We start from the raw sequence: 115343 nt of genomic DNA on the forward strand, positions 1-115343 counted from the left end.
GGATCGATCATCTCTGAATCCCATCTCTCAGTTATGGACTGACCGTTTGCCCGGGGTTTAGCCAAGCCCGCGCCCAAAGTACAGGCCGGCAGCACGAAAAACTGCAACGTTACAGGAAGAGAGACGACGGAACAGCAAGGCTGTCACAAGCCACTCTTCCGGATCTCATAACGCCAATGTCAGCAGTCGTGATTTGCCGTCGCAACCCTGATCCTTACACGGAAAAGAGCATCGCAATATGAAAGGAAACGAATGCTCTCCTCGATCCATCTGCTGCAGCCGCATCTCCTGAGCCTGCTGCGCATCGTCTCGTCCCTCGTGCTTTTCAGCTACGGAACGCAGAAGATCCTGCTTTTCCCGACTGCGGCAAGCGTGCCGCCCGTCGGCTCGCTGTCCTGGGTTGCCGGCCTCATCGAACTCACGCTCGGCTTTCTGGTGCTGATCGGTTTCCAGACTCGCATCGCAGCCTTCGTGCTTTCCGGCTTGATGGCCTTTGCCTATTTCATCGGCCATGCATCGAAGAGCTTCTTCCCGGCGCAGAACGGCGGTGTTGCCGCAATCCTGTTCTGCTTCGTCTTCCTTTATCTGGTCGCCGCCGGCGCCGGCCCCTTCAGCGTCGATAACCTGCTGAAACGCGGCCGCACCACGGTTGCCGCCTGATCACCGAAAAAGAAAAACGCCGGAGCGATATCGAATCGCCCCGGCGTTTCTAATGGCATGCGCTTGATAGCGCAGAAACTCAGACCTTGACCCAGGCGCCGTTGCGCTTCGAGGAGGCGACGCAGGCCTCGACGAAAGCGACACCCTTCACGCCGTCATCGACTGTCGGGTAGACCACGGCCTTGTCGACGGCCTTGCCCTTCTTGTGGGCGTTGATGGCATGCGCGGCTTCCGTATAGATCGTCGCGAAGGCTTCGAGATACCCTTCCGGGTGACCCGAGGGAACGCGGGAAACGCGGGCAGCGGCAGCGCCGGAACCAGCACCGTTACGGGTAATCAGTCGCTTGGATTCGCCGAACGGCGTATACCAGAGATAGTTCGGATCCGCCTGAACCCATTCGAAACCACCCTTGGTGCCGTAAACGCGCACCTTGAGGCCGTTCTCATGACCCGGCGCCACCTGGCTGCACCAGAGCATGCCCTTGGCCGGCTTTTCCGAACCCTTGGCCTTGAAGCGCAGCATCACATGGGCGTTGTCATCGAGACGACGGCCCGGCACGAAACTGTCGAGGTCTGCAGCAAGGCTGTCGAGCTCGAGGCCAGTGATGAACGAGGCCAGGTTATAGGCATGTGTACCGATATCGCCGGTGGAGCCGCCGACGCCGGACTGTGCCGGGTCGGTGCGCCATGCAGCCTGCTTCTGGCCGGACTGCTCGATTGCTTCCGTCAGCCAGTCCTGCGGATACTCGGCCTGGACGATACGGATATCGCCGAGTTCGCCATTGGCAATCATCTCTCGGGCCTGACGCACCATCGGGTAGCCAGTATAGTTATGCGTCAGGATGAACAGCGCGCCGCTTTCGTCGGCAACTTTCTTCAGCTTCTTGGCGTCGGCAAGGTTTGAAGTCAGCGGCTTGTCGCAGATGACATGGATGCCGCGGCGCAGGAATTCCTTGGCAGCGTCATAATGCACGTGGTTCGGCGTCACGATGGAGACGGCTTCGATGCCGTTCTTCAGCTTGGCTTCGCGGATCGCCATTTCCCGGTAGCTGGAATAGGTGCGCGACGGATCGAGACCGAGATCGCGACCGGACTGAACAGCCTTTTCCGGTGTCGACGACAGCGCGCCGGCGATCAGATCATACTGATCGTCGATACGTGCGGCGATGCGGTGAACGGCGCCGATGAAGGCCCCTGCGCCGCCGCCAACCATGCCGAGCCGGATGCGCGGCTCGCGGGTCTGTTCGGATGATGCTTCGATTGCCATGATATTCTCCTCGAAATCCCGATCCGCTTACGACAGACCGAGCATGCGCCGGTTTGCGGCCTGATCGGTTCCGCCGGCCGCGAAGTCGTCGAAGGCCTTCTCGGTCACGCGGATAATATGCGCCTTGACGAATTCGGCGCCTTCACGCGCGCCATCTTCCGGATGCTTCAGTGCGCATTCCCATTCGACCACGGCCCAACCGTCGAAGTTGTTGGCAGTCATCTTGGAGAAGACGGCGCCAAAATCGACCTGGCCGTCGCCCAGCGAACGGAAGCGGCCGGCGCGTTCGACCCAGCCCTGGTAACCGCCGTAGACGCCCTGGCGTCCGGTCGGATTGAACTCCGCATCCTTGACGTGGAACATCTTGATCCGGTCTTTGTAGATGTCGATGTTATCGAGATAATCGAGGCACTGCAGGACGTAGTGCGACGGATCGTAGAGCATGTTGGCGCGCGGATGATTGCCGACACGCTCCAGGAACATCTCGTAGGTGATGCCGTCGTGCAGGTCTTCGCCCGGATGGATTTCATAGCAGACGTCGACGCCGTTTTCGTCTGCGTGGTCCAGGATCGGCTTCCAGCGACGAGCAAGCTCGTCGAAGGCGGTCTCGACGAGACCGGCAGGACGCTGCGGCCACGGATAGATGAAAGGCCAGGCGAGCGCACCGGAGAAGGTCGCATGCGCCTTCAGGTCGAGGTTCTTGGAAGCGGTCAGCGCATACTTGACCTGCTGCACGGCCCATTCCTGTCGCGCCTTCGGATTGCCACGCACTTCGGGCGCCGCAAAACCGTCGAAGGCTTCGTCATAGGCCGGATGAACGGCAACGAGCTGGCCCTGCAGGTGGGTGGAAAGCTCGGTGACCTCGACGCCGTTTTCACGCGCCTTACCCGCGAATTCATCGCAGTAATCCTTTGACGTCGCCGCCTTTTTGAGGTCGATGAGCTGGCTTGCCCAGGTCGGAACCTGCACGCCCTTGTAGCCGGTATCGGCCGCCCATTTGGTGATCGCGTCCCAGGAATTGAAAGGTGCTGCGTCGCCCGCGAACTGCCCGAGGAACAAGCCGGGTCCTTTGATCGTCTTCATGTCAGTTTCCTCCCTGAATATCGATCGTAAACGTTTTCGATAAATCTTAGCGCGCCGTTCGGTAAAGAAAAGGCGCCTCCCCGCCAATGCGAAGGATTTAGCGGGTGAGCCAAAAATCAACGCGGTCTGGACCTAACCACGCTCGCCACAGAACGGCAAGAGGTACGTGCCGCATTTTGGCTTCAACTTGTCTGAAGGCATGAAAAATGCGCCCATTCTTTCGAATGGGCGCATACGTGAAAGCAGTAATCAGAACGGAGAATCCGGGAAGTAGAAGTTCTCGGCATTCTCCTTGGTGACGAGGGTTGCGTCGAGGATATAGTTGCCGTGAACCGGAACCTGATCGTAGAGCGAAGCAGCCGTCAGTTCCATGGCCGTGCCGACCATTGCCGGCGGATAGAGAACGTCGACCGGGATCATCTTGTCTCCGTCCATGACTTTCTTGATCATGTCCTTGGAGCCGGCGCCGGCGACGACATACTGGATGTCGGTGCGCTTGGCCTGCTCGATGGCCTGAAGGACGCCGACGGCCATGTCGTCATCCTGGCACCATACGACGTCGATCTTCGGATATTTCGTCAGATAGTCCTGCATGACCTTGAAGGCATCGTCGCGGTTCCAGTTGCCATACTGGCGATCGAGAACCTTGACCTTGGAGCCGGCGATCCCCTTGTCGAAGCCGTCCTGGCGCTGCTGATCGATCGGGATCGGCAGACCGCGGATGACGACGACCTCAGCTTCCGGCGTCTTTTCGGCAATGTATTTGCCGGCGACTTCGCCGAGCGCCGGGTTGTTACCGGCGACGTAGAGGTCACGCACGGAATTGTCGTTGTTCGACGGCGCGCGGTCGACGAGCGCAACGAACTTGCCCTTGCCCTTGACTTCCTTGATGGCGTTGACGAGCGGATCCGGATCCGACGGCAGGATGACGAGTGCGTCGATGCCCTGCGTGTCGAGGTCCTGCACTGCGTTTGCCTGCGTTGCGGCATCCGGCGAGGTTTTGACGATGACGTTCAGGCCCGGATGTTCAGCCATCAGCTTCTTGGCAACGCGTTCTGCATGGAACACGACACCCGATGTCCAGCCGTGGTCGGCAGCCGGAATGGACACGCCGATCGTGTAATTCTTATCCTGGGCGTAGGCTGCGCCGGCAAAAGCCACCCCCGCAACCGCCAGACCCAACATGAGCTTGCGCATGCTATTTCCTCCCAAAAATATCAGGGACTTTTCAGTTCGAGCCGGGTGCCCTGGATAGCCCGGCCAATTCGAGAAGCAGGCTTGTCTTACGATTTGCGGACCAGCGAGCGCTGCACCAGCATGGCGATGATGATGATCGCACCCTGGATCGCACCGATCAGGTATTCGCTGATGAAGTTCGACAGCAGCATGATGTTGCCGACGAGCTCGAGAATGAAGGCGCCGCAGATCGTGCCCCACACGCGGCCCGCACCACCCTTCAGCGCCGTACCACCGACGACCACGGCCGTAATCGCCTGCAGCTCCCACAGGATGCCTGTTGTGGCCGAGGTCGAGCCGAGGCGCGGCACATAGAGCAGCACGGCAATCGCCACGCAAAGGCCCTGGATGACGAAGGCGATCGTGCGCACACGGTTGACCGCAATGCCGGAATAGCGGGCGACGTCGCTGTTCGAACCGACAGCCACGACATGGCGGCCGAAACGCGTGCGGTAGAGGATGAAGGCCGCAACGGCAGTGACAGCAAGGATGACAGCGATCGGTACCGGAATGCCGAGGATATTGCCGAAATAGGCCGGACGATAGAGCGTCTGGATATCAGCCGAGCGCAGCGTGATTGCGCCGCCCTGCGACAGCCATGTCGTCAAGCCGCGATAAATGCCCATCGTGCCGAGGGTAGCAATGAAGGGCTCGATCTTACCGACCGTCGTGATGAGGCCGTTTGCGAGACCGCAGAGCGCACCGGCAATCACGGCGAAGACGACAGCCGCCGTCAGCATCAGCACCGGATCGGCGATGACGCCGGAATTGATGAGCAGAATCATCAGGCTCGCAACGAAGGCCACCATGGAGCCAACGGAAAGATCGAGGTCGCCGGCGGAGATCACGAAGGTTGCGCCAACGGCGATGATCGCAATAAAGGCGCAGCGGGTCGCGACATTCGTAAGGTTGGTGATGCCGATGAAATTCGGATTGACCAGCGCGCCCACGATGAGAAGCAGGGCCAGTGCGGCAAAGGGCGCAACCGCTCGCAGATCGACATCACGCCAGGATCTGCGCCGGATTTCCCTGGTCTCCTCGTTAACACTCATATCCAAAACCAACCTCCCGTCCCATGACTGCTGGGCATCTTGTTTATCGCGCGGTGCGCCCGTACCCTGGCGGCGTCAGGCGGCCGCCTGACGCTTCAGTCCTGCTGCGTAACGCATGATTTCCTGTTCGGAAATTTCATCCCCTTCCAGGATGCCGACGATCCGGCCTTCGCGCATGACGGCGACGCGCGTGCAGAGACCGATAATCTCGGGCATTTCCGAGGAAACGACGATGATCGACCGCCCGTCGCGGGCGAGCGCCGAGATGAAATGATAGATCTGCTGCTTAGTACCGACATCGATGCCGCGCGTCGGCTCGTCAATGATGATGATCTGCGGTTCGGTCTCCATGACCTTGGCGAGAAGCAGCTTCTGTTGGTTGCCACCCGACATGCGGCCGGCAATGATATTGCCGTCACGCACGCGGATGTCGAACCGCCGCTTGGCCTTGGCAAGTGCGGCCGCCTCGCTGCTCGGGCTCAGATAACCATGGCTGACATGCCGCTCGAGCGACTGCAGCGTCAGGTTGGCGATCATGCCCGAGCCGAGCAAAAGCCCCTTCGACTTGCGATCCTTGGTCATATAGGCAAGGCCGGCGCGATTGGCCGCGCGCGCATCGCCCGAGTGCACGCTTTCCCCGTGGATGACGACTTCGCCCGACAGACGCGAGCGCAGGCCGGCGACCGCTTCCATCAATTCCGTGCGGCCGGAGCCGATCAAGCCGGAGAAACCGATGACTTCGCCCTTGCGCACCTCGAAGCTCGCATCCTGTACGTAGCCGGTAGACACCGCGCTGACGCGAAGAACCACTTCCTCGTCCACATTGGGCTCGACCTTAGCGGGATAGAGGCTGGAAAGCTCACGGCCGACCATCAACTGCGCGATGGATTCCCCATCAAGCATGGAGGTCGGCGCCGTTTTGACCCACTGGCCGTCACGCAGCACCGTGACCTTGTCGGTCAGCTCCATGACCTCGTCGAGCTTGTGGGACACGAAGACGAAGCTTGTGCCCTGCTCGCGCAGCTTGCGCACCTGCTTGAAGAGCATATTGGTTTCTTCTCGCGACAACACGGCCGTCGGCTCGTCCATGAAGACAACACGGGCATCACGGCTGATCGCCTTGGCGATCTCGACCATCTGCTTGTCGGCGATCGAGAGCGAGCTGATCATCGCATTCTCGTCGACATGCGAACCAAGCACATCCAGCACCCGGCGAGTCTCCGCGCGCATATATCTGCGATCGAGCACACCGAAATGCGTAACTTCGCGGCCAAGAAACAGGCTCTCGGTCACGGTCAGATGTTCGGCGAGATTGAATTCCTGATGGATGATGACGATCCCGAGCGCTTCGGCCGCGCCGTTCGGCGGCAGCACCACGGGCTTGCCGTCGAGCACGATTTCGCCCGACGTCGGCTGCTCGAAGCCGGAGAGGATCTTGACGAGAGTGGATTTGCCGGCGCCGTTTTCACCCATCAGCGCATGGATTTCACCAGCGCGAAGATCGAAATTGACGCTGAAAAGAACCTGCACGCCGCTGAAAGACTTGCAAATGCGCCGGGCGGACAACACCACCGGTGCAGCCTCTGCGGTATCCACGGTCATGATTTCCTCCTGCGGCTCCCATCCGCTTATACTAGGCATATGTAAACCTTTACATCTGGCATGTAAAGGTTTACATCGTGGATTTACACAGATCTGTTGTGCGGTACCTTTGACCTCCCGGCAAGTCTGTGTAGTGTGCGGCGAAGACAGCCCAAGGCGGAGCCCCGTGTCGAATTCCACGCCCGCAACAATCGAAGACGTCGCCCGGATCGCCGAGGTTTCCATCGCGACGGTCTCGCGGGCAATCCACATGCCCGAAAAGGTGGCCAATTCCACACGGCTGAAGGTCAACCAGGCAATCGCCATCACCGGTTATACGACCAATGCCATGGCGCGCAGCCTGCGGCTCGGCCGTTCCAATATGATCCTTGTGGTGGCGCCCGATATCGGCGACCCTAACTTTTCCAACATCCTGATCGGCTTGGAGAATGAGGCTCGTGCCCATGGCTATGGTATCCTCATCGGCCATACGCAGAACGATGCGCAGCGCGGCCTCGAATATCTGAAATTCTTCAGTTCCAACCAGGCGGCGGGACTCATCCTTTTCACCGGCATCCTGCCCTTCGGTCATCAGACTGTGACGGCGCAACTGCCGCCGAGCGTCGGCGTATTCGAACCTGTCTTCAATGGTGGCATCCCCTATGTCGGCGTTGACGATATCGAGGGCGCCAGGAAAGCCGTTGACCTGCTCCTGGCCGAAGGACACCGCAAGATCGCCTTTATCGGCGATTCCCGCACCCGCCTCGCCTACAGCCGCCGCCGGCAAGGCTATGACGCCGGTCTCGACGCCGCCGGCGTGCCGAAAGACACGCGTATCGTGCTGGAAGGCGACGGCACGATCGAGAGCGGCCGCCACGCCGTGGAGCAACTCTTCATGCGCGATACGCTCCCCACCGCCTTCATGTGCGTCAACGACCAGACAGCGATCGGCGTCATGATCGGCCTCAATGCCCGCGGTTACAATATCCCGCAGGACTTTTCCGTGACCGGCTTTGACGACGTGCCACAAGCCGTTTTCATGAGCCCGTCGCTGACGACCATTCGCCAGCCGCGCACAGCGATCGGCAAACAAGCCATGGCGCTGCTCCTTGAGCTTCTCTCCAACGGCCGACCGGCCGAAACGGAAATCCTGCTGCGGCCGGATCTCGTTGTGCGTAATTCCGTCTCTGCGCCGCCGCGCAACTGGCAGAAGCGGTAGGCTCGAAGCCGCTGCCAATGATTTGCTATTGCCCGAACTCAATGCTGTCCTAATTTGGCGACGGACTCCTTTGTAAAGACGAGGCAACCGAAATGTCACGAGATCTGCTGGCCGACAGATACCGAGGTTACATTGCCTGCCTGAACGGCCAGGATTGGGATAATCTGGGAAACTTCGTCCACGAGCGTGTTCGCTACAATGGCGAGCATATTGGCCTGTCCGGCTATCGCGAGATGCTCGAAGACGATTTTCGCGCTATCCCCGATCTCTTCTTCGACATTCAGCTGCTAATCTGCGAGCCGCCGCGTGTGGCAAGCCGTTTGCAGTTCAACTGCACCCCGAAGGGCGAGCTGTTCGGTCTTCCAATCAACGGCAGGAGGGTGCAGTTCGCCGAAAACGTCTTCTACGAGTTCCTGGATGGAAAGATCGAAACCGTCTGGTCGGTCATAGACAAGGCCGCGATCGAATCACAACTTTGAAACTTCCAGGGTTCCTCTGCGATCATGCAATTCGCCTGAACGTGCTGAATTGAAATCTCTGCACGCTGTCCCAAGGTGTCGAATGATCGTGGCGGCGGCTGTCGATCAGCTCGAAACCTGCTCCCAACAGTTCCAGCAGACTGTCCGAACTATGGCGCGCAACTGGCAGACCGCTGCACTTTTCCGGCCCATCAAGGGCGAAAGTTCCAATAATCAGAGAGCCGCCGATGTTCAGCGCGCGTTTCAGTCGCTCGATGTAGGCCGCTTGTTCAGCCGCATCGGTCAGAAAATGGAAGGCTGCGCGATCGTGCCAGATATCATAGGCCTGCGGCGGCTCCCAAAGAGTGGCGTCGCCGGCAATCCACGTCACCTCGTCAGCCTTGGCGCCGAGACGCTTTTGCGCCGCATTGAGCGCAGCCGCCGAGAGATCGAGCACAGTCACATCGACGAACCCTTCAGCAAGAAGGCCGTCAACCAGCCTTGAAGCGCCGCCGCCGACATCGACGATAGCGTCAGAACGTTTTGCCTTAACGAAATGAATCAGATCGAGAGAAGGCGCAGGGCATTCCTGAAACCAGCTGACATCAGCCTCGCCTTTGGTCGAATAGACATTTTCCCAATGCGGTTTGCGATCGTCCGTCATGAAGCGCCCAAGCGTTTTCTCCATCGCCGCTGATGGCATGCCAGATTTCCCTCTGCCCGACCAGTACAACTAGCCAACGTTCGCCTTCGCAAATGAAAAAGCCGGGAAGCTTTCGCTACCCGGCTCTTCAAATAATCAAAACCGCCGATCAAACGTAGCGGTTGACGATATTTTCGAGCAGCTCCTGCTTGCCGGACTTCGGCTGCGGGTTGACGTCCTTGCTTTCGACCCACTGCGTGATCTCATCCAGCGAATATTCGCCGCGGAAGAGCTTCTGGCCTTCGGCCGAATTCCAGCCGGCATAGCGGTCTGCGAGCGGCTGCGACAGAGCCTTGTCTTCGAGCATCTTGGCAGCAGCCTTCAGGCCGCGGGCGCAGCAATCCATGCCACCGATATGGCCGATCAGCAGGTCTGCCGGATCGAGCGACTGACGGCGCAGCTTCGAATCGAAGTTGGTACCGCCCGTCTTGAAGCCGCCGCCCGCCAGGACGTAGTAATAGGCCAGAGCCATTTCCGGAACATTGTTCGGGAACTGGTCGGTATCCCAGCCGGACTGGTAGTCGTTGCGGTTCATGTCGATCGAGCCGAAAATGCCGAGCGCGTTTGCGAGCGCCAGCTCATGCTCGAAGGAATGGCCTGCGAGGATCGCATGGCCCTGCTCGATGTTGAGCTTCACTTCGTTTTCGAGGCCGTGCTTCTTAAGGAAGCCGTAGACGGTCGCGACGTCGTAGTCGTACTGGTGTTTGGTCGGCTCCTGCGGCTTCGGCTCGATGAGGATCGTACCCTTGTAGCCGATCTTATGCTTGTACTCGACAACGAGGTTGAGGAAGCGGCCGAGCTGGTCGAGTTCGCGGCCGATGTCAGTGTTGAGCAGCGTTTCATAACCTTCGCGGCCGCCCCACAGAACGTAGTTCTCGCCGCCGAGCTTCTGCGTGGCGTCGATGCAGGTCTTCACCGTCGCGGCGGCGAAAGCAAAGACGTCCGGATCCGGGTTGGTGGCAGCACCCGACATGTAGCGGCGGTTGGAGAAGAGGTTCGCCGTGCCCCAAAGCAGCTTGGTGCCGGTAGCCGCCTGCTTCTCGGCGAAGTAATCGACGATCTCGTTCAGATTCCTGGTGTTTTCGGCAAAGTTCTTGCCTTCCGGACGAACGTCGGCGTCATGGAAGCAGTAATAGGGCGCGCCGAGCAGTGAGAAGAATTCGAAAGCGACGTCAGCCTTCAGCTTTGCGGCCTTCATCGTGTCTTCGAACCACGGACGCAGGAAGGTCTGACCGCCGAAGGGGTCGCCGCCCGGCCAGGTGAAGGTGTGCCAGTAGGCGACGGCAAAACGCAGATGGTCTTCCATGCGCTTGCCAAGAACGATTTCATCCGGCTGGTAGTGGCGGAAAGCCAGCGGGTTGGTGCTGTCAGGGCCTTCGTACTTCACTTTCTGGATATCGCCGAAAAATCCGGTGCTCATTGGGGTTCTCCTTGGGTTTGTCGTTCAGTCTTATCGTCAGTACCGTGCGCGCGCCCTCATCCGGACCTTCGGGGCAGGCGGATGAGGGGCCATCGGCTCAGCTTCTCAATGCGCCAGCGACTTGATCGCCGGATAGGTCGCGCGGTAGCGCTTGTAGGCATCTTCATAGGCGCCCGAGAGTGCCGCAACCGGTTCGATCGTGCCAGCCGTGACCGGCGGTGTGCAGACGGCTACCGGATCGGCACCCGTTGCGGCAATGAGGCCGAGGCGAGCAGCACCGAAGGCGGCGCCGAAATCGCCGTCTGCCGGCAGGTCGACGGGAACGCCGAGCGCGGTCGCAATCGAGGCCAACCAATAGCGCGAGCGCGAACCGCCGCCGATCGCCGTGACACGGGAAATATCCGTGCCGGCCGAACGCAGGGCTTCCAGATTGTCGCGGATCGCGAAGGACACGCCCTCCAGCACTGCCTGGGTCAGCACTGAGCGGCTGCTTTCATGTTCGAGGCCGATAAAGGCGCCACGGATGACCGCATCATTATACGGAGTGCGCTCGCCTGAGAGGTAAGGCAGGAAGGTCACGCCGGTCGGCGCCTTCAGGCTTTCGCCGAGTTCGCCGGTGAGATCGGCGGCCGACTTGCCGGTGACCGAAGAATGCCAGTTCAGTGCATCGGTCGCCGACAGGATGACGCCCATCTGATGCCAAGTGTTCGGCAGCGCATGGCAGAAGGCATGCACGGCGCTTTCCGGCTTCGGCAGGTAGGCGGCGTTGGCGGCAAAAAGAACGCCTGACGTGCCGAGCGAAACAAAGGCCGCACCATCGCTGACCGTGCCCATGCCGCAGGCCGAAGCCGCATTGTCGCCGGCGCCACCGGCAACGACGACATCGCCCGAAATACCCCAGGCCGAGGCGAGTTCGGCGCGCAGCTTGCCGCCCTGCTCCGTGCCTTCGATCAGCGTCGGCATCTGCTTCTCATCGAGATTAGTGGCAGCCAGCAGTTCGGACGACCACTTGCGCTTGCCGGTATCCAGCCAGGACGTCCCGGCCGAGTCCGACATTTCCGAAATATGTTCACCCGTTAGCCAGAGACGCAGATAGTCCTTCGGCAGCAGGACCTTGGCAACCTTGGCGAAGATCTCGGGCTCGTTCTTGGCGACCCAGGCAAGCTTCGGTGCGGTGAAGCCGGGGAAAACGATATTGCCGCTCAGCTTGCGGAAGCGCGGATCGGCATCGAGCGCGGCCGCCTCGACATAGGAACGCGTGTCGTTCCACAGGATGCAGGGGCGCAGCACCTTGTCGGAGGCGTCAAGCAGGGTTGCGCCGTGCATCTGGCCGGAAAGGCCGATGCCCTTCACCGCGGCAAGCTCCTTCGGGTGTTTGGCTTTGAGGCCGGCGACAGCTTCTTCGGTAGCGCGTACCCAATGGGCCGGTTCCTGTTCGGACCAGCCGGAATGCGGGCGCGAGACGTCGAGCGAACCATTGGCGGAGCCGATGATCTTCTGATCGCCGTCGATCAGCATCGCCTTGACGCCCGAAGTTCCGAGATCGAGACCCAGATACATGTAGTATTTCTCCCTTTGCCGTTACGGCAGGTTGTCTTTCAGGAATATGTCGAGGCGGATGCGCTCCTGCGCGTCGATGACCGCAAGCCCGTCCGCCTTTGCCTTGAGAACACGGATCGCGCTGCGCACCTCATGGCCGGCATCCTGATTGAGGATTGCGTCGATAGTGCCATCGAGAAGAGCTGCGCGCGTGTGCGCCGTCAATTCATGGGCAATCACCGTCAGCGACCTGTCTGCCGCCTTTTCCTTTAGTGCCCGAATAAGGCCGCGATTACCGGCGCCCAGGCTGTAGATGCCGATAATGCCATCGTTCTTGCCGAGCGCATCGGCAATCAACATATGGGCGACTTCAGGATCGTCCCGACCTTCGAGCACCGGCAGCAGATGCAGCGCCGGAAACTCCTGCGCCATGACAGATGCAAAGCCCTCCAGGCGCTCGCGATGGTCGCGCACCAGCATGGAGCCGGCCAGAACGGCGATCTCGCCCTTCGCGCCGCCAAGGAAGCGGCCGAGTAGACGCGCAGCGGTGCGCCCCGCGGCGATGTTGTCGACGCCGGCATAATGATGACGCAGCGATCCCGTCAGATCGGAAACGAGAGTGACGACCGGAATGCCGTCATGAACCAGCCGGTCCACGGCAGCACGCACATCGGGCGCATCCGTGGCAACAAGCGCCACCCCGGCAGGCTTTTCGGCATCTACTGTTTCCAGCTCGCGCACCAGCGCCTGCGGATCGAAGGCAGGCACTTCGACGATGCGGATATCCGTACGCTCGATAGCCGAGCGCGCGATCGCCGCGCGGATCTCGGCATTCAGACCGTGCATGAAAGAGTTGTCGCTGGCGGGCAGGATGAAGGTCAGCGGATAGACGCGGCCCTTGGCAAGGTTTGCAGCCGCCACGTCGCGCACATAGCCGAGATCGCGGATGGCTGTCTCCACCTTCTCCCGCGTCACGTGGCGCACGCCCGGCCGCTGGTTCAAAACCCGGTCCACGGTCGCGAGACTGACACCCGCCGCAGCGGCGATATCATGAACGGTTGGCCTCATCATTCCTCCTGACGAGACCATTAGCGCCAATTTTGATGTACGTAAATCAAAAAATACGTGAGCTGGAAAACACCCTCGCTGAAGGAACAGAGAAACCACTCATGTTAAAAGGAAAAAGGCCCTCCGAAGAGGGCCTTCTTGCAATGACGGCCGGAGGTCAGTGGCCGCCACCGCCTCCCCCGCCGCCTTGCGGCGCGGGTTTCTTGATCATGACGACGCCAAGGATCATCGCCAGGAAAAGCACCGTCAGCATCAGGAAGATGTCGCTGAAGGAAAGGATCATCGCCTGTTTGGTGGCCAAGCCAACCATCTGCTTGACCGCGACATCGGCGCCATCCAAACCCCAATTGTTGAAGTTGGCGGTCATGTTGTTCATCTGGTCGATCGCGGCCGTATTGCCCCAATGGACGTTTTCGCGCAGCCGCTCGTAATGCACGTCCTGGCGGGTGGTGAGCACGGTATTGATGACTGCAAGACCAACGGCACCGCCGAGGTTACGCGTCAGATTGAAGAGGCCGGAAGCGCCGCGGATACGCGCCGGCGGCAGCGTGCCGAGCGCGATGTTGTTGATCGGCACCATGCACATCATCAGGCCGAAGCCGCGCAGGATCTGTGGGATGAAGAGCTCGTAGAAGTCCCAGTCCTGCGTCAGATGCGTCATGATGTAGGTGCCCGCCGCAAAGCTCACGAAACCGATCGCCATCATGAGACGCAGGTCGATCTTGGTGGACAGCCGGCCGGCAATCGGCGCGGTGAAGAACATCGCAAGACCCGACACGAACATCGTCTCGCCGATCATCAGCGAATCGTAGCCGCGGATGCGGCCGAGATAGACCGGATAGATATAGGTGAGCCCGTAAAGGCCGATGCCCATGACGAAGGAAAAGACCGAACCGAAGGAAAAATTTCGGTTGGCGAAGGCCGTCAGATCGACGACCGGGAATTCCACCGTGAAAGCGCGGTAGAAGAAGACGATGCACGCGACGACCGAGGCAACGGTACCTGCGACGATGTAGCTGTCGTTAAACCAGTCGTTCGAATTGCCTTCTTCAAGCACATATTCCAGCGAGCCGAGAAAGATGGCCATGGCAAACAGCCCGTACCAGTCAAATTTCTTGAAGAGCGACAGCTCCGGCTTGTCGAAATCGATGAAGTTCCAGGTAACAATCGTGACGATAATGCCGGGCACGATGTTGACCAGGAACAGCCAGTGCCAGGAGAAGGCGTGGCTCAGATAGCCGCCGACTGTCGGGCCGATGGTCGGCGCAAGCGTGGCGATGAGACCGATGATCGGCGAGACGATCGAACGCTTCGACGGCGGGAAGATCGTGAAGGCGGCCGCGAAGACCGAGGGGATCATGCCACCGCCGATAAAGCCCTGGATGGCACGGTAGATGATCATCTGGTCGATATTCGTCGCCGTTGCGGCCAAAGCGCTCGCCATGGTGAAACCGGCGGCAGAGATCGCGAAGAGATATCGCGTCGAGATGATGCGCGCCAACGTGCCCGAGAGCGGGATCATGATGACTTCCGCTATCAGGTAAGCCGTCTGCACCCAAGCGACCTCGTCCGTACCGGCAGAAAGGCCTGCCTGGATTTCGGCCAGCGAGGCAGAGACAATCTGGATGTCGAGGATCGACATAAACATGCCGAGCACCATCGCGAAGAAGGCGATAAGCTTCCTCGGATCCATGCGATCCGCGGCATGCGCGTGCGCTGCCGGGATCGACCCTACCGTTGCTGTCGCACTCCCGGCCATGGGACTACCTCCGCCCTAGGGGCTTACTTCACCGGCGCCGTGCGTGTGTCTACGTCGACGACGACGCTGAGACCGGCGCGCAGGCGGCCGCTGTCAAGCGCATCCTGTGGCAGGGCGATACGAACCGGCACCCGCTGGATGATCTTGGTAAAGTTGCCCGTCGCGTTTTCCGGCGGCAGCATCGAGAAGATCGAACCGGAAGCCGGCGAGATCGATTCGACGGTGCCGACCAAAGGATAATCGCTGTAGGCGTCGACATGGACGTTCACCTTCGAACCGGGAACGAGATGCTGGATCTGCGTTTCCTTGAAGTTGGCGTCGATATAGAGCTGACGGGTCGGCACGAGCGCCATCAGCCGCTGGCCGGGTGAGACGAGATCGCCTTCCTGAACCGAACGGTTGCCGACAACGCCGTCATAGGGCGCCTTCAGTACGGTAAAGGAGAGGTCGCGGGCGGCCTTGTCGCGCTGGATTTCCAACGTGCGGACAGAACCTTCGGCTTCCTTGCGCTGGGCTTCGAGGATGGCAATGTTGGCCTGGGCAGCAACGATATTCGCATCGCCGCCGGCAAGGTTTGCCTTCGCCTGATCGAGAGCCGTATTCGCATCATCGAGATCTGCGGTGGTGCCGACCGACTTCGCCTGCAGGTCGCTCTGACGCTTCTGCTTGATTTCCGCGCCGCGCACAGTGGCTTCGAGGGCAGTCTTCTGCGCCTGGGCCTGCACGAGGCTCGCCTTGGCGCCTTCGATCTGCGCATCGATGCGGCTGAGCGACAATTGCTCGGTTTCGATCTGAGCATTGGCCTGATCGAGGGCGTTCTGGTAGTCGCCGTTATCAAGGGTAGCGAGAACGTCGCCTGCCTTGACTTCCTGGTTGGCGACAACATTCACCTTCGCGACATAGCCGGTAACCTTCGGCGAGATCGTCGCGATATCACCCTCGATATAGGCGTCGTCCGTCGACACCATGAAGCGGCCGTTGGTCCACCAGTCGTAGCCGTACCAGCCGGCACCGCCGAAAAGCGCCAGTACGACGACGGGCAGTACGAAGCTGCGGCGCTTTTTTGGAGCAGCAGGTGCAGGTGCGACAGCAGGCGCGGACTGCGCAGGAGCCGTCTGCGGTGCCTCTGCCTTCGGGGCTTCGGCGGGAGCTGCGATTTCCGCTTTCACCTCTTCGGCGCCGGCATTTTCGCTGACGATGCGCGCGACGTTGCTTTTCTGGTTGGTCGACATTAACGGCTACCGATCTGGAGTAAAATAATCGAACTGAACGGTTCGGTTCAGTTGACATAAAGGGTTTTTGACATCATATCAAGATGCATAGAACCAATCGGTTCGATTTCTCTAAAAGAAAACACGAATTCGCCAAGACGGTTAAGGAGACATGACACTGAAGCCCGAGGATACCGCCGTATTCAGCCCACCCAATCCGGGGGGCCGCTTTGCTGCGGGTGAGGATCCCGCCAAGCGCCAGCAAATCCTTGATGGTGCCCGGCGCGTGTTCATGAAGATGGGCTTCGATGCGGCCAGCATGAACGATGTGACCCGCGAGGCCGGCGTTTCCAAGGGAACGCTCTATGTCTACTTCGCCAACAAGGAAGAACTCTTCCACGCCATGGTCGAGACCGAGCGCGCCGCCTTCGTCGCGGCTGTGCGCACGGTCCTTGCGGAACACGACGATGTCGAGGCCGGCCTGTACGAATTCGGGATGACCTTCGTCATCCATATGACCGAAGACAAGGTCATTGATGCCATGCGCACCGTGCTCGGCGTGCGTGAGCGCATGCCCCTTCTCTGTCAGCGCTTCTTCAAGGGTCCGCAGAACCTGCGCACCATCATGCACGACTTCCTGGAGAAGCATGTGCAGGCAGGCACCTTGAAGATCGATGATATCGATCTTGCGGCCGGGCAGTTTCTCGACCTTGCAAGCGGCAGCTTCTTCAAGCTGCGCCTCTTCGGCATTATGGAAGGCCCGCCACCACGCAACGAGATCGAACGCGTCATCCGCGGCGCGATCCATGTCTTCATGGCGGCCTACGGCGTTCGCGAACACGAACCCGCCTGATCCGTTTCTCCACGCCGATTGGTTTTCCGCCGGATTTGCGCAATAGCGATCAAATCCGGCTGCCGCATTTCCACTAGGAATAAGGCGGCAACCAAGGGAGAGGAAATGAGCGCCATCGGACGGGCGATATGGTTCATCGAGAGTCATTTCGAAACCGATATAAGCCTCGACGAGATCGCAGAAGCCGCCGGATTGTCGCGCTATCATCTGTCGCGCGTCTTCGGTCTGGTGACCGGCCATTCGATCAGTGGCTATATCCGTGCGCGCGTCTGAGCGATGCCGCGCTGTCCCTCATCTCAGGCTCATCCAGCATTCTCGAGGTTGCCCTCGGCGCGGGCTATGGCTCGCACGAGGCTTTCACCCGTGCCTTCCGCGACCAGTTCGGCATGACGCCGGACGCGGTGCGACGACAGGGCACATTCGCAATCTTGTTTTGATGGAGCCTGTCAGGATGAAAACCGCAAACCTCAACGATCTCGAACCGCCCCGTTTCGAAAGCCTCCCGCCGATGCTTTTTGCCGGCCTGCAGGAAACCTATGCCGATGGCGGCAACGCTGCGATCCCTTCGCTGTGGCAGACATTCAACCAGCATTTCGACCATATCCCGAGCCAGAAGGGCAATGTCGCCTACGGGATCTGCACGCATATAGACGGCGAGGTCGAGAAATTCCGCTACATGGCCGCCGCCGAGATATCCGATGCCGATGATCTGCCGGAAGAGTTTGCGACATTGAAGCTGCCGGCCCAGCGCTACGCCGTCTTCTCGCATCGCGGTCACGTCTCCGGCATTCCCGCCACGATGGACCTGATCTTCGGTAACTGGTGGCCGACTTCGGGCCTCGAACATGGCAGCATGCCCGACATGTTGGAACGCTATGATGACCGCTTCGATCCCTATACGGGGATGGGTGTGACGGAAATCTGGTTGCCGATCAAGGAATAAAAGCCCGATGGTTTTCGTATACCCCCTTGCGGTGCTTGCCTGGCAGGTCCGTAACGATAGATTGTCCGCGTCCTTAGGTGACGCAAGGGGGAAATACGCCGATGCAGGATATCATGACGCTCATTCAGGACCCGGCTGCCTGGGTGGCGCTTGTCACGCTCGTGGTAATGGAAGTGGTTCTCGGGATCGACAACCTCATCTTCATCTCCATCCTCACCAACAAGCTGCCGCCTGAACACCGGGAAAGAGCCCGCAAGACCGGTATCGCCCTTGCTCTTGTCATGCGTCTTGCCCTGCTTGGCACGGTCGCCTGGATTGTCCAGCTCACCGAACCGCTCTTCGAGCTTTTCGGCCACGGTTTCTCCTGGAAGGACCTGATTCTCATTGCCGGCGGTCTCTTCCTCGTCTGGAAGGCCACCAAGGAAATTCACCACAATGTCGATCCTGAGGATCATCAGGAGAATTTCATCGCAGGCGCGACAGGCACGAGCTTTGCCTCGGCAATCGGTCAGATCCTGCTGCTCGATCTCGTCTTCTCGGTGGACAGCATCATCACCGCCGTCGGCATGACCCCACATCTGCCGATCATGATCATCGCCGTCATCGCCGCCGTCACGGTCATGCTTGTCGCCGCAACGCCGCTCGCCAATTTCATCGAGCGGAATCCGACGATCGTCATGCTGGCGCTCGCCTTCCTGCTGATGATCGGCACGACGCTGATCGCCGATGGCATGGGCTTCCACGTGCCGAAGGGCTACGTCTACGCCGCCATGGCCTTCTCGGCCCTCGTCGAGATGCTGAACATGCTGGCGAGAAACGCGCGCCGGCGAAAGCGCGAGGGCGGCCACTAAGGCTGCCCATCCATCTCAGACCCGATTGTTACCTCCGCCTTCCTCGGTAAGGCGGAGGTCCATCTATGCATCCGCAGCCTCATCTCAAAGAACAGACCATCCGAAGCGGCCGCCGGGAGGTCGGATGAAGTCCGCCGAAAGCGGTTTTTCTTGACGCGCCCTTTTGAATATGGCCTAAGCGCAACCATCAGGATAATCGACGGATTATGCGGGCAGATGCCCTTATTCCAGCCGATTTCCGACAGATATCTGCATTCTCCAGGCCGAACGTCGCTTTCATTGAAAAGCCGCTCGGCATTCATTGACGGGCACATAAAATGACAGCTTCCGGCGTCCGCGTCCGCATCGCTCCCTCGCCGACCGGCGAGCCGCATGTCGGTACCGCTTACATCGCTCTCTTCAACTACCTCTTTGCCAAGAAGCACGGCGGCGAGTTCATTCTGCGCATCGAGGATACCGATGCGACGCGCTCGACCCCTGAATTCGAGACCAAGGTGCTGGATGCGCTGAAATGGTGCGGGCTGGAATGGAAGGAAGGCCCTGATATCGGCGGCCCCTACGGCCCCTATCGCCAGTCCGACCGTAAGGACATGTACCAGCCATACGCCCAGGAACTGCTGGACAAGGGCCATGCCTTCCGCTGTTTCTGCACGCCCGAGCGGCTGGAGCAGATGCGCGAAAGCCAGCGTGCTGCCGGCAAGCCGCCGAAATATGATGGTCTCTGTCTGACCCTCAAGGCCGAGGAGGTCACCTCGCGCATGGCGGCTGGTGAAACCACTGTGATCCGCATGAAGATCCCGACCGAAGGCTCCTGCGACTTTACCGACGGCGTCTACGGCGAGGTTTCCATTCCGTGGGATTCCGTCGACATGCAGGTGCTGATCAAAGCTGATGGCATGCCGACTTATCACATGGCCAACGTCATCGACGACCATCTGATGAAGATCACCCATGTCGCGCGCGGCGAGGAGTGGCTCGCGTCCGTGCCGAAGCACATTCTGCTGTACCGCTATTTCGGCTGGGACCAGCCGGTGTTCATGCATCTGTCGCTGATGCGCAACGCCGACAAGTCAAAGCTGTCGAAGCGCAAAAACCCGACCTCAATCTCTTACTATTCCGCGCTCGGCTATATCCCCGAAGCGCTGATGAACTTCCTCGGGCTGTTCTTCATCCAGATCTCCGAAGGTGAAGAACTGCTGACCATGGATGAGCTGTCAGAAAAGTTCGACCCGGAAAACCTCTCCAAGGCCGGTGCGATCTTCGACATCCAGAAGCTCGACTGGCTGAACGGCCGCTGGATCCGCGAAAAGCTGTCGGAAGAAGATTTCCGCGCCCGCGTACTCACCTGGGCGATGGAAAACGACCGTCTGATGGCCGGCCTTCGCCTGTCGCAGACGCGCATTTCCAAGCTCGGCGAATTACCTGATCTCGCCGGCTTCCTGCTGAAGTCCGATCTCGGCCTGCAGCCCTCCGACTTCGCCAAGATCAAGTCGCCACCGGAAGAGATCCTCGAGATCCTCAATACCGTCCAGCCGGATCTCGAAAAGATCCTGGAATGGAATGTCGAGACGATCGAGGCCGAACTGCGCGCCATCGCCGACCGCATGGGCAAGAAGCTGAAAGTCGTCGTCGCACCGCTCTTCGTTGCCGTTTCCGGCTCGTCGCGCTCGCTGCCGCTCTTCGATTCCATGGCGATCCTCGGCCGCTCGGTCGTGCGCCAGCGCCTGAAGCTCGCCTCGCAGGCAGTGGCCGCCCTCGTCGGCTCGAAGTAAGAACAGTCAGAGGATTTCGACAATGGCTGACAACAAGACCGAAAACACCCTTTCCTCCGACGCAACGGAAGTGCGCGCCCAGAAGCTGAAGCTGCTGCGCGAGCAGATCGGCGACGTTTATCCGGCGCATTTCCACCGCACGCTGACCAATGCCGAATTGGCCGTGAAATACGAGAGCCTGGAACCCGACGTCGAGACACAGGATGTCGTGACGGTCGCCGGCCGCGTTTACTCGTCGCGCAACTCCGGCATGTTCATGGACATCCACGACGCTGGCGGCAAGATCCAGATTTTCAGTCACAAGGACACGACCCCCGAAGAAGCGCGTGCGCTTCTGCCGATGATCGATATCGGCGATATCATCGGCGTCACCGGTGTCGTGCGTCGCACCAAGCGCGGTGAACTGACGATCAACGCCCAGAAGATCGAGATGCTGACCAAGTCGCTTCTGCCGATGCCCGAGAAGTGGCACGGCCTCTCCGACATCGAGCTACGCTACCGCAAGCGTCACCTCGACATCATGACCAATGAGGAATCGAAGCTGCGCTTCCAGCAGCGCTCGAAAATCCTCTCCGGCATCCGTCGCTTCATGGAAAATGACGGCTTCATGGAAGTCGAAACGCCGATGCTGCATTCGGTCTATGGTGGCGCCACCGCGGAACCGTTCAAGACGCATCACAACACGCTGAAGCTCGACATGTATCTGCGCATCGCGCCGGAACTGTTCCTGAAGCGCACGCTGGTTTCAGGCCTCACCGACAAGGTCTTCGAGATCAACCGCAACTTCCGCAACGAAGGCGTCTCCACCCGGCACAATCCGGAATTCACCATGATGGAGTGCTACTGGGCCTATGCCGATTACGAGGACATCATGGACCTCGTCGAGCGGCTGTTCGAGAGCCTGGCACTCTCCATTCACGGAACGACGGAATTCCCCTTCGGCGACAAGACCATGTCCTTCAAGGGTCCGTTCAAGCGCGTTCCGATGCCTGACGCCGTCAAGGAAGTGACTGGTATCGACTTCCTGGCGATGAAGACCGACGAGGAAGCCCGTGCTGCCGCCAAGGCCGCCGGCTTCGCAGTCGAGAAGGACTGGACCTGGGGCGAATGCCTGGCCTTCATCTTCGAAGAGAAGGTCGAGCAGACGCTGATCCAGCCGTCGCACGTTACGCATTTCCCGAAGGACATCTCGCCCTTCGCCAAGGAGGTGCCGGGCGAGCCGCGCCTCGTCGAACGTTTCGAAACCTATTGCAACGCCTGGGAGCTCGGCAATGCCTTCTCCGAACTCAACGATCCGGAAGAACAGCGCCGCCGCATGGTGGAGCAGCTCGAACAGGCTCATGCCCGCGGCGAGAAGGAAAAGCAGCTCGACGAGGAATTCCTTGATGCAATCGACCAGGGCATGCCACCCGCCGGCGGTCTCGGCATCGGCGTCGACCGCCTGATCATGCTGCTCACCAACGCACCGTCGATCCGCGACGTCATTCTCTTCCCGGCCCGCCGCAGCAAGGCGGACTGAGACCCGAATTTCCCGGATAAGAATATGGGAGCGGCCGAAAGGACGCTCCCTTTGTTTATGATGACTGGTGAAATACCGAGCCAATCGTCCATGAAACGGTGGTTTGATCAATCACCTCGTGCACGGGCGAATCCGCCAACTCGCGCATGAGCCGGCTGGCGGAATCCGATGCCTGCCTCGCGGTGTGCCAGATCACCATATCGGTAATAGTGCCATCCTCGTGTTCCACCATGATCCTTGAGCGGAAGCCCGGCTGCCGGAGCAGCCAGGGTTCGACATCAGCATTGGCCGCCAGAAAATCCTGAGCGACGAGCCCATCCTTCAAACGAAAAGAGGTTATTTCGATTGCATGTGCCATGTGTGCCAGTCTCAGTTCAGATCATATATCCGCCCGCGACCTCGATCGTCTGCGCGTTGATCCACGCGCCATCGTCGGATGCAAGCATGGCGATGACGCGGCCGACATCTTCCGCCTCGCCGATACGGCCAAGCGCGGTCTGCGATGCAAGCAGTGCTGCAAATTCCGGATTCTTGTCCAGCGCCGCGTCGGCAAGATTGGTGCGGATGGGGCCAGGCGAAATGGCATTGGCGCGGATCCTGCGGCCGCCGAATTCCTTCGCCTGATAACGGGTCAGCGTCTCAAGTCCAGACTTGAGGGCCGCATAAGGCGCAACGCCGGCCGTTGCGACGCGAACGGAAGCGCTCGTCACGTTCAGGATCACGCCGCCGTCCGCCATCAGCGGCAAGAGCGCCTGCGTCAGGAAGAACGGTCCCTTCAAATGAACATTCATGAGGGCGTCGAACTGCTCGTTGGTTACCGTCTCCATGAGATTGAACATGCCGAAACCGGCATTATTGACGAGGCAGTCGAAATCGCTGCGCCCCCAAAAGGTGGAAAGCAGCCGTTTGACCTCTTCCACGAAAGCGGGGAAGCTGTCGGCGTCGCCGACATCGAGGGCAAGAGCCACGGCCTGACCGCCTTTGGCCTTGATCTCGGCAACGACCTCATCTGCACCCGGCTTGTAGCTGTTATAGGTGAGGACAACGCCCATGCCGCGTCTTGCGCATTCCTGCGCCGCTGACTGGCCGATGCCACGGCTTCCACCGGTGATGATTGCAATCTTCATCTCTGTCTCCTTTGCTTCGATGGTCGGAAGCTATGCGAAACGGCCAGAAGACACTCCGCCGGAAACTGCCTCGTTCTTGCCTATTCCTGCTTTTGTCTTGCGCGTGATCACGTGCTGGTCCAGGATTTGGACATGGAAACAATGCTCCGTGAATTGCGCCGCTTGACCGCCCATGCTGAAAATCGTCCTACGGAGACCGGCATACCCGGGATCCTGATGGTCAAGGGAGAGATCCCCGAACACAAGCTCGGCACCGTCTATGAACCGATGGTCAATTTGATCCTCGATGGCAGCAAGACGCTGACGATCGCCGGCCGCGACTATTATTATGATCCCGCCAGCTATTTCGTGATCTCGGTCGATATGCCGGCAACCGGCATGGTGCGGCAGGCTGGCCCCGATCGGCCCTATATCGGCGTCAGCCTTTCGCTCGATCCGGCACGTGTCGCGGCCCTTCTCATGGATATTCCACCGCAATCCCTGGATATTCCACCGCAATCCTATGTGCCGGGGCAGAGCGGTGGCTATTCCGTTTGCCGCATGACTCCGGAACTTTTGAATGCATGGCTGCGAATGCTGCAGCTGATGGAGCGTCCACAGGATATTCCCGCCCTCGCCCCGGCCTATGAGCGCGAGATCCTCTATCGCGTGCTTCAGGGACCGCAGGGCTGGATGCTGCGCGATATTGCGGCACCCGACAGCGCCCTGTCGCAAGTAAGGCTCGCAATCCGCTGGGTTCGTGAACACTACACCGAAGCGATCGAGGTCGAAAAACTCGCCACCTTCGCCTCCATGAGCGTCTCGGCCTTTCACCGCCATTTCAAGGCCGTGACGGCGATGAGCCCGATCCAGTACCAGAAGCGTATCCGTCTGCTACAGGCCCGCCAGTTGCTGATTGCCCGATCTGGAAACGCATCCTCGGTCGCCTATGCCGTAGGCTATGAGAGCGCTTCACAATTCACTCGGGAATATGCGCGCCTCTTCGGCCAGCCGCCGGCGCGCGATGTATCTTCGATAAGAGAAAATATCAGGCCGGCAGCCTGATCGCAATCGGACCTAGTGGCCGCTCTTGGCAGGCGCGTCCTCTGCGGGAGCAGCTTCCGCCCGAGCGGCTGCATCCTTGGCCGCTTGCTCTTCAGCAGACGGCTCCTCAGGTTCTTTGGCCGGCACGGCGCCTGCCGCCTTGCCCTCTCCCTTGGTGGAGGCGACGGCAACAGGATCGATACAATCGGCCGGATCCTTGAGGCTGGCGTTCAGCGCTGCGATCTGATCGTCCGGCAGGTCGATGCGTTCGCCATAGAAGAGGCCTTGCTCGCTCGCCTTGCCGTCGTAGTAACGTGCCGTATAGGGCTTATCATTCAGCCCTTCGACCATCTTGTCGGGATGCGCGATATAGACCACGTCGGCGCCGATCGCCCGGCCCCGAATATCCGAACGCAGCGTCGGACCGTTTTCATCGAGTACGACAACCTGCACGAGGTCGGGTTTCTGCGTTTCATAGACGGCCTGGGCGACACGCAACGCCGTCTTGATGCGCGTCACGCCGTCGACAGGCTCGGTCTTGATATATTTGCGGACCCAAACATGGTCCTGCTTCTTGATCGTTACGAGATTGACGTCGGTACAAGCCACGCCATCGGCGGATTCCTCGTCGCCCAGCAGCCTGTCCTTGCCGACATAAACTGCAGCGCCGCCGGAAACGCCCGCTAGCAGAGCGCTACCACCGATGATCAAAGCCAATTTCCGGGAAGGCCGGAATATGCGCAGTAAGGCCTTCACGCCAACTGCTCCGCCATCTGAAAACTCCAACGCAATACAAGTGACTGTGAAGCTAAGGGAAATGACGTTTCCGAATCTTTAAATGGGCGGCCCGACTTTGTCTCAAATTGGCAAAATACCAAAAAAGGTCCAGCCGTTCCCGAGCTTGCCAGACCGCTTGAGCCCATGCTCTAAAATACCATGGCCTTCACGCTTCGCCAGATTCAGTATTTTGTCGCCGTTGCCGAACAGGGCTCTGTCACGCGCGCGGCGCAGAACCTGTCGATCTCCCAATCCTCGATCACCGAAGCGCTGAAAGAACTGGAAAACGACCTTGGCGTCGTGCTGTTCGAGCGTCACCCGCGGGGACTCTCGATCACCCATAATGGCCACCAGTTCCTGCGGCATGCCACGAAAATCCTGGCATCGGTCTCGGATGCCCGCACCAGCTTTTCCGGCCAGCAGAACATACCCTCCGGCACGCTCAACATCGGCGTCACCTCGCTCGTCGCAGGTTATGTGCTTTCCGACCTGCTCGCCCGCTATCGCCGCGCCTGCCCCGGCGTCGAGGTCAGCGCCATCGAGGACAACGGCAGTTATCTGGAACATCTGCTCATCGGCGGCGAGTTGGATGTCGCTGTCATGGTGATTTCAAATCTGCGTGATCGCATGGCCCTGCAGGCAGAGATCCTGGAAACCTCGCCCTATCGCCTGTGGCTGCCGATGGGCCACCCGCTGGTTTCTGCCGATATCATCTCCATCGCCGACATCGCTCGCGAGCCGTTGATCATGCTGACGGTTGACGAGATCGAGGAGAATACCGGCAAGCTGTTGACCGCACTCGGCGCCCGTCCGCACGTCGCCTTCCGCACCCGTTCGGTGGAAGCCGTGCGCAGCCTGGTCGCGACGGGTGCAGGCGTGGCGCTGCTCCCCGATCTCGTCTACCGCCCCTGGTCGCTGGAAGGCGACCGTATCGAAAGCCGTGATGTTTCCGGCTCCCTGCCCGTCGTGCAGGTCGGCATGGTTTGGCGCAAGGGCTCCAGCCTGCCGCAGGCCGCACGCGATTTCGTGGCCATCGCCGAGAACATGCGATCGGGGCGATCCCGCTAGATATCGGAAATTCCGATATCGCCTTTCTGATAAATGAATTTGCGAAACCGGCCGTTCCGCGTCACCTTTTCTTTCGGGAACAAAACGCCGCAAAAGCGGCACCGAACCGGGAGACAGACGATGAAGCATCTTCTGAAATCGTGCACTGCTGCGCTCGCGAGCCTGAGCTTTGCGACACAGGTTGTCGCTGCCGAACCGCTGAAGGAATTGGGCAAGGGTGAAGGCGCCGTCAGCATCGTTGCCTGGGCCGGCTATATCGAGCGCGGTGAGACCGACAAGAATTACGACTGGGTCACCGATTTCGAAAAGGAAACCGGCTGCAAGGTTTCCGTCAAGACCGCCGCCACCTCGGATGAAATGGTGGCGCTGATGAACGAAGGCGGCTTCGACCTCGTCACTGCCTCGGGCGATGCGTCGCTTCGCCTCGTCGCGGGAAAACGCGTCCAGCCCATCAACACCGATCTCATCCCGAGCTTCAAGACCGTCGATAAACGCCTGCAGAATGCGCCCTGGAATACGGTGAATGGCGTCCACTACGGGGTGCCCTATCTCTGGGGGCCGAACGTGCTGATGTACAACACCGACACGTTCAAGGATAAGGCGCCGACGAGCTGGAATATCGTCTTCGAGGAACAGAACCTGCCTGATGGTAAGTCCAACAAGGGCCGCGTTCAGGCCTATGACGGCCCGATCTACATCGCCGATGCCGCTCTGTATCTGATGGCGCATAAGCCCGATCTCGGCATCAAGGACCCCTACGAGCTCAACGAGGACCAGTACAAGGCTGCCCTCGATCTGCTGCGCGGCCAGCGCAAGATCGTCTCGCGCTACTGGCACGACGCGATGATCCAGGTCGACGACTTCAAGAATGAAGGCGTGGTCGCCTCGGGCTCCTGGCCCTTCCAGGTCAACCTGCTGCAGGCCGACAAGCAGAAAATCGCCTCCACCTTCCCTGAGGAGGGCGTCACCGGTTGGGCCGACACGACCATGCTGCACGCTGACAGCGAACACCCGAACTGCGCTTATATGTGGATGGAACATTCCCTGAAGGCCAAGGTCCAGGGTGATGCCGCCGCCTGGTTCGGCGCCGTACCCTCGGTTCCGGCCGCCTGCAAGGGCAACGAACTCCTGACCGATGCCGGCTGCAACACCAATGGCTTTGATCACTTCGACAAGATCAAGTTCTGGAAGACGCCGGTCGCCAAATGCGCAAGCGAAAGCGAATGCGTACCCTATCATCGCTGGGTCTCGGATTATATCGGCGTGATCGGCGGGCGGTGACGCCAAGCCGATCCATGTGAAAAAGTCCCCTCCCCAATCCCTCCCCACAAGGGGAAGGGCCAGAGTGGCACCGCCGCATTCCTGCCGAAACGCCGAAAGGTTTGAGCGTGGGCGCGGCAGATTAAGCCCCTCCCCCTTGTGGGGAGGGGTTTGGGGCGGGGTCTTTTTAAGATCAAAGCCTCTCAGATAATACAGCTCCGGAGCCCCCATGACGTCAGCCGTCCGTTTCCAGAAGGTGTCTCGCCATTTCGGTGCAGTGCGCGCCGTCGATGGCGTCGATCTTGAGATCGTGCCCGGCGAATTCTTCGCCATGCTCGGCCCGTCCGGATCCGGCAAGACCACCTGCCTGCGGCTGATTGCGGGTTTCGAACAGCCGACATCGGGACATATCGAGATCTTCGGCGAAACCGCCGAGGGCATTCCGCCCTATCGCCGCAACGTCAATACCGTTTTCCAGGATTACGCACTCTTCCCGCATCTCGATATCCTCGACAACGTCGCCTACGGGCTGATGGTCAAGGGCGTCGGCAAGGCGGAGCGGATCAGGGAGGCAGAGAAGGCACTGGAACTCGTGAAGCTGCCGGGCTATGGCAGCCGCCGCCCCGGCCAGCTCTCCGGCGGCCAGCGGCAGCGCGTGGCGTTGGCCCGCGCTCTCGTAAACAAGCCACGGGTGCTTCTGCTGGACGAACCGCTCGGAGCTCTGGACCTGAAGCTGCGCGAGCAGATGCAGGAGGAACTGAAGAGCCTGCAGCGCGCGCTCGGCATCACCTTCATCTTCGTCACCCACGATCAGGGCGAGGCGCTCTCCATGGCCGACCGCGTTGCGGTCTTCAACGATGGCGGCATCGTCCAGCACGGCACGCCACAGGATATCTACCGTCGCCCGAAGACACGCTTCGTCGCCGATTTCGTCGGCTCGTCGAATGTCATTTCTCCCGATGTGATGACGGTTCTCGGCGGCGAGAAACGCTGGGCGAGTTTGCGGCCGGAAGCAATCCGCCTCGCGGCTGACGGCATTGAAGCCAGGGTCGAGAATGCCAGCTTCCTGGGTGCCTCAACCCGCCTCACTGTCGATATCAAGGGATCGCACCTGCATGTCATGCTGCCGGCCGGCAGTGATATCCCTGATATCGGCACCGCCATCCGTCTCGCCTGGCAGCAGGGCGACGTGCACTATATGGATGACGCGGCATGACGGCGCTGGCGATCACCAAGCCGCAAACCTCGATCCTGCCGCGGCGCGGCGGTTTCTTCAGCCGCCTGTCGGACAATTTCTGGCGCCACCCGAAACTGCTCCTGTTGCTGATGCTGACACCGCCGCTGCTCTGGCTCGGCATCATCTATGTCGGCTCGCTGATCGCGCTCCTGCTGCAGAGCTTCTTCTCGATCGACGATTTCTCGGGAATGGTGAATTACGAGTTCACCCTCGATACCTATGCGCAGCTTTTGAACCCCGGCAATTTCGACATCATCGTCAGAACCATCCTGATGGCCGCGCTGGTAACGATCGCCTCGGCCATCGTCGCCTTCCCGATCGCCTATTACGCCGCGCGTTATGCGCAGGGAAAATGGAAGGCTCTCTTCTATCTCGGCGTCATGCTGCCGCTCTGGTCGAGCTATCTCGTCAAGATCTATGCCTGGAAGCTCATCCTTGCCAAGGAAGGCATCCTCACCTGGCTCTTCGACAAGCTCTATCTGTCCTGGCTGCTCGACGGCGTCCTCGCCTTGCCAGTCGTCGGCGGCAATTCGCTTTCCGTCAGCTACCTCGGCACCTTCATCGTCTTCGTTTATATCTGGCTGCCCTACATGATCCTGCCGACGCAGGCAGCACTCGAGCGGGTGCCCGGCAACCTGATCGAGGCATCAGCCGATCTCGGTGCCACCCCGCACCAGACCTTCCGAACCGTGCTTTTCCCGTTGGCTCTGCCCGGCATCGTCGCCGGTTCGATCTTCACCTTCTCGCTGACCTTGGGCGACTACATCATTCCGCAGATCATCGGCTCGTCGCGCCTCTTCATCGGCCAGGCGGTCTATACGCAGCAGGGGACCGCCGGCAATGTGCCGCTCGCCGCGGCCTTCTCGGTCGTACCGATCGTCATCATGGCGATCTATCTCTGGCTCGCCAAACGCATGGGGGCTTTCGATGCGCTCTGATCGCATGCAACGTTCCCCAACGCTTTTGAAGATCGCCGCTGCCGGCGGTCTGCTCTTCCTGCATCTGCCGATCCTGTTGATCTTCGTCTACGCCTTCACGACGGAAGAGAAGAGCTATCAATGGCCGCCGCCGGGCCTGACGCTGCAATGGTTCGGCATCGCCTGGAATCGCCCGGACGTCTGGTCGGCACTTGGTCTCTCTCTACAGGTTGCCTGCATTGCGACGGCGATCGCGCTCATCCTCGGCACGCTCTGCGCAGCCGCCGTCAGCCAGACGAAATTCTTCGGCCGCGAGGCGATCTCGCTGCTCGTCATCCTGCCGATTGCGCTCCCCGGCATCATCACCGGCATTGCGCTGCGCTCCGCCTTCAGCCTCTTCGATATCCCCTTCTCGGTCTGGACGATCGTGCTCGGCCACGCAACCTTCTGCGTCGTTGTCGTCTACAACAATGCCGTCGCCCGTTTCCGCCGCACGTCGGGCTCTCTGATCGAGGCCTCGATGGATCTCGGCGCCGATGGTTTCCAGACCTTCCGCCATGTCATCCTGCCGAATATCGGCACGGCGCTTCTGGCCGGCGGCATGCTAGCCTTCGCCCTGTCCTTCGATGAGGTGATCGTCACCACCTTCACCGGCGGCCAGCAATCCACCCTGCCGATCTGGATGCTCGAAGAACTGATCCGCCCACGCCAGCGCCCGGTCACCAATGTGGTCGCCATGGTCGTCGTGCTCGTCACCTTCCTGCCAATCCTGGCAGCCTATTACCTCACGCGCGATGGCGATCAGATCGCCGGCGCCGGCAAATAACCCGGAGCGGGATCGGAAAGTGTCAAACGCTTTCCTGCCCCCGTCTCGCTCCACCAACGAACAAGGAGAACGCCCATGGACACGCAAATGCTGATCGGTTCGCGCTTCGAGACCGGCACGGAAACGGAAGAGCACATCCTGAACCCGAAGACCGGCGAAACGGTGCTGAACCTCGCCGAAGCGTCGCTCGGTCAGATCGATGCTGCCGTCGATGCCGCCGAAAAGGCCTTTGTCACCTGGGCACAGACGACCCCGTCCGAACGCTCTGCCTATCTCTTGAAGATCGCCGACGCCATTGAAAGGGATGCAAAGGGCTTTGCCACGCTGGAGGCGCTGAACTGCGGCAAACCGATCAATGCCGTGCTGAATGACGAAATCCCAGCCATCGTCGATTGCTACCGCTTCTTTGCCGGTGCAGTGCGCAATCTGCATGGACCGGTCGCAGGCGAATACCTTCCCGGCCACACCTCGATGATCCGCCGCGACCCGATCGGCATAGTCGGTTCGATCGCGCCGTGGAATTATCCGCTGATGATGATGGCCTGGAAGCTGGCGCCTGCCATCGCCGGCGGCAACACGGTCGTTTTCAAGCCGTCCGAACAGACGCCGCTGACAGCACTCAAGATGGCCAAGCTTCTCTCTGACATTCTCCCCGAGGGCGTTGTCAACGTCATCCTCGGACGCGGCGAGAGCGTCGGCAACGCGCTGATCAACCATCCGAAAATCGATATGGTGTCGATAACAGGCGATATCGCAACCGGCAAGAAGGTGCTGCAGGCCGCCGCCAAGACGGTCAAGCGCACCCATCTGGAGCTTGGCGGCAAGGCGCCAGTCATCGTCTTCGACGATGCCGATATCCAGGCCGTCGTCGCCGGTATCCGCACCTTCGGTTATTACAATGCCGGCCAGGACTGCACGGCCGCCTGCCGTATCTATGCCGACGCCAGGGTTTACGACAATTTCGTCTCCGACCTGACATCCGCTGTCTCAAGCATCCGCTTCAACCAGGCCGACGACACGCAGAACGAAATCGGCCCGCTGATTTCCAAGCGCCAGCGCGATCGGGTCGAGAGCTTCGTCACCCGCGCTTCCGAGCACAAGCACATGGAAATCACCACCGGCGGCAAGACCTCCGGTGACAAGGGCTTCTTCTTCGCGCCGACGGTTGTTGCCGGCGCCACGCAGGAGGATGAGATCGTCCGCCGCGAAGTCTTCGGCCCTGTCGTCTCGGTCACCCGCTTCACCAATGTCGAGGATGCAGTGACCTGGGCGAATGACAGCGATTACGGCCTAGCCTCTTCCGTTTGGACCAAGGATATCGGCCGCGGCATGAAGACCGCCGCCCGCCTTCAATATGGCTGTACTTGGATCAACACCCATTTCATGCTGGTCAACGAGATGCCGCATGGCGGTTTGAAACAGTCAGGCTACGGCAAGGATATGTCCGTCTACGCTCTGGAAGATTATACAGCTGTCCGTCACGTGATGATCAATCACGGATAGTTGAACAAGAGCCTCCTGTTCCGCTGCAAAAGTCACTGCCGCTATCAGTGACTTTTGTCACTTTGTCATAATACAACTGCAAATACTGTTTTTCGAAAGTGGAATTGCCGTTTCACCGTATATGGCAAGCCGCGATAATATGATTCTTCGCCGGATCAAAGAAATCGGTCAGGCATTACTTACACATGGCGACGCCCATCGATATCTTCGAGCTCGAAAAAGCCCTGGACGGATTACTGGAATCCGCACTTGTACCTGATAGCTGGGAGCGCACGCTGCAGCAGATCAGTCAGGCGACTGGTTCCGTTGGAACGCATATCATGCCGGTTCGGGGAAAATTCCCCGCCGGCTTCCTGAGCACGCCGAATTTGCTGGAGGCCTTCCAGGTCTATTTTTCCGAAGAATGGCACAAGCGCGATTTCCGTGAGCGCGGTCTGGCGGTTGCGATGGCCAAAGGTGTCGTCATCGAACACGACATCGCCAGCGAGGAAGAATTCAAGAATCAGAGCTTCTATACGGAGTTTCTGGCCCGCTTCGGCTTTCGCTATTCCGCCATGGTGGGCTTTACCGCCGGCGATACGATGCTGAGTCTCAATCTGCAGCGCCGGATCGAAGACCAGCCTTTCGATCGCGACGATGCGCAGTTGCTCATAAAAATGCAATCGAGGCTGACCGCTGCGGCCGAAATCATCCGCGCGCTCCAAGTCGCCAGGATCGACAGCATGAGCGAAGCCTTCGAACTCGCCGGTACCGCGGTCATCTTCTTCGACCGGGCTGGGCGTATCGCTCGGCTGAATCAGCGGGCGGAGAGGCTACTCGATGGAAATATCCGTGTTGTGGATCGGGAACTTGTCGCGACCAGTCAGGAAGAAACAGGGCTCCTGCGCCGCCACCTGCAGGCAATCCTCTCAAAGGAGCCTTTCACCAATCCGGCCGTCTCCACGCCGGTTCTGTTCTCACGCCCGGGAAAGGCGCCACTGGTCATCCGCGCCCAGCGGTTGAACGGCGTGCCGGCCGAACTCTTCTCGCATTCCGCCGCTGTCGCCATCATCACGGATCTTTCCGAGCGGGCGAGCCCAAGCCGCGATCTGCTGCGACAGCTGTTCGCACTCACCCCTCAGGAAACGACGGTCGCGCGCCTGCTCATGGATGGTTCGTCACCGCGTCAGATCGCCGAAATATGCGGACTGACCTATGAGACGACGCGCGGCTATGTGAAAAAGGTTCTCGCCAAGACTGGCACGCAGCGCCAGTCTCAACTCATCTCGCTGCTCTCAAGCCTGAAAATCTAGGCCTGATTATAGAGCGCAAGTAGTTCCCAGTCACCTTCCCAGACCATGTCAAGCGCCACATAGATGATGATGGCAAGGCCGATCCAGCCAAGGAACGACGTTCCATTTTAAACGATTTGGAACAAAATCCGCTTCGATGCGTCTTCCTCCAAAAATCACGGAGGAAGATATCCATGCTGAAATGGGCTCTGATATTTCTGGTCATTTCGATTGTTGCCGGCTTTTTCGGCTTCTCCGGCATTTCCGCGGCAACAGCGACAATCGCACGCGTACTGTTCGGCATATTCCTCGTCGTCTTCCTGATCTTCCTCATCCTGGCGCTGATGGCAGGACAGGCGATCTTCTAGCCAGCAGGTCATTCCGGCTAGCTGGCTGGCCTGCCGGCGGCTTCGAGACAAGTTCGTTAGAGCACCGCCCTAAGCCACGGATGCACTCCTTTCGCCTGCCGTTTCACGAGACTGTCGATCGACACCGATCCTGCACCGGAAACCGCCAGCACAAACATGCCGCCGGCGATTGCAAGATCCTTTTCGAAATGCAGCAGCTCGTTCTGGCTTGCGAAATTGGTGTGGAACAGAAAAGCCGTCGCGAGGCAGAACAGCCCCAGGGCAGCCGCGCCAAGCCGGCTGAGGAGGCCAGTGGCGATGGAGAGGCCGGCGCCGAGTTGTAGGGCAATCACGCCAAAGGTCACCAGTGCTGGCAAGCCAAGCTTTTCGAAAGTGGCAAGGGTCGCGGTGATGTCTGCGATAAGAGACGCTCCCTCATGCAGGAAGATCAGGGATAGCAGAAGCCTACCCAGAAGAAGAATGAGGTCGGCCAGACGAGGCCGGCTTGAAGCGTTTTCCATCATATCCTCCACTGACGAAGCGCTGACTTCGGATCAGCATACCGTAAAACCCTGGTTCAACGGCAAGATCGATTTCTCGCCGCCTGTCAGCGATCTCGCCAAGGACGGCTTCCCGTTGGTCGGCGGTCGTGTCGATTATATCGGCGGCCGCGCCCGTTGCGGCCCTCGTCTACCGGCGCCATGGCCACATCATCAACCTGTTCATCTGGCCTACGACGTCGTCGACACAAACGAGCAGAGCCCATGACGGCCACAATATAATATGGTCGGATGGCGGACTGATGTTGTGGGCGATTTCGGATGTCGCCTCGGGCGATCTTGCCGAGTTCGAAACGCTCTTCAGGAGCGCCGCAAGACTCTAAAGCAGGCTTGCACCGACATTGATCGCAAGCGCGAGAATGGTGGTGTTGAAAAGAAACGACAGAAGCGCATGCAGCAGGGTCAGCTTGCGCATGGCTGTCGAGGTGACGGCCACATCGGCTGTCTGTGCCGCCACGCCGATGGTGAAGGAGAAATAGAGGAAGTCCCAATAAGCAGGCTCCTCGATATCGTCGGGGAATTTCAGCCCGTCGCCCTTGTCCGGTCCGCCATAGAAATAATGCGCATAATGGATCGTGAAGAGCGTGTGCAGGAAAAACCAGGAGATCATGATCGTCAGGATCGCTGCGGCCGCACGCCAGAGCGCGATATTGGCCGGCGCGTCCTTGATCGAATGAAGCTCGATGCCGATGCCGGCAATACTGGCAAGGGCCGCCGCGATCGACAGAAAGAGCAGGAACGTGTCGGAAAAATCGAGGTCCGCAGATCGCTTGCGGATGCTCTGGATGGTGGCCCGAAGCATCTTGCGCCAGCTCAGCCCGATGAAGACGATCGCCGAGGCGTTCCAGCCAAACAGGATATTGCTGGCGCTCACCTCCCGGGAGGTCAGCAGCAGAAAGACGATGAAACCGCCGAGCACCGAAAGGATGAAGCTTGCATGCTTGTAGGCAAGCGAGACCAGCGAATTTCCGTCATCCCCGTCAGCCACTGCAATCCTCCGGCCTCCATGTCCTTGATATCAACACGAAAAAGGCGCAGATGCCAGCGGCACCCGCGCCTTTCATCAAAGTGCAGCTTGCGCGGCGTTAAGCGGCGGCGAGCTGCAGTTCCTTGCGGACCTGGCTACGCAGCGTGCCAAGATCCTTTGCGAATGCCCTGATACCTTCGGCAAGCTTTTCGGTCGCCATCGCATCTTCGTTCATCATCCAGCGGAAGGTCTTTTCGTCGACCGTAACCTTCGGAGCCGGCTTGATCGTTTCCGGCGACAGCTTGCGCTCAAGCTTGCCCTGGTCGTTCGACAGTTCGTCGAGCAGGTTCGGAGCAATCGTCAGACGATCGCAACCGGCCAGCGCTTCGATTTCGCCGGTGTTGCGGAAAGAGGCGCCCATGACGACCGTCTTGATGTCGTTGGCCTTGTAGTAGTTGTAGATGTCGCGAACGGACAGAACGCCCGGATCTTCCTCGGCAGTGAAATCCTTGCCCGTCGACTTCTTGTACCAGTCAAGGATGCGGCCGACGAAGGGCGAGATCAGGAACACGCCGGCGTCAGCGCATGCAATCGCCTGGGCCTTCGAGAAGAGCAGCGTCAGATTGCAGTCGATGCCTTCCTTCTGCAGGATTTCGGCGGCGCGGATGCCTTCCCAGGTGGAAGCAAGCTTGATGAGAATGCGATCCTTCTCGATGCCGCGCTCCTTATACGCCGCGATGATGCTGCGGGCCTTCTTGAGCGAAGCTTCCATGTTGAAGGACAGATCGGCATCGACTTCGGTCGAAACACGGCCGGGAACCAGCTTGACGAGTGCTGCACCAACGGAGATTGCAAGACGATCGGCAACGGCTGCAGCCGCAGCATCCGCATCACCGCCGAGTTTCTTGCCCCAGGCGATCGCTTCCTTCATGTCGTCGGCGAACATGTCGGTGCCGAGTGCCTTGAGAACGATGGATGGGTTGGTCGTGCAATCGACCGGTTTCAGGCGAGCAACAGCCTGAATGTCACCGGTATCGGCAACCACGGTTGTGATCTCGCGGAGTTGGTCAAGCTTGGATGTCATGGTCAAAATCCTTTTTGAACTTGGGCTGCGGACCGGCGCGAGTTCCGCCCGGCAAATGGGTGATCTGAGGACCGATGGTTTGCGTGCTGCAGGCGAAAAGACGCGCCGCCGTCACGGATGAGTCATAAACGTGAGAGACATTGGCGGTGTTCCCAGGCGCATTGATCCAACCAGCGGAAAACGACAAGCGCATCACAAGCGATGCCGCCTGCGGCTGAAAGGCCGGTCGTGACTTTCCGCATGCCCGCACATTGCCCTCCTCGGATGGACAAGAACGACGTTGTCGACCATGACTATCGCCGCTCTTGCAACGAAAAGTCAAGGACATTTGTGCATTTCAATTGACATAAGTGTCACGCCCGGCATTATCGCGGGAACAAAGCCGATATCGCAACCTTATGCTATTGATGGCAAAGATCTAGGGCGAAAACCGGCGCGGGAGGAGATGTGGTCAAGCTGAAACGCGGCACGCATACTGCCTATTCCGAAGCCTCGTCGCTCAGGCTGCGGGCCGCATGGCTTTATTATAACGAGGGCCTGACCCAGAAGGATGTCGCCGAACAGCTCGGCATCAGCCGCACCACCGTCATCCGCCTGCTCGACGAGGCGATGAAACGCAGCGAAGTGCAGATCTGGATCAACGATTCCATTGGCGACTGCGTCGAGCTGTCGGTCGAGCTCGAGCGGGCTTACGGGTTGGACGAGGCTATTGTCGTGCCGCAACCCGCCAATTGCGACGTCAATTCCCTGGCAAAGAATGTCGGTCTGGCGCTCGGCCGGTTCCTGTCGGAGGCCATTCCGGACGATTACACGATCGGTGTCGGTTGGGGCCGCACCATGACCGCCTCGCTCGCGAGCTTCCGCCCGCCGCGCCGGGACAATTGCAAGATTGTCTCCCTGCTCGGCGGCATCGTCGCCGTCCACCAGACGAACCCGATCGACTACACTTGGCGGCTGGCAAACCAGCTCGGCGCCGAGTGCTACATGTTCCTCGCCCCGCTGCTCGTCGATTCGACCGAGACCAAGCGCAACCTCATCGAAAAATGCGGGCTCGACACGATCTATCGGCTGGCGGAAAACCTCGATCTCGCGATCGTCAGTTGCGGCGATATCGGCCCGCATTCGACCTCGCTCTCCGAGGGCTGGATTTCGAAGGCCGAGTTGCAGCAGTTGATCGATGCCGGCTGCGTCTGCGACACCATGTTCAACTTTCTGGACAAGGACGGCAATTCCGTCGACCATTCGATCAATCAGCGGGTCATGTCCGTGGATCTCGATACGCTGAAGAAGGCGAAGCACATCGTACTGTCCTCCGGCGGCGCACACCGCGCCGTCGCGATCCGCGCGACGATCAAGCGGGTCGGCTGCAACACGCTGATAACAGATGAGAGTGCGGCAAAAGCGCTGCTGGAACTCGCCGAAGCCGCCTGAACGGTCTCGACCTATCGCGTCGGTCAGGCGTGCGCCGATTCCCAGCCAAGCATCGCCCGCTTGCGGGTGAGACCCCAATGGTATCCAGTCAATGCCCCGTTCTTGCCGAGTGCGCGGTGGCAGGGCACGACGAAGGAAATCGGGTTGGCCCCGACCGCCGCACCGACGGCGCGCATGGCAGTCGGCCGGCCGATGTCCTTGGCGATATCGCTATAGGTCACGGCCTTGCCGAAGGGGACTTTCAAGAGGCTCTGCCAGACGCTGACCTGGAAATCCGTGCCGATCAGGACGACCCGCAACGGCTGGTCAGATGTCCAGCGGCCCGGCTGGAAGATACGCTCAGCATAGGGTGCTGTCGCTTGACGGTCCTCGACATAATCCGCATTCGGCCAGCGGCAGGTCATATCTTCGAGACAGGCCTTTTCATCGCCGGAATCGCTGAAGGCGAGGCCTGCAAGGCCGCGGTCCGTGACCATGACGAGCGCCGTCCCGAACGGGCAAGTGTGGAACCCGTAACGGATTGTCAGCCCACCGCCTTTCGCCTTCCATTCGCCCGGAGACATTGCCTCATGTGTGACGAACAGGTCGTGCAGGCGGCTCGGGCCTGAGAGACCGACCTCGATCGAAGTTTCGAGCAGCGGCATTTCTTCCCTGCGCAGCAGCCGCTTGGCGTGGTCGAGCGTCACGGCCTGCAGGAAGGCTTTCGGCGACAGGCCGGCCCAGCGCGTAAAGGTCTTCTGGAGCTGCGTCGGCGACTGGTGTAGCCGAGCGGCAATCGCTTCCAGCGACGGCTGGTCGCGATATTCCTCGCTGATGAGTTCGATGACCTGACGAACGATATCGTAATCAGGGCCATCAGCAGTGACATCTGTGTCGAGCTTCGCGATCATGTTCATCGTTTTTCTCCTTTACAAAGGAGATAATCAAGGTCGAGCAGCCAAGCCACCCGTTTCTTGCGCCCCGATTCTTACGCAATGCCTCAAATACGCTGTCTTACCGTTGCCAGTGCGCCCTTGAAGGCCTTGGCGAAGCTCTCGCGATCGTCAGGATTGAGGAAGGAGCCGACATCGGTGCGTTTACCCTCTCCGAAAATATGCATGGAGAGAATACCGATCTCCTGATGTCGGCGCACGAGAAAGCGCGTCCAGAACGGATTGAAGTGATGCTCGATCATGCGGCCTGAGGGGGAGAACTTGCGCACCGCAACATCGGTGCGTGAAACCGTCACCTCTTCCCGCACCCTGCCGGACCGGTAGTTCAGCCAGAAGGCACCATAAAGCAGCAGGAAATCCAGGCCGAAGAAGAAGCCGATCGGCCAGGCGCCGGTCACGATGAAGAACATGCCGTACATGAAGCAGATCGCGCCGGAGATGCCGAGCAACACCTTGAAGCCCTTCCGCCCGAGCGAACGGTAGGGAAAGAGTTCGGCTGCAAAAACCGGCTGATCGTTGCGGCTGTCGGCGTTGCTTTCCATCATGGCCGCCGAGTATAGATTTTCCATGGCGAATCCGAAACTCAAATCCATTACCAAACCGTCGCAAGACTCGAATGTGATCGTCAGGCGCAAGCCGGCGGCGGCGGTGAAGACCGTCTATTCGCTTGCCGAACGGGAGGAGATCTTCCGCCGCTTCTCCATTCAGCGTCCGGAGCCGCGGGGCGAACTGGAACACACCAATCCCTTCACCCTCGTCGTGGCGGTGGCGCTCTCCGCCCAGGCGACCGATGTCGGCGTCAACAAGGCGACGCGCGCGCTCTTCAAGGTCGCCGATACGCCGCAGAAAATGCTCGATCTCGGCGAGGAAAAGGTCCGTGACTACATCAGGACGATCGGGCTTTATCGCAACAAGGCGAAGAACGTCATTGCGCTCTCGCAGATGCTGGTCGACAAGTTCGGCGGCAAGGTGCCGGAGACGCGCGAGGAGTTGGTTCGCCTGCCGGGCGTCGGCCGAAAGACCGCCAATGTCGTACTATCAATGGCTTTCGGCCAGGCGACGATGGCCGTCGACACCCACATCTTCCGCATTGCCAACCGCATCAAGCTCGCACCGGGCAAGACGCCCGACGAGGTGGAAGAGCGGCTGATGAAGGTCGTGCCGCAACACTACCTCTATCACGCCCATCACTGGCTGATCCTGCACGGCCGCTATACTTGCAAGGCCCGGCGGCCGGAATGCGAACGCTGCGTGATCGCCGATATCTGCAAATCGCCGGAAAAGAGTTGCGATATCCCGGCACCGCTGGTCGAACTACCTCCGCAGGTGATCGGCGAGGCCGTCGAGTAGGGCAACAATCGCCCTCTCGTATTCTTCACGCCTGCCGCCCGCTTCGATGGCGATTGCTGCGCGGTCGAAGCCGGCTGACAGCAGAGCCGTCAATGGCCCGAGCAGTGTGCTGGCCTGCGGCAGACAGGCTTCGAGCCCTGCCCGCAATGTCGCTTCTGTAGTCTCGACATCGATCTGCGTGGCCGCAGACGCACCAATCACCGCCGGCGCTTCGAGCAGAAGCAGCCGTGTCCGCCCTGCCACCGCCATCGCATCGAAATAGGCTGCGGCACCTGCAAGCAGTGCCGCACGCGGTTCGGTTTCCGGCTTTGCGCGCTTCTCGATCTCTTCGGCGACATCAGCAGCCTCTCTTTCGATCACCGCCCGGAAAAGTGCGTTTTTGTGTTCAAAGTGATGGTAAAGAGCCCCCCGCGTCACGCCGGCTGCCGCAACGATGTCAGGCGTCGCCGTCGCCGCATATCCCCTCTCGACGAAAAGCCGGCGCGCAGCATCCATCAGGGCCTTTCTGGTCTGTTCGGTTCTCTCACGATTGCTGCGACTCATGACCCTTCTTTACATACAATCTGTATGTATGTTAATTACAAAAACATACAGACTGCACGTAAAGATGCGAAGGAGGAAAAGCGATGAAATCGACGAGCTACTATCCTGTCATCATGACGGATGACGTTGCCGGTACGGCTGCCTTCTATTGCCGCCATTTCCGTTTCCAGCGGCTGTTCGACAGCGACTGGTACATTCATCTGCAATCGAGAGAGGATGAACATGTGACGCTCGCCGTGCTCGATGGCAGCCACGAAACCATTCCGGCTGCGGGCCGCGGCAAGGTCTCCGGGCTTCTGCTGAATTTCGAGGTAGAGGATGTGGATGCGATCTACGCTGCCTGCGCAGCGGCCGACCTGCCGATCCTGCGCGAGATTCGCGACGAGGCTTTCGGCCAACGCCATTTCATTACCGCCGACCCGAACGGCGTGTTGATCGACATCATCAAGCCGATCCCGCCGAGCGCCGAATACGCAGCGATGTATGACGCCACAGCGTTACCCGGTTAGAGCAATTCCAGCAGCAAAAGTGTTCAGTGGTTCTGCATCCGGAATGGCGTGAAAACTAGGCTCGGAAACCGGGATCGCGCGCCGAGATCAGCTTGTGTAGATGCACCATCATGCCGGCAGCAAAGAGCGGTGTGAGCAGGTTGACGATCGGGATCGCGAGGAAAAGTGCGATCACCAGACCGCCGAGAAAGACGGTCGGACCATGCTTGGCGCGAAACAACCGCGCCTCCGGTTGCGAACGGAAACGCATGGCCGCGAACTCGAAGAATTCCCGCCCGAGCAGGTAGCCGTTCACCAGGAAGAAGGCCACGAGATTGATGCCGGGAATGAAGAGCAGGAAGAGCGCGATGATATTGCCGACGATGACCACGCCGAGGAATTTGAGCGAGCTTGCCATTGCAGGACCGAGCGGCATGGCCTTGCCAGGCGCCTCCTGCGGATAATCCCGCTTTTCGATCACCTCCGCGACGTCGTCGAGAAAGAGGCCGGCTATCAGAGCGGTGACCGGCGAAAGCAGCAGCGCCAGGCCAAGCGCAAGGCCTATGCCGGCGGCGACAAGGAAAACGAAGCTGAGCCAGCCGGCCCAATCAGGCATCTCGGGAAAGAACCCCACCATCCAGGGAAAGATGAAACTGATGAACAGACCGCGCAGCGCAAACCATAAGCCGATCAGCACCAGCACCGTCAGTCCCAGAACTTTCCAGAAAGCCGACCGGGTCTCTGGCGCAAACAAATTGGCAAGTGAAAGGCGAGCGGCCTCAAGGATCATTTCTCTGGCGTCTCCGTTACGCAGCACCATGTAGGAAACCTGCGTCCTTCCGGCAAGTCAGTTGAAAATTACATGCATGAATAGAAAACTTGTCGAAAATTATGTGCTAATATATAGTTGATATGTTCGAAATACGTGTGGGCCATAAGAAGAGCTTCCGGACAATATTAAGAAACAAGGATTCGGCTCTGCATGAATCCACGGAAAGCCTCTGATGAAATGGGGGAGGCTGCGACGTGGAAGACTTTGTAGAGAAACTTAGGCAATACGCGAAGTCCGGCACGCCTGCCGAACGACGCATCGCGAAATATTTCACAGAACACTTGAACGACCTGCCGTTCGAAACCGCCGCGTCGGTTGCCGACCGGCTTGATCTTTCGCCCATGACGGTCGGCCGTTTCCTCCGTGCACTCGGCTATCAGGGCCTGGACAGTGTCAAGGTGGAGATCCGCGAAACGGCAACGACCTCTCCTGTCCAATTCCAGAGCGCGATGACGGAATTGCAGACGGATGCATCGGAGGGCAAGGCACTCGCCGTTCTCGTGGCCGAACAGATACAGGCGCTGCATCACATCTATCATCTGACTGCACAGCCGCATTGGGCCGAAGCCGTCGCGATGATCGGCGCGGCCAAAGAGGTCTTCGTGGCCACCCATGCCAGACTTGCCGGCCTCTCCAATCATTTCTGCCAGCGGCTGACCCAGGCTCGCGACGGCGTGCGTGCGATCGACGGCGCGGGAAGCCGCTTCACGGAGCTTTTCGCCCGTTCCTTCATCGACGACGCCGTGCTCGTCATCATCGATTGCCGGCGCTTCACCAGGTCGCGGTTGCTTGCGCGCACTGCCAGGCGCTACGGCTACAAGGTGATCCTGATTTCCGCTCAGCATGCGGACTGGCTGCCTGAACAGTCGAACGTCGTCTTGCCTTTGCCGCCTGCCCGCGCGCCCGACACGGATAACCTGCCGCCGCTGATCGCCTTGCTCGACTGTCTGTCCGAGGCGGTCATATTGAATGCCGGCGAGGAGGCGAGCCAGCGTCGCCGACGCATGGCGGAGTTTGCAACGATCCTCGGCGAGGCGACAAACCGCTGAACTACTCCACGGCTTCCAGCTCTGCCCGATGACGATACATGGCAAGAAAGCGGCGGTAATCGCGGTCGTAAAACGCCTGCTTGCTCCTGTCGGGAAGCCGCTCAACGCCGCCCGGGTACATGGCTTTGCCCGCCGCCGCCAAATTCCTGTGTAAGCCGCAGGCAACCGATGCAGCGATCGCGGTGCCGAGCAGCACCGCCTCATTCATGTCAGGCACGATGACCTTGCAGCCCGTCACATCCGAATAGAGTTCCATCAGCACGGGGTTCTTCACATGCCCGCCGGCCACATGCAGCGTATTCGGCACGTAGCCGTGATCTCTCATCTTTTCGAGGATGTGACGGATGCCGAGTGCAATTCCGACTGCGGTCCTCCAATAGAGCACACAGAGCCCGTCGAAGGACGTATCGAGCGTCAGACCACTGATGACACCGACAGCATGCGGATCGGCCAGCGGCGACCGATTGCCGTGAAAATCCGGAAGGACGAAGATCCGTGCACCGAGCGCGTCACCCTCCTCTGCCCTGAGTTCAGCAATGCGGGCGACGATCCTCTGATGCAGCACCGTGGTCGGCTCACCGCCGGCCGCATGCATGCGCACGATATGATCGAGCAGCGCACCGGCCGCCGATTGGCCAGCCTCGACGAGCCATGATTGCGGAAAAACCACCTCGTAGTAAGGCCCCCACATTCCCTGGCTCGGCTTTCGCTCGCGGGAAAAGGCGACAACGCAACTCGATGTCCCGGCAATCAGCGCAAGCTGATGCTCGAGTTTTGCCGGGTCGCCGGCATAGCCGCTGAGCGTGCCGAGCGCGCCGGCATAGGCATCGATCATTCCGGCCGAGACATGGCAATCGGTGGTCAGGCCCAACGCTTCGGCAGCCTCCGGCGTCAGCTTACCGATGCTCTCGCCAACTGCCACCGCCTCAGCCGGCAGATGGCCGCGCACCAGCAGATCCTCAAGACCGATCTGCTGCAGGAAATCCCGCCGCCAGCCGTTTTCCTTATGCGCCAGATAGCTCCACTTGGCTGTCAGCGTGCAGCGGGAGCGGGCAAGCGAACCGGTCGCCTTCCAGGTCAGGAAGTCGGCGAGATCGAAGAAATAGCCGGCCTTCTCCCAGGTCGCCGGCAGGTTCTTCTTCAGCCACATCAGCTTCGGCATTTCCATTTCCGGCGACATGACATTGCCGGAATGTTCCAGCACTTCGTGCTTGGTCGCCGTGCAGAAATCGGCTTCCTTGAGTGCCCGATGATCGAGCCAGACGATCGTGTCGAAACGCGTCTCGCCGCCAGTGGAAACGCTGATCTGCCTGCCCTCTGTATCACGCACCACAAGCGAACAGGTGGCGTCGAAACCGATTGCGCCAACAGCGGCCGCTTCAATGCCGGACTGGCCCATCGCGGTCCGTACCGCGCTGCAGACGGCCCCCCAGATATCCTCGGAATCATGCTCGGCATGGTTCTCGCGCGGCCGATTCATGACAACAGGATGTTCAGCCTTGGCAAGCAGGTGACCATGCGCGTCAAAGACACCGGCGCGTGCGCTACCCGTGCCGATGTCCACCGCAACCACATGATCACGCATCAATGCTGAGTCCCGTCCCGCTTTTGTTTGCGGACAAGGTGTATCAATTCCGGCATGGCGTCAAACACCACTTCCGGTGAAAGACGGTCGAGTTCTTCCCGGTATCCGGCGAAGTTGGCATGCGAGCCACCAGTGAAGGCGAAGACCGTCATACCCGCCGCTTTTGCTGCGGCAATACCGGCCGGACTGTCCTCGATGACGATGCAGTCATGCGGCTCGACTTGCATTTTTCTGGCCGCGTAGAGGAACAGATCGGGTGCCGGTTTGCCGCGCTTGACCATGCTGGCGCTGAAGATATTCGGCAGCTTCGGCAAGAGCCCGGTGACCGAAAGCGACAGCCTGATCCGCTCGACTTGGCTCGACGAAGCCACACAGCAAGGAACACCAAGCGCATCGATCGTTTCGCCAATGCCCGCCATGGGTTTCAGCTCGGTGCGGAAGCGGGCGTAGAGATTGGTGCGGATGCCTTCGAGAAACGCCTCGTTGGCATGCACATTGAACTCCGTTTCCAATATGTCGATCAGGGTTGCAAGGCTGCGACCGAGGAAACGCTCATAGGCCTCGTCCTCGGTGATCGTCACGCCGAGGTCGGCCATCGCCCTGACGAGAACGCTGATCGAAATCGGCTCACTGTCGACGAGCACACCGTCGCAATCGAAAATGACCAGCCGTGGTTCAGCATCAGACATGGAAGACCCAACCTGAGTTCAGTTCGGACGCAACCGTCCTGCTTTGTCCGCAAGCCGGGATGGCGGCAGAAACACCGCCACCGGGATTTCTTACACTGCGAGCTTGCCGTCGAGATAGAGCTGCAAGGTTTCCTTCGTGCCTTTTTCCCACAGGGTTTTGAGCGCACGGGCGAAACGCTTGCGGAAAAGCTCGGATTTCGCCACCTCGCCGAAAATATCGTCGAAGACGAGGAAGGCCGCGGGATCGTCCTTGGCCTTTACCGCCGCCTCGTGCAAACGTTCGGCGCTGGCATCATTGAAGACGATGTCCTTGCCGCTGTCGCTCTTGCCGAAGAAGTAGCGGCACCAGAGCGCAGAGACGAGCGCGAGGCCGACGACATCCCTACCCTGGCGCAGGTTGTCGAGCGTCGAGGGCAGGATGAATTTCGGCTGACGGTTGGAGCCATCCTGTGCAAGCCTCGGGATCGTGTCGGCGATCTTCGGGTTGAGGAAACGGCGTTCGATCAGCTTGAAATAATCGGCAAGCGACGTATCCGGCACCGGCGGCACGATCGGGATGATTTCCTCGTTTTCCAGCTTCGCGAGGAAAGCCCGGATGAGGTCGTTTTCCATCGATTCATGGACGAAATGAATATCCATCAGCGCCGCCGGATAGGCGATCGCCGCATGGCCACCGTTCAGGATGCGGATCTTCATATGCTCATAGGGCGTGACATCGGGCACGAAGGTTACACCGACCTTTTCGAGCGCCGGGCGGCCCATCGGGAACTTGTCTTCCAGAACCCACTGCTTGAACTCTTCGCAATAGACCGGCCAATTATCCTCGATGCCGAAATTCTCCTTGAGAAAATCGATCTCGCGCTGACTGGTCGCCGGCGTGATGCGGTCGACCATGCCGTTCGGGAAGGAGACGTTGGCCTTGATCCAGTCGGCAAAGGCAGGATCGGAAAGCTTGGCCGTTCCGACGATGGCATTTGCGGTGACGACGCCATTATGGGGAATGTTGTCGCAGGACATGACGGTGAAGGGCGCGATGCCCTTATCCTTGCGGACCTTCAGGCCGGCAACGATCAGACCGAAGACCGTCTTCGGCGCAGAGGGGCTCTGCCCATCAGCGGCAATCGCCGGATGCGCCGGATTGAACTTGCCGGACGCATCGATGAAATATCCACCTTCCGTGATCGTCATCGAGACGATGCGGATCTCGGGATCGGCGAGCTTGGCAATGATGACATCAGGTTCGCCGACTGGCAGGATATCGATCATCGGCGCGGTCACACGCGCGGCAGTCTTGTTGTTGTCCTGCTCTACGACGGTCGTCAGGAAATCCTGCGCCGCAAGCTTGTCGCGCATGGCCGCATCCGAGGGCAGGACGCCGGCGCCGATGATGGCCCAGTTGTGGTCGCTGCCGGCATTGAAGAGATCGTCGAGATAGATCGCTTGATGGGCGCGATGGAAGTTGCCGACGCCGAAGTGCACGATGCCGGCTTTCAGCGACGCCCGCTCATAGGCCGGAATGGCTGCAGTCTTTGCTGCCTCGGCGAGCGTTGCCAGCGATAATTTGCACGTCATGTTTCAGTCCTCTTGAAGGTCTTGCGAAAAGGCTCTCGGCCCCTCCGGTAGCGCGGGCCGGACGATTGCCCGGTCCGCATGTCTGCCCCCAGCCGGCGGCCTCCTCAGATCGCGAGGCCGCTCTCGTTGAATTTATGAATGCGCGTCTTGTCCGGCGTCAGGTAAACGACGTCGCCGGCCTTGGAAGCAAAATCGCCATTGCTGCGTGCCGTCACCATGCCGATGCCGTCGACATCAGCATGCAGGAAGGTGTCGGAGCCGAGATGCTCGGCGACCGTGACCTTGCCCTTCCAGTCGCCGCTTTCAGTCGAAAGCAGCACATGCTCGGGACGGATGCCGATCGTATGCGCATTGAGCTGCGCGGCATTCTGCCCGTTGATGAAGTTCATGCGCGGCGAGCCGATGAAGCCTGCCACGAAGAGGTTCCGCGGACTGCGGTAGAGCTCCAGCGGCGAACCGACCTGCTCGATATTGCCCCTGTTCAGCACCACGATCTTATCGGCCATAGTCATGGCTTCCACCTGGTCGTGGGTCACGTAGATCATCGTCGTCTTCAGCTGCTGATGCAGCTCGCTGATCTCGATGCGCATGTTGACACGCAGCGCCGCATCGAGGTTCGACAGCGGTTCATCGAAGAGGAAAGCCGAAGGCTGTCGCACGATGGCGCGGCCGATCGCGACGCGCTGGCGCTGGCCGCCCGAGAGCTGGCGCGGCTTGCGGTCCAGATAGTCGCCGAGGTTCAGCACGCGCGCCGCATCGTTCACCTTGCGGTCGATCTCTGCCCTGTCCATGCCTGCCATCTTCAGCGGGAAGGCGATGTTGTTGCGCACGCTCATATGCGGATAGAGCGCATAGGACTGGAACACCATCGCCAGACCCCGCTCGGACGGGGCCCTCTCGGTCGCGTCCTTGCCGTCGATGACAATCTTGCCGCCGGAGACATCCTCGAGGCCGGCGATCAGGCGCAGCAGGGTGGACTTGCCGCAGCCGGACGGGCCGACGAAGACGACGAACTCGCCGTCCCGGATATCGAGATCGATCGAAGGGATGACCTTGGCTTCGCCGAAGACCTTCGAAACTTTTTGAAGGGTAATGCTGCCCATGTTTCTCTCCCTATGATCTTATTTCACCGCGCCGAAGGTCAGGCCGCGGACAAGTTGTTTCTGGCTGAACCAGCCGAGGATGAGGATCGGCGCGATCGCCATGGTCGAAGCCGCCGAAAGTTTGGCGTAGAACAGGCCTTCCGGGCTCGAATAGGAGGCGATGAAGGCCGTCAGCGGCGCTGCCTTGGAGGCCGTCAGGTTCAGCGTCCAGAAAGCTTCGTTCCAGGCGAGGATGATGTTGAGCAGCAGCGTCGAGGCAATGCCCGGCACCGCCATCGGCGTCAGCACGTAGATGATTTCCTTGGCGAGCGAGGCGCCGTCCATGCGGGCGGCTTCCAGGATCTCGCCCGGGATCTCCTTGAAATAGGTGTAGAGCATCCAGACGATGATTGGCAGGTTGATCAGTGTCAGCACGATCACCAGACCGGTGCGTGTATCGAGCAGGCCCGAATTGCGAAACATCAGGTAGATCGGGATGAGCGCGCCGACCGGCGGCATCATCTTCGTCGACAGCATCCACATCAGCACATCTTTGGTCCGCTTGGTCGGCGCGAAGGCCATGGCCCAGGCGGCGGGTATTGCGATGATGAGGCCCATTAGCGTCGAGCCGAAGGAGATCACCACCGAATTCATGAAGTGACCGAGATAGTTGGAGCGGCTCTGCACCTCCGCGTAGTTCTCCGTCGTCCAGTGGAAGAACAGGAACTGCGGCGGCGAGGCGATCGCATCCGCCTCCGACTTGAAGCTCGTCAGGAACGTCCAGAGGATTGGGAAGAAGATCAGGATGGCGAGCGTCCATGCGATCGCGGTCATGATGACTTTACGTTGGGTAGTAGCCTTCCTAGCCATCTCAAGCCTCCAGATTCTTGCCGACGAGGCGCACGAGGAAGATCGCAACGATATTGGCAAGCACGACCGCCACGATACCGCCCGCCGAAGCCCCCCCGATATCGAACTGCAGCAGTGCCTGTACATAGACGAGATAGGTGAGGTTCGTGCTCTGCGTGCCCGGGCCGCCATTGGTGGTGACGAGGATTTCGGCAAAGACCGACAGCAGGAAGATCGTCTGGATGAGGATAACCACGGTGATGGCGCGGGCCATGTGCGGCAGGATGATATAGATGAATTTCGAGATCGGGCCGGCGCCATCCATTTCGGCGGCTTCCTTCTGCTCTTCGTCAAGCGACTGAAGCGCGGTAAGCAGGATCAGCGTGGCGAAGGGAAGCCACTGCCAGGCGACGATCAGAATGATCGAGAACAGCGGGACGCTTGCCAGCCAGTCGATCGGCTGCAGGCCGACAGCCTTTGCCATATAGGCGAAGAGGCCGTTGACCGGATTCATGAACATATTCTTCCAGACAAGCGCTGCCACCGTCGGCATGACGAAGAAAGGCGCGATGACTAGGATGCGCACGATCCCCTGACCGTAAATGTCCTGGTCAAGCAGCAGCGCAAAGAGGATACCGCCGACGACGGTGATCAGAAGCACGCCGGCAACCAGCAGCAGCGTATTGATGAGCGCTGCGAAGAAGGCCGGATCCGTGAGGAAGTACTGGTAGTTTAAGAGACCGACGAAATTCTCCATGCCTGGGTTGAGCAGATTGTAGTTCAGCAGGGAGAAATAAATCGTCATCGCCAGCGGGACGATCATCCACGCAAAGAGCAGCACCACGGAAGGTGCTATCATCAGGCGTGCTGCGGAGCGAGTGTGGAACGTTGCCATAGCAATCACCGGTCTGATCTGAAGCGGAAACGGCTGCGAAACAGCTTTAAAAAAGCGGCCGCCGATGCAATTCGGGCAATCGGCGGCCCAGAGGTGCGGAATGTCAAGCATTCCGTACGTCTCAGGAGGTTTTACTTGATGTAACCCGCCTTGGTCATTTCGCGGGTGGTCAGCTGCTGCGCGCTCTGCAGGGCCTGGTCGACCGAGATCTGGCCGGCAAGAGCTGCGGAGAACTGCTGGCCGACAGCCGTGCCGATGCCCTGGAATTCCGGGATCGCCACGAACTGGACGCCGACATAGGGAACCGGCTTGACAGTCGGCTTGGTCGGGTCGGCGGAGTTGATGCTGTCGAGCGTCATCTTCGCAAACGGAGCGGCCTTCTGGTAGTCGGCATTCGCATAGAGCGAAGTGCGGGTGCCGGGAGGTGCGTTCAGCCAGCCTTCCTTTTCGGCGACGAGATTGGTGTAATCCTTGCTCGTTGCCCAGGCGATGAACTTCTCGGCTGCTTCAGACTTCTGAGAGCCTGCCGGAATGGCGAGGTTCCAGGCCCAGAGCCAGTTGCCGCGCTTTCCGAGGCCCTTATCAGGAGCCAGTGCGAAGCCGACCTTGTCGGCCACGGTGGATTCCTTCGGATTGCTGACGAAGGAAGCAGCAACCGTTGCGTCGATCCACATGCCGCACTTGCCGGTCTGGAAGAGCGCCAGGTTTTCGTTGAAGCCGTTGGAAGAAGCACCGGGAGGGCCGGCTTCCTTCATCAGGTTGACGTAGAAGGTCAGCGTGTCCTTCCACTCGGGCTGATCGAACTGCGGCTTCCACTGCTCATCGAACCAGCGGGCGCCGAAAGAGTTCGACATAGCCGTCAGGAAGGCCATGTTTTCGCCCCAGCCAGCCTTGCCGCGCAGGCAGATGCCGTAGATTTCCTTGTCCTTGTTGGTAATCTTCTTCGCAGCGTCTGCGATGAAATCCCAGGTCGGCGCGTCGGGCATCTTCAGGCCGGCAGCGTCGAACAGGTCCTTGCGGTACATGACCATGGAGCTTTCGCCGTAGAACGGAGCTGCATAGAGCTTGCCGTCCTGGCTGATGCCGCTACGGATAGCGGGCAGCAGGTCATTCACGTCGTAGCTGTCGCCGAGGTTATCGAGCGGCAGGAGCCAGCCCTGCTTCGCCCAGATCGGAACTTCATAAGTGCCGATCGTCAGCACGTCATACTGGCCGCCCTTGGTCGCGATGTCGGTCGTAACCTTCTGGCGCAGTACATTTTCTTCGAGGGTTACCCATTCAAGGTCGATGCCGGGATTTTTCGCCTTGAAGTCATCCGTCAGCTTCTGCATCCGGATCATGTCGCCGTTGTTCACGGTCGCGATTGTCAGCGTCTCGGCCGAAGCCATGCCGGCAAACGCCATTGCCGAGCAGGCGCCCAGCAGGAAAGTTCTCAATGTCATATCTTCCTCCCAGAAGATGAGTAGTGAGCATTCGCTTTGCTCATGGGCAATTACTCATCAGCGGAGAAAATTTGTCAATTGGCAATCGTTGTTGCAATGCCGAACAATCGATCTATGATATTGATTCACAATGGCAATATTTTTGCTCAGCTATTGAGCAAAAACTCAGCCGTCTCTTCGTCAGTGATCAAACCGTTCACCTGATGGCCGCTGATGGCAGCCCTGATCGCCTTGAACTTGCGCTTGCCCTTGGCAATTCCGATGACGACAGACGAATCGCGCGGCGGGATCGGAGCCGATGCGACACGCTCGTTGATCGGGTTGTCGAGCAGCTTGCCGTCGGCGTCGAAGATCCAGCCGCAAATCTCGCCTGCTGCGCCGCCGCGCATCAGTTCCATCATCTCGTCCTTCTCGAGGAAACCGTCGACGCAGAGCGGGCCGTCGATCCCGAGCTCGCCGATACCGACGAACGTCACATCTGCCTGTGCGCTGATCGCCAGCGTCGAGCGCACGAGCTGCTGGCCATGCAGAAGCTCGCGCTCCTCCGCCGAGGTGACGAGAACCGGCAGCGGCATCGGATAGTGCCGCGCCTTCACGGCATCGGCCATGCTGAAGATGACGTTGTAATAGGCGGCCGAACCGTCCGGCGCGATATTGCCGGTCAGCGAGACGATGCGATGATTGGGACATTCGATCGCCGGCAGCTGGTCGACGGCCGCCTTCAGCGTTCGCCCGGTGCCGACAGCGAGCACGATCGGATCGGGGCGCTTCAGCCAGCGCTCGATTTCGGAAGCTGCCGCCTCCGCAATGCCGACCGTCGTCGAGGAAGAACCCGGATCGCTCGGAACGACCTCGACGTGCTTAAGACCGAATTTCTTGCGCAGCTGATTGCCGAGTTCGAGGCATGCGGCAATCGGATGGTCGAGCCGTACCTTGATCAGCCGCTCGGCCACGGCGAGCGAGACGAGCCGCTGTGCCGACTGGCGCGAAATGCCCATGGCCGACGCGATTTCGTCCTGCGTGCGGCCGGCAACATAATAGAGCCAACCGGCGCGCGCCGCGTCATCCAGCCGTCCGGAAGTCTCCGATCTCTTTACCATCTATCGCCGCCATTGATTTCTTTGAGTCTGTCCGGCGTCAGATCAAACCAAAAATCGGGCAAATGTCGAGGGCGTTGAAAAAGTGAGCAGCCAGTTCTTATCCGAACCACTGCATGACGATGTAGATGGCAGCCTTGACGAGACCGTAGATCACCCCACCGGCAACAGCGACGGAAACCGCCGTCATGATGAAGCCGAGAAGTGAAAACAGCCCGTCCCGGCCGAGAATTGCGAAGGCAAAGACAGAAATCGCAATCGCCGGCAGGATATTGCCGAGCGGCACCGGCAGCACGAGAACGATCGCCAGCACCAAGCAGCAGAAGCCCGCCAGATATTCCGCAGCCGGCTCTACGAAAATGCTGAGCCGCGGCTGCAGCATGCGCTCCGCCCAGGCGAGCCAGGGATGGATGCGCCCGACGATCGTCTCGAAATCCTCCCGTCGCATGGAGCGTGCCGCAATCGCCCTCGGCAACCACGGCTTCAAGCCGAAGGTGAGCTGTGCAGCGAGGAATACCAAGGGAGCGCCGAGCAGCGAGGAGGTGCCGGGCGGCGTTGGAAAAGCGTTCGGCAATGCGAAGATCAGCATCAATGCGCCGGTCGCCCGATCGCCCATCGTCTGGAACAGGTCTCCGATCGAAACCCGTTCGCGGCTTCGATCCGCCGCCATCTGACGTAGAATGGAGGAAAGCCGCCGGCCCTTTGGCCGCGGCCTGCGAGTGGTCGTTCTATTGGCTTCGGTATTTTCGATTGTCATGAATCCGGCATCGGCAGGTGAATAATGAAAAGCTTGCCCGTGCAATATGCCATTAACATGACCCTGACGGATGAAAATTTCGGCGCGTGCCTGCCAGTAACTTAGTTCATTTATCGAATAATCCTTGTAATTCCCCGCCAGGAGTGCGAGCAGACGCCGACACAGACAATCGGTAGGCATCAGATGATCATTTCATTCGATATCGGAGGCTCCGCCATCAAGGGCGGGATTGCACGTTCGGAATCCGACATCGTGCCACTTGGCCGCCGCCCGACCCCGAAGAACGATTTCCCGGCTTTCGTCAAAACGCTGAAGAGCTTTATCACCGAGGCCGGCGAACAACCCTCCCGCATTGCGCTCTCGATTGCCGGCGTCGTCGACCCGGACACGCAGCGCCTGATCGTCGCCAACATACCCTGCATCCACGACCGCAACCTCGCTGCCGATCTTGAGGCCGCGCTCGGCCTGCCGGTGCTGATCGCTAATGATGCCGATTGCTTCGCCATGGCGGAAGCCGAGCTCGGTGCCGGTCGCGGTCACCGCATCGTCTTCGGCGCCATCCTCGGCACCGGCGTCGGCGGCGGCGTCGTCTCCGATGGCCGCCTCATTAATGAGTCGGGTGGCTTTGCGGGAGAATGGGGCCACGGCCCGATCATCGCGTCGCAGGCCGGCACCCCGCCGGTCGCTATCCCCGCCTATGCCTGCGGCTGCGGCCAGAAAGGCTGCGTCGATACGGTCGGCGGCGCGCGCGGCCTGGAACGCCTGCACAAGACGCTGCACGATCTCGACCTCTCCAGCGAAGAAATCATCATCGACTGGCGCAACGGCGAGGAAAAGGCGAACCGCACCATCGACGTCTATGTCGATCTCGTCGCTTCGCCGCTGGCGCTCGCTATCAACATAACGGGCGCAACCATCGTGCCCGTCGGCGGCGGCCTCTCGAATGTCGAACCGCTACTCGCCGAACTCGATCAGGCAGTGCGCGCCCGCATCCTGCGGAAATTCGACCGGCCGCTGGTGGTGCGCAGTGAATGCCGCATCGAACCGGGTCTGATCGGCGCAGCGCTTCTGGGCCTGAAGGCCGAAGCTGCCTAAAGCAATTCCAGCAAAAGTGTGCAGCGGTTTTTGCGTCCGGAATTGCGTAAAACGAACTTTAGAGAGTCGGCCACATCCTGACGATCGCGGCGAAGCGCAGCCAGTCCTTTCGCAGCGTCGGGGTCCAGGCAGCCTCCGCAACCGCCGACAGCCGCGGGAAGACCAGCCGGTTGAAATAGGCCCTCGAGACGAAATTCTCGCCCCAGATGCAGGCTTGGATGCCACGCATCCGCTCTCTCAGCTCCCCCGGAAATTCGCCTTCAGCCTCGTAGGCATAGGTCTTTTCCGGTGGTGTGAAACCAGCCCAGCTCGCACCCGGCTCTCCCCAGCCTTCCGCCTGGGCCATGTCGAGATAATAGGCCTGCCCCGGCGTCATGACGATATCATAGCCCTCGCCCGCCAGCTCGATGCCGACCTCCGGCTTCTCCCAGGCCATCAGCAGCGTGCCGTCGCGATCAACACCGCCGCCATGCGAGACCTCGTTCCAGCCGGCAAGCTTCTTGCCGCGCTCAGCCAGCATGGCCTTGATCCGCCGCATGAAATGCGACTGGAGTTCGGCCGTACCGGCAAGCTTCTCCTTCTCCATCAGCGCCTTGCAGGCCGGTGAGGCGAGCCAGGAACCATGCGGCACCTCATCTCCGCCGATATGGAGATAGTCGAAGGGAAAGAGTGCTGCTACCTCGTCGAACACCTTGCCTAGGAATTCATAGGTGAACTCGATCGCCGGATTGAGCGCATTATTCGGATAGCCCTGCACAGAGCGATAGCTGTCCGGCGCCTCCTGCCCATCGATAAGCTTTGGCAGAGAAAGGAGAGCGGCTGCGCTGTGCCCGGGAACATCGATCTCGGGCACGACATCGACATGAAGTGCAGCGGCGTGAGCGACGATCCTGCGCGCGTCGTCCTGTGTGTAATATCCCGATCGCGGCTCGGCCCCGTCACCGAGCTGCGGCACGAGAACCTCATCCGGCCCACGCTTTGCGCCGATCTCCGTCAGTTCCGGATAGGCCTTGATCTCCAGTCGCCAGGCCTCATCGTCGGTCAGATGCCAATGGAAAATGTTGAGCTTGTTCCAGGCAAGGATATCGATCAGCCGCTCGATATCCTCGACCGGATAGAACTGCCTGCTAACATCGAGATGACAGCCGCGCCACTCGTAACGAGGCTGGTCGGCAATATCGCCGAAGACGGGAAACTGGAAGATCTCGGCATCCCGGCGCGCACCGTGCAGCAATTGAGCGAGGCTGATAAGCCCGTAGAACCGCCCCACCGCATCATCGGTGGCGAGAATGATTTCCTGTGCCGTGAAGCGTAGTTCATAGGCGGCCGGCATGATCGAGGATTCCGTCTCGAAGCGGACCGGCCGCCCACCCTGGACCGGCTGCAGCGTGAAAGTCACGTTGTCGGCGGGAAAGAGCCGTTGGCAGAGTGCCAGCACCTTCGCCACAGCCTTGATATCTTCGGCGCGCGAGCCGGCCGCCGGATAAAGCGCGACGGGCGGCACGTCGTTCGGCCGCATTGATAGGGAGAGCGGCCAGGGCAGCAGCGAAAACGGCTCCGTCACCTCGCCTCTCGGCAGCAGCTCCGGCAATTCGCCGCGCTCTGCGCCATCAAGCATCAGATCGCCGAAGCTGACGGGGACATGCCGGCCATCGGCAAGCGTAAGATAGGCGGATTTGATGCCCGCCGTGACGTGCTTCGGGCCATTCGCCAGCCCCTCTACGGTAAACTGCCAACTGTCGCCAGGCTTGAGCGTGAGCCCGTCAGGCGGAGAATACTCATGAAAATTTGCAACGCGCCGCTTGAGCACGGCACCTTCCACGGCATGTTCGTCCGCCACGCGGGTGAGCGAAGTATAGGCGAGCGTAAAACCGGAGAGCGGTTCGTCAGAAAGGTTGAAGAGCGTGAAAGTGAAGCGGCCGAAACTTCCTTCGACCGGGCTCCAGCTTGCTTCTAAATGGTAATCGGCCACAGTCATATCCTCCCTCCGGCGAATATAGGGCGATCTTTACTCCCGTTTAGCGCCCCGTCTCCTCGACGGCAGCATCCTGGGCGCCGATGGCGTGCGCGGCGACCGCATGCTCTGGCAGTCGCTCTACTACCGCCACAGGCACGAAGGCCCGAAACAAAAGATGAGTGAGACAAAGGACGAGTGAAACAAAAATGGCGCGGCCACGACCGCGCCATTGTCTCATTCGGCTGCCAATGCCGGCGGATGATGGATGTCCCCATCCGCCTCTTCCTGGTTGGCATTGGCATGTTCGTCATTCCTGGCCTTCGGCTCGCGGCCGAAGAACAGGGCATAGCCGGCCGGCAGTACGAGAATGGTCAGCACGGTGGCAACCAGGATGCCGCCCATCATGGCGTAGGCGAGCGGACCCCAGAAGACGCCGCGCGAGATCGGGATCAGCGCCAGCACGGCTGTCAGCGCCGTCAGCATGATCGGCCGGAAGCGGCGGACGGCAGCACCGACGATCGCCTCCTGCCTGTGCATGCCCGCCTTGATATCCTGATCGATCTGGTCGACCAGAATGATCGAGTTGCGGATGATGATGCCGAGCAGCGCGATGACGCCGAGGATCGCCACGAAGCCGAATGGCGCACCGCTGATCAACAGGGCCGAGGCGGCACCGATGATGCCGAGAGGGCCGGTTGCGAAGACCAGCATCGCCTTGCCGAAATGCTGCAGCTGCGCCATCAACAGGATCATGATGACGACCAGCATGATCGGTGCCTTGGCAGCGATCGAAGCCTGACTTTCGGCCGAATCCTCGGCGCCGCCCTGGATCTCGATCTTGTAGCCTGCGGGTAGGCTGTCGCGCAGGTCCTTCATGTCGTTGTACAACTTGGTCACGACGTCATTCGACTGAACATTATCAGGCAGTGTCGCACGCACTGATATTGTCGGCAGGCGGTTGCGCCGCCATTCGACACCTTGTTCCATTGATGGCACGACCTTGGCGATCTGCGAGACCGGAACGAAGCCGCCGAAATCCGTCGGTACATAGACCGAGTTGACGGCTGAGAGCAGCGAACGGTTGGCATCCGGCTCACGGGCAACGATCGAGACCGTCTCCTCGCCGTCGCGGAAGTCGTCGAGCGGTGCGCCGGACATGGCAGTCTGCAGCATCTGGCGGACGCGTTGCGAGGTGACGCCAAGCGCACGGGCACGGTCCTGATCGATGACCAGCTTCATGGCCGGCACCGGCTCCAGCCAGTCGTCATGGATGGCACCGAGCATCGGATCCCTCGTGAAGCGCTCCTTCACCTGATCGGCGATCTCACGCACTTCCGCACGGTCCGGACCCATCACACGCATCTGCACCGGCCAGCCCGTCGGCGGGCCGAGGAAGAGACGGTCGACCTTGCCGCGGATGGACGGGAAGTCTTCCGCCAGGACCGTCCTGAGCTTGGTAATGAGGCGTTCACGGGCCGGCTCATCATTGGCCATGATCAGGAGCTGCGCATAGTTCGGATTGCGAAGCTGCTGGTCGAGCGGCAGGAAGAAGCGCGGCGCGCCTTCGCCGATATAGGTGGCGATGAACTTCTTGTCCGGGTCGTCCATCATCTTGGCTTCCAGCGCCTTTGCCTGGACTTCCACTTCCTTGATGCTGGTGCCCTCTGGCAGCCAGAGATCGACGAGGATTTCCGGACGCGATGACTGCGGGAAGAAGTTCTGCGGAATGAACTGGAAGCTCCAGAGGCTGGCAACGAAGGTGGCGAGCGTCAGCGCGACCACGATGACGCGATGGCGCACCGCCCAGCCGACCGTATGGCGCAGGCCGCGATAGAAGCGCGTGTCGAACACGTCATGATGCTCGCCCGCATGGTGACGCTGCTTCAGGATCATATAGCCGAGCCACGGCGTGAAATAGACCGCCACGAACCATGAGGTCACAAGCGCGATACCGACCACATAGAAGAGCGAGCGCACATATTCGCCGGCCGTCGATGCCGCAAAGCCGACGGGAATGAAGCCGGCCGTAGTGATCAGCGTACCCGTCAGCATCGGAAAGGCGGTCGAGGAATAGGCGAAACTCGCCGCATCGATCTTGACGAGACCTTCCTCGAGCTTTCGCTCCATCATTTCGACGACGATCATCGCATCGTCGACGAGCAGGCCGAGCGCGATGATGAGCGCGCCGAGCGAAATGCGCTGCAGGTCGATACCGAGCTCGTACATGATGGCGAAAGTCGCGGCCAGAACGAGCGGAATGGCGATGGCGATGACAAGACCCGAACGCCAGCCGATCGACAGGAACGAGACGACGAGCACGATGGCAAGGGCTTCGCCGAGCGCATGCATGAACTCGCTGACCGCATCCGTCACGACGTCGGGCTGGTTGGAGATCTGGTCGACGGCGACGCCATAGGGCAGCGAGTCCTCGAAGCGCTTGTAGGTCGCCTCCACATCCTTGCCGACATCGGTGACCTTAAAACCCTTGGCCATGACGACGCCGACCTGCACGCTCTCGTGACCGTTATAGCGGTACTTGCGCTGATAGGGATCCTCGAGGCCGGAGGTGACGGTGGCGATATCGCCGAGGCGCGTCACCTGATTGCCGGAACGCAGACGCAGTTCGCGGATATCCTCCACCTTGTGAACATTGCCTTCGACCGAAATGCGCACCGAGCGCAGGCCGGTATCGACGTTGCCAGCCGGATCGACGGCGTTCTGGCCCTTGATGGCGTTCTGCAGGTTAGGGATCGTCAGTCCGCGCTCGGCGAGCGCTTTGGAGGAGACGTCGATATAGATCTTTTCCGGCTGATCGCCGATGATGACCGCCTTCTCGACGCCTGGCGTCGTCAGCAGCATGTCGCGCGCCTGGATCGCGAACGTCTTCAACTCCGGATAGGTATAACCGTCGCCGCCGATCGAATGCAGCGTGATAAACGTATCGCCGAATTCATCGTTGAAATAGGGACCGAGCAGGCCCTGCGGCAGGTCGCCGTTGATGTCGCCGACCTTCTTGCGCACCTGATAGAAGGCGTCCGCGACCTGAGCTGAATCCGTGTCACCCTTCACCTGCACGGTGATGATCGTGCTGCCGGCACGTGTGTAGGACTTTACCCAGTCGAGATGCGGAGTTTCCTGCAGTTTGCGTTCGATCTTGTTGGTGACCTGGTCTTCCATGTCCTGAAGCGAGGCGCCAGGCCAGAGCGCCTGTACCACCATGACGCGGAAGGTGAAATCAGGGTCTTCCTTCTGGCCCATGCGTGTCAGGCCGAGCACGCCCGTAATCAGGATCAGCCCGAACAGGAACCGCGCGATGCTCGGATGGCCGATCGCCCAGCGCGAAAGGTTGAAGGGGCGCTTTTCAGTGGTGGTAGTGTCCATGATCCTGTTCCCTCTCCCTGACTGTTCAGCGGACGGCTGCGTCCGTTTCGGCGGCCGCCGATTGCTGGTCGGGAAGCTTGACCTTCAGGTTTTCGCTCATGAATTGTGTGCCGGCTGCCACGACGAGATCGCCGCTGTCGAGCCCCTTTGCGACACGAACGCCATCGCCGGTGAAATCCGCAATCTCGACGCCACGGACATGGACGGTTTCCGTTCCACGGTCGACGGTCCACACGACCTGCTTGCCATCCTTCTGTGCCAGTGCGCTGAGCGGGATGGAAACATAGGTGTCGGCATTGCTGACATCGGCTTCGATCGTCGCCGTCATCCCGAGCAGCACGCGCGGATCGTTCGGCAGGCTGACACGCACGGCGAAGGTGCGCGACTGCTGGTCGGCGCTGCCCGCGACCTCACGAACGGTACCATCAAGCACCAGCTTGTCATCGGACCAGAAGCTCGCCTTGACGGTCTTGCCCGGCTTGAACTGCGCGATATCGTTTTCCGGCACCGCGATCTGAACTTCCTTCTCACCATCGACGGCAACGGCAACCACCGGCGTGCCGGACCCTACGACCTGTCCGACATCGGCATTGATGGTGGTCACGATACCGCTGTGGTCGGCCTTGAGTTCCGTATAGCTTACCTGGTTCTTGGCCTGATCGAGCGCGGAAGCTGCGGCATCCCGGCTCGAAATCGCCTGGTCATGGCTGAGCGAAGCCTGCTCGACCTGGGATTTCGGCGCGACATTCTTGTCGAAGAGCTGCTCTGCGCGGCGGTTGGCGATATCGGCCGTCTCGACGGCCTTCTCGGCGGCGGCGAGATTGGCGTCGGCAGTCTTCACCGCAAGCTGGTAATCGGTCGAATCGATCCGGGCGAGAACGTCACCCGGCTTCACCTGCTCGCCGATATCAACGAGGCGCTCGGTGATCTTGCCGCCGACGCGGAAGCCGAGGTTCATTTCCGTGCGCGCCCTCACCGATCCGGAATAATCGAGCGTGCGGGTATCACCGGCCTTGGCGACCTCGACCACTTTTACCGGCCGGATGACCTCCTTGACCTCTGCCTTTTCTTCCGTGCAGCCGGCAATGCCGAGCCCGACCGCACCAAGGAGCGTGAGGCTCATGACGGACGGCATGCGGTTGCTGAAGGTCTTGAGCGAAAACATCTTTCGCACTCCTGATTATCTAGGGTTTTCTCGGGCGACCTTGGCCGCGCTTATTTTCTAAGTGCCCTGATCGCAAATTCGATCAGTTCGTCCACGGTCGCCCGGTTTGTCTTGGCAAGACATTGGGCCACCATCTGCGGGTGGCAGAGATTGATGGTCGCCGCGCCAAAGCAGCGGGAGGCGACCTCGGGATCCTGGTCGGCGAATTCACCGGCAGCGATGCCTTCGCGGATGACATCGGCAAGCAATGCGTGAATGGAATCGATGTGCCTCTCGATGACGTGCCAGTCGCGTTCGATTGCGACGACCACCATCTCATGCACCTTCTGCTGATCGAGCATGGTATCGAGCGTCAGCTGGTACTGGCTGCGCACATATTGGCGTAGCCGATCCGAAGCGCTGATCTTCTGATGGCAGATGTTGGATGCAAGCTGATAGGCGGCTGCCAGCATCCGACCGCAGATCGCCTGGTGGATTTCAACCTTGGAGGCGAAGAAGCGGTAGATATTGGCAGGCGACATGCCGAGATCGCGGGCGACATCCGCAACCGTCGTCTTGGAATAGCCGTAGTGGCGAAAGAGCCGCTCCGCCGCATCGAGAATGCGGGTGATATTTTCCTGCCGCGTGACGTCCAGCGTATTTTCCGCGATGTCATTCATGGGTTTCAGGCCTGATATTTTACGACTGACGAAATTCGAATTTCGTCAGTCGTAAAATATCATCTTTCATTTGTCAATGATTTCGCGATGCAAATAAAAATGCCGCAGCCCGGAAAGACTGCGGCATCGAAATAAAAACAAGCTTGAAGGATCAGGCGAGCTTGACGTCGAGCGTGATCGGAACGGCAGAAAGCGCCTTGGAAACCGGGCAGCCGGCCTTGGCCTTGCCGGCAAGTTCCTCGAACTTTGCCTGGTCGGCGCCAGGAATGCTGCCTGTCAGCGACAGGTGGATGGCAGTGATGGCAAAGCCGCCCTCGACGCTTTCAAGCGTTACCTTGGCGGAGGTTTCCATGTGATCGGCCTTGAGGCCGGCTTCGCCGAGGATCAGCGACAGCGCCATAGTGAAGCAGCCTGCATGGGCAGCGCCGATAAGCTCTTCCGGGTTGGTGCCGGGAATGCCTTCGAAGCGGCTTGCGAAGCCGTATGGGTAATTGTTCAGCGCACCGCTCTGGGTCGAGATCTGACCCTTGCCGTCCTTGAGACCGCCCGACCACTGGGCTGAACCTGTGCGATTGATCTGCATGCCGTCCTCCTGTTTCGATTGATTTTCGAAGCGCAGCAACGCTCCACCGCGAAGAGCGTTCTGCCCTTCCGACCGGCAATATAGTCCTCTATCCGCCGAAGACGACATCAGATTGAATTCCAATCATCATACAAGAAGATTGCTTGTGTATGATGATTGCTTTAAAAGACTTGGCCACGAGGAATCTTCCGATGCAGCCCGCAGTAAGACGCGATGAAAAAACTGCGGCGCCCGAGCGCCGGCCGCGCGTCCGCCGTAACGTCACGGCGGCGATTGCCGAGGATATCTGCGCCAACCGGTACCCCGTCGGTACGCTGCTGCCGCGGGAAAACGATCTCTGCGACCTCCATGGCGTCAGCCGCACCGTCATCCGAGAATCCCTGAAAGTCCTGGAATCCAAGGGGCTCGTACGCGGCAAGCCACGCATCGGCACCACCGTCTGTGACAAGGACGAATGGAACATCCTCGATCAGGATGTGCTGGAGTGGATGGGGCCGCATCTCGGCGACTTCGACCTGCTGGCGAGTATCCTGGAGGCCCGCCGCACGATCGAGCCGGCAGCGGCCGAATATGCCGCGAGCCGCGCGACCGCCCAGGAGATCGCCGATCTGGAGGAAGCCTGGCAGCGCATGCAATCGGCGAGCGACGATCCCGAAGCCTTCACCGAGGCGGACCTCCTCTTTCATACGGTGCTTTTCAAGGCGAGCCACAATCAGGTCTTCCGCCGCCTCTCCAGCGCCATCCACGCCGCACTGAAATTCGCGCTTCACGCGTCGAACCTCGCCATGCCGGATCACCGGGAAGCGATCGCCTTGCATGGCAAGGTCGTGGAGGCTCTGCGCCTGCGAGACGCTGCAGAGGCGCACGATTGCGTCAACCGAATTCTCGACCTCGCCAAACGCGACCTCACCGCCGCCGGCCGGACGAAATAAACGACCTCTGAGCAATATCGGCGGCTTCGTTCGCCGATGGGAACACCAAGCGAAACGAAAGCACGATTTCCATGAAGATCACCAAACTGACCACCTATATCGTCCCGCCGCGCTGGCTGTTTCTGAAGATCGAAACCGATGAAGGCATCGTCGGTTGGGGTGAACCGGTCGTCGAAGGTCGCGCGCTGACCGTCGAGGCCGCCGTTCACGAACTCGCCGACTATCTTGTCGGCAAGGATCCTTTCCTCATCGAAGACCACTGGACCGTCATGTATCGCGGCGGCTTCTACCGCGGCGGCGCCATCCACATGTCGGCGATCTCGGGCATCGACCAGGCGCTCTGGGACATCAAGGGCAAGGCGCTCGGCCAGCCGATCCATTCCCTGCTCGGCGGCCAGGTGCGCGACCGCATTAAGGTCTATTCCTGGATCGGCGGCGACCGCCCCTCCGACGTCGCCCGCAATGCCAAGGACGTCGTCGCCCGCGGCTTCAAAGCCATCAAGCTCAACGGCTGCGAAGAGATGCAGATCGTCGACACCAACGAGAAGATCGACAAGGCGGTCGAGACCATCGCGACCATCCGCGAGGCGATTGGCCCGCATATCGGCATCGGCGTCGATTTCCACGGCCGCGTCCACAAGCCCATGGCCAAGGTGCTCGCCAAGGAGCTCGAGCCCTACAAGCTGATGTTCATCGAAGAGCCAGTCTTGTCCGAGCATCGCGAAACTCTGAAGGAAATCGCCAACCATTGCTCGACGCCGATCGCGCTCGGCGAACGCCTCTTTTCCCGCTGGGACTTCAAGTCGGTCCTGTCGGATGGCTATGTCGACATCGTCCAGCCGGATCTCTCGCATGCCGGCGGCATCACCGAATGCCGCAAGATTGCTGCCATGGCTGAAGCCTATGATGTGGCGCTCGCGCCGCATTGCCCGCTCGGTCCGATCGCGCTTGCCGCCTGCCTGCAGCTCGACGCCGTCTCCTACAATGCCTTCATCCAGGAGCAGAGCCTCGGTATCCATTACAACAAGGGCAACGACATTCTGGATTACATCTCCAACAAGGAAGTCTTCCAATACGCCGACGGTTTCGTCTCCATTCCGCAAGGCCCAGGCCTCGGCGTCGAAGTGGACGAAGCCTATGTCATCGAGCGCGCCAAGGAAGGCCACCGCTGGCGCAACCCGATCTGGCGCCACGAAGATGGCAGCTTCGCCGAATGGTAAAAAGAAGGGCCGCGAAAGCGGTCCTTTTTCATTCCCCTTGTCGGATATCAGGCGCGTCGTCCGTCATAGTGGAAACTCAAAGAGGAGATTTCACATGGCCAGAGCAGTCGCAATCATCATTGCCCGCATCATCTTCAGCTTCATCTTTTTCATGGCCGCCGGTTTCAAATTCGCCGATATCGGCGCGACGGCGGCCTATATCACCGCGGCCGGCTTTCCGGCGGCGGCATTCCTTGCCTGGGTCGCAGCCTTCTTCGAGATCGCGCTGGCGCTCGCCTTCATCACCGGCGCCTTCTTCAGCGAGGCCAGCTTGCTTGCCGGCATTTACGTGATCTTCCTCGCCTTCTCCTTCCATGGCCCGTCTCACTGGCAGCAGAACCAGGCTGAGTTCGGCTTCTTCGTCGATCACTTCACCTTCCTTGCCGGCCTGCTCTTCGCCGCCGTTCACGGACCGGAAAAATGGGCGCTTCGCCATAGCCTCCTGAAATAGTCCTCAACACCACGCGCTCCGGAACCAAGAGCGGCCCCGATCATTGCCTTTCCGGCAACCGCAAAGAGGAACGCCCGATGGAGTTGCAGGGAAAGATCGCATTGGTGACCGGCGCAGGCTCCGGCATCGGTAAAGCAACCGCATTGAAACTCGCCGCCGAAGGCGCAAAGGTGGCGGTGCTGAGCCGCACCGAAAGCGAGGTGCAACAGACCTGCCAGGAGATTATTGCCGCCGGCGGCCAGTCGATCGAACTGACCGCCGATACCAGCGACGAAGCGCAGATGCGGACTGCCATCGAGAAAATGACCGAGACTTTCGGGGGCATCGATATCGTCGTCGCCAATGCCGGTATCAACGGCGTCTGGGCGCCGATCGACGACCTGAAGCCCGACGAATGGGATCAGACCATGGCCGTGAACCTGCGCGGCACCTACCTGACCCTGCATCTGACCGTGCCCTACCTGAAGATGAACGGCGGCGCGATCATCGTCGTCTCCTCGATCAACGGCACGCGTACTTTCACCACACCCGGCGCCACGGCCTATACAGCCACCAAGGCCGGCCAGGTCGCCATGGTGCAACAACTGGCGCTGGAACTCGGCAAACACGGCATCCGCGTCAACGCCGTCTGCCCCGGCGCGATCGAAACCAGCATTTCCGCCAACACCACCACGCGTCACCGCGAGGAAACCGAGGTGCCCGTCATCTGGCCGGAGGGCGAAATTCCGATCACCGGCGGCAGGGCGGGATCAAGCGATGATGTCGCCGAGACGATCCTCTTCCTCGCCTCCGAGCGCGCCCGGCATATTACCGGCACGCCCGTCTGGATCGACGGCGGACAGGGATTGCTGCGTTAGAGCAGTCGCGCCGACAGGACGAGCGTCCCTGTGCATAGTCTGCAGGGGCCGCATAGGCATTTTTGGTCGTATGTGGAAAAATGTCAGTCTCTTGTCTGACATTTTCTAGAAAGCGTAGGAAACTGCCCATGCACCCTCCGCACCCTATGCAGGCTCCGAACACGGATGGATCTTGTTGATCAGCCGTTCAGCCGCGCGCTTTCCAGCGTGTAAAGCAATTGCGGGCGTTTGACCCCACGCAGAGCATAGCGGCCGATACAGGCGAGGACGTTCCGCTCTGCCTCGGGGATCGCCGCTTCGAAATCCGACGACATCAGCACGTTGAGATCGACCGAACGGCAGATCGAGGCAATGCGGCTGACCTCGTTGACCGCCGGCCCGATGACCGTGAAGTCCAGACGATCCTGGCTGCCGATATTACCGTAGAAGACATCGCCGATATGCAGGCCGATATAGACATCCGTCGTCGGCTGCCGGTTCACTTCGCGCGCAGCGTTGAGTGCTGCAAGCTTCTGCCGGAGCAGGCGCTCTGCCCTCAGCGCCGCAGAACAGCTTTCCGCCGGCTCCTCGCCCTTGAAGATCGCAAGAACCCCGTCGCCGATCAGCTTCAGAACATTGCCGCCGGCCTCATGAATCGCTGTTATCACCGCCTCGCTATATTCGTTGAGCAGCGGAATGATCTCTTCTGGCGGAGAATTGTCCGAGATCTTCGTGTAGTTCAAGAGGTCGGAGAACCAGAGCGCTGCCGAAATGCGCTCGGTCTTGCCGCGCGAGATCTTGCCGTCCATCACCTGGCGCGCCGCATCCTCGCCGAGATAGACCTCGGCGATCGTGCGGGCGATACGGGCGAGCGCCACGCATTTGATTGCGAGCCCCAGCACCGGCACCAGTTTGCGCAGGATCGCAAGATCCTGATCGGAAAAGCCTTCCGGATGTTTGGTCGAGAAATGCGAGAAGAAGCAATCCATCTCGCCGATCGTGCCGGCCTCGGCAAAGCGATGCGCCATGGCGACGTAATCGGTATGACCGAGCTTATAGATCTGATCCAGCATGATGAAATCGGTCGGATCGCCGAAGCCGATCCTGCGCCGCACCTCTCGATCTCCGCTGGTCCAGAGATGGTAGAAGGCCGACCGACGCCAGGTGTCCAGCCCCTGGCCCTCGCTCGAAGGGCCATATTCGAATTCGCCTTCGAAATCCTCAACACTATCCCAGCGAAAGGCGCGGCCTTCATGCACGGGGTGAAGCGTGTCCATCAGCGCCATGGCGCGATCGAGCCGCATGCCGGCATTGCGGCAGGCTTCGCAGAAGCCGGCAAGCAGCTCCGCTTCGGTCGCACCGTTCAGGCCCTGTTCCGTCACCCATGCTGCGATTGTGCCGACGTCGCTGTGGTCCATGCGCTCTCCTCGCTATTCGCAAGCTGTAACGTGAATCTGCCGCAGATGGAAAGACAATCAACCCGAACAGCCTATTGGCTCGTCGGCATATTGTAAGGCGTAACGATTTCGACGGCCGAAAATGACGCCGGCGCCGTCCGGATGGCAGGCGTCGCGCGGGCCATCATCGCACTAAAGGCGGAACGCGCATCGGTTCTGAGATCGTGATGCAGCACGAAATCGATCCGCCGTTCAGCCAGCAAGGCGCGGTTGTCGGCATCGAGATCATGTGCCACGAAAACCGAGATAGGCCGGCCTGCGGCCTCGAAAGCCGCAAGCACCGCGCGGTTGCCGCCGCCGACCGAATAGACGGCATTGATATCGGGATCATCGGCGAGGGCTGCCGCAACGAGCGTACCTGTCGGGGCATCGGTGCCGTGCCCTTCGCTGACTTCGATAATGCCGATCGAAGGATAACGCGCCCGGATCACCCGGCGAAATCCGATCTCGCGCTCCTCCTCGCCACGGAACCGGCCGCTTGAGAGCGTCACCAGCACCTTGCCGCCGGAGGCGCCGAGCAGCCGGCCAATGAGATAGGCGGCCGTCTCGCCCGCTGCCCGGTTGTCGGCGCCGGCATAGGCTGATCGCGCCGAATTCGGCAGGTCCGTCACGAGCGTGACGACGGGAATACCAGCCGCATCGAACCGCGCAACGGCGGCAACGACCTCAGGCACATCAGGCGCCTTCAGCACGATGCCATGCGTGCCGCGCAGCCGGATACGGTCGAGAAGCTGCACCAACTCCGCTGCCCGCATCACCTCGGAAAAATGGAAACGACAACGAAAAGCCGTCGGCAGGAAGGTCGCGACTTCCGTTTTGAAGGCAGCCCGCACCGCAGTACTGAACCGCTCCGGCGTCTCCATGACGATATCGATCGCAAGCTTGCGGCCGGCCACATCGGCGCCCGCCTGCTTCTCGAGCTCGGCGATCGCCGCCTTGACCCGCATCTCCGTCTGCCGCCGCACACCGGGCCTGCCGTTCAGCACGCGATCGACCGTCGCGGTGCTGAGGCCAGCCTGGAAAGCGATGTCCTTGACGAGAAAGGGATGGGCCATACCAACCGTTCTGATGTATTTTTGATGGATTCCTGATCTATATCAGCCCCACCGCCAACGTATAGTCCCTTAATCGGACATGGAGGAGCACCCGATGAAATCAGACAACCAGCAGAAACTGCGCGCCGACCGCGTCTGGCTCACCGAAGACGCCTGCGACCTCAGCGATTTCCGCGCACTCGCCGAAAAGATCACCGTCCTCACCGACTATCCGACCGCCTCTGCCGTCGAGAAGAACGTGCTGATCTATGACAGCCGCAAGATCATCGCTGTGGCCTCGACCCCGGAAGGTCGCCGCGCCATTCTTGCCGAAATCTGCGAGGCCTTCGGCATCGGTCCCGGCGTCGTCGTCTTCAAGCACGCCTACGAGGACACAGGCATCATCGACCGGGCGAGTACGATCTTCGACGAGATCATCGCGGAACAGCACCGCACTTCGACCGGCGGCGGCGACCATTTCGCCAAGCCGGGCGCCAACGACCGCATCTGGAACTCGCTCGAAAAGCACTGCCTGGCCGACCCCGAGAATTTCGCCCGCTACTACGGCAATGCCATCGTGGCGCTGGCAAGCGAGGCATGGCTTGGCCCCCATTACCAGATGACGGCGCAGGTCAACCGCGTGAACCCCGGCGGTGCTGCACAATCGGCCCACCGCGACTATCACCTCGGCTTCCAGTCTTCCGAGGTGATCGAGCAGTTCCCTGCCCATATTCACCGTCTCTCGCCGGTGCTGACGCTGCAGGGCGCGGTTGCTCATTGCGACATGCCGCTCGAAAGCGGCCCGACGCTTTTCCTGCCGCACAGCCAGACCTACGAGCCGGGTTACCTCGCCCTCAAGCGCCAGGAATTCAAGGATTATTTCGAGCAGAACCATGTGCAGCTGCCGCTGCAAAAGGGCGATGTCGTTTTCTTCAACCCTGCCCTCTTCCATGCCGCCGGCACCAACCGCTCGAAGGACATCAAGCGTGTCGCAAACCTGCTGCAGGTCTCCTCGGCATTCGGCAGGGCGATGGAAACCGTCGATCGCGAACGCATGAGCGCAAAACTCTTCCCCGCCCTCAAGGCACTGAAAGCCAAGCTTTCGGCCGGCGAGATCGCCAATGCCGTCGCCTCCTGCGCTGAAGGCTATTCCTTCCCCACCAATCTCGACCGCGACCCGCCGCTCGGCGGCCTTGCGCCGAAGACGCAGGCCCAGCTCATGCACGAGGCGCTTACGGAAGACTGGAGCGACGACGCGTTCACCAGAGCCTTGGCCGAACAGGCAGCCAGGAAGCTGAGCTGACGCGGCCACTGTAATATCTCATCATCTCAAAGCCCCTTGCCGCCGGTAAGGGGCCATTCGCATGTCATAGGAGGAGAAGACGTATGAGCACGGACTACGCCCGCCTCGACGGCAAGATCGCCATCGTCACCGGCGGCACCCAGGGCCTCGGCGCCACCATCGCCCGCCTCTTTGCCGATCGCGGCGCTGAAGGCATCGTCATTTGCGGCCGCAACGAAGCCAAGGGCAAGGCAAAGGCTGAGGAGATTGCGTCGAAGACGGGCGCCAAGGTTGTCTACGTCAAGGCCGATCTCGGCAAGGTCGAGGATACCAGGAATGTCGTCCAGGTCTGCGACCAAACCTTCGGCCGTGTCGATGCGCTGGTCAATGCGGCCGCCATCACCGACCGCGGCACCATCCTCGACACCAGCCCCGAACTCTTCGATGCCATGTTCGCCGTCAATGTCCGCGCCCCCTTCTTCCTGATGCAGGAAGCGGTCAAGGTCATGCGCCGCGAGGAGATCGAGGGCACCATCGTCAATATCGGCTCCATGTCCGCCAAGGCCGGCCAGCCCTTCATCGCCGCCTATTGCGCCTCCAAGGGTGCGCTGGAAACGCTGACGAAGAACACCGCCTATGCGCTGCTGCGCAACCGCATCCGCGTCAATGGCCTGAATATCGGCTGGATGGCCTCCGAAGGCGAAGACCGCATCCAGAGGGAATTTCACAAGGCCGACGACGACTGGCTCGCCAAAGCGGCGGCAAGCCAACCCTTCGGCCGGCTGGTCGATCCGGAAGAAGTGGCCCGCGCCTGCGCCTATCTCTCCTCGGCCGAATCCGGCCTGATGACCGGCTCCGTCATCTGCTTCGACCAATCGATCTGGGGCGCTTATGACGGCTCGCCCCATCCGGTGTCGGCACTCTGACGTGCCATTCGAGGTTCCAGAGCCCGACGCTTTCCGTCTTCGGGCTCTGGCAGATTTCTCCGTTTGCCGCTACGAAGAAACAAGAGCGATCTGGGAGGAATCGGGCATGGCTGGAAGCGAGCTTTATGACATCAAAGACGAGCGTTTTCGCGCGCTGATCGCCGGCAGTGCCGTGCTGGAAGAGCTTTACACGGGCTGCCGTTGGGCCGAAGGTCCTGTCTGGTTCTCGGATCTGAACTGCCTGCTCTGGAGCGATATTCCGAACGAACGCCTGATGCGCTGGGTGCCGGATGGCACCGTCTCCGTCTTCCGCTCGCCTTCGAACTACGTCAACGGCAATACCCGCGACCGGCAGGGTCGCCTGGTTTCTTGTGAGCATGGCGGCCGCCGCGTGACCCGGACCGAGCCGGATGGCCGCATCACCGTTCTTGCAGACAGCTACAACGGCAAGCGCCTGAATTCCCCGAACGACGTCGTGGTCAAGTCCGACGGCTCAATCTGGTTCACCGATCCGAGCTACGGCATCATGTCCGACTATGAAGGCCACAAGTCTCCGGAAGAGCAGGAAAGCCGAAACGTCTATCGCATTGATGCCGCGACTGGCGACATCGAAGCCGTCGTGACCGACTTCATCCAGCCGAATGGGCTGGCCTTCTCACCGGACGAACGCCAGCTCTTCATCGCCGATTCCGGTTCCGCCAATCATGACGTACCGCGCCATATCCGCGTCTTCGATGTCGTGGATGGCCGCAAGCTGACAAACAGCCGCTACTTCTGCTCGATCGACAGCGGCATACCGGATGGTTTCCGTTTCGATGTCTCCGGCAATCTATGGACGAGCGCTGCTGACGGCGTGCACTGCTTTGCCGCTGACGGGACGCTGCTCGGCAAGATCAAGGTACCGCAGACCGTGTCCAACGTCACCTTCGGCGGCCCCAAGAAGAACCGCCTCTTCATCACGGCGACACAATCGCTCTACTCGATCTATACGACGACCAACGGCGCACAGTATCCGTAAGGCCTGACGACTATTTCTGCGCCGCTGCCCGCAGCCCCTGCTGGAAGACTTGCTTCATCTCGGCAAAACCATCAAAGCCGAGGTGATGCGCGAAGCGGATGACGCTGGTCTGCGAGACATTGCAGCGCTCGGCGATCTTCTAGCTGCTTTCGAAAGCGAAGACATCAGGCCGCTCGGCGGCGAGCCGCGCCAGCGAATCGAGCCGCTGCGGCAGATCGCGATGGATGGAAACCCAGAATGCCTTGCTGAGAAAGGCATCTCCATCCGCCTTCATCGAAACGGTCTGCATTCCCTCCTCCATCGTTTACCGCCCGCGGAGACCAGGATCACCATGGTCCCAGCCCCCACGGGAGGATTTAATTTAGGCTTTTGCCTTGTCCGGCCGGCCGTGCAGCGGCTCCTTGCGGTGCCAGTTTTCGAGGATGCGCCCACCCGTGTGCTTCTGTTGCGCCCAGCGGATGCCATTCGAGATGACCTTGTGTACGGTCTTGTCGTGATAGATCGGATAGGTCTCATGGCCGGGGCTGAAGAAGAAGATGCGCCCGCGCCCGCGCTGGAAGGTGCAGCCGCTGCGAAACACCTCGCCACCGGAATACCAGGAAATGAACACCAGTTCGTCCGGCTGCGGAATGTCGAAGGGCTCGCCATACATTTCCGAGGCATTGACCTCGAAATAGGGCGGCAGTCCCTCGGCGATCGGATGCGAGGGATTGACCACCCAGACGCGCTCCAGATCGCCTTCCGGCGTCTCGCGCCATGAGAGGTTGGCGTTGGTGCCCATCAGCCGGCGGAAGAGCTTGGAGTGATGGCCGGAATGCAGGACAAGCAGGCCCATGCCCTTCAGCACCCGCTGCTGGACGCGGTCGATCAGCCCGTCGCTGACCTCCTCATGCGCCATATGCCCCCACCAGAGCAGCACGTCGGTATCGTTGAGCACGGAATCCGGCAGGCCTTCATCCGAATCGTCGAGCGTGCCGCGACGGATCTCGAAATCGGGATGGGCGATACCGGCTGCGATCGCGCCGTCGATGCGGTCAGGATAAATATCCTGAACTTCCTTGTGGACCTGCTCGTGGCGTCCTTCGTTCCAGATCGTGACCTTGATTGTCATGCTATTCCTCGATGTGTTTCAAGCCCCAATAGTTCAGGCGGTTGCCGAACGGACAACCCGGCCGGCGGAATCAAACAGATGGCAGGCGGCGCGATCGGCCGTCAGCGAAACGCGGTCGCCGGGACGGATGGTCATGTCTCCTTCCGTGCGCACGACGATCGGCTGCTGCTGCGAGCCAACCGTCAGATAGGTCTCGACGCCGAGCCGCTCGACGATGACGACCTCCGCCGAAAAATCACCCTGCCCTTGCGGCGCGAGCTTCAGATGTTCCGGCCGGATGCCGAGCTTCGCCTCGCCCTGCGGCACGGAACCGTCTGCATCCGAGAGATCGATCGCAAGACCGAGCGGGCTTTCCAGATGCACTTTGCCGGCATCCCGGCGCGTCGCCGTCATCGGCAGCACGTTCATTTTCGGCGAACCGATGAAGGTCGCCACGAACTCATTGTCTGGCTGGTGATAGAGTTCCATCGGCGCGCCCTGCTGGGCGACGACGCCCTTGTTCAGAACGACGATACGGTCGGCCATCGTCATCGCCTCGACCTGGTCATGCGTGACATAGACGACAGTCGCCTTCAGTTCCCGATGCAGGCGCTGCAGCTCGGCGCGCATCTGCACGCGCAGCGCCGAATCGAGGTTCGAGAGCGGCTCGTCGAACAGGATCAGCGACGGCTTCTTGATGATCGCACGGCCGATCGCCACACGCTGACGCTGGCCGCCGGATAGCGCGCCCGGCTTGCGGCTGAGATAGTCGGTCAGCTGCAGGATCTCGGCGACGCCTTCCACCTGCTTCTTGATGTCAGCTTCCGGCACCTTCTTGAGGCTCAGCGAGAAGCCGATATTCTCCGCGACGGTCATATGCGGATAGAGCGCGTAGGACTGGAACACCATGGCGATGCCGCGCTTGTCCGGCGGCACATCGTTGATGCGCTGGCCGTTCAGCACCAGATCGCCCTCGTCGATGCCTTCAAGGCCGGCAATCATGCGCAAGAGCGTGGACTTGCCGCAGCCGGACGGGCCGACGAAGACGGCAAATTCGCCGTCTTCCACCGTGATGTCGACGCCCTTGATGACTTCGAGCGCGCCATAGAATTTGCGAACGTTTCTGAGATTGATCATTCGTTTCTCTTTCTTGATCTCAGCCCTTCACACCGCCCGAAAAAGTCTGGACGAGGAAGCGCCGCGCAAAGCCGAAGGCGACGACGGCGGGCAGCAGGTAAATGAAGGCGAGAGCCGTCAGCAGTCCGTAATCGATCTCGTTGATGCGCAGGAAGGCGCGGAAAAGACCAAGCGGCAGCGTCTGCAGCTCTGGCGACGAAAGGAAGATCAGCGGCAACAGGAAATCCCCCCAGGCCGACATAAAGGCGAAGAGACCGGCAGCCGCAAGCCCGGGCATCGCAAGCGGAATCAGCACGCGGCGGATGCGCTGCATCATCGTCGCCCCGTCCATGACGGCTGCTTCCTCATAGTCGCGCGGCAGGCCATCGAAGAAGGTCTTCATGATCCAGAGCGCCAGTGGCAGCTGCATGGTGGCAAGCACCAGCATGATGCCGAGATAACCGTCGATGAACCCGGTCCAGCGCATGATATCGCGGGCATAGCTGCCGAAGATCGGCCTGAGAATCGCGCCTTCCGCATTGTTCAGCGTCAGCAGGAACTTGTAGAGCGGCACGACGAGTGCTGTCGGCGGCAGCACGCGGATGAGCAGGATCGCGTAAAGGAAGGGCAGCTTCCACCAGGCTCGCGTGCGCGACAGCGCATAACCGCCGAGCCCCGCAAGCACCATGACGATCAATGTGGCGCCGCCGACCACGAAGAGCGAATTGAACAGCCACTTCGCGCCGTCCTCCTTCGTGAAGACGCGCACATAGTTTGCGAGCGTCCACTGCTCCGGCCAGCGCAGGAAGAGCTGCGCATTGCCGTCGACGGAGGCGAGCAGCACCCAGAAGAAGGGCACGGCGCAAAAGATCGAGATGATCGACAGCGTGGCATAGGCGATGAGGTCGGAGCGGGTCTTGTTGGCACCTTCGCTCGGGGAAATAACGGCCATGTCAGACCTCCACCTTCATGGCCCGCACGTAGCCGATACCGAGGATCAGCGAGATGATGAGCGCGACGACCGCGACCGCAGCACCGTAGCCGAGCTGGAAGGCCGTAAACGACTGGTTGTAGATATAGATACTGACGACCTCCGTTGCCCCGCCCGGCCCGCCGCGCGTCAGCGCATAGACGAAGCCGAAGACGGCGATGGTGGAGACGGCCGAGATCAGCATGTAGAGCAGGATCGTCGGCATCATCAGCGGCAGGGTGATGCGGCGGAACATCTGCGAGGGTGTCGCGCCATCCATGCGCGCCGCCTCGTAAATTTCAGCGGGAATGGTGCTGAGGCCGGCCGTCAGCAGGATCATCGCAGTGGCAATACCGCGCCAGGTATTGACGATGATGATCATCGACAGTGGAAAGGCGTTCAGCCAGTCGGCCGGATTGATACCAAAGAAGGCGACGATGCGCGACAGAGTGGCATGTTCGCCGCCGGCCAGCATCGAGATCCACATGAAGCCGGCAACCACTTCCGGTGCGGCATTCGGCAGAAGAATGACCGAGGAGAAGAACTGGCGAAAACGGATCGGCCGCCGCAGCGCCATGGCCGAGACCAGCCCGAGCACGAACTGCCCGATGACGGCCGACCCCATGACAAAGACGAAGGTGACGAATAGCGAATTCCAGAATTTCGCATCGTTGAGAAGGCGCGCGTAGTTGCGGATGCCGACGAAACGCGGCCGCAGCGCCGCAGCCCCTGTCAGCGCCTCGTTGGTGAAGCTCAGATAGACGGAATAGAGGGCGGGATAGATCACAAAGGCCAGAAGCAGGATCAGCGACGGCAGCAGAACCAGCAGGAGTTGGCGCTCGGTTCGCTTTTCATGAGAGTTTCGGGCCATTGAAGCTCACAACCTTGTCGAATGAAATTGGGAGGACGCGGCGATCGTGCCGCGTCCCCGTCTTTGGCGGGAGGAAGATATCAATGACTTACTTGACCATGTCGTCGCCGAGCGTTTCCTTGACGTAATCGACAAGGATCTTCTGGGCGCCGGCAGCATCCGTCTCCTTGCGCAGCAGGGCCTCGGTAGCACGCGCCACGCCTTCGGCAACCGTGCCGAAGCCGGAAGCCTGCTTCAGGAAGACGCCGTTTCCAGCAGCGGCATGGATCGGAACGAGTTCCGTCAGCTTCTGGAATTCCGGATCCTTGGCAGCGTCCTTGCTGGCCGGGATGTTGCCGATGCGGGCAGCGTAGGAGACCTGCGTTGCGACCGAGCCGATTTCCATCAGCGCCTTCTTGGCAAGTTCCACATTGGCGGACTTGGAGTTGACGGCCCACGGAGCAGCGAGGTTGGCAAGCACATACTGGCCACCGCTCTGGCCCGGAACGGTCCAGGTGCCGACGATCTTGGTCACATCAGGGATCGGGTTCTTGCTCTCACGACCCCAGTCGAAGATGTAGCACCAGGAGCCGCAGGTGGTGGCGGCAAGCTTGCCGGCCGGGAACATTTCATATTTCGGCACGACCCAGGGCTCCGGTCCGAGCAGCGGCTGCACAGGCATCAGATCCTTGTCGATCAGCGTCTTGTAGACGTTGAAGACATCCTTCACGCCCTCGCCATTGAGATCGAGCTTGCCATCGGCATCAACGAGCTGCGGCGTCTTGGAGCCGACGATCAGATGCTGGAAGCCTTCGTCGAAAGCGCCGCTGCCCCAGGATACACCGGCCGGGAAGAGCAAGCCGTAAGAGCCGGTCTTCTGCTTGACCTCGGCGGCGCGGTCGAGAAGCTCCTGCCACGTTTTGGGTTGCTCCGTGGAAATGCCGGCCTTTTCGAGCACATCCTTGCGATAATAGATTTCCTGAATGCCGAGCATGAACGGCATCACATAGGTTTCGCCATCCGGGCTGACGGCAAGCTGCTTGGCGACGTCATAGAGGTTGGCATAACCATTCCAGGCCTTGAATTCGGTGGTCACAGGCGCGAGGTAGCCGGCTTCAACCATGTCGGCAACGGCAGCCGTCGTCGGGATGGAGAAGAGATCGGGTGCATTGCCGGCGCCAAGTTCGGTCAGAAGCTTGGTGAGATAATCCTTGTCCGGCGCCGGATATTCGACGACCTCGACGGTCACACCATATTTCTTCTCGATCCGCTCGACGGTCGACTTCATCGCGTCGATGCCGGCCTGACCGTGATTGGCAACACGAATTGTTTCCGCATGGGCCAGCGTCGAAACCGCGCTGAGCAGGATGGCGCACAGGCCACCGATAACCGTCTTCTTCAACGGAAGTCCTCCCTTTTTTAGAACTACGGCGCCCTCCAGCACCGGTGACAAAAATGTACACGCATTCTGCATGCTGACAAGATGATTTTTGAAACCGTAACCTTCGCAGATTTAAAATGTTGATTTTGTTGTATTATTTATAACTTGCACCAATCGTATCGTTTGTGTAATCGTTTGCACAACGATATCAGGGAGGATTTTGATGTCTCAGAAATTGCGCCTCGGCGTCATCGGCGCCGGCTTGAAGGCGGCCGAGTATGCTCAGAGCTGGGCAAAGATGCCGGAAATTGAATTCGCAGCACTCGCCGACACCAGCGAAGCCTCCCGAAAGCGCCTCATCGACGTCTGCACGGCGGCCGGTGCGCCAGAGCCGAAGAGCTTCGCCGATTACCGGGATCTGCTGGCAGAGTGCCGCGGCGAACTCGACATCATCTATGTCTCCACCCCGCACGCCTCCCATGCAGAGCAGGCGACAGCCGTTGCGGAAGCCGGCCTCGATCTCTTCCTCGAAAAGCCGATGGTGACCACCGTAGCAGAGGCCGAAACGCTGATCGCAGCTCAGAAGAAGAGCGGCGTCACCATCGTCACCGCCTTCCAGGGCGGGCTTTCGCCGCTGGTACTCGATACCCGCAAACGCGCGCTATTGGGCGAGTTCGGCGAACTGATCGCCATTTCCGGCATGATCTGGGAAAGCTGGTCTTCGAATTATGAGGGTCACTGGAAGCAGCAGCCGGAAATCTCTGGCGGTGGCTTCATGTTCGATACCGGCGCGCACATGATGAACACCGTCTGCCTGCTCGCCAATTCCGATTTCGACAGCGTTTCCGCCTATATGAACAATCACGGCAAGAAGGTCGATATCGCCACCGCGGTCTCCGCCCGCCTGAAGAACGGCGCGCTCGCGACGCTGACGGCCGCCGGCGAAGGCCCTCCCGGCTGCGCTTCCTACATCACCTTCTTCTATTCGAAGGCGATCGTGCGTATCGATGCTTGGGGCGGCTGGCGCGAAATCAGCGTCGGGCGCACCAGCGAGCCGCGCGAAGAGGCCGAAATTCTCAGCAATCCCATGAAGAATTTCCTCGCTATCCGCGCCGGAACGATGGAAAACTCCGGCTCCGTTGAAATGGGTCTCAGATTCGCTAGGCTCTGGGATGCAATCAAGGAATCGGCAGCAGCCGACGGCACCCCCGTCAGGATTGCCGGATAGGCGCAAGACGATGAGCGGAACGAACAGACGGCGGATCACCTCGAAGGAACTGGCGAAACTGGCCGGCGTCTCCTCGGCGACGATATCGAGGGCCTTTTCGCCGGATTCGAGGATCGGCAGCGCCACGCGCGACCGCATCCTCGCCGTTGCCCGTGAATATGGCTACCAGCCGAATGCGATCGCCCGTTCGCTGAACAACCAGCGTTCGCGCCTCGTCGCCCTCGTTGTCAACGCCATCGGCAACCCTTGCGAGGCCGAGGAGCAGCAGCTTCTCGTCCATCGCCTGCAGGCCCGCCAGCTCCTGCCCATCATTCTCTGCTGCGCCGATCATTCGGATCGGCTGCAGCTGATGCGGCTCGCCTCCACCTATCAGGTCGATCACGTCGTCATCTTCTCCGACATGGTGTCGATGCAGGATGCGGTCGACATCTTCCATACGACCAAGCCGATCATCGTTTCCTTCGAACCATTGGAAAACGAGGATGTCTCCAACATCCGCATCGATGGCGCGGTCGGCGCCGGCGAGATCATCGACAAGATCGTCGGCGACGGCAAACGGCGCTTCGCCTATCTCTCCGGCACCAAATCGAGCTGGATCGACAAGCTGCGCCGCAAGTGGTTTGCGGACGCTCTGGCGCGTCACGGCCTTGCCTTCGAAGCGGAAGCCTTCGGCGATTATTCCTACGATTCCGGCTTCAAGGAGGCAGTCCTGCTGCTGCACCGTTCCAAGGTCGATGCCATCATCTGCGGCAACGATGTGATGGCGATCGGCGCGCGCGATGCCGCCCGCCGCGTGCTCGGAAAGAATACGCCTGGGGATATCGCCATCGTCGGCCAGGATGGCATTGCCATGGCCGCCTGGGACTGCAACGACCTGACGACGCTGAGCCTCGACCACGCAGCCTTCATGGACGCGGTCGTCGAGGTGATCGAACGTCATGAGGCCGGCGACGAAGGCCCGCACAGCATTACGCTTGCCTGCACACCCCGCTGGGGTTCGACCGCCTGAGGGGCGGCTCCAGTCATTCGCATCGAGGAGGAATATCGATGACCATCCTTTCACGCGCCGTTATCAGGCGCCGCCTCTCCCTAGCCGCGCGCCGGAGAGCCTGAGATGCGTTCCGTCGTTTCCCTCAATGAATCCTGGAGCTTCCACGAAGGGTTTGGCCAGCGCCTGACCGAGGCTTTCGACGGCGACTATATGGTCAGCCTGCCCCATACGGCTGTCGAGCTGCCCTTCAACTATTTCGACGAGAAGCGCTACCAGCGCGCCTTCACCTATCAGAAGGTGCTGCGCTGGCTGCCGGAATTCGAAGGCCGCGAGGTCTCCATCCTCTTCGATGGCGCCATGGCCGATAGCGTCGTCTATCTGAACGGCGAAGAAATCATTGCCCATAAGGACGGTTACACGCCTTTCGAAGCCCGTCTGACCGGCAAACTCATCAAGGGCGAGAACCTGATCACGGTCAAGATCGACGGCAGCGAGAACCCCGCCATCCCGCCCTTCGGCGGTCGCATCGACTATCTCACCTATGCTGGCATCTATCGCGACGTCTGGCTGAAGGTCACCGACAGGGTCTCCATCCGCAATCTCAAGATCGAGACCCACGACGTTCTGTCCGACATGAAATCGGCGACCGTGCGCATCGATATCGCCAACCCGCAGAACCTGACCTATGCGGCAACCATTACCGCCTCGCTGAAGGATGCAGGTGGCATCATTCTCGCAAGTGCCGCCGGTGAGACGATCGGCTCGGTGACAACCCTCTCCTTCGGCGGCCTGACCGGCATTGAACTGTGGGACCTGGCAAACCCGGCGCTCTACGAAGTTGTCGTCGATCTCAGAACCGAACACGGCTCAGACAGAACTTCCGCTCATTTCGGCTTCCGCACCGCCAAATTCACGCCGGAAGGCTTCCTGCTCAACGGCCGCCCCGTGAAGCTCCAGGGCCTCAACCGCCATCAGGCCTACCCCTATGTTGGGTACGCTGCCGGCCGCTCCGCACAGGAGCGTGACGCCGATATGATGAAGAAGGTGCTGAAGTGCAATATCGTGCGCACTTCGCACTATCCGCAGTCGAAATGGTTCCTCGACCAGTGCGACCGCATCGGCCTGCTCGTATTCGAAGAAATCCCCGGCTGGCAACATATCGGCGATCTCGATTGGCAGAGAGAGTCCATCGAAAACGTTCGCCGCATGATCGAGCGCGACTGGAATCACCCCTCGATCATCATCTGGGGCGTGCGCATCAATGAATCGCTCGATAGCCACGACTTCTATACCGCCACCAATCGCCTGGCCCACGAACTCGATTCCACCCGCCAGACTGGCGGCGTTCGCTACCTGACCGAAAGCGAGCTTCTGGAAGACGTCTATACGATGAACGACTTCATCCTCGGCAACGAGGAATTGCCGGGCGCCAATCGCCCACGCACGGCGCTTCGCAGCCAGCAGGAAAATACCGGCCTCTCCTACAAGGTCCCCTACATCATTACCGAATTCAACGGCCACATGCATCCGACCAAGATGTATGATGCCGAGCAGCGCCAGGCCGAGCATGTGCGCCGCCACCTGGAAGTGCTGAACGCCGCCTATGGCGATCCGGATATTTCAGGAGCGATCGGCTGGTGCATGTTCGATTATAACACGCACAAGGATTTCGGCTCCGGCGACCGCATCTGCTATCACGGCGTCATGGACATGTTCCGCGAACCGAAATTCGCGGCCTATGTCTATGCCAGCCAGTGCGACCCTTCGGATGAGATCATCATGAAACCGGTCACCTTCTGGGCGCGCGGCGAGCGCAGCATCGGCGGCGTGCTGCCGCTGATCATCCTGACCAATTGCGATGAGGTGGAGCTGACATACGGCTCTCTGACCAAGCGCATCGGCCCGGACCGCGAAAACTATCCGCACTTGCCGCATCCGCCCGTCGTGCTCGACCACCGCCATTTCACCCAGGACGAACTCGGCCGCTGGGGCCTGGAATGGATCGACGGCGAATTCACCGGCTTCATCAACGGCGAGCCTGTGGCCAGCCTGACGCTCGCCGCCGATCCGCTGCCGACCGCACTGGAGGTAGCGCCCGACAGCACCACGCTGAAGGCCCGCGAACGCGACACGACCCGCGTCGTCATCCGCGCGCTCGACCAGCGCGGCCAGCGCCTGCCCTTTCTGAACGATGTGGTGACCCTGACGGTCAAAGGTCCTGCTAAGATTGTCGGCCCGACGGCCGTACCGCTCCAGGGCGGCACGACGGGTTTCTGGCTGGAGGCAACCGGCTTGACCGGCGAAATCACCGTCGAAGCGACCTCAAGCCGCTTCGCACCAGTCACGCTCTCGGTAGCGGCCGTCTGACGGCCGCCAGAGAATATTTTGCTGGCTAAGCGATCCTGAGCTGGCTTGCAGGATCGAAGAAGACCGCCTTGTCGAGATTGAAGGCAAGGCGGGTATTCTGGCCCGGCAGGATGCCGGTATCCGCTCCAAGGCGCGCCACTACCGACTTGCCGCCGAGCTTGGTGACGGCAAAGGTATCCGACCCGGCCGGCTCCACGACCTCGATGGCGCAATCGCCATGAACGACCGACTTCGCCTTGCGGTCGGCTCCGTCGATATCCGTCAGTGCTTCCGGACGGATCCCGAAGATGACCTGCTTGCCGGCATAACCCGTGAGGCTGTTATTGCCGGCATTGACGGGCAGCTTCAGCGGTTCGCCATTCGGCCGTTCCAGCGAGACCTGGAGCCCGCCGGCACCGTTTTCAACGGTGGCGTTCAGCAGGTTCATCGCCGGCGAGCCCATGAAATCAGCTACGAAGACATTGGCCGGGCTGTTATAGATTTCTGCCGGCGTACCGAACTGCTGCAGCACGCCGTCCTTCAGCACAGCGATCTTCGTCGCCAGCGTCATCGCCTCGATCTGGTCATGGGTGACGTAGACGATCGTCGTTCCCATGCGCTGATGCAGACGCTTGATTTCCGTGCGCATGTCGACACGCAGTTTCGCATCGAGATTGGAGAGCGGCTCATCGAAGAGGAAGACCTGCGGATTGCGCACCAGTGCGCGGCCCATCGCGACGCGCTGACGCTGGCCACCCGAAAGCTGCGAGGGTTTGCGATCGAGCAGATGGCCGATCTGCAGCATGTCGGAGACCTGCTTGATCGCCTTTTCCCGCTCTTCCTTCGGCACGCCGCGGATTTCCATGCCGAAGGCGATGTTGCCGGCAACGGTCATGTTCGGGTAGAGCGCGTAGCTCTGGAACACCATGGCGATATCGCGCTTGGACGGGTGCAAGCCGTTGATGGAGCGGCCATCGATGCGGATCTCACCCGAAGTGATGGCTTCGAGCCCGGCAATGGTGTTGAGCAGCGTGGACTTGCCGCAGCCGGACGGACCCACCAGAACCAGGAAGCCGCCCTTTTCGAGTTCCAGATCGATCCCCTTGAGAATGTCGACGGCGCCGAAGCGCTTCTTGAGACCGGAAATTTCAAGGAAAGCCATGGATCACCCTTTGACGGCGCCCGCCATCAGACCGCGCACGAAATAGCGGCCGGCGAGGATATAGACGATGAGCGTAGGAACGGCCGCGATCATCGCCGCAGCCATGTTGACATTGTATTCGACCACGCCGGTCGAGGTATTGACGACATTATTGAGCGCCACCGTCATCGGCATGGAGTCACCCGTACCGGCATAAGCCGAGGCGAAGAGGAAATCGTTCCAGATATTGGTGAACTGGTAGATGACCGTCACCACGATAATCGGCAGCGAATTCGGCAGCATGATGCGGCGGAAGATCTGAAAGAAGCTTGCGCCATCCACCTGCGCGGCCTTCACGAGTTCCGTCGGAAACGCCTCATAGAAATTGCGGAAGAACAGCGTCGTGAAGCCGAGGCCATAGACCACGTGCACGAAGACGAGGTTCACAGTCGGATTGCCGAAGCCGAAGCTGAAACTCGTTGCATTCTGCAGCGTCGTTCCGAAACGGCCGAGCGCGCCGAGAATAGTCGCCATCGGCAGCAGCACCGACTGGAACGGGATGAAGCAGGCAAAGAGCATGAGGCCGAAGACCAGCGTATGGCCCGGAAAGCGCCACTTGGTCAGTACATAGCCGTTGAGCGCGCCGAGAACGGTCGAGATCGCCACTGCCGGCACGACCATCTTGATCGAATTCCAGAAGTAGCCCTTGATGCCGGCGCAGGTGAGGCCGACGCAGGCCTCGCCCCAGGCCTTGAACCAGGCATCGAACGTCGGTGACTGCGGCAGCGCGAGCATATTGCCGCCCTGAATTTCGTCCATGGTCTTGAACGAAGTCGTCAGCATGACGAAGAGCGGCATCAGGTAGAGAACGGCAAAGATCAGCAGCAGCCCGTAGATGATGACGCGGCCGATCCAGCGACCGCTGTTGCCGCCCTGCGCGACCTCGGAAGAGGTAATACTGCTCATCGCGCCTTCTCCCTCAGTTCGGAATAGAGATAGGGAACGATGATTGCCGAGATCGTCATCAGCATGATGATGGCGCTTGCAGAACCGACAGCCATTTCATTTCGCTTGAACGTATACTCATACATGAAGTTGGACGGCAGCCATGCCGAGCCGCCGGGACCGCCCGATGTAAGCGCCACGACAAGGTCGTAGGACTTGATCGCCATATGCGCGAGCACGATAAAGGCCGACAGGAAGATCGGCCGCAGCATCGGAATGACGATGCGCCGGTACATCTGGAAGGGCGATGCGCCGTCGATCTGCGCCGCCTTCATGATTTCGCCGTCAATGCCACGCAGGCCGGCCAGGAACATTGCCATGACGAAACCGGAGGCCTGCCAGACACCGGCGATGACGACAGTGTAGATGACGAAATCCTTGTTCTTGATCCAGTCGAAATGAAAGCTCGTCCAGCCGAGATGATGCAGCGTCTGCTCAAGCCCGAGGCCCGGATCAAGGAACCACTTCCAGGCGACGCCCGTCACGATGAAGGACAGCGCCATCGGATAGAGGAAAATCGGCCGCAATATGCCTTCGCCGCGGATCTTTTGGTCGAGAAGGATCGCCAGCAGCAGCCCGAGCGCCAGGCAGATGAAAATATAGAGGAAGCCGAAGATCCCCATATTGGTGATCGATGTGTACCAGGAGGACGGCGGGTCGCTCTCGAAGGTCCAGCGCCAGAGCCGTTGATAGGCGCGCGAGCCCGTCAGCGCATAGGATGGAAAGGTCTTGGAATTTGTAAAGGAAAGATAGGCCGTCCAGACGATGAAGCCGTAGACGAAGATCACCGTGATGAGGAAACTCGGCGCCAATACGATTCTCGGCAATGCATCCTGCAGTCGGCCGCGAATGGACGTGCGGGTTGAGGGCTTCGACGTCAGGACCGGATCCGTGGTCGCAACTGTGCTCATGTGATCATCTCCTCCCTGCGCAGCAGGGCTGTGGCTTCCCCGCAAGGGGCGGGAAAGCCTTTGTCATTAGAATTAGCGAGCGTCGTCGATAGCCTGGACGAGCTGGGTAACAGCTTCGTCAGAGGTCTTGATCTGACCATGGACGAACTTCGAGACGACGTCCTTATAGGCGTTGGCGATCGCCGGAGGAGCACCATAGCCCTGAGCAAGCGAGCCGAACAGCGTACCGCCTTCGTTGGCAGCCTTCAGATCGGCAATGCCCTTCTTGCCGCAAGCGTCGAAATCCGTATCCGGAACGTCGGTACGGGCCGGAACCGAACCCTTGACGACGTTGAAGGCGGACTGGAAGCTCTTGGACAGCGTTGCCGTGGCAAGCGCCACCTGAGCGGCCTTGCGGTCGTCAGGAACGTTGAACATGCCGAACATGTCGGAGTTGTAGACCACGCTGCCCTCGGTGCCCGGGAAACGGTAGCACAGGAAGTCGGTATCCGGGGTCTTCTTGGCGGCAACGAATTCGCCCTTCGCCCAGTCGCCCATGACCTGCACCAGAGCATCACCCTTGATGACCATGGCCGTCGCCAGGTTCCAGTCGCGGCCCGAGAAGTTCGGATCGACATATTTGATGATCTTGGCGAGGTTATCGAAGGACTTCTTCATCGTGTCGGACTTCAGCGATTCCTCGTCGAGGTCGTTGAAAGCCTTCTTGTAGAATTCCGGGCCGCCGGTCGACAGCACGATGGAGTCGAACATCGTGGCTTCCTGCCAGTTCTGACCGCCGAGCGCGAGCGGAATGACGCCGGCTGCCTTTGCCTTGTCGAGCAGGGCGATCAGGTCGTCGAAGGTCTTCGGCTGCGTGCCGCCGATCTTGTCCATGACGGACTTGTTGATCCACAGCCAGTTGACGGAGTGAACGTTGACAGGGGCTGCGACCCACTTGCCGTCATAGACGGAGAACTTCTGCAGGGCCGCCGGGACGGATTTGTCCCAGCCCTCTTTCTTTGCCGTCTCGGTCAGGTCACCCATGACGCCTGCCTGGGCGTAATCGAGCACGGTATAGCCGAGCATCTGAGAAGCAGTCGGATAGGTGCCCGCGGCAACCATCGCCTTCAGCGCGGTCATGGCTGCGTCGCCGCCACCGCCTGCGACCGGTACGTCCTTCCAGGCAAAGCCTTCCTTGGCAAGGTCCTGCTTCAGCACGTTGAGCGCCGCGGCTTCACCGCCCGACGTCCACCAGTGCAGCATCTGGACTTCCTTGACGTCAGCCGCGTGAGCGCTGCCGAAACCAGCCATCATCACGACAGCAAGAGCTGCCGAGCTCAAAAACTTGCGCATGAATATCCTCCCGTTCGTAAGTGGCGGCGAGACCCACCTCGCCCGCCCCGATGTCTTCCGCCGTGAGGGCGGCCAAACATCACGCTACCGCACCTCCCAGCGCGGTTACCAATTTAAAACGTTATAAATGCTCTTACGTCAAGTCCTTCCTCGACTCCCGAGAAAAATATGATTAGTTCGATAACTATTGATTTTATTTGCTTTTTTCTGAACGCTTAAGAAACCGTAAAAATTTAAATCGTTTGCATTGATTGATTGCGTGCCGGTTTCATCGTGTTATGGTAGCCGCGATCCCCAGCATGGAAATGTCCTTGGTGACCGAATCGTCTCAATTGCAACGTGGTGAAAATCCGGATGGCACGCAAAAGCGTGGTAAGCCGACGTTGCGCACGATCGCGACGTTGACCGGTCTTGCGGTAACCACTGTTTCCCGTGCACTCAGCGACGCACCGCAAATATCGGTCGATACCCGCGAACGCGTCCACCGCATCGCCCGCGAGATCGGCTATCTGCCGGACCGGGCGGCCCAGCGCTTGAAGACGGGTCGCACCAATGTCATCAGCATCCTTCTCGATCCGCACCAGGAAGTGGTCGGCTTCGGCACTGCCATCATGTACGGCATCGCCAAAGCTCTGAAGGAGACCTCCTACCACCTCGTTGTCGCCCCGAACTTCCTGTCGACGACGGATCTCGAAGCGGCGGAATATATCGTGCGCAACAATTTCGCCGATGGCCTGATCTTCACGCGGACAGAGCCTTTCGATGCGCGGGTGCGGATGCTGCAGGAAGTCGGCTTTCCCTTCGTATCGCATGGTCGCACGGAGTTTTTGACCCCGCATCCTTACGTCGATTACGACAATTACACCTTCGCCTATGAAGCCACCCGGCGGCTGATCGCCAAGGGCAGAACGAAAGTCACTGTCATCATGCCGCCGAAGCGACTGACTTTCAGCCAGCACATTCTCCATGGGTTCATGACTGCGGTGCGCGAGGCCGGTATCGCCTACGAAATATCGGAAGCGGTCACACTCGATTCACCGGCCAATGAACTCAGGGATTTCTTCCGCGCACGCGCCGCCACACCCGACGTTCCCGATGGCTTTGTTTGCCCAGGCGAAGTTTCTGCGCTGGCGCTCGTCAGCGCCATGAGCGATGCTGGCCTCACACTGGCAGAAGACTACGATATCGTCGCAAAGGAAACGTCGCGTCTCCTGACCCACCTCCAGCCGAAGATCGAGACCATCTATGAGGATCTGGTCGAGGCGGGGGAACATCTCGGCCACATGCTGCTTCAGCGCATCAGTAATCAGGCAACGGAAAACCGGAGCCTGCTCCTGCCGCCGCAGATCAATTTTCCGGTAGCCTAAGCCGCGTCACGACCGGCTGTCGGCTTTTCGCGGAAAGCGAAGACTTCGACCGGCTCCCCAAGCCCGCGCAGGGGAAAAGTGCCGAGATTGTCCATCTCTTCCGTGCAGGTCGCCATCTCAACGAAAGCGCGAGATAAAAGCACCGACCGCTTGACCTCCTTGGTTAAGGTTTCAAGCCGCGAAGCGACATTGACCGCAGGGCCGATGACCGTGAAGTCCAGCCGACGGCGCGACCCGATATTGCCATACATGACGTCGCCGACGTGGACGCCAACGCCATAGCGTAAGGGATCACGGCCCCGGCGCAGATGCTGCTCATTCAGTTTCGCCATCGCCTCCTGCCCCTCACGGATTGCCGTCAGCAGATCATGACAGGCCGAAGGCTTCGACAGCGGGAAGATGGCGAGCAGTCCGTCGCCCATGAACTTCAGTATTTCGCCGCCGTGCCGTTCGATCGGATCGGACATGGCATCGAAATAATCGTTGAGCAGATGAATGACGTCATCACGCGGCCAGAGGTCGGAGATCGCCGTGAAATCGCGCAGGTCGCAGATCATGATTGCTGCGCCAACGGTCGTACCGCTGCCGCGGGTAATGACGCCGGAGAGAATTTGTTCGCTTGCGTGCGGCCCCACATAGGTCTGCAGCAGTGTACGCGCCATGATGTTCTTCAGCCGGATTTCACTGACCAGCGTCAGGGCGGGTAGAAGATCGCGCAGGAAATCCACGTGTTCGCTTGTAAAACCACCTGGCCGCTTGGTCGAGAAGGTGACGACATGTCGCTTTCCGAACGTATGATCGATCGGCCAGGCGATATATTCGGAGTAGTCGTCGTCGCGCAGTTCCTGGAAGAAGGGATAGTCGTCGCCTTCCCACAAATCCTCCAGGTTTTTCCGCACCTCATTGGCTCCGCTATGGATCTCGTTGACCGGGCTGTTAAGGAATTGCGGCGTGGTTTCCACCCCATAGGCAAAGGTGTCGATCTTCGCCTCGTCCATGCCTTCCACCCACAGGATGCGGGCGCCGATCCATTGCGGATGGTTCGTACGGAAATGCAAGCTGGACCGGTTCACCGGCACGCCGGCTGCCAGCAGCCGCTTGCACATCTCCACCAGGATATTGTCGATAAAACGCTCGCTGCGGGTCTCGTTGATCAGCCAATCGAGAATCCGGCGCCTGCGGATAGGCCAGACGCCTTCGGCAGCTTCGCTTGCCGGATCAGTCGCTTCCAAAGAGGGCCTCATAAAAAACTCCCGCTACGCCACATTCAACGAATATACCGGGCTGAATGTGGGCGATAGCGGACCGAATGATAAGAGGCTTCGTAAAGATAAACCTCAGAAATCCCAGTCTTCGTCCTCGGTCGCCACCGCCTTGCCGATGACATAGGACGAGCCGGAGCCCGAAAAGAAGTCATGGTTCTCATCGGCATTCGGCGAAAGCGCCGACAGGATTGCCGGATTAACCTTGCAGGCTTCGGCCGGAAACAGCGCTTCGTACCCGAGGTTCATCAACGCCTTGTTGGCGTTGTAATGCAGGAACTTCTTGACGTCCTCGGTCAGGCCAACTCCGTCATAGAGCGCTTCGGTATATTTCGCTTCGTTGTCGTAAAGTTCGAGCAGCAGGTCGAAGGCGAAATCCTTGATCTCTTGGCGGCGCTCTTCGGAGAGCTTTTCAAGTCCGCGCTGGAACTTGTAACCGATATAATAGCCATGCACGGCCTCATCTCTGATAATGAGGCGGATCATGTCGGCGGTGTTGGTGAGCTTCGCCCGGCTCGACCAGTACATCGGCAGATAGAAGCCGGAATAGAAGAGGAAGCTTTCGAGGAAGACGCTCGCGACCTTCTTCTTCAGGGGATCGCCGGAAGCATAGTGCTCCATGATCAGCGCCGCTTTGCGCTGCAGGAACTCGTTCTCCTCCGACCAGCGATAGGCATCGTCGACATCGGGCGTCAGGCAAAGCGTCGAGAAGATCGAGGAATAGGAGCGCGCATGAACCGCCTCCATGAAGGAGATGTTGGAGAGCACCGCCTCCTCATGCGGAGTTGCCGTATCCGCCATCAGTTTGACGGAGCCGACACCGTTCTGGATCGTATCGAGCAACGTCAACCCGGTGAAAACACGGATCGTCAACTGCTGCTCGACCGGCGTCAGCGTCGCCCAGGAGGGAATGTCGTTCGACAGCGGCACTTTCTCGGGCAGCCAGAAATTGCCGGTCAGGCGGTTCCAGACTTCAAGATCCTTGTCGTCCTCGATACGGTTCCAGTTGATGGCGCGCACGCGGCTGACCGGCTTGAATTGCATGTTCATCATTGTCTCCGGTCGGTTAGAGCGTGCAGGAAACGCAGCCCTGCACCTCAGTGCCGGACAGCGCCATCTGGCGAAGGCGGATGTAATAGATCGTCTTGATACCCTTCTTCCAGGCATAGATCTGGGCGCGGTTGATGTCGCGCGTCGTTGCCGTATCGCGGAAGAACAGCGTCAGCGAGAGGCCCTGGTCGACATGCTGGGTCGCCGCCGCATAGGTGTCGATGATCTTGTCCGGCCCGATCTCGTAGGCATCCTGGTAATAATCGAGATTGTCGTTGGTCATGAACGGCGCCGGATAATAGACGCGGCCGATCTTGCCTTCCTTGCGGATCTCGATCTTCGAAACGATCGGATGGATCGAGGAGGTCGAGTGGTTGATATAGGAGATCGAGCCTGTCGGCGGTACCGCCTGCAGATTCTGGTTATAGAGGCCGGAGACCATGACGGCCTTCTTCAATTCCAGCCAGTCTTCCTGCGTCGGAATATGGATGCCGGCATCGTCGAATAGCGCCCGCACCTTCTCGGTCGCCGGCTTCCATTCCTGCCCGGTATATTTGTCGAAATAGTCGCCCGAGGCATATTTCGAATTCTCGAAACCCTTGAAGCTCGCACCACGTTCGAGCGCCAGACGGTTGGAGGCGCGCAGTGCGTGATAGGTCACCGTGTAGAAATAGATATTGGTAAAATCGACGCCCTCTTCCGAACCGTAATGGATGCACTCGCGGGCGAGATAGCCATGCAGGTTCATCTGTCCCAAGCCGATCGCATGGCTGTCGTCATTGCCCTTCTCGATCGACGGAACCGAGGAGATATGGCTCATATCGGAAACGGCCGTCAGCGCGCGGATCGAGATCTCGATCGTCTTGCCGAAATCGGACGAATCCATCGCCATCGCGATGTTCAGTGAGCCAAGATTGCAGGAGATATCCTTGCCCATCGTCTTGTAGGAAAGGTCGTCGTTGAATTCGCTGGCCTCGCTCACCTGCAGGATTTCCGAGCAGAGGTTGCTCATGCTGATACGCCCGGCAATCGGGTTTGCCCGGTTCACCGTGTCTTCGAACATGATGTAGGGATAGCCGCTCTCAAACTGGATTTCGGCGATCACCTGGAAGAATTCGCGCGCCTTGATCTTCTTCTTGGTGATACGGGCATCCGCCACCATCTCGCGATACTTTTCCGTCACCGAGATCTCGGTGAAGGGCACGCCATAGACCCGCTCCACGTCATAGGGCGAGAAGAGATACATGTCCTCATTGTTCTTGGCGAGTTCGAAAGTGATATCAGGCACGACGACGCCGAGTGACAGCGTCTTGATGCGGATCTTCTCATCGGCATTTTCGCGCTTGGTATCGAGAAAGCGCATGATATCAGGGTGATGCGCGTTGAGATAAACCGCGCCCGCACCCTGTCGCGCGCCGAGCTGATTGGCATAGGAGAACGAGTCCTCGAGCAGCTTCATGACGGGGATGATGCCGGAAGACTGGTTTTCGATCTGTTTGATCGGCGCACCGGCCTCACGAATGTTCGTCAGCGACAACGCCACGCCGCCGCCGCGCTTGGAAAGCTGCAGCGCCGAATTGATGGAGCGGCCGATCGATTCCATATTGTCTTCGACGCGCAGCAGGAAGCAGGAGACGAGTTCGCCGCGCTGCTTCTTGCCGGCATTGAGGAAGGTCGGCGTTGCCGGCTGGAAACGGCCGGTAATGATCTCTTCCATCAGATCGCGTGCCAGCTGTTCATTGCCTCTGGCAAGCGCCAGCGCCACCATGCAGATACGGTCCTCGTAGCGCTCGAGATAGCGCTTACCGTCGAAGGTCTTCAGCGTGTAGCTGGTGTAATATTTGAAGGCGCCGAGGAAGGTCGGGAACCGGAACTTCTTGGCATAGGCTTCGTCGAACAGATCGCGGACGAAATTGAAGGAATACTGATCGAGTACGTCCTGCTCGTAATAGCCTTCGGTCACCAGATAATCGAGCTTCTCCTTGAGATTATGGAAGAACACCGTGTTCTGGTTCACATGCTGCAGGAAATACTGCTTTGCCGCCATGCGATCCTTGTCGAGCTGGATCTTGCCCTCATCGTCATAGAGGTTCAGCATCGCGTTCAGCGCATGATAGTCCAGCGCTTCCACGGCCTTTAGCGGTTTTACACCCGCATCCCGCGTCAGGTTCGTTCCCGTGTCCAAAATCGTCCCATCCCGTCTTTGACATTGGCGACATCCTCGGCAGTTCCCAGAAGCTCGAACCTGTAGAGGTAGGGCACCCGGCACTTCTGCGAGATCACGTCGCCGGCAAGCCCGTAGGTCTCGCCGAAATTGCTGTTGCCCGCTGCAATCACGCCGCGGATATTGGAGCGGTTTTCCGCATCGTTGAGGAAGCGGATTACCTGCTTGGGCACGGCTCCCTTTACGATCCCTGGGCCGCCATCCCCGCAATAGGTGGGCGAGATCAGCACGTAGGGTTCGCGAATGTGGATGTCTTCAGCACTGAGGGGAATGCGCGCCGCGCGCAGTCCCAGCTTCTCGACGAAACGATGGGTATTCTCGGACCGGCTGGAATAGTAGACGATCAGGCCCATCGCTCTTCTCCAATTAGGAGAGCGCGCTGATCATGTCGGGACGGAAGCCCGCCCAGTGGTTCTCGCCGGCAACGACGACCGGAACCTGCATGTAGCCCATGCCGCGAACGCGATCGAGCGCGTCGGCATCCTCGGAAATATCGATGATCTGATAGTCGACGCCCAGACGGTCGAGGGCGCGATAGGTGGCGGTGCACTGAACGCAGGCAGGCTTGCTGTAAACGGTAACGCTCATCATGTTCCTCGTGATGTCAATGAATTTCGGACGCAGTACAGGGCACGGGCGCCTTGCGGCGTCCGGGGTAACGCTTGACGATGATCTTGCAGAGTCGGCGCTTAAACGCCTGAAATTATCCCTTGCAGGATTTGCGCGGGCGGCGGCCTTGACGTTCTCGACATAACTTCAACCCCGAAGTGCTCATGAGGACGTTCGGGGCAGCGTAACAGCACGGATGGATTCCGCTTTCATGCACGCGACTTTCCGGACACCCCGCCCGTGGACGTTTTATTCAAGGCAGGTCTCCTGGCTTACGGGTCGAAGCCCCTGCCCCAGCCTTCCCAAAGCCTCATGCCTCAGTGACCTGAAATCGGACAGTTGCTCGCCGCTTACAGTTGCGGGGGCAGCTCCGGCTTTGTCGCGCCGTCATGGCGAAACGCACCGTATTCCCGTCTTAGCCCCCGACCCTCACGAATCGAAGGAACCTTGAACACTAGATATAGTACGCGAATCCCGGTTTGCGTCAACGGATGGTTTGTACATCGCGCTACGGAATGTTTGAAATCGCTGCATTCCTGTGAAAAACGTGGTTAACGAATGGTTAAAGAAAACAGGCTGTGGAGGAGGCCTCAAAGGTGAAAGCCGGCATATAGCCGGCTCCCCCAGGAATCGACTAGGCGCTCATGCGCGGGTCGTTGCTGCGGCACCGCGCAACAATCGAGCAGCCGCCACCATGTTGACGAGCGCTGGGCGAACCTCCTCCCATTTACGCGTCTTCAGACCGCAATCGGCGTTGATCCAAAGCTGCCCATTCGTCAGGCGCTCGCGCGCCAACATCAGAAGTTCGGTCGTGGAACCACGATGCGGCAAGCATGCACTGCCGCATCCAATCGCAGGATGATATAGAGAAATCTTTATGTCTTCATCCGAAGAAGGCGAAGCGCATTCATCGTCACCAGCACGGTCGCGCCCGTATCCGCCAGGATCGCCGGCCACAGGCCGGTAATGCCGGCTATAGTGGTGACGAGAAACACTGCCTTCAGCCCGAGCGCGATGGTGATGTTCTGCATGATATTGCGCATCGTCCGCTTCGAAAGGTCGATCATGCGCGCCACGTCGCCGACACGTCCATGCAGCACCGCCGCATCCGCCGTTTCCAGCGCCACGTCGGTGCCGCCGCCCATGGCGATGCCGACATCGGCAGCAGCAAGCGCCGGCGCATCGTTGATGCCGTCACCGACCTTGGCGACGAAAAGCCCTTCCTTCTTCAATTCGCCGACGATGCGCTGCTTGTCCTGCGGCAGCAGCTCGCCGCGCCAGTCGATGCCGAGATCACCGGCAACGGCGGCTGCCGTGCGCTTGTTATCACCGGTCAGCATGATGGCCCGCACACCGGCCGCCTTCAGCGTCGCAAGGCCGCTCTTTGCGTCCTCGCGTGGCTCGTCGCGCATGGCGATCAGGCCGGCAGCGACGCCATCGATCAGCAGCACCGAAACACTTTTGCCCGCGCCATTCAGGATGGTAACCTGCTGATCCTGCTCCGCATTCAGCGCTCTACGCTCACGCGCAGCCGGCGGCGACAGGAGATCGAGCGTTTCGCCGCCCACCTTGCCCGTCACACCCTTGCCCGGCAGCGCCTCAAGTTCGAAAGCCGGCGGCATGGGTACACCATCGGCTTTCGCCCGGTTTAGGATCGCCAGCGCCAACGGATGGCTGGAAGCTTGCTCCAGGACCGCGGCGCGTGACAGCACCTGCGTCTCAGAGCGTCCAAAGGCAATGATATCGGTCACCTGCGGCTTGCCAACGGTCAGCGTACCCGTCTTGTCGAAGGCAACGGCCGTCACCTTGCCAAGCGATTCCAGAACTGCGCCGCCCTTCATCAGCAACCCGCGGCGCGCACCCGCCGAAAGAGAAGCGGCAATCGCAGCCGGCGTGGAAATGACGAGCGCGCAAGGGCAACCGATCAGCAGGATCGCAAGGCCCTTGTAGATCCATTCGCCCCAAGCCGCGCCCGTCAGCAGCGGCGGCAGGATCGCCACCAGAACCGCCACGACGACAACACCCGGCGTGTAATAGCGCGAAAAGCGGTCGATGAAGCGCTCCGTCGGCGCCTTGGATTCCTGCGCCTCCTCCACCAGCTTGACGACGCGGGCAATCGTATTGTCCTCGGCAGCGGCCGTCACACGAATGCGCACTGCGGCATCGCCATTCACCGTGCCAGCGAAGACGGTCTCGCCGGTTCCCTTGCGCACCGGCGTGCTTTCGCCGGTCACCGGCGCTTCGTCGATGGCGCTCTCACCAGACAGGATCGTACCGTCGGCGGAAATCCGATCGCCCGGCCGTACGAGAATGACTGAGCCGACGGTAAGCGTTTCCGCCGGCACTTCCTTCACCTCACCGCCCGTTTCGAGCAACGCATTCTTCGGCACCAGCGTCGTCAGCGACTGGATGCTGGCGCGCGCCTTTCCGGCGGCAACGCCTTCGAACAGCTCACCGACAAGGAACAGGAAGACGACCGTCGCCGCTTCTTCGCCGGCATTGATGATGACGGCACCGACGGCGGCGATTGTCATCAGCATTTCGATCGAAAAGGGAATGCCGGCAAGCGCGGCCATGACGGCGCGCCGCGCGATCGGAACCAGCCCGACCAGCATGGCGGCAATGAAGGCATAGGAAGCGATCGCCGGCACCAGATGGCCGATCACATAGGCGATAACGAGCGCCAGGCCGGAGAAGATCGTCAGCCGGCCCTTCTTGCTCTGCCACCAGGGGCCGGTCATCGGTCGATGATCATGACCGTGCAGCCCCTGGACTTCCTCCACACCATGCGAATGGGCGTGACCGGAATGATCGTGGTCATGATGTTCATGCCCGCCATGATCGTGGTGCTCATGGTCATGGTCGTGCCCATGATCGTGATCATGATGCGCGTGATCGTGGCCGCCCTTCTGTTCCTGAGCGGGCGCCTTGCCCGTGAGCGGAGCGACGGAATAGCCGAGGCCGGTCACCTTCCTCTCTATCGCCTTGAGATCGCTGCTGCCATTGTGGCGCACCGTCATCGTGCCGGCCGTCACCGAAACCGTGACATCCTCGACCCCGTCCATACGCCTGATGGCCGTATCGATCTTCGTTGCGCAGGCGGCGCAATCCATACCGCCGACCCTGTACCGTGCCTGTGCTGCTTCGCTCACGATCTAAATCCTTGCTTGTAGGCAGCGTCCTTCCTACATCCTCTAGCGACTAGAGGTGCAAGAGGAAAATCATGAAAAAGATCACCATCGGTGAAGCCGCGCGTCACAGCGGCGTCAAAGTGCCGACGATCCGCTATTATGAGAGCATCGGCCTGCTTTCCGAACCCAGCCGCAGCGAGGGCAACCAGCGTTCCTACGAGCCCGCTGACCTCAATCGCCTCGCCTTCATCCGCCACGCTCGCGAACTCGGCTTCGAGATCGAAGCGATCCGCACGCTGCTGCACCTGCAGGATGACCCACACCAGCCCTGCGCCTCCGCCGATGCCATCGCCAAGGCACGTCTCATCGAGGTCGAGCAACGTATCCGCAGTCTGAATGCGCTGAAGGCGGAACTGGAGCAGATGGTCGAGAGCTGCTGCCACGGCCGCGTCGATCAATGCCGGGTCATCGAAGTGCTCGCCGACCACGGCAAGTGCGTGCATCCGCATCACTGAGACTTGCGCTGGACGTTTACCCGCTTCAAGAAGACGCAATGGAACAGAAGACAATTGCGATCATCGGCGGCGGTCCCGCAGGTTTGTCAGCCGCCGAAGTGTTGTCGGAAAGCGGCTACGCCATCGCCGTCTACGACGCGATGCCGACTTTCGCCCGCAAGTTCCTGCTCGCCGGCAAGTCGGGCCTCAACATCACCCATTCGGAGGACTACGACCGTTTCGCCACCCGCTTTGGCGATGCCAATGTCAGTCTTCGTTCCACCCTTGATGCCTTCACCCCGGCCGATATCCGCACCTGGGCAACTGAGCTCGGCACCGAAACCTTCGTCGGTTCCTCCGGCCGCGTCTTTCCCAATGTCATGAAGGCGTCACCACTTCTGCGCGCCTGGCTCGGCAGGCTGGAAGATCGCGGCGTAAGCTTCTTCACCCGCCATCGCTGGGTCGGCTTTGCCGAAGGTGGACACAGTTTCGAAACGCCAAACGGACGCAAGACTATTTCCTGCGATGCCACGCTGCTTGCGCTCGGCGGCGCAAGCTACCCCCGTCTCGGCTCAGATGCGGCCTGGGTGCCGCTGCTTGCCGGACGCGGCATCGCCATCGCTTCATTCCAGCCCGCCAATTGCGGCTTCGATGTTGCCTGGAGCGAATTTTTCCGCGAGCGTTTTGCCGGCGAACCGCTGAAATCCGTCACAGCAACGTCCTCCGCAGGTACGTTTTCCGGTGAATTCGTGATTACCAAACACGGCATCGAGGGCAGCCTTGTCTATGCGCATGCCGCCGCCCTGCGGGATCGTCTGCTTGAAGGCAAGGCGTCACTGACGCTAGACCTCGTCCCCGGCCGCACGCTCGAACGCCTGTGCCGCGACCTTGCCCGACAGGATACGAAATCGAGCTTCTCCAACCGCCTACGCAAAGGCGCCGGGATCGACGGCGTGAAAGCCGCGCTCCTGCGCGAACTGACGCCGGAAGCCGATCGCAACGATCCGCAGAAGCTCGCCGCCGCCATCAAGGCCCTGCCGGTTCCACTTCTGCGCCCGCGTCCGATCGCCGAGGCCATCTCGTCTGCCGGCGGCATCGCCTGGAGCCAAATCGACGAGGCCTACATGCTGAAACAGCTCCCCGGCGTCTTTGCAGCCGGGGAGATGCTGGACTGGGAAGCGCCGACAGGTGGTTATTTGCTGACAGCCTGTTTCGCCACGGGCCGCGCCGCGGCGAGAGGCATCGGACACTGGCTCAGCCGAAGGTGAAGGTTTGCACGCCGGATTGAACCACAAGGGCATACTGTCTCAGAAATGCGACACTCGCCATCCGGCAAATTCGATCCATACAATCCGCGGTCATGCCGGCTTGATTGCAAAGCCGCCATATTTACATCAGAATATACGTGAGTTCCGTGGGAGGAGCCTTCATGCACGAACAATCCGCACATGCGGAGCATGTCTATACGTGCGCCCAGCAAAACTCTGCTGCGGCCAGCTCGCCGATCGTGGCTTCATGGCGCCGCTGCATGACCATGTATCAGCTGGCGCCGGAGGAAAAACGTGCGCCCCTGCGCCTGACAGAACAGGAGTTTCGCCTTGCGCGGCAACAATCCGAGCAGTTGATCGCCGATGCCCGTGACGAACTCGACCGTCTCTTTGCGACGGTAGGCAAGGCCGGCTGCTGCCTGCTTTTGACCGATCGCAACGGCATTGCGCTGGAACGCCGCGGCGCCGCCGGCAATGACAAGGAATTCCACGATGTGGGCCTTTGGACCGGCTCCATCTGGACCGAGGCCAGCATCGGCACCAACGGCATCGGCACGGCTCTTGCCGATGAACGTGCCGTCGCCGTTTTCCGCGACCAGCATTTCTACTGCTCCAATATCAAGCTGAGCTGCACCACAGCCCCGATCCGCGATCATCGCGGCCTGCTTGCCGCCGCGCTCGACATTTCCACCTGCCGTGACGACGTCAATGAAATGACGCTCACCATCCTGTCGCAGGCCGTGCGAGATGCGGCCATGCGTATCGAACTCAATCTGTTCCGGTCCGCTTTTGCCGGCGCCCGTTTCGTCATGGTCCCGGCCGGCGCCAATTCCGCCAATGCGCTGCTCGCCGTCGACCGGCATGACCTCGTTCTCGGTGCCACACGCGCCGCCCGCCTTGCCCTCAAGCTCGACGACAGGCATATCGCCGCCGGCATTCCGGCCTCCGACGCGCTGCACGAAGGTCGCGTTTCGCAGGAGGAAGAAATGGCAGAGGCGGAAAAAGCCGCTCTCCTGCGGGCGCTGTCGCGTACCCATGGCAACGTCTCTCAGGCCGCCACAGCCCTTGGCATCAGCCGCGCAACACTGCACCGGAAGATGAAGAAGCTCGACCTGCACTGAGACAGGGCGAAAGGTGCAATCACAATGTCGTGGCGGTGCCGGAACCTGTCGCAACTCTGCGACACTGTGCACTGCGGTATTGGCGAGCTCCCCTGTTCCCCCAGGCAAAAGCGACACAGATTCCTTCCACTGGTTCGTTCCCGAACCTGTTCATCAAGGGAGGATGACATGCTTCATCAGAAAATCGTCGAGTCGCCGTTCAAGCTCAAATACGGCAACTACATCGGCGGCGAGTGGCGCGAGCCGATCGGCGGCAAATATTTCGACAACGTCACGCCCGTCACCGGCGGCAAGCTCTGCGAAATCCCGCGCTCAGATGAAAAGGACATCAATGCCGCGCTCGATGCCGCCCATGCCGCGAAGGAAAAATGGGGCCGCACCTCCACCACCGAGCGCTCCAACATCCTCATGAAGATCGCCCAGCGCATGGAAGACAAGCTGGAGCTTCTGGCCCAGGCCGAAACCTGGGACAACGGCAAGCCGATCCGCGAAACCATGGCGGCCGACATCCCGCTCGCCATCGACCACTTCCGCTATTTCGCCTCCTGCATCCGCGCCCAGGAAGGCACGATCGGTGAAATCGACCATGACACGGTCGCCTACCACTTCCATGAACCGCTTGGCGTCGTCGGCCAGATCATTCCCTGGAATTTTCCGATCCTGATGGCGACCTGGAAGCTGGCGCCGGCTCTCGCCGCCGGCAACTGCGTCGTCATCAAGCCGGCAGAACAGACACCCGCCTCCCTGCTTCTCTGGGCAGAAATCGTCGGCGATCTGTTGCCGGCCGGTGTGCTCAACATCGTCAACGGCTTCGGCCTCGAAGCCGGCAAGCCGCTCGCCTCCAGCCCGCGCATCGCCAAGATCGCGTTTACCGGTGAGACGACGACAGGCCGCCTGATCATGCAGTATGCCAGCCAGAACCTCATTCCGGTGACGCTGGAGCTCGGCGGCAAGTCGCCCAACATCTTCTTTGCCGATGTGGCGGCCGAAGACGACGATTTCTTCGACAAGGCACTCGAAGGTTTCGCCATGTTCGCGCTGAACCAGGGCGAAGTCTGCACCTGCCCGAGCCGCGCCCTCATCCAGGAATCGATCTATGACCGCTTCATGGAACGGGCCGTCAAGCGCGTCGAAGCCATCAAGCAGGGCAACCCGCTCGACCCGGCAACGATGATTGGCGCTCAGGCCTCCACCGAGCAGATGGAAAAGATCCTCGCTTACCTCGATATCGGCAAGCAGGAAGGTGCTCAGGTATTGGCAGGCGGCTCGCGCAACGATCTCGGCGGCGAACTTTCGGAGGGCTATTACATCAAGCCGACCATCTTCAAGGGCCACAACAAGATGCGTGTCTTCCAGGAAGAAATTTTCGGCCCGGTCGTCTCGGTCACCACTTTCAAGGATGACAAGGAGGCGCTCGAGATCGCCAATGATACGCTCTACGGCCTCGGCGCCGGTGTCTGGACTCGCGATGCCAACCGCGCCTATCGCTTCGGCCGGGAAATCCAGGCCGGCCGCGTCTGGACCAATTGCTATCACGCCTATCCGGCCCATGCGGCCTTCGGCGGCTACAAGCAGTCCGGCATCGGTCGCGAAACGCACAAGATGATGCTCGACCATTACCAGCAAACCAAGAACATGCTGGTCAGCTACAGCCCGAAGAAGCTCGGCTTCTTCTGAGAAGCAGTCGCTTGTGCTAATATCGCGCCTCCTCCCTTCACGGGGAGGAGGCATTGTCTTGGAGGAGGCAATCATGGAACAGACGGTCAATGGCGAAGCGCGCGTGCTCGCCACCGATGTGGCGCTCGACCTCATCAGGGAAATCCAGAGGGATTATCCCAAAATCCTCTTCCACCAGTCCGGCGGCTGCTGCGACGGCTCTTCGCCCATGTGCTATCCCGCGGATGATTTCATCATCGGCGATCAGGATGTGAAGCTCGGTGAAATCGGCGGCGTACCCGTTTACATCAGTGCCAGCCAGTTCGAGGCCTGGAAACACACGCAGCTCATCATCGATGTCGTGCCCGGCCGCGGCGGCATGTTTTCACTCGATAATGGCCGCGAAAAGCGCTTCCTCACCCGCTCCCGCATGTTCGCCGGCGGCGAGGCCTGCGCCATTCCAGAGGTCAGGGCACGCGAGACGACCTGATCGGGCTTTCCTGTAGTATTCCCATATTACCCGCGGCCCGCGATCCTTTGTTAAAGTCCATCTGTTGGTTTTTACGGGAGGAAGACATGCCAGCAAGCAAGATCCTGATGATCACAGGCGATTTCACTGAAGATTACGAAACCATGGTGCCGTTCCAGACGCTGCTTGCCTGCGGCTATACGGTCCATGCCGTCTGCCCCGGCAAGACCGCCGGCCAGACGGTCGCCACCGCCATCCATGATTTCGAAGGCGACCAGACCTATTCCGAAAAGCGCGGCCATAACTTCGCGCTGAATGCCACCTTCGAAAGCGTGCGCGCCGAAGATTACGATGCGCTCGTCATTCCCGGCGGCCGCGCGCCGGAATATCTCCGCCTCAACCCCGATGTCATCAAGGCTGTCAGGCATTTCTTCGATGCCAATAAGCCGGTTGCCGCGATCTGCCACGGCGCCCAGCTTCTGGCCGCTGCCGGCGTACTCAAGGGCCGCACCTGCTCGGCCTATCCCGCCTGCCGTCCGGAAGTCGAGCTTGCCGGCGGCACGTATGCCGATATTGCGATCAGCGATGCCATTTCCGATGGCAATCTCGTCACCGCACCGGCCTGGCCGGCCCATCCCTCGTGGCTGCGCCAGTTCATGACGGTGCTCGATGCGGCAGCGACCCTGGAGACCAACGCCGCCTGAGCGAGCTAGAGCGCCGTGCGTCCGTTCGGACGCACAAAGGACGCTAACTCTTTGAATCGACGCATCAGGCTTTCCAAAAATCGATTACGATTTTCGGACCGATGCTGTAGCGGGAGTAACGTGTGATGTGTGAACTGTTCATCAAGGCCGATGCGCGGCTCTGGGAAAGCACCACCCGGTCGCTGCGCATCGATGGCATGGTCACCAGCGTGCGGCTGGAGAATTTCTTCTGGTCGAAACTGGAAGAAATTGCCACCCGCGACAGCATGAACGTGGTCCAGCTCATCACCAGGCTGCACCACGAGTCGATCGATGCCGGCCATGACCTCGGCAACTTCACTTCGTTCCTCCGCGTCTGCTGCGCCCGTTACCTGGATCTCCAGCTTGCCGGCGACATACCCGCCGATCTGTCGAGGCCGATCGCCGGCCTCGACGCCCCGGAAATTCTGGGGCGGGAGAAACGGAAGTACCATTGAATTCGCCCGAAACCTGAGCGACGATTTTTAGATAGGCGGAATGCCCCTCTGCGTGAGACAATCGCTCCGAGCCGCCGCCAAACCGCACCGTTCGGTTTGCCCGGCGGCGGGGAAAGCGGAGGGGAAGATGGCAGCGATCACGATCGTGATGCTACGGTATTGCGTGGCTGGCGGTGGTTTCAATGACTGACGGCTCCGCATTGCATACCATCGGTATAGCAGGCATCGTGCGTGAGGAATGGTTCTTTGGCGTCAGTGTCGCAACCAGCCTGGCTTTCCTTGTCTTCTCCGGGCCAATCTTCGCGCAGCTTTCCGAGCCACTCTGGTTCATCGTCATTTTTTTCTGGCTTTTTGCTGTTGTGTTGGGTTCCGCCCTATCGGTCGTTCGTCATGCCGATCATCTGGCGGAACAGCTTCAGGAGCCCTACGGAACCCTCATCCTGACCCTTGCGATTACCTCGATCGAAGTGATGGCGATCTCGGCTGTCATGCTGCATGGAGAGAACAATCCGACGCTGGCACGTGACACGCTGTTTGCCGTCGTCATGATCATTCTGAACGGCATGGTGGGATTGTCGCTGCTCCTTGGAGCGTGGCGGCGGGAAGATCAGCAACACAACCTGCACGGCGCCAATGCCTATCTCGGCGTCATCGTGCCACTGGCCACCCTCAGCCTCGTCATGCCCACGTTTCTGGCCGGCCCGGATGGCCCGCACCCCTCGGCACCCAGGCAGATGTTTCTCGGCATAGTCTCGATTGGCCTCTACGGTGTATTTCTGCTCCTCCAGGCCGGCCGTCATCATCGCTACTTCGCCGATGACGGCAACCATCATGAGCAGCACATCGTCAGCATGCGGCGCCACCGGTCCGTCTGGCATCATGCGGTACTGCTGCTCGCTTATATGGTGCCGGTCGTCTTCCTGGTCGAACAGCTTGCCCGGCCGATCGACTACGTGATCGAAACCCTTCAAGCACCGGCAGCATTCGGGGGGGTGGTCATGGCGGTACTCGTCGCAACACCAGAGGCGATAAGCGCCGTGCGCGCCTCTGTCGCCAACCACCTGCAGCGAGCCATCAACATTTTCCTCGGCTCGGTTCTGTCGACGATCGGCCTCACCGTGCCGGCCATGCTGGCAATCAGCCACCTCTACGGACACCCCGTCACGCTGGGGCTTCAAGGCCCGGATCTTGTCATGTTCGTGCTGACGCTCGCCGTCAGCATCATCACCTTTTCGAGTGGGCGCACCAATCTCATGCAGGGCGCAGTTCACCTGATGCTGTTCGTGTCTTACGTGCTGCTCATTACTCAGCAGTGAATAGAAAATATCCAGGCTGAGCCATGATGGAATTGCGGAGTCATCAATCGTTTAGACGCAGCTAAATTGCATGCCATAAGCTATTGCAATTTCGGACGATCCCGCGACATAGTACCGCATGCCTGAAACACTTGGCGACTGGTGGGGTCGTCACCAAGGCACGCATGAAGACCGGGACACAAAGATCATCGGGGCAGCAGGAATGCGTGAGGGATTGCATCGGGGCCTGCAGATTTCTGTGACACTCATCGGCATGACGGCGCTCGCTGCCTGCGATGGAAGCAGCAATACCTACGTCCCGCCTCCGCCGCCGGCGGTCCGTGTTGCGCAACCAGTCCAGGAGGCCGTCACCCTCTATTTCGAACTCACGGGCAATACTGCGCCGCTGAACTCGGTCGATATCGAAGCGCGCGTCCAGGGTTACCTTCAATCGATCGATTATCAGGATGGCACGACGGTAACGAAGGGCACCAAGCTCTTCGGGATCGAGCGCGACACCTATCAGGCCCAGCTTGATCAGGCCAAGGCATCCCTCGCATCGCAACAGGCATCCCAGGTTGGCGCCAAGCAGGAGTACGATCGTCAGCTCAATCTGATGAAGCAGCAGGTCACGACGCAGACAGCCGTCGACAGCGCCAAGGCGACGCTCGACGAGGCCAATGCGCAGATCCTCAACGCGCAGGCCAATGTCGAACTTGCAACGATCAATCTCGGCTATACCGAAGTGATTGCCCCCTTCGATGGCACGGTGACCAACCACCTAGTCGATATCGGCACGCTCGTCGGCGTCTCAGGCCCCACCAAGCTCGCCAGCATCGTCCAGGCGGACCCGATCTATGCCTATTTCAACGTCAGCGAAACCCAGGTGCTGCTGATCAAGGATATGTTGAGAAAGCAGGGACGCACCTTCAAGCAGACGGATCTGCCGAGCATCCCAGCCGAACTCGGCCTGCAATCCGAAGAAGGCTATCCCCACAAGGGGCATCTTGACTACGTCTCGCCGCAACTCGATGCATCGACCGGCACGCTTCAGGTCCGGGCTCTGTTCGATAATAAAGACAAGGTCATGCTGCCTGGCTTCTTCGTGCGCATTCGCGTACCGATCCGCCAGGATCAGAAGGCGCTGCTCGTACGTGACGACGCGATCGCGACCAACCAGCTCGGCAGCTACCTGCTCGTTCTCGGCAAGGATGACACCGTCGAGCAGAAACAGGTGAGGACCGGCCAGCGCGAAGGCGTCCTCCGCGTCATCGAATCCGGCCTCGGTCCGGCGGACTGGGTCGTCGTCCAAGGCATCCAGCAGGCAATCCCCGGAAGCAAGGTCGCACCGGAGAAAATCGATATGAAAACGCAGCCGACAGAAGCCGGCGCCGATGCAAAGGCCACAACGACGACGCAGTAAAATCCGCCATCCGCTTCATCTGAAGGTCCAAGGACAACAGCATGATCTCGCGCTTCTTCATCGAAAGGCCGGTGCTAGCCAATGTTCTGGCATTGGTCTTTGTTCTCATCGGCGCGGTGGCTCTTTTCCAGTTGCCAGTGGCGCAATATCCTGATGTCGTCCCGCCGACAGTGCAGGTGACGACCCGCTTTCCGGGCGCCAGCGCGAAGACGCTCGTCGATACGGTCGCTCTGCCGATCGAGCAGCAGGTCAACGGCGTACAGGACATGCTCTACATGCAGTCCACCAGCGCAAGCGACGGCACCTACTCACTGACCGTGACCTTCGCCATAGGCACAGATCCCGATCAGGCACAGGTCCTGGTGCAAAACCGTGTCGCGATCGCCATGTCGTCGCTTCCGCAGTCGGTGCAGGTTCAAGGCGTCAGCACCCAGAAGAAATCGACAGCAATCCTCGGCTTTGTCACTCTGACCTCGCCCGACAGCCGCTATGATAGCCTGTTCCTTTCCAACTACGCCGTCATCAATCTGCAGAACGAACTTGCCCGCCTGCCCGGCGTCGGCAACGTCACGGTCTTCGGCGCCGGCCAATATGCCATGCGCATCTGGATGGATCCGAACCTGCTGCAGGCCCGCGGGCTGACACCACAGGATATCGTCAATGTCGTGCAGCAGCAGAGCCAGGAGGTCACGGCAGGCCAGATCGGTATTCCGCCGGTGCCCCAAGGGCAGACATTTCAGTACACCCTGAACATCAATGGCCGGCTGAACGATGCTGTCGACTACGAAAACATCATCGTCAAGGTCGATGGCGCGGATGGCGGCCGGGTAACGCGCATCCGCGATATTGGCCGGGTCGAACTGGGTGCGCAGACCTATAGCCAGACCTTCATGCAGAATGGCCGACCGGCTGCGGGCATTGGTATCTCCCAATTGCCGGAAGCAAATGCCATCGCTGTGGCCCAGGCAGTCGAGGTGAAGATGGCGGAACTGGCCAAGGCCTTCCCGCCAGGCCTTGAATATCATCTCCCCTTCGACACCACAAAATTCGTCAAGGCCTCGATCAACGAAGTCTATGTCACTCTGATCGAGGCAGGCGTTCTCGTTCTCATCGTCATTCTGCTGTTTCTGCAGGACTGGCGAGCCATGCTCGTGCCGGCGACGACTGTTCCTGTCACCATCATCGGTGCCTTTGCCGCGATGGCGGCCATGGGCTTCACCGTCAACCTCTCCACGCTGTTTGCAATCGTCCTCGCCATCGGCATCGTCGTCGATGACGCCATCGTCATTGTCGAAGGTGTCGCGAGACATATCGAGGCAGGCATGTCCGGCAGGCAGGCAGCCGAAAAGGCGATGGAAGAACTGCTCGGCCCCGTCATCGGTATCACCCTGGTGCTGATGGCCGTTTTCATTCCAGCCGCCTTCCTGCCGGGGCTGACGGGCCAGCTTTACCGCCAGTTTGCTCTCGTGATTGCCGCCACGGCGCTAATCAGCGCCATCAACGCCGTGACACTGAAACCGACGCAATGCGCCCTCTGGCTGCGCGCGCCGGTACCACCCGAGAAGCGCAACTTCGTCTATCGCGGCTTCAACCGGATCTACGACTGGGGTGAACGCGGATACGTCCGGCTGATCGGCTCGATGACGCGCCACGCCACGGTCATGGTTATTCTGGCGCTGGCGCTGATGGGCGTCGCTGTCTGGGGGCTCACACGCGTGCCGACGGCGTTCCTGCCCATCGAGGACCAGGGCTACGTGCTGATCGGCGCGCAACTGCCCGATGGTGCCTCCAAGGAGCGCACCGACGCTGTCATGGCGGAGGTCGGCAAGATCGCCCAGGCGACACCGGGCGTCGATCAGGTCCTGACGATCAGCGGCATATCCGTTCTCGACAACAATGCCAGCCTGCAGAACGCCGGCGTTGCTTATGTCGTGCTGAAGGACTGGGACGAACGCCTCAAGGAAAAGGGGCAGGATCTTCTGTCCATCTACCAGCATCTCAATGGTGCACTGCAAAGCGTACTGGTCGCAAAAACCCTGGTCATCGTGCCACCTCCCATTCAGGGCGTCGGCAATGCCAGCGGCTTCACGATGCAAGTAGAGCTCAAGAATGGTGTTTCCGACTATGCACTGTTGCAGTCCCTTACCGATACGATTGTGAAAAATGGCGAAGCCCAGTCATCGTTGCAAAGGCTGAGCACGTCATTCCGCTCGAATGTACCGCAGTTCGAGATAGTGGTCGACCGTATCAAGGCCGAGACATTGGGCGTCACAGTCGGACAGGTTTTCTCCGCGCTGTCGGGCTACGTGGGATCGAGCTACGTGACACAGTTCAACAAGTTTGGCCGCACGTTCCAGGTCTATGCCCAGGCATCTCCGGAATTCCGCGTCAGCCCTGACGATATCCGCAATCTGGAGGTCAAAGCCGGGGATGGCACGATGGTGCCGCTCGGAACCGTTGTCGATATCAAGCCGATGCAAGGCCCCTCACTGATCAGCCTCTACAACCTCTACCCGTCAGCAACCATCGTCGGCGGACCTGCCGCCGGCTTCAGCTCCGGCCAGGCGCTCGACGTCATGGAGCAGATCGCCGACCAGACCTTGCCAACAGGAACCGGCTATGAGTGGACGGCGCTCTCCTACCAGGAAAAGGCGGTCGGAGGACAGATCTACTATATCTTTGCGCTTGGCATGCTGCTCGTCTACTTCGTGCTCGCGGGTCAATATGAAAGCTGGATCCTGCCGCTTGCTGTGCTTCTGGCCGTCCCGCTTGCCCTGCTCGGCACCGTCGGCGCGTTGATGGCGGCGGGCGTCGCCAACAACCTCTACACCCAGATCGGCCTGATCCTTTTGATCGCTCTGGCATCGAAGAATGCCATTCTCATCGTCGAATACGCCCGTGAAAAGCGAGAGGAAGGCATGGAGATCCTGGAAGCGGCCGTCGAGGCTGCCCGCCTGCGCTTCCGACCGATCCTCATGACATCCTTCGCCTTCATTCTCGGCGTCCTGCCGCTTGTCCTTGCGACGGGGGCCGGCGCATCCGCCCGCAAGTCGATCGGCATATCGGTCTTCAGCGGCATGATCGCATCGACCTGCCTTGCCGTGTTGTTCGTTCCTTCCTTCTACGTCGTGCTGCAGCGCTTTGAAGAGTTCAGAAGGCGCCGCGGCAAAGCTCCTGCAGTGACCGATGCGGAAATGACGGCACAATAGGCTGGCAAACGGCCTATTGCACGATTACCTGCACATAAACCCCGCCGCTCTTGGCATAGTAGAGGCCGCCGCAGCGATAATAATAGCCGCCATAATAAGGGCCATAAATGCAGCCTGGAGGCAGCACGGCGATCGTCGTCGCCGTGCGCCGGACGACCCGGCGTGTGGTGCGACGCGCCACCCCCGCATAGGAGAGCGGCGTCAAGGGACGGCCGATGACCGCCTCCGCCGGCGTGGCAAAGCCGATCGACAGCGGTAGTGAACGTTCCCCTTCCAGGCGAAAATCGGTAAAGGTCATTACGCTGGCAAGGCAGAGGGCGAAAAAAAGCCTGCTGCGGGTCATTGCATATCTCCTGTAACGGCGGGCGCCGGAAGCTCATCGATAGATTGGAGTTCACTCAGATCCACGGTCTTCGCATTGGCCGGGATCTCGATATTGTAAGAGGTGGCGGCAACATCCGCCCCGCTTTTGAAGTCGCTGATCTCAAGCGTATATTGCGGCGCCTGGACGACGTGTTTGCTGGTGATCACATAGCGCCGCGGTACCGGCTGCGAACCCGTCTGTATCCAGATCTGCCAGTCGAGTTCCGGTGTACGGAAAGTCAGATATTCGCATTCCACACCGTCGACGAAGGCGCTCGAGATGTGCTTGGCCTCGGTTACGTCGGACATCAAGATGTCATAGACGCGAGACGAGAGCAGATCGGCGCCTGGCGCTTCCACGCCGGCATCGGCGAGCCTGTCGATCAGATCATCGAGCGAGCCTTTGCCCTCGATCTTCGCATAGGCATCGAGGTTCTTGCCATGCACTGTCAGCGTCGAACCGTCGAAGCTGACATCGATATCGGCAAAGCCTCCGGTCCGCGTGACACGCAGTTTGTCGGGCCGGGTGATATTGGCTGTACCCGAACTGACAAATTGCAGCTTCTCGAAATCCGGGGTTACAGCTTCGAGCGATGACTGGTAGTTGAAGGAGATGGTCTTCTGCGCCACTAGAAAATCGGACATGGCATTCAGAAGATCTTTTGCATCATCCGCCCATGCATGGGTTGGTAGTACAAGGCCGCCAGCAACAGCGGAATAGCTCAGTATTCGTTTCAATCGCGATAGATGAGAGGTCGATGACATAGCAATTGCCTTTCACTTGTGTCGTCATTGAATTCATCGAATACAGGGATTTCGGATCGTGCTGCGACAACAGCGGAATGGCGGTGTGGGTTCACTGGGAATGCCTGAGGGTTCAGGCATTCCCAGTGAACCCAGGCGAATTGGAAGGCCGCTACAATCCCGAGGTCAGCACCTTATGACAGGCTGGTGATATGCGCTGCAGATTGTCCCGCAGGCACGAGATGACCCGCCCGCCGCCGATCGGCACCATTCGGCAAAAGGCTCGGAAATCCGGTCCGCAGGTCTCGCGCACGATCATCATTTCCTCGCGCGGAGAGAAGACGGGCATGGCGGCCGGCCGGGTCGCCGGCGGTGCGGTAGCCGTGGCAGCTCCTGCACCGGTTGCTGGCGCACCTGCTGCACCGATGGCCGCGACCGCCTGCTGACAGGGAGCCGACAGACCGGCACTATGCTGCTGCAGACAGGCGAGCGCCGCCGCACCGCCTGGGGCCACACCGGAGCATTGCGCCATGAAATCGGAGCGGCAGGCTGATTTGACTGCATCGCGCTGCGCCTCGGTCGGCTGAGCGCCGGTTGCCGGGGCAGGCGGCGTCGCACCTGTTGTAACAGGCGCCGTTTGAACTGGCTCTGCGGATGTCGATTTGGGTTTGGCCGTTATAGCCGAGACAGCCTCGCGGCAGGCGGCGGAAAGTGTGGAATCATGTTGCTGCAGGCAGTTCAGCGCCTCCATGCCTCCCGGCTGCACGCCAGAGCATTGTGCGATGAAATCGGATCGGCAGGCTGATCTGACCGCGCTTTTCTGCTCGTCGGTGGGCGCCTGCGCGATAGCGATCCCGGCGAAAAGACTGGCCGCACAGACGACGCTGAGCACCGATAATCCGAAGATCAAACGGCGCCTCCCGCGCCGCGCCGCTCTTCGAGAAGATGCACATTCTCGCATTGTTCCCCTCCCTGGAAAGCTTATCGATTTACGGCATGAAAACAAATACCTTAGCTGAATGAGACAGCAGGACCTCGAAAGGTCGATGAAGGTCGCCAAACGGAAATCGTGGAACGTCCACTTGCCTTTAAATTTAGCACATTCGAATTTTATAGACTAGGCTCGAATATTCGGACAAGGATTAACGCACTATGCTTATGGATTAGCCGCGGGATGCATTCCGCGCTGCTGGCAGGCGATAATAACATCAGCTATCTATGCTTTATACCAGCTTGGCTCTGTTTGAAGTAACCTCCAGCTCATTGGAAACGCCGACAGAATCTCATGGCCCATTGCTGCCTCAAACACCCGAAAACTTGGCAAAAGCGGAGGTGCGCCTCGACCGGGTGCTAAATCGTCGTCCCGATACCAACAAAGAAGCCCGCTTTTGGCGGACCTGTTTTTGGCCTCTATTGCGGGCTTTGCATATACACTGGCGAAGATACGCACGCGCGACTGGCGGCCACTTCCCCGGCCGAACAGGATGAAACTTCTATCGTGACCACCGTGCTATCAGTTGGTCTGTATTTGCCAGCACTTTGCGGACTGCGTTGCGCGCCATGTTCGATCGCTGCAGTCGGATGCTTTTCTCAATATTTTCATGAAGTTTCAGCACATATAGCAAGTCGTCCTCTTCGCGCGTGACATGGGCGAAGAGATGGTTCAGCGCCGATTCGATCAATACGCCGAGCGGCACCAGCAGATCATTTCCAGAGGCGCGCAAGATCGCGATATGAAATCGCGTATCAGCTTCCGTTCGCTGCTGGAGTGATGTCGCCTGACCCATGTCATGCAAGGCCTGACTGATCGCATTCATTTGCTCCTCAGTTCGGCGCTCCGCAGCAAGCGCAGTCGCTTCCGGCTCGATCATATGCCTGAGTTCTTGCACGGTCCTCAGAAAGGCTTCGCGATCGGGCGACGCGGCATACCAGCCCAATACATCTCGATCCAGCAGGTTCCAACGTTCCCTAGGTTCGACCCAACTGCCGATTTTCGGGCGGGAAGAAAGCAGGCCCTTGGCCATCAGCATCTTGATTGCTTCGCGCACCGCCGACCGACTGACGTCAAAGACTTGCGACCATTTTGCCTCGTTTGGCAGGATCGTGCCGGGCGGATAGTCACCGCGCACGATCCGGAGGCCGATCTCGCCTGCCAAAGATACATGAACACTCGCCCCAGTCATACGGGGAGCATTTGGGCGCCTTGTAGTGGCTGAACGGTCCGCCGTCGCCACCTCGACCAGAGTCGTCGGCTTCCCCGATTTCTTGTCAGGCATCTATTTCTACTGCCTCAGCATTCCTTCGACTGTCTGCACGTATTATCAAAACAATCGTAATAACGAGGAAGTCGCCTGCGATTGAATCCGGCACAAAGCGCGGAATTCAGGGCGCGTCAAGCCCTGCAGATCTTTCGATCCATCTCGTGGAGGCAGCCGGCGCACCCTTGTACCGGGTGCGCCAAACCGCGAGCGCTACTTTTGAATGCAGGTATCGACTGTGTCCTTCGTGCACTCATCGAGCCCGGTGAAGACCGGATCTTCAACTGCCTTGCCGGCAATCAGATCCATCATCACGGAAGGCGCCTTGTAACCCATCTCGAACGGCCGTTGGCCGACGAGCGCAGTCACCAGGCCTTCCCTCGCAATGGCAACCTCATCGCCGATCGTGTCTGCCGCACCGATGACGAACTCGTTGCTGGCAATCTTCTCAGCCATCGGCTTGAACAGATCGCGATAGGGTTGCGGTGCGCCGAACAGGGGCCAGCCGCCCATGATACCGAATGCGTCAAGGTCGGGATTGGCCGCGAGAATATCGGTCATTGCCTGCACGCCTTTGGCACCGTCATCATTGGTAAAGACCGGGCAGCCGGCGACTTCCGTCCAGCCACCCTCGCCTTTCAATTCCGTAAGACCCTTCTTGCCAGTGAGCGTGTCACGCATACCTTGCGCGCGACGCAGAATATTGTCTGCTCCCGGATTGCCTTCGATCGTACAGATCTTGCCGCCTTTCGGCTTGGCTTTCTTGATGTACTCACCGATACGTGCGCCCATCAGATAGTTGTCAGTACCGAGATAGGTCTTGCGTAAGGCCGCGTCCTCGGCGGCAAGATCGGCATCAAGCGTCATCACCGGAACGCTCGGATTGGCGGTCTTCAGGGTCTGGGCGATGAGCTTTGCGTTTGATGGCGAAATTGCGATTGCGGCAGTGTCTGCCTTGCCCAACATATCCTGAACGATCTGCGCTTCGCCGGCTTCATCGGATGTCGATGCCGGACCGGTGTAGAAGCACTCATATTCCGCAGTCGGATTTTCCTTGTTCCATTTCTGGCAACCTTGATTGATTGCTTCGAAGAACGGATTGTCGAGACCTTTCACCACGATGACCAGTTGCTTCTTGGCCAGCGCCTGCCCTGCGGTCAATGCTAAAACTGCGGCTGTAAGTAGTAATGCCTTCCTCATGGTTTCCTCCCTTGAAACAGACGGGCACGGCATGCCCGCCACACGAAATCAACCCGGATACCACACGATACGAGGCTCCTCCTTCGAACGCTCGTATTGCCACGCCGAGTCGATAAGCATTTCGAGATCGTAGTTTGGCCGCCAATCCAGCAGGTATTTTGCCTTGCTGTTGTCCATCCAGTTGGAATGAAAGCGGCTTGGTATGTCGACAGAGCCGAGATTTCGCGTGCGCGACAGATAGGCGGCGACTTCAGAATAGTCGACAGGACGATCCATGCAGATATTAAAGAGTTGTCGTTCCGCCCGGGGATTGTCGATTGCTGCCAATATCGCCGATACGAGGTCATCGACATGCACGAAGTTGCGTTTCAGCGGACGACCGTCAGCATCGAGCAGCAGCGGCACCGTACCCATAGCTGCATAGCGCCGCGCCGCTTCTTCCGGGACGAGCGTCTTCCAGTCCGGGCCGCCAAAGACGTCATCTCCAAAGGACAGCGAATACTTGAAGTCGTCCTTTTCCATGATCCAAGGCGCGCGCAGACAACAGCCATTGAGGCCGTACTGAATGCCAAACTGCTCCAGCATGACCTCTTCCAGAACCTTGGAGAGCGCATAGCTTCCCGGATAAGCGCAATGAGGGGCACTTTCGGTGATCGGGCCGTTATGGCGATAGTGGAAATGCCCTATGCCCGCATCGCCGCCGATCAGGATGAACTGGCGTGCCGAGACACTCGTACGAAACTCCTCAAGCAGCCAAAAGAGACCTTTGACCGCAACGTCCATAATGTCTTCAGGCGTTTCCTTGCATGTGGCGAGATGCACGACATGGGTAACATCAGAGAGAGCAGCGGCCACAACATCGCGATCGGCGATCGAGCCACGGATGACTTCGACACGGTCGGTTTCATCACACACACGATTATGATAAAGCGCGCGAATGCGAGCTTTGGAAAATCTCGGATCGTCAAGCAGCCCAGCAATGAAGCGCCGCCCGACCTTGCCCGTCGCACCGGTAACAAGGATCAGCATGCTCTCTCTCCCAGTAATAGCTAATATTCGGGCACCGCTTCCGTCAAATGATATTTGTCCGACAAAACAGATTTTTGGTACAATGGGCCAGACGCCTCGGACAATGAGTTGACGCTGTCGCGGGGTTTTGCGTAAATGCTAATAATCGCTTTTCATGGGAGGATATTGGAAAGGCGAATTCGCTTGAGCCTCGTCGAAAACAGGCCAGGTTAGGAGCGAAGCGATAGCGACACGTTTTTGGGAGGCCAGGAGGCTGGTGGCGGTTCTCGAGCTCACCAATATTTCCAAACATTTCGGTGCCATCCAGGCCGTCAACGATGTTTCGTTTTCGCTCGAAGCGGGGCAAGTGGTCGGCCTCATGGGTGATAACGGCGCCGGCAAGTCCACATTGGTCAAGATGATCGCCGGCAACTTTCGGCCGAGCCACGGAATCATGCGCCTCGACGGTGCTGAGATTGTGCTTCATCGGCCGAAGGAGGCGCGCCAGCATGGCATCGAGATCGTTCATCAGGATCTGGCGCTCTGCAACAACCTTACGGCGGCGGCAAACGTATTTCTCGGCCGCGAATTACGCCGCGGCATATGGCCATTTCGCATCCTCGACTACAAGACCATGTACAAACGCGCCGGCGAGATTTTCCGCGAGCTGAAATCCGAGACGCGGCCACGTGATCTCGTCAAGCAAATGTCAGGTGGTCAGCGGCAGGCGGTCGCAATTGGCCGGACGATGCTGTCTGAAGCGAAAATCGTGCTGATGGACGAGCCGACAGCCGCCATTTCCGTGCGCCAGGTGGCTGAGGTTCTGAATCTGATCCGTCAATTGCGTGACCGGGGCATTGTTGTTGTCCTGATTAGCCACCGCATGCCCGACGTCTTTTCGGTCGCAGACCGCGTGATCGTGATGCGGCGTGGCAGAAAAGTGGCCGACAAGCCGATTGCAGCAAGTTCGCCCGAGGAAGTGACGGGACTTATTACTGGCGCCATCGAACAGGTGTGATCGATGCTGTCCGTTGCAGCAGCAAGAAAGAAGAAGGTCGACGATGGCGATTACACTTGACCAGACGATCAGACAGAAGCAACGGAGCTGGTTTGCAACGATCCTGGGCGGCCAGACATTCTGGGTTCTGATCGCGGTCATTCTCGCCTGCATTTTTCTGTCGATGGCGACAGACTCCTTTGCAACGGCAAAGAACATCTACAACATCACCCGCAACGTCACGTTCGTCGCAATTATCGCGCTGGGCATGACGCTGGTCATCATCACCGGCGGCATCGATCTGTCCGTTGGCTCCGTGCTTTGCCTGTGCAGCATGGTACTGGCGGTCGTCATGCACGCGGGATACAGCATTGAAGTCGGCATCGCCGCCTCGATCGGTACTGCTCTTTTGGTCGGAGCTTTCAACGGGCTGTTGATTGCCTATCTCGGCTTCCCGCCTTTCGTCGTTACGCTCGGCATGTTGTCGATTGCGCGCAGCCTTGCGATGGTTGCGTCCAACAATACTGTTGTTTTCCAGTTCGGGCCTGATCACGACAAACTGCTGGCGCTGGGTGGCGGCGCCTGGCTTTTCGGTATCGCCAATCCAGTGCTTTACATGGTCGTGCTGGCACTCATAACCGGTTTTGTGCTGCGCTGGACTAAGTTCGGCCGCTATGTTTTTGCCATCGGCGGCAATGAGCACGCAGCGACGCTGACGGGCGTTCCCGTGCAGAGGATCAAGGTCATCGTCTACATGATTTCCGCCCTATCCGCGGGGGTTGCCGGCATCATCCAAACCGGTTGGCTCGGCGCAGTCACCACAAATATCGGCGCCGGGATGGAACTTCAAGTTATCGCCGCTGCGGTTATCGGCGGCGCCAACCTGGCTGGCGGCGTCGGCACCGCCTTTGGGGCGTTGATCGGAGCCGCGCTCATCGAGGTGATCCGCAACAGTCTTGGCCTGCTCGGCATCAACGCCTTCTGGCAAGGTAGCTTTATCGGCGGTGCAATTGTCCTTGCCGTTCTTTTCGACCGAATTCGCAACTTGCGACGCGACGAATAGGCGAACCCCGGTCTCAGATCCTCAAGCCTCCGGGACGGCATGATAAACTATGTGAGGCTCACCTGAGTGAAGCCTACCGGGCGAACATCTAGCCGTCGCCATTGCGTAGAGGCAAGTGGAAACACGCTTGCCTTGGCGCTGGGTCGCTTGTGCGTTACTGCAGGCTCCCGTCCCCGCCGCGGTCGGCGGCTTTGAAGTCCGCCATAACCCTATTCAGAAACTCGTTCTGGCTGACCTTGCCGTCACTGTTGGCGTCCGTGGTGGAGAACTGCTGGACAGTCAGGACTCCGACAACTTCGTCAGAGTTCAGATTGCCGTCCTTGTTCTTATCCAGGCCCGCGAAGGCCGACGTCATGAAGGTTTGATATTCAGATCGGTCGACCGCTCCATTCTTGTCACGATCGAGCCGGTCCATTTGGCCTTGGTTCATGGCCACCGGTTGACTCTGCGCGACGGCTGCAATGGCGGCAAAAAAAACGAATCCCGTCAGTAGGGCTACTCTTTTCATCATCCCGACCTTCCGCATCAATGACATGTCAAGGCACTGCCGCCCGCGGCGCCCAGCGTGGCGCCGCCGCCAACGGCCCAAAGCTGTCCAGTCCCCGAGCCAATGGTCGCGCCAAGCAATCCGCCGACGACCGCGCCGCCGACCGTGCCAGCGATGCAGCCGAACTCGTTGCTGCGCCCTCCTTGGGACGTCGCAGCGGATTGGCAGCCAGACAAAGCAAGGCAGCCTAAGAGAGTAAGACCTATGGTGCACTTGGTCATTTTTTCCTCCAGTATATCCATTCACGTTTAAGAC

General features: G+C 59.9%; 107 protein-coding genes, 3 pseudogenes and 1 riboswitch (1 of these 111 cut by a window edge). Of the genes and pseudogenes, 46 read left to right on the forward strand and 64 right to left on the reverse strand.

Translation table 11 applies throughout. The features are described from left to right. A protein-coding gene (locus tag KQ933_RS17020) for a GH1 family beta-glucosidase (RefSeq protein WP_216755964.1) crosses the window boundary here: on the reverse strand, positions 1–11 show its 5' portion. Its footprint begins 1363 nt before the window's first position; only the first 11 of its 1374 coding nucleotides appear in the window; the start codon lies at positions 9–11; its stop codon lies off the left edge, out of view. A gap of 241 nt (positions 12–252) precedes the next feature. Here KQ933_RS17020 and KQ933_RS17025 point away from each other — a divergent pair, with 241 nt between their 5' ends. Further along, positions 253–660, forward strand: coding sequence for a DoxX family protein (locus tag KQ933_RS17025; RefSeq protein WP_216755965.1), 408 nt, complete (start codon positions 253–255; stop codon positions 658–660). 79 nt (positions 661–739) lie between these two features. Here KQ933_RS17025 and KQ933_RS17030 read toward each other — a convergent pair whose 3' ends face one another. The 5 genes from KQ933_RS17030 to KQ933_RS17050 form a co-directional block, all read right to left on the reverse strand. After that, complete coding sequence (locus tag KQ933_RS17030; protein WP_183735361.1) at positions 740–1927, reverse strand: Gfo/Idh/MocA family protein; 1188 nt, start codon at positions 1925–1927, stop codon at positions 740–742. 27 nt (positions 1928–1954) lie between these two features. Beyond that, positions 1955–3010: a sugar phosphate isomerase/epimerase gene (locus tag KQ933_RS17035; protein WP_216755966.1), complete on the reverse strand. Its 1056-nt coding sequence runs from the start codon at positions 3008–3010 to the stop codon at positions 1955–1957. 249 nt (positions 3011–3259) lie between these two features. Beyond that, positions 3260–4207 carry a substrate-binding domain-containing protein gene (locus KQ933_RS17040; protein ID WP_216755967.1) on the reverse strand — a complete coding sequence of 316 codons (948 nt, stop codon included), beginning with the start codon at positions 4205–4207 and terminating at the stop codon, positions 3260–3262. A gap of 86 nt (positions 4208–4293) precedes the next feature. Continuing rightward, complete coding sequence (locus tag KQ933_RS17045) at positions 4294–5298, reverse strand: ABC transporter permease (protein ID WP_216758936.1); 1005 nt, start codon at positions 5296–5298, stop codon at positions 4294–4296. A gap of 75 nt (positions 5299–5373) precedes the next feature. Then, on the reverse strand, positions 5374–6900 hold the full coding sequence (locus KQ933_RS17050) for a sugar ABC transporter ATP-binding protein (RefSeq protein ID WP_216755968.1): 1527 nt from the start codon (positions 6898–6900) through the stop codon (positions 5374–5376). Between the two features lie 166 nt (positions 6901–7066). Between KQ933_RS17050 and KQ933_RS17055 the strand changes: the two genes are divergently transcribed. Together KQ933_RS17055 and KQ933_RS17060 are read left to right on the forward strand one after the other, a co-directional pair. Beyond that, positions 7067–8098: a LacI family DNA-binding transcriptional regulator gene (locus tag KQ933_RS17055; RefSeq protein WP_216755969.1), complete on the forward strand. Its 1032-nt coding sequence runs from the start codon at positions 7067–7069 to the stop codon at positions 8096–8098. Between the two features lie 92 nt (positions 8099–8190). Next, positions 8191–8577, forward strand: coding sequence for an ester cyclase (locus tag KQ933_RS17060; protein ID WP_216755970.1), 387 nt, complete (start codon positions 8191–8193; stop codon positions 8575–8577). 22 nt (positions 8578–8599) lie between these two features. On the opposite strand, the gene KQ933_RS17065 is transcribed toward KQ933_RS17060, so the two are convergent. The 6 genes from KQ933_RS17065 to KQ933_RS17090 all read right to left on the reverse strand — a co-directional run bounded on the left by KQ933_RS17065 (position 8600) and on the right by KQ933_RS17090 (position 16277). After that, the gene (locus tag KQ933_RS17065) at positions 8600–9220 is read right to left on the reverse strand and encodes a trans-aconitate 2-methyltransferase (RefSeq protein WP_216755971.1); all 621 of its coding nucleotides are present in this window, start codon (positions 9218–9220) and stop codon (positions 8600–8602) included. A 148-nt stretch (positions 9221–9368) separates the two neighbouring features. Then, complete coding sequence (xylA, locus tag KQ933_RS17070) at positions 9369–10679, reverse strand: xylose isomerase (protein WP_216755972.1); 1311 nt, start codon at positions 10677–10679, stop codon at positions 9369–9371. A 105-nt stretch (positions 10680–10784) separates the two neighbouring features. Further along, positions 10785–12239, reverse strand: a complete 1455-nt coding sequence (xylB, locus tag KQ933_RS17075; RefSeq protein WP_216755973.1) for a xylulokinase — start codon at positions 12237–12239, stop codon at positions 10785–10787. Positions 12240–12260: 21 nt separating this feature from the next. Continuing rightward, positions 12261–13286 carry a LacI family DNA-binding transcriptional regulator gene (locus KQ933_RS17080; protein ID WP_216755974.1) on the reverse strand — a complete coding sequence of 342 codons (1026 nt, stop codon included), beginning with the start codon at positions 13284–13286 and terminating at the stop codon, positions 12261–12263. Between the two features lie 157 nt (positions 13287–13443). After that, positions 13444–15045, reverse strand: coding sequence for a DHA2 family efflux MFS transporter permease subunit (locus tag KQ933_RS17085; protein ID WP_216755975.1), 1602 nt, complete (start codon positions 15043–15045; stop codon positions 13444–13446). Positions 15046–15068: 23 nt separating this feature from the next. Continuing rightward, entirely contained in the window at positions 15069–16277 is a 1209-nt protein-coding gene (locus KQ933_RS17090) for an HlyD family secretion protein (RefSeq protein ID WP_216755976.1), read from the reverse strand. A 151-nt stretch (positions 16278–16428) separates the two neighbouring features. Between KQ933_RS17090 and KQ933_RS17095 the strand changes: the two genes are divergently transcribed. The 5 genes and pseudogenes from KQ933_RS17095 (at position 16429) to lysS (ending at position 22194) form a co-directional block, all read left to right on the forward strand. Beyond that, positions 16429–17109: a TetR/AcrR family transcriptional regulator gene (locus KQ933_RS17095; RefSeq protein ID WP_216755977.1), complete on the forward strand. Its 681-nt coding sequence runs from the start codon at positions 16429–16431 to the stop codon at positions 17107–17109. Positions 17110–17214: 105 nt separating this feature from the next. After that, positions 17215–18052, forward strand: a pseudogene (locus tag KQ933_RS17100) (GyrI-like domain-containing protein). Positions 18053–18153: 101 nt separating this feature from the next. Then, the gene (locus KQ933_RS17105) at positions 18154–18903 is read left to right on the forward strand and encodes a TerC family protein (RefSeq protein WP_216755978.1); all 750 of its coding nucleotides are present in this window, start codon (positions 18154–18156) and stop codon (positions 18901–18903) included. A 317-nt stretch (positions 18904–19220) separates the two neighbouring features. After that, positions 19221–20675, forward strand: a complete 1455-nt coding sequence (gene gltX / locus KQ933_RS17110; protein ID WP_216755979.1) for a glutamate--tRNA ligase — start codon at positions 19221–19223, stop codon at positions 20673–20675. A 22-nt stretch (positions 20676–20697) separates the two neighbouring features. Further along, entirely contained in the window at positions 20698–22194 is a 1497-nt protein-coding gene (gene lysS, locus KQ933_RS17115) for a lysine--tRNA ligase (protein ID WP_216755980.1), read from the forward strand. A 55-nt stretch (positions 22195–22249) separates the two neighbouring features. Here the strand turns inward: lysS and KQ933_RS17120 are convergent, their stop codons facing one another. Both KQ933_RS17120 and KQ933_RS17125 read right to left on the reverse strand, forming a co-directional pair. Further along, the gene (locus tag KQ933_RS17120) at positions 22250–22552 is read right to left on the reverse strand and encodes a hypothetical protein (RefSeq protein ID WP_216755981.1); all 303 of its coding nucleotides are present in this window, start codon (positions 22550–22552) and stop codon (positions 22250–22252) included. A gap of 16 nt (positions 22553–22568) precedes the next feature. Further along, entirely contained in the window at positions 22569–23321 is a 753-nt protein-coding gene (locus KQ933_RS17125) for an SDR family NAD(P)-dependent oxidoreductase (protein ID WP_216755982.1), read from the reverse strand. 132 nt (positions 23322–23453) lie between these two features. On the opposite strand from KQ933_RS17125, the gene KQ933_RS17130 reads away from it, so the two are divergent. Further along, positions 23454–24365, forward strand: coding sequence for an AraC family transcriptional regulator (locus KQ933_RS17130; protein WP_216755983.1), 912 nt, complete (start codon positions 23454–23456; stop codon positions 24363–24365). Positions 24366–24377: 12 nt separating this feature from the next. Here the strand turns inward: KQ933_RS17130 and KQ933_RS17135 are convergent, their stop codons facing one another. Continuing rightward, positions 24378–25100: a hypothetical protein gene (locus KQ933_RS17135; RefSeq protein ID WP_216755984.1), complete on the reverse strand. Its 723-nt coding sequence runs from the start codon at positions 25098–25100 to the stop codon at positions 24378–24380. Positions 25101–25280: 180 nt separating this feature from the next. Between KQ933_RS17135 and KQ933_RS17140 the strand changes: the two genes are divergently transcribed. The 8 genes from KQ933_RS17140 (at position 25281) to KQ933_RS17175 (ending at position 33571) form a co-directional block, all read left to right on the forward strand. Beyond that, entirely contained in the window at positions 25281–26189 is a 909-nt protein-coding gene (locus KQ933_RS17140) for a LysR family transcriptional regulator (protein WP_216755985.1), read from the forward strand. Between the two features lie 120 nt (positions 26190–26309). Further along, on the forward strand, positions 26310–27470 hold the full coding sequence (locus tag KQ933_RS17145) for an ABC transporter substrate-binding protein (RefSeq protein WP_216755986.1): 1161 nt from the start codon (positions 26310–26312) through the stop codon (positions 27468–27470). A gap of 208 nt (positions 27471–27678) precedes the next feature. Then, positions 27679–28665, forward strand: coding sequence for an ABC transporter ATP-binding protein (locus tag KQ933_RS17150; protein WP_216755987.1), 987 nt, complete (start codon positions 27679–27681; stop codon positions 28663–28665). Further along, positions 28662–29624 (forward strand): ABC transporter permease, encoded by a 963-nt coding sequence (locus KQ933_RS17155; protein WP_216755988.1) that lies wholly within the window; start codon positions 28662–28664, stop codon positions 29622–29624. Before KQ933_RS17150 ends, KQ933_RS17155 begins: the two co-directional genes overlap by 4 nt. Continuing rightward, a complete protein-coding gene (locus KQ933_RS17160) occupies positions 29614–30429 on the forward strand; it encodes an ABC transporter permease (protein WP_216755989.1) in 816 nt (271 codons plus the stop codon). The genes KQ933_RS17155 and KQ933_RS17160 overlap by 11 nt, the downstream gene beginning before the upstream one ends. A 75-nt stretch (positions 30430–30504) precedes the next feature. After that, entirely contained in the window at positions 30505–31932 is a 1428-nt protein-coding gene (locus KQ933_RS17165; RefSeq protein ID WP_216755990.1) for a gamma-aminobutyraldehyde dehydrogenase, read from the forward strand. Positions 31933–32117: 185 nt separating this feature from the next. Further along, positions 32118–33224 carry a LuxR C-terminal-related transcriptional regulator gene (locus KQ933_RS17170; RefSeq protein ID WP_216755991.1) on the forward strand — a complete coding sequence of 369 codons (1107 nt, stop codon included), beginning with the start codon at positions 32118–32120 and terminating at the stop codon, positions 33222–33224. Positions 33225–33397: 173 nt separating this feature from the next. Then, complete coding sequence (locus KQ933_RS17175; protein ID WP_007817547.1) at positions 33398–33571, forward strand: DUF1328 domain-containing protein; 174 nt, start codon at positions 33398–33400, stop codon at positions 33569–33571. A gap of 56 nt (positions 33572–33627) precedes the next feature. On the opposite strand, the gene KQ933_RS17180 is transcribed toward KQ933_RS17175, so the two are convergent. Next, the gene (locus tag KQ933_RS17180) at positions 33628–34074 is read right to left on the reverse strand and encodes a DoxX family protein (protein WP_216755992.1); all 447 of its coding nucleotides are present in this window, start codon (positions 34072–34074) and stop codon (positions 33628–33630) included. Between the two features lie 19 nt (positions 34075–34093). Here KQ933_RS17180 and KQ933_RS17185 point away from each other — a divergent pair. Further along, positions 34094–34433, forward strand: a pseudogene (locus KQ933_RS17185) (anti-sigma factor); the annotation flags it as partial. Here KQ933_RS17185 and KQ933_RS17190 read toward each other — a convergent pair. Then, positions 34430–35098, reverse strand: coding sequence for a DUF1345 domain-containing protein (locus KQ933_RS17190; protein WP_216755993.1), 669 nt, complete (start codon positions 35096–35098; stop codon positions 34430–34432). The pseudogene KQ933_RS17185 and the gene KQ933_RS17190 overlap by 4 nt on opposite strands. A gap of 97 nt (positions 35099–35195) precedes the next feature. Next, positions 35196–36161, reverse strand: coding sequence for a transaldolase (tal, locus tag KQ933_RS17195; RefSeq protein ID WP_216755994.1), 966 nt, complete (start codon positions 36159–36161; stop codon positions 35196–35198). Between the two features lie 447 nt (positions 36162–36608). Between tal and KQ933_RS17200 the strand changes: the two genes are divergently transcribed. Further along, complete coding sequence (locus KQ933_RS17200) at positions 36609–37592, forward strand: sugar-binding transcriptional regulator (RefSeq protein WP_216755995.1); 984 nt, start codon at positions 36609–36611, stop codon at positions 37590–37592. Between the two features lie 23 nt (positions 37593–37615). On the opposite strand, the gene KQ933_RS17205 is transcribed toward KQ933_RS17200, so the two are convergent. Continuing rightward, entirely contained in the window at positions 37616–38488 is an 873-nt protein-coding gene (locus KQ933_RS17205) for a bifunctional helix-turn-helix domain-containing protein/methylated-DNA--[protein]-cysteine S-methyltransferase (protein WP_216755996.1), read from the reverse strand. An 83-nt stretch (positions 38489–38571) separates the two neighbouring features. Then, on the reverse strand, positions 38572–39069 hold the full coding sequence (locus KQ933_RS17210) for a DUF2244 domain-containing protein (RefSeq protein WP_216758937.1): 498 nt from the start codon (positions 39067–39069) through the stop codon (positions 38572–38574). Positions 39070–39091: 22 nt separating this feature from the next. Here KQ933_RS17210 and nth point away from each other — a divergent pair, with 22 nt between their 5' ends. Beyond that, entirely contained in the window at positions 39092–39874 is a 783-nt protein-coding gene (nth, locus tag KQ933_RS17215; RefSeq protein WP_253958250.1) for an endonuclease III, read from the forward strand. On the opposite strand, the gene KQ933_RS17220 is transcribed toward nth, so the two are convergent. Next, the gene (locus tag KQ933_RS17220; protein WP_216755998.1) at positions 39839–40417 is read right to left on the reverse strand and encodes a TetR family transcriptional regulator; all 579 of its coding nucleotides are present in this window, start codon (positions 40415–40417) and stop codon (positions 39839–39841) included. The genes nth and KQ933_RS17220 overlap by 36 nt on opposite strands. Positions 40418–40500: 83 nt before the next feature. Between KQ933_RS17220 and KQ933_RS17225 the strand changes: the two genes are divergently transcribed. Next, positions 40501–40926, forward strand: a complete 426-nt coding sequence (locus KQ933_RS17225; RefSeq protein WP_216755999.1) for a VOC family protein — start codon at positions 40501–40503, stop codon at positions 40924–40926. 55 nt (positions 40927–40981) lie between these two features. Here KQ933_RS17225 and KQ933_RS17230 read toward each other — a convergent pair whose 3' ends face one another. After that, on the reverse strand, positions 40982–41695 hold the full coding sequence (locus tag KQ933_RS17230; protein ID WP_216756000.1) for a sulfate transporter family protein: 714 nt from the start codon (positions 41693–41695) through the stop codon (positions 40982–40984). A 236-nt stretch (positions 41696–41931) separates the two neighbouring features. On the opposite strand from KQ933_RS17230, the gene KQ933_RS17235 reads away from it, so the two are divergent. Then, complete coding sequence (locus tag KQ933_RS17235; protein WP_216756001.1) at positions 41932–42786, forward strand: MurR/RpiR family transcriptional regulator; 855 nt, start codon at positions 41932–41934, stop codon at positions 42784–42786. A 1-nt stretch (position 42787) separates the two neighbouring features. Here the strand turns inward: KQ933_RS17235 and KQ933_RS17240 are convergent, their stop codons facing one another. From KQ933_RS17240 to KQ933_RS17280, 9 genes are all read right to left on the reverse strand, one after another. Then, on the reverse strand, positions 42788–44371 hold the full coding sequence (locus KQ933_RS17240) for an FGGY-family carbohydrate kinase (RefSeq protein WP_216756002.1): 1584 nt from the start codon (positions 44369–44371) through the stop codon (positions 42788–42790). Then, complete coding sequence (locus tag KQ933_RS17245; protein ID WP_216756003.1) at positions 44371–45060, reverse strand: HAD family phosphatase; 690 nt, start codon at positions 45058–45060, stop codon at positions 44371–44373. The genes KQ933_RS17240 and KQ933_RS17245 overlap by 1 nt, the downstream gene beginning before the upstream one ends. Positions 45061–45150: 90 nt before the next feature. Next, entirely contained in the window at positions 45151–46632 is a 1482-nt protein-coding gene (locus KQ933_RS17250) for a mannitol dehydrogenase family protein (protein ID WP_216756004.1), read from the reverse strand. Positions 46633–46736: 104 nt separating this feature from the next. Further along, positions 46737–47735, reverse strand: a complete 999-nt coding sequence (locus KQ933_RS17255) for an ABC transporter ATP-binding protein (RefSeq protein WP_216756005.1) — start codon at positions 47733–47735, stop codon at positions 46737–46739. 18 nt (positions 47736–47753) lie between these two features. Next, the gene (locus tag KQ933_RS17260) at positions 47754–48584 is read right to left on the reverse strand and encodes a carbohydrate ABC transporter permease (RefSeq protein WP_216756006.1); all 831 of its coding nucleotides are present in this window, start codon (positions 48582–48584) and stop codon (positions 47754–47756) included. A gap of 1 nt (position 48585) precedes the next feature. Next, on the reverse strand, positions 48586–49458 hold the full coding sequence (locus tag KQ933_RS17265; RefSeq protein WP_216756007.1) for a carbohydrate ABC transporter permease: 873 nt from the start codon (positions 49456–49458) through the stop codon (positions 48586–48588). Positions 49459–49589: 131 nt separating this feature from the next. Then, positions 49590–50900 carry a sugar ABC transporter substrate-binding protein gene (locus tag KQ933_RS17270; protein WP_216756008.1) on the reverse strand — a complete coding sequence of 437 codons (1311 nt, stop codon included), beginning with the start codon at positions 50898–50900 and terminating at the stop codon, positions 49590–49592. Between the two features lie 146 nt (positions 50901–51046). Further along, entirely contained in the window at positions 51047–52000 is a 954-nt protein-coding gene (locus tag KQ933_RS17275; protein ID WP_216756009.1) for a sugar-binding transcriptional regulator, read from the reverse strand. Positions 52001–52097: 97 nt separating this feature from the next. After that, positions 52098–52754: an exopolysaccharide biosynthesis protein gene (locus KQ933_RS17280; RefSeq protein ID WP_216756010.1), complete on the reverse strand. Its 657-nt coding sequence runs from the start codon at positions 52752–52754 to the stop codon at positions 52098–52100. A 183-nt stretch (positions 52755–52937) separates the two neighbouring features. Here KQ933_RS17280 and KQ933_RS17285 point away from each other — a divergent pair, with 183 nt between their 5' ends. After that, complete coding sequence (locus KQ933_RS17285) at positions 52938–53849, forward strand: ROK family protein (protein ID WP_216756011.1); 912 nt, start codon at positions 52938–52940, stop codon at positions 53847–53849. Positions 53850–53907: 58 nt separating this feature from the next. Here KQ933_RS17285 and KQ933_RS17290 read toward each other — a convergent pair whose 3' ends face one another. The 5 genes from KQ933_RS17290 to KQ933_RS17310 all read right to left on the reverse strand — a co-directional run bounded on the left by KQ933_RS17290 (position 53908) and on the right by KQ933_RS17310 (position 61594). Continuing rightward, positions 53908–55821 carry a beta-N-acetylhexosaminidase gene (locus KQ933_RS17290; protein WP_216758938.1) on the reverse strand — a complete coding sequence of 638 codons (1914 nt, stop codon included), beginning with the start codon at positions 55819–55821 and terminating at the stop codon, positions 53908–53910. Positions 55822–56040: 219 nt separating this feature from the next. Further along, positions 56041–59187: an efflux RND transporter permease subunit gene (locus KQ933_RS17295; protein WP_216756012.1), complete on the reverse strand. Its 3147-nt coding sequence runs from the start codon at positions 59185–59187 to the stop codon at positions 56041–56043. 25 nt (positions 59188–59212) lie between these two features. Beyond that, a complete protein-coding gene (locus tag KQ933_RS17300) occupies positions 59213–60352 on the reverse strand; it encodes an efflux RND transporter periplasmic adaptor subunit (RefSeq protein WP_216756013.1) in 1140 nt (379 codons plus the stop codon). Between the two features lie 50 nt (positions 60353–60402). Beyond that, positions 60403–61011 carry a TetR family transcriptional regulator gene (locus KQ933_RS17305; protein WP_216756014.1) on the reverse strand — a complete coding sequence of 203 codons (609 nt, stop codon included), beginning with the start codon at positions 61009–61011 and terminating at the stop codon, positions 60403–60405. Between the two features lie 151 nt (positions 61012–61162). Continuing rightward, positions 61163–61594 (reverse strand): OsmC family protein, encoded by a 432-nt coding sequence (locus KQ933_RS17310; protein ID WP_184399174.1) that lies wholly within the window; start codon positions 61592–61594, stop codon positions 61163–61165. Between the two features lie 191 nt (positions 61595–61785). On the opposite strand from KQ933_RS17310, the gene KQ933_RS17315 reads away from it, so the two are divergent. From KQ933_RS17315 to KQ933_RS17330, 4 genes are all read left to right on the forward strand, one after another. Then, positions 61786–62526, forward strand: a complete 741-nt coding sequence (locus KQ933_RS17315; protein ID WP_216756015.1) for a FadR/GntR family transcriptional regulator — start codon at positions 61786–61788, stop codon at positions 62524–62526. 71 nt (positions 62527–62597) lie between these two features. Continuing rightward, complete coding sequence (gene dgoD, locus KQ933_RS17320) at positions 62598–63746, forward strand: galactonate dehydratase (protein ID WP_216756016.1); 1149 nt, start codon at positions 62598–62600, stop codon at positions 63744–63746. A 94-nt stretch (positions 63747–63840) separates the two neighbouring features. Beyond that, positions 63841–64236: a DoxX family protein gene (locus tag KQ933_RS17325; RefSeq protein ID WP_216756017.1), complete on the forward strand. Its 396-nt coding sequence runs from the start codon at positions 63841–63843 to the stop codon at positions 64234–64236. A 77-nt stretch (positions 64237–64313) separates the two neighbouring features. Next, positions 64314–65093 carry an SDR family NAD(P)-dependent oxidoreductase gene (locus KQ933_RS17330; RefSeq protein WP_216756018.1) on the forward strand — a complete coding sequence of 260 codons (780 nt, stop codon included), beginning with the start codon at positions 64314–64316 and terminating at the stop codon, positions 65091–65093. Between the two features lie 179 nt (positions 65094–65272). Here the strand turns inward: KQ933_RS17330 and KQ933_RS17335 are convergent, their stop codons facing one another. Together KQ933_RS17335 and KQ933_RS17340 are read right to left on the reverse strand one after the other, a co-directional pair. Further along, entirely contained in the window at positions 65273–66490 is a 1218-nt protein-coding gene (locus KQ933_RS17335) for an adenylate/guanylate cyclase domain-containing protein (RefSeq protein ID WP_216756019.1), read from the reverse strand. 71 nt (positions 66491–66561) lie between these two features. Further along, positions 66562–67584, reverse strand: a complete 1023-nt coding sequence (locus KQ933_RS17340) for a LacI family DNA-binding transcriptional regulator (RefSeq protein ID WP_216756020.1) — start codon at positions 67582–67584, stop codon at positions 66562–66564. A 94-nt stretch (positions 67585–67678) separates the two neighbouring features. Here KQ933_RS17340 and KQ933_RS17345 point away from each other — a divergent pair, with 94 nt between their 5' ends. From KQ933_RS17345 to KQ933_RS17355, 3 genes are all read left to right on the forward strand, one after another. Then, the gene (locus KQ933_RS17345; RefSeq protein ID WP_216756021.1) at positions 67679–68866 is read left to right on the forward strand and encodes a phytanoyl-CoA dioxygenase family protein; all 1188 of its coding nucleotides are present in this window, start codon (positions 67679–67681) and stop codon (positions 68864–68866) included. An 83-nt stretch (positions 68867–68949) separates the two neighbouring features. After that, positions 68950–69771, forward strand: coding sequence for an SDR family oxidoreductase (locus KQ933_RS17350; RefSeq protein WP_216756022.1), 822 nt, complete (start codon positions 68950–68952; stop codon positions 69769–69771). A gap of 106 nt (positions 69772–69877) precedes the next feature. Beyond that, positions 69878–70789 (forward strand): SMP-30/gluconolactonase/LRE family protein, encoded by a 912-nt coding sequence (locus KQ933_RS17355; protein ID WP_216756023.1) that lies wholly within the window; start codon positions 69878–69880, stop codon positions 70787–70789. A gap of 10 nt (positions 70790–70799) precedes the next feature. Here the strand turns inward: KQ933_RS17355 and KQ933_RS33825 are convergent, their stop codons facing one another. From KQ933_RS33825 to KQ933_RS17390, 7 genes are all read right to left on the reverse strand, one after another. Then, entirely contained in the window at positions 70800–70925 is a 126-nt protein-coding gene (locus KQ933_RS33825) for a hypothetical protein (RefSeq protein ID WP_216758939.1), read from the reverse strand. Positions 70926–70928: 3 nt separating this feature from the next. Beyond that, entirely contained in the window at positions 70929–71078 is a 150-nt protein-coding gene (locus tag KQ933_RS17365) for a hypothetical protein (protein WP_216756024.1), read from the reverse strand. A 72-nt stretch (positions 71079–71150) separates the two neighbouring features. Beyond that, the gene (locus tag KQ933_RS17370) at positions 71151–71900 is read right to left on the reverse strand and encodes a ThuA domain-containing protein (protein ID WP_216756025.1); all 750 of its coding nucleotides are present in this window, start codon (positions 71898–71900) and stop codon (positions 71151–71153) included. A 33-nt stretch (positions 71901–71933) separates the two neighbouring features. Continuing rightward, positions 71934–73016, reverse strand: coding sequence for an ABC transporter ATP-binding protein (locus KQ933_RS17375; RefSeq protein WP_216756026.1), 1083 nt, complete (start codon positions 73014–73016; stop codon positions 71934–71936). A gap of 19 nt (positions 73017–73035) precedes the next feature. After that, positions 73036–73947, reverse strand: a complete 912-nt coding sequence (locus tag KQ933_RS17380; RefSeq protein ID WP_216756027.1) for a carbohydrate ABC transporter permease — start codon at positions 73945–73947, stop codon at positions 73036–73038. 1 nt (position 73948) lies between these two features. Then, on the reverse strand, positions 73949–74836 hold the full coding sequence (locus tag KQ933_RS17385) for a carbohydrate ABC transporter permease (protein WP_216756028.1): 888 nt from the start codon (positions 74834–74836) through the stop codon (positions 73949–73951). Between the two features lie 88 nt (positions 74837–74924). Then, positions 74925–76217 carry an ABC transporter substrate-binding protein gene (locus KQ933_RS17390; RefSeq protein ID WP_216756029.1) on the reverse strand — a complete coding sequence of 431 codons (1293 nt, stop codon included), beginning with the start codon at positions 76215–76217 and terminating at the stop codon, positions 74925–74927. Between the two features lie 202 nt (positions 76218–76419). On the opposite strand from KQ933_RS17390, the gene KQ933_RS17395 reads away from it, so the two are divergent. From KQ933_RS17395 to KQ933_RS17405, 3 genes are all read left to right on the forward strand, one after another. Beyond that, the gene (locus KQ933_RS17395; RefSeq protein ID WP_216756030.1) at positions 76420–77424 is read left to right on the forward strand and encodes a Gfo/Idh/MocA family protein; all 1005 of its coding nucleotides are present in this window, start codon (positions 76420–76422) and stop codon (positions 77422–77424) included. 10 nt (positions 77425–77434) lie between these two features. Continuing rightward, entirely contained in the window at positions 77435–78433 is a 999-nt protein-coding gene (locus KQ933_RS17400; RefSeq protein WP_216756031.1) for a LacI family DNA-binding transcriptional regulator, read from the forward strand. A gap of 105 nt (positions 78434–78538) precedes the next feature. After that, entirely contained in the window at positions 78539–80782 is a 2244-nt protein-coding gene (locus tag KQ933_RS17405) for a glycoside hydrolase family 2 protein (RefSeq protein WP_216756032.1), read from the forward strand. Positions 80783–80807: 25 nt separating this feature from the next. Here KQ933_RS17405 and KQ933_RS17410 read toward each other — a convergent pair whose 3' ends face one another. From KQ933_RS17410 to KQ933_RS17425, 4 genes are all read right to left on the reverse strand, one after another. Continuing rightward, positions 80808–81923 carry an ABC transporter ATP-binding protein gene (locus tag KQ933_RS17410; RefSeq protein ID WP_183748441.1) on the reverse strand — a complete coding sequence of 372 codons (1116 nt, stop codon included), beginning with the start codon at positions 81921–81923 and terminating at the stop codon, positions 80808–80810. 3 nt (positions 81924–81926) lie between these two features. Beyond that, a complete protein-coding gene (locus KQ933_RS17415; protein ID WP_216756033.1) occupies positions 81927–82868 on the reverse strand; it encodes a carbohydrate ABC transporter permease in 942 nt (313 codons plus the stop codon). After that, a complete protein-coding gene (locus KQ933_RS17420) occupies positions 82865–83818 on the reverse strand; it encodes a carbohydrate ABC transporter permease (protein ID WP_216756034.1) in 954 nt (317 codons plus the stop codon). Before KQ933_RS17420 ends, KQ933_RS17415 begins: the two co-directional genes overlap by 4 nt. Positions 83819–83890: 72 nt before the next feature. Next, complete coding sequence (locus tag KQ933_RS17425) at positions 83891–85150, reverse strand: ABC transporter substrate-binding protein (RefSeq protein WP_192729056.1); 1260 nt, start codon at positions 85148–85150, stop codon at positions 83891–83893. A 314-nt stretch (positions 85151–85464) separates the two neighbouring features. On the opposite strand from KQ933_RS17425, the gene KQ933_RS17430 reads away from it, so the two are divergent. Further along, positions 85465–86517 carry a LacI family transcriptional regulator gene (locus KQ933_RS17430; RefSeq protein WP_216756035.1) on the forward strand — a complete coding sequence of 351 codons (1053 nt, stop codon included), beginning with the start codon at positions 85465–85467 and terminating at the stop codon, positions 86515–86517. On the opposite strand, the gene KQ933_RS17435 is transcribed toward KQ933_RS17430, so the two are convergent. The 7 genes and pseudogenes from KQ933_RS17435 to KQ933_RS17465 form a co-directional block, all read right to left on the reverse strand. Further along, positions 86514–87761 (reverse strand): adenylate/guanylate cyclase domain-containing protein, encoded by a 1248-nt coding sequence (locus KQ933_RS17435; RefSeq protein WP_216756036.1) that lies wholly within the window; start codon positions 87759–87761, stop codon positions 86514–86516. The two genes, KQ933_RS17430 and KQ933_RS17435, sit on opposite strands and share 4 nt — an antisense overlap. A gap of 93 nt (positions 87762–87854) precedes the next feature. Then, entirely contained in the window at positions 87855–88829 is a 975-nt protein-coding gene (gene nrdF / locus KQ933_RS17440; protein ID WP_216756037.1) for a class 1b ribonucleoside-diphosphate reductase subunit beta, read from the reverse strand. 16 nt (positions 88830–88845) lie between these two features. Next, positions 88846–91014: a class 1b ribonucleoside-diphosphate reductase subunit alpha gene (nrdE, locus tag KQ933_RS17445; protein ID WP_216756038.1), complete on the reverse strand. Its 2169-nt coding sequence runs from the start codon at positions 91012–91014 to the stop codon at positions 88846–88848. Next, positions 90993–91406 carry a class Ib ribonucleoside-diphosphate reductase assembly flavoprotein NrdI gene (nrdI, locus tag KQ933_RS17450; protein ID WP_216756039.1) on the reverse strand — a complete coding sequence of 138 codons (414 nt, stop codon included), beginning with the start codon at positions 91404–91406 and terminating at the stop codon, positions 90993–90995. The genes nrdE and nrdI overlap by 22 nt, the downstream gene beginning before the upstream one ends. A gap of 13 nt (positions 91407–91419) precedes the next feature. Next, entirely contained in the window at positions 91420–91641 is a 222-nt protein-coding gene (nrdH, locus tag KQ933_RS17455; RefSeq protein ID WP_007820342.1) for a glutaredoxin-like protein NrdH, read from the reverse strand. A 260-nt stretch (positions 91642–91901) separates the two neighbouring features. Then, positions 91902–92127, reverse strand: a riboswitch (cobalamin riboswitch). Positions 92128–92304: 177 nt separating this feature from the next. Continuing rightward, a pseudogene (locus KQ933_RS17460) lies at positions 92305–92472 on the reverse strand (hypothetical protein); the annotation flags it as partial. 65 nt (positions 92473–92537) lie between these two features. After that, positions 92538–94814, reverse strand: a complete 2277-nt coding sequence (locus KQ933_RS17465) for a heavy metal translocating P-type ATPase (RefSeq protein WP_216756040.1) — start codon at positions 94812–94814, stop codon at positions 92538–92540. A gap of 71 nt (positions 94815–94885) precedes the next feature. Here KQ933_RS17465 and KQ933_RS17470 point away from each other — a divergent pair, with 71 nt between their 5' ends. The 10 genes from KQ933_RS17470 to KQ933_RS17515 all read left to right on the forward strand — a co-directional run bounded on the left by KQ933_RS17470 (position 94886) and on the right by KQ933_RS17515 (position 106908). Further along, the gene (locus KQ933_RS17470) at positions 94886–95308 is read left to right on the forward strand and encodes a helix-turn-helix domain-containing protein (RefSeq protein ID WP_216756041.1); all 423 of its coding nucleotides are present in this window, start codon (positions 94886–94888) and stop codon (positions 95306–95308) included. A gap of 38 nt (positions 95309–95346) precedes the next feature. Then, positions 95347–96555, forward strand: a complete 1209-nt coding sequence (locus KQ933_RS17475; protein ID WP_216756042.1) for a TIGR03862 family flavoprotein — start codon at positions 95347–95349, stop codon at positions 96553–96555. A 161-nt stretch (positions 96556–96716) separates the two neighbouring features. After that, positions 96717–97676 (forward strand): helix-turn-helix domain-containing protein, encoded by a 960-nt coding sequence (locus KQ933_RS17480; protein ID WP_216756043.1) that lies wholly within the window; start codon positions 96717–96719, stop codon positions 97674–97676. Between the two features lie 168 nt (positions 97677–97844). Then, positions 97845–99353 carry an aldehyde dehydrogenase gene (gene adh / locus KQ933_RS17485; RefSeq protein ID WP_216756044.1) on the forward strand — a complete coding sequence of 503 codons (1509 nt, stop codon included), beginning with the start codon at positions 97845–97847 and terminating at the stop codon, positions 99351–99353. 73 nt (positions 99354–99426) lie between these two features. Further along, positions 99427–99822, forward strand: coding sequence for a DUF779 domain-containing protein (locus KQ933_RS17490; protein ID WP_216756045.1), 396 nt, complete (start codon positions 99427–99429; stop codon positions 99820–99822). A gap of 86 nt (positions 99823–99908) precedes the next feature. After that, on the forward strand, positions 99909–100505 hold the full coding sequence (locus KQ933_RS17495; protein ID WP_216756046.1) for a DJ-1/PfpI family protein: 597 nt from the start codon (positions 99909–99911) through the stop codon (positions 100503–100505). Positions 100506–100630: 125 nt separating this feature from the next. Further along, the gene (locus KQ933_RS17500; protein ID WP_216756047.1) at positions 100631–100981 is read left to right on the forward strand and encodes a ribbon-helix-helix domain-containing protein; all 351 of its coding nucleotides are present in this window, start codon (positions 100631–100633) and stop codon (positions 100979–100981) included. A gap of 182 nt (positions 100982–101163) precedes the next feature. After that, positions 101164–102297 carry a calcium:proton antiporter gene (locus tag KQ933_RS17505; protein WP_216756048.1) on the forward strand — a complete coding sequence of 378 codons (1134 nt, stop codon included), beginning with the start codon at positions 101164–101166 and terminating at the stop codon, positions 102295–102297. 202 nt (positions 102298–102499) lie between these two features. Next, positions 102500–103699, forward strand: a complete 1200-nt coding sequence (locus KQ933_RS17510; protein ID WP_216758940.1) for an efflux RND transporter periplasmic adaptor subunit — start codon at positions 102500–102502, stop codon at positions 103697–103699. 41 nt (positions 103700–103740) lie between these two features. After that, a complete protein-coding gene (locus tag KQ933_RS17515) occupies positions 103741–106908 on the forward strand; it encodes an efflux RND transporter permease subunit (protein WP_216756049.1) in 3168 nt (1055 codons plus the stop codon). Between the two features lie 13 nt (positions 106909–106921). Here KQ933_RS17515 and KQ933_RS17520 read toward each other — a convergent pair whose 3' ends face one another. The 6 genes from KQ933_RS17520 to KQ933_RS17545 form a co-directional block, all read right to left on the reverse strand. Next, entirely contained in the window at positions 106922–107251 is a 330-nt protein-coding gene (locus KQ933_RS17520) for a hypothetical protein (RefSeq protein WP_216756050.1), read from the reverse strand. Next, the gene (locus KQ933_RS17525) at positions 107248–108036 is read right to left on the reverse strand and encodes a DUF2092 domain-containing protein (RefSeq protein ID WP_216756051.1); all 789 of its coding nucleotides are present in this window, start codon (positions 108034–108036) and stop codon (positions 107248–107250) included. The genes KQ933_RS17520 and KQ933_RS17525 overlap by 4 nt, the downstream gene beginning before the upstream one ends. A gap of 151 nt (positions 108037–108187) precedes the next feature. Beyond that, entirely contained in the window at positions 108188–108976 is a 789-nt protein-coding gene (locus KQ933_RS17530; RefSeq protein ID WP_216756052.1) for a hypothetical protein, read from the reverse strand. Between the two features lie 532 nt (positions 108977–109508). Next, entirely contained in the window at positions 109509–110291 is a 783-nt protein-coding gene (locus KQ933_RS17535) for a FadR/GntR family transcriptional regulator (protein WP_216756053.1), read from the reverse strand. Positions 110292–110486: 195 nt separating this feature from the next. Then, complete coding sequence (locus KQ933_RS17540) at positions 110487–111473, reverse strand: substrate-binding domain-containing protein (RefSeq protein WP_216756054.1); 987 nt, start codon at positions 111471–111473, stop codon at positions 110487–110489. A gap of 48 nt (positions 111474–111521) precedes the next feature. Further along, positions 111522–112502 carry an NAD(P)-dependent oxidoreductase gene (locus tag KQ933_RS17545; RefSeq protein WP_216756055.1) on the reverse strand — a complete coding sequence of 327 codons (981 nt, stop codon included), beginning with the start codon at positions 112500–112502 and terminating at the stop codon, positions 111522–111524. A gap of 256 nt (positions 112503–112758) precedes the next feature. Here KQ933_RS17545 and KQ933_RS17550 point away from each other — a divergent pair, with 256 nt between their 5' ends. Then, positions 112759–113499, forward strand: coding sequence for an ATP-binding cassette domain-containing protein (locus KQ933_RS17550; protein WP_216756056.1), 741 nt, complete (start codon positions 112759–112761; stop codon positions 113497–113499). A gap of 43 nt (positions 113500–113542) precedes the next feature. Beyond that, a complete protein-coding gene (locus tag KQ933_RS17555; RefSeq protein WP_216756057.1) occupies positions 113543–114541 on the forward strand; it encodes an ABC transporter permease in 999 nt (332 codons plus the stop codon). Between the two features lie 154 nt (positions 114542–114695). Here the strand turns inward: KQ933_RS17555 and KQ933_RS17560 are convergent, their stop codons facing one another. Both KQ933_RS17560 and KQ933_RS17565 read right to left on the reverse strand, forming a co-directional pair. Beyond that, positions 114696–115049: an EF-hand domain-containing protein gene (locus KQ933_RS17560; protein WP_216758941.1), complete on the reverse strand. Its 354-nt coding sequence runs from the start codon at positions 115047–115049 to the stop codon at positions 114696–114698. A gap of 17 nt (positions 115050–115066) precedes the next feature. Continuing rightward, entirely contained in the window at positions 115067–115309 is a 243-nt protein-coding gene (locus tag KQ933_RS17565) for a hypothetical protein (protein WP_216756058.1), read from the reverse strand. Positions 115310–115343 lie beyond the last annotated feature (34 nt).

This window comes from Rhizobium sp. WYJ-E13, from assembly GCF_018987265.1.
GTDB lineage: Bacteria > Pseudomonadota > Alphaproteobacteria > Rhizobiales > Rhizobiaceae > Rhizobium.

Excerpts from the sequence above, each read along its gene's own strand:
- KQ933_RS17025 (WP_216755965.1), top strand. The coding sequence starts at position 253 with ATGCTCTCCTCGATCCATCTGCTGCAGCCGCATCTCCTGAGCCTGCTG.
- KQ933_RS17030 (WP_183735361.1), bottom strand. The coding sequence starts at position 1,927 with ATGGCAATCGAAGCATCATCCGAACAGACCCGCGAGCCGCGCATCCGG.
- KQ933_RS17035 (WP_216755966.1), bottom strand. The coding sequence starts at position 3,010 with ATGAAGACGATCAAAGGACCCGGCTTGTTCCTCGGGCAGTTCGCGGGC.
- KQ933_RS17040 (WP_216755967.1), bottom strand. The coding sequence starts at position 4,207 with ATGCGCAAGCTCATGTTGGGTCTGGCGGTTGCGGGGGTGGCTTTTGCC.
- KQ933_RS17045 (WP_216758936.1), bottom strand. The coding sequence starts at position 5,298 with ATGAGTGTTAACGAGGAGACCAGGGAAATCCGGCGCAGATCCTGGCGT.
- KQ933_RS17050 (WP_216755968.1), bottom strand. The coding sequence starts at position 6,900 with ATGACCGTGGATACCGCAGAGGCTGCACCGGTGGTGTTGTCCGCCCGG.
- KQ933_RS17060 (WP_216755970.1), top strand. The coding sequence starts at position 8,191 with ATGTCACGAGATCTGCTGGCCGACAGATACCGAGGTTACATTGCCTGC.
- KQ933_RS17065 (WP_216755971.1), bottom strand. The coding sequence starts at position 9,220 with ATGACGGACGATCGCAAACCGCATTGGGAAAATGTCTATTCGACCAAA.
- xylA (WP_216755972.1), bottom strand. The coding sequence starts at position 10,679 with ATGAGCACCGGATTTTTCGGCGATATCCAGAAAGTGAAGTACGAAGGC.
- xylB (WP_216755973.1), bottom strand. The coding sequence starts at position 12,239 with ATGTATCTGGGTCTCGATCTCGGAACTTCGGGCGTCAAGGCGATGCTG.
- KQ933_RS17080 (WP_216755974.1), bottom strand. The coding sequence starts at position 13,286 with ATGAGGCCAACCGTTCATGATATCGCCGCTGCGGCGGGTGTCAGTCTC.
- KQ933_RS17085 (WP_216755975.1), bottom strand. The coding sequence starts at position 15,045 with ATGGCCGGGAGTGCGACAGCAACGGTAGGGTCGATCCCGGCAGCGCAC.
- KQ933_RS17090 (WP_216755976.1), bottom strand. The coding sequence starts at position 16,277 with ATGTCGACCAACCAGAAAAGCAACGTCGCGCGCATCGTCAGCGAAAAT.
- KQ933_RS17095 (WP_216755977.1), top strand. The coding sequence starts at position 16,429 with ATGACACTGAAGCCCGAGGATACCGCCGTATTCAGCCCACCCAATCCG.
- KQ933_RS17105 (WP_216755978.1), top strand. The coding sequence starts at position 18,154 with ATGCAGGATATCATGACGCTCATTCAGGACCCGGCTGCCTGGGTGGCG.
- gltX (WP_216755979.1), top strand. The coding sequence starts at position 19,221 with ATGACAGCTTCCGGCGTCCGCGTCCGCATCGCTCCCTCGCCGACCGGC.
- lysS (WP_216755980.1), top strand. The coding sequence starts at position 20,698 with ATGGCTGACAACAAGACCGAAAACACCCTTTCCTCCGACGCAACGGAA.
- KQ933_RS17120 (WP_216755981.1), bottom strand. The coding sequence starts at position 22,552 with ATGGCACATGCAATCGAAATAACCTCTTTTCGTTTGAAGGATGGGCTC.
- KQ933_RS17125 (WP_216755982.1), bottom strand. The coding sequence starts at position 23,321 with ATGAAGATTGCAATCATCACCGGTGGAAGCCGTGGCATCGGCCAGTCA.
- KQ933_RS17130 (WP_216755983.1), top strand. The coding sequence starts at position 23,454 with ATGGAAACAATGCTCCGTGAATTGCGCCGCTTGACCGCCCATGCTGAA.
- KQ933_RS17140 (WP_216755985.1), top strand. The coding sequence starts at position 25,281 with ATGGCCTTCACGCTTCGCCAGATTCAGTATTTTGTCGCCGTTGCCGAA.
- KQ933_RS17145 (WP_216755986.1), top strand. The coding sequence starts at position 26,310 with ATGAAGCATCTTCTGAAATCGTGCACTGCTGCGCTCGCGAGCCTGAGC.
- KQ933_RS17150 (WP_216755987.1), top strand. The coding sequence starts at position 27,679 with ATGACGTCAGCCGTCCGTTTCCAGAAGGTGTCTCGCCATTTCGGTGCA.
- KQ933_RS17155 (WP_216755988.1), top strand. The coding sequence starts at position 28,662 with ATGACGGCGCTGGCGATCACCAAGCCGCAAACCTCGATCCTGCCGCGG.
- KQ933_RS17160 (WP_216755989.1), top strand. The coding sequence starts at position 29,614 with ATGCGCTCTGATCGCATGCAACGTTCCCCAACGCTTTTGAAGATCGCC.
- KQ933_RS17165 (WP_216755990.1), top strand. The coding sequence starts at position 30,505 with ATGGACACGCAAATGCTGATCGGTTCGCGCTTCGAGACCGGCACGGAA.
- KQ933_RS17170 (WP_216755991.1), top strand. The coding sequence starts at position 32,118 with ATGGCGACGCCCATCGATATCTTCGAGCTCGAAAAAGCCCTGGACGGA.
- KQ933_RS17175 (WP_007817547.1), top strand. The coding sequence starts at position 33,398 with ATGCTGAAATGGGCTCTGATATTTCTGGTCATTTCGATTGTTGCCGGC.
- KQ933_RS17180 (WP_216755992.1), bottom strand. The coding sequence starts at position 34,074 with ATGATGGAAAACGCTTCAAGCCGGCCTCGTCTGGCCGACCTCATTCTT.
- tal (WP_216755994.1), bottom strand. The coding sequence starts at position 36,161 with ATGACATCCAAGCTTGACCAACTCCGCGAGATCACAACCGTGGTTGCC.
- KQ933_RS17205 (WP_216755996.1), bottom strand. The coding sequence starts at position 38,488 with ATGAACATGATCGCGAAGCTCGACACAGATGTCACTGCTGATGGCCCT.
- KQ933_RS17210 (WP_216758937.1), bottom strand. The coding sequence starts at position 39,069 with ATGATGGAAAGCAACGCCGACAGCCGCAACGATCAGCCGGTTTTTGCA.
- nth (WP_253958250.1), top strand. The coding sequence starts at position 39,092 with ATGGCGAATCCGAAACTCAAATCCATTACCAAACCGTCGCAAGACTCG.
- KQ933_RS17220 (WP_216755998.1), bottom strand. The coding sequence starts at position 40,417 with ATGAGTCGCAGCAATCGTGAGAGAACCGAACAGACCAGAAAGGCCCTG.
- KQ933_RS17225 (WP_216755999.1), top strand. The coding sequence starts at position 40,501 with ATGAAATCGACGAGCTACTATCCTGTCATCATGACGGATGACGTTGCC.
- KQ933_RS17230 (WP_216756000.1), bottom strand. The coding sequence starts at position 41,695 with ATGATCCTTGAGGCCGCTCGCCTTTCACTTGCCAATTTGTTTGCGCCA.
- KQ933_RS17240 (WP_216756002.1), bottom strand. The coding sequence starts at position 44,371 with ATGCGTGATCATGTGGTTGCGGTGGACATCGGCACGGGTAGCGCACGC.
- KQ933_RS17245 (WP_216756003.1), bottom strand. The coding sequence starts at position 45,060 with ATGTCTGATGCTGAACCACGGCTGGTCATTTTCGATTGCGACGGTGTG.
- KQ933_RS17250 (WP_216756004.1), bottom strand. The coding sequence starts at position 46,632 with ATGACGTGCAAATTATCGCTGGCAACGCTCGCCGAGGCAGCAAAGACT.
- KQ933_RS17255 (WP_216756005.1), bottom strand. The coding sequence starts at position 47,735 with ATGGGCAGCATTACCCTTCAAAAAGTTTCGAAGGTCTTCGGCGAAGCC.
- KQ933_RS17260 (WP_216756006.1), bottom strand. The coding sequence starts at position 48,584 with ATGGCTAGGAAGGCTACTACCCAACGTAAAGTCATCATGACCGCGATC.
- KQ933_RS17265 (WP_216756007.1), bottom strand. The coding sequence starts at position 49,458 with ATGGCAACGTTCCACACTCGCTCCGCAGCACGCCTGATGATAGCACCT.
- KQ933_RS17270 (WP_216756008.1), bottom strand. The coding sequence starts at position 50,900 with ATGACATTGAGAACTTTCCTGCTGGGCGCCTGCTCGGCAATGGCGTTT.
- KQ933_RS17275 (WP_216756009.1), bottom strand. The coding sequence starts at position 52,000 with ATGGTAAAGAGATCGGAGACTTCCGGACGGCTGGATGACGCGGCGCGC.
- KQ933_RS17280 (WP_216756010.1), bottom strand. The coding sequence starts at position 52,754 with ATGACAATCGAAAATACCGAAGCCAATAGAACGACCACTCGCAGGCCG.
- KQ933_RS17285 (WP_216756011.1), top strand. The coding sequence starts at position 52,938 with ATGATCATTTCATTCGATATCGGAGGCTCCGCCATCAAGGGCGGGATT.
- KQ933_RS17295 (WP_216756012.1), bottom strand. The coding sequence starts at position 59,187 with ATGGACACTACCACCACTGAAAAGCGCCCCTTCAACCTTTCGCGCTGG.
- KQ933_RS17300 (WP_216756013.1), bottom strand. The coding sequence starts at position 60,352 with ATGTTTTCGCTCAAGACCTTCAGCAACCGCATGCCGTCCGTCATGAGC.
- KQ933_RS17305 (WP_216756014.1), bottom strand. The coding sequence starts at position 61,011 with ATGAATGACATCGCGGAAAATACGCTGGACGTCACGCGGCAGGAAAAT.
- KQ933_RS17310 (WP_184399174.1), bottom strand. The coding sequence starts at position 61,594 with ATGCAGATCAATCGCACAGGTTCAGCCCAGTGGTCGGGCGGTCTCAAG.
- KQ933_RS17315 (WP_216756015.1), top strand. The coding sequence starts at position 61,786 with ATGCAGCCCGCAGTAAGACGCGATGAAAAAACTGCGGCGCCCGAGCGC.
- dgoD (WP_216756016.1), top strand. The coding sequence starts at position 62,598 with ATGAAGATCACCAAACTGACCACCTATATCGTCCCGCCGCGCTGGCTG.
- KQ933_RS17325 (WP_216756017.1), top strand. The coding sequence starts at position 63,841 with ATGGCCAGAGCAGTCGCAATCATCATTGCCCGCATCATCTTCAGCTTC.
- KQ933_RS17330 (WP_216756018.1), top strand. The coding sequence starts at position 64,314 with ATGGAGTTGCAGGGAAAGATCGCATTGGTGACCGGCGCAGGCTCCGGC.
- KQ933_RS17335 (WP_216756019.1), bottom strand. The coding sequence starts at position 66,490 with ATGGACCACAGCGACGTCGGCACAATCGCAGCATGGGTGACGGAACAG.
- KQ933_RS17340 (WP_216756020.1), bottom strand. The coding sequence starts at position 67,584 with ATGGCCCATCCCTTTCTCGTCAAGGACATCGCTTTCCAGGCTGGCCTC.
- KQ933_RS17345 (WP_216756021.1), top strand. The coding sequence starts at position 67,679 with ATGAAATCAGACAACCAGCAGAAACTGCGCGCCGACCGCGTCTGGCTC.
- KQ933_RS17350 (WP_216756022.1), top strand. The coding sequence starts at position 68,950 with ATGAGCACGGACTACGCCCGCCTCGACGGCAAGATCGCCATCGTCACC.
- KQ933_RS17355 (WP_216756023.1), top strand. The coding sequence starts at position 69,878 with ATGGCTGGAAGCGAGCTTTATGACATCAAAGACGAGCGTTTTCGCGCG.
- KQ933_RS17365 (WP_216756024.1), bottom strand. The coding sequence starts at position 71,078 with ATGCAGACCGTTTCGATGAAGGCGGATGGAGATGCCTTTCTCAGCAAG.
- KQ933_RS17370 (WP_216756025.1), bottom strand. The coding sequence starts at position 71,900 with ATGACAATCAAGGTCACGATCTGGAACGAAGGACGCCACGAGCAGGTC.
- KQ933_RS17375 (WP_216756026.1), bottom strand. The coding sequence starts at position 73,016 with ATGATCAATCTCAGAAACGTTCGCAAATTCTATGGCGCGCTCGAAGTC.
- KQ933_RS17380 (WP_216756027.1), bottom strand. The coding sequence starts at position 73,947 with ATGGCCGTTATTTCCCCGAGCGAAGGTGCCAACAAGACCCGCTCCGAC.
- KQ933_RS17385 (WP_216756028.1), bottom strand. The coding sequence starts at position 74,836 with ATGGCCCGAAACTCTCATGAAAAGCGAACCGAGCGCCAACTCCTGCTG.
- KQ933_RS17395 (WP_216756030.1), top strand. The coding sequence starts at position 76,420 with ATGTCTCAGAAATTGCGCCTCGGCGTCATCGGCGCCGGCTTGAAGGCG.
- KQ933_RS17400 (WP_216756031.1), top strand. The coding sequence starts at position 77,435 with ATGAGCGGAACGAACAGACGGCGGATCACCTCGAAGGAACTGGCGAAA.
- KQ933_RS17405 (WP_216756032.1), top strand. The coding sequence starts at position 78,539 with ATGCGTTCCGTCGTTTCCCTCAATGAATCCTGGAGCTTCCACGAAGGG.
- KQ933_RS17410 (WP_183748441.1), bottom strand. The coding sequence starts at position 81,923 with ATGGCTTTCCTTGAAATTTCCGGTCTCAAGAAGCGCTTCGGCGCCGTC.
- KQ933_RS17415 (WP_216756033.1), bottom strand. The coding sequence starts at position 82,868 with ATGAGCAGTATTACCTCTTCCGAGGTCGCGCAGGGCGGCAACAGCGGT.
- KQ933_RS17420 (WP_216756034.1), bottom strand. The coding sequence starts at position 83,818 with ATGAGCACAGTTGCGACCACGGATCCGGTCCTGACGTCGAAGCCCTCA.
- KQ933_RS17425 (WP_192729056.1), bottom strand. The coding sequence starts at position 85,150 with ATGCGCAAGTTTTTGAGCTCGGCAGCTCTTGCTGTCGTGATGATGGCT.
- KQ933_RS17435 (WP_216756036.1), bottom strand. The coding sequence starts at position 87,761 with ATGAGGCCCTCTTTGGAAGCGACTGATCCGGCAAGCGAAGCTGCCGAA.
- nrdF (WP_216756037.1), bottom strand. The coding sequence starts at position 88,829 with ATGAACATGCAATTCAAGCCGGTCAGCCGCGTGCGCGCCATCAACTGG.
- nrdI (WP_216756039.1), bottom strand. The coding sequence starts at position 91,406 with ATGGGCCTGATCGTCTACTATTCCAGCCGGTCCGAGAATACCCATCGT.
- nrdH (WP_007820342.1), bottom strand. The coding sequence starts at position 91,641 with ATGAGCGTTACCGTTTACAGCAAGCCTGCCTGCGTTCAGTGCACCGCC.
- KQ933_RS17470 (WP_216756041.1), top strand. The coding sequence starts at position 94,886 with ATGAAAAAGATCACCATCGGTGAAGCCGCGCGTCACAGCGGCGTCAAA.
- KQ933_RS17475 (WP_216756042.1), top strand. The coding sequence starts at position 95,347 with ATGGAACAGAAGACAATTGCGATCATCGGCGGCGGTCCCGCAGGTTTG.
- KQ933_RS17480 (WP_216756043.1), top strand. The coding sequence starts at position 96,717 with ATGCACGAACAATCCGCACATGCGGAGCATGTCTATACGTGCGCCCAG.
- adh (WP_216756044.1), top strand. The coding sequence starts at position 97,845 with ATGCTTCATCAGAAAATCGTCGAGTCGCCGTTCAAGCTCAAATACGGC.
- KQ933_RS17490 (WP_216756045.1), top strand. The coding sequence starts at position 99,427 with ATGGAACAGACGGTCAATGGCGAAGCGCGCGTGCTCGCCACCGATGTG.
- KQ933_RS17495 (WP_216756046.1), top strand. The coding sequence starts at position 99,909 with ATGCCAGCAAGCAAGATCCTGATGATCACAGGCGATTTCACTGAAGAT.
- KQ933_RS17500 (WP_216756047.1), top strand. The coding sequence starts at position 100,631 with ATGTGTGAACTGTTCATCAAGGCCGATGCGCGGCTCTGGGAAAGCACC.
- KQ933_RS17505 (WP_216756048.1), top strand. The coding sequence starts at position 101,164 with ATGACTGACGGCTCCGCATTGCATACCATCGGTATAGCAGGCATCGTG.
- KQ933_RS17510 (WP_216758940.1), top strand. The coding sequence starts at position 102,500 with ATGCGTGAGGGATTGCATCGGGGCCTGCAGATTTCTGTGACACTCATC.
- KQ933_RS17515 (WP_216756049.1), top strand. The coding sequence starts at position 103,741 with ATGATCTCGCGCTTCTTCATCGAAAGGCCGGTGCTAGCCAATGTTCTG.
- KQ933_RS17520 (WP_216756050.1), bottom strand. The coding sequence starts at position 107,251 with ATGACCCGCAGCAGGCTTTTTTTCGCCCTCTGCCTTGCCAGCGTAATG.
- KQ933_RS17525 (WP_216756051.1), bottom strand. The coding sequence starts at position 108,036 with ATGTCATCGACCTCTCATCTATCGCGATTGAAACGAATACTGAGCTAT.
- KQ933_RS17530 (WP_216756052.1), bottom strand. The coding sequence starts at position 108,976 with ATGCGAGAATGTGCATCTTCTCGAAGAGCGGCGCGGCGCGGGAGGCGC.
- KQ933_RS17535 (WP_216756053.1), bottom strand. The coding sequence starts at position 110,291 with ATGCCTGACAAGAAATCGGGGAAGCCGACGACTCTGGTCGAGGTGGCG.
- KQ933_RS17540 (WP_216756054.1), bottom strand. The coding sequence starts at position 111,473 with ATGAGGAAGGCATTACTACTTACAGCCGCAGTTTTAGCATTGACCGCA.
- KQ933_RS17545 (WP_216756055.1), bottom strand. The coding sequence starts at position 112,502 with ATGCTGATCCTTGTTACCGGTGCGACGGGCAAGGTCGGGCGGCGCTTC.
- KQ933_RS17555 (WP_216756057.1), top strand. The coding sequence starts at position 113,543 with ATGGCGATTACACTTGACCAGACGATCAGACAGAAGCAACGGAGCTGG.
- KQ933_RS17560 (WP_216758941.1), bottom strand. The coding sequence starts at position 115,049 with ATGAAAAGAGTAGCCCTACTGACGGGATTCGTTTTTTTTGCCGCCATT.
- KQ933_RS17565 (WP_216756058.1), bottom strand. The coding sequence starts at position 115,309 with ATGACCAAGTGCACCATAGGTCTTACTCTCTTAGGCTGCCTTGCTTTG.